The organism is Proteiniphilum sp. LBM24028 (assembly GCF_056629195.1).
Map to the genome: position 1 here is coordinate 1903159 of NZ_CM152817.1, position 115343 is coordinate 2018501.

The following is a 115343-nucleotide window of genomic DNA, read 5'->3' on the forward strand; positions in this document are numbered from 1 at the left end:
CCCATAGTCCAGATGGGATTATTCACTGACATGGACGGCATTCCTCTGGCATTCTGCATCAATCCCGGTAACACGGCCGAGACCGTCACGTTAAAGCCCCTGGAAGACAAGTTGCGCGAGAACTTCGGCATCTCGAAAGTGGTTGTTTGCACGGACGGAGGTCTCTCCTCATATGAGAACAGGAGGAACGACGATCTCGCACAGCGAGCATTCATCACGGTACAATCTCTCAAAAAACTTGAGGGCCATCTACAGGAGTGGTCTACGGAAACCAGGGGATGGAGAATCGTAATTTTCGATGGTACGGACAATCCAAAACTCTCTACAGGGCAATACGATCTTGAGACCTTGAATCCTGAAGAGTATGAGGATTGTCTGTTCTGTCGCGAGCGCTGGATAAAGGTCGGCAAAAAAGGGATGGAGTTCGAGCAGAGACTCATCGTCACCTTCTCTTTCAAGTATCGTGAGTATCTGAAATATACCCGGGAGAAGCAGATCGCAAAGGCAGCGGGCATCATCAAACGCGGTACTGCAGGAAAATATGGCAAGAGCCAGAGCGATCCCAAGCGCTTCATAAAAACAGAGAGTTGCACCGCCGACGGCGAAGTCGCACAGTATAACAGCTACTCCTTGAATCAGGAAATGATAGACCAGGAGTCCCGCTTCGATGGATTCTACGGCATATGTACAAATCTTGAAGGCGAAGCTTCCGCAATCATAAAGATAAATAGCGGACGCTGGATAATCGAGGACAACTTCCGCATGACCAAGACCGAATTTGAGGCGAGACCCGTTTTCCTACGCAGAGATGACCGAATAAAGACCCACTTTCTTACCTGTTTCCTTGCCCTGATCGTTTATAAGTACCTGGAGAAGAAAATCAATCGTGGAACCGGGAGTTTTACACCGTATGAAATCATTGGAACGCTGCAGGATATGAACTTTGTGAGTGTGGCAGGGGAAGGATACATTCCGACATACACGCGAACAGACTTGACAAATCACCTACATGGCTCTGCAGGCTTTAGAACGGATACCCAGATCGTCTCAAAGCAGAAAATGAAGAAAATTATCTCGGATACGAAAAAAAATTCAAAAAATCAGGAATAGCAAAGAATATAGCTACAAAGTCACTTAAATGTAGAAGGTCAAAAAACAGCTTCCATAGCCGTATTGAGAATATTTTTCCTAAATTATGTGTCAAAGACGGGTTTTTAGACAAAACAGACAAAAAAATTTCCGTTATGTAACTTACTTTTTCATAGTGTAAGAGTTTGCTTGTTGAACAAAGTAAAAAGTGTATACTGCGTTTTAGGTTACCTTACTGCATGGGGTGATGAAGCCGTTCTTCTTTGTCATTTTGAAATTTAGTTTTGTCAAAAAGGTCTCTAAGATGATTTTTATCTGTCTATGAAATGCTTAATATCTGAATAATCTAGTACTTGCGCTCCTGTCACAATAAAAAAACAGATCCTGCACTTATCTTGCAGGATCTGTCCAAACTTCGTTTTTGTGTTTGAAAAACTAAAAAATATACTTGATACCAAACTGCATTTGCCAACGCGAATCATTACCTAAATAATCCTTGAAAGTTTCAGGTAAGTTGTTGTTCATGCTATATCTCAAAGTATAGTTATTCGCCGCTGTTGGCTTCTGTTCTACTTTTAAGAATTGATACTGCTGATTGCCCAGTACAGTTGTTTGCTGTACACCCCAATCTTTGTTGAGCAAATTTAAAAAGTTAGCAATATTAAAACTTAAACGCAGTGTATGATATTTCTCGTTTACTTGATAAATTCGGATATCATGATTTACGCTTAAATCAAGTTGATTGGCAAAAGGTGCAGCAGCTCCATTTCTTTCAGCAAACTTACCTCGACGTCCTTTCAGATAGGGGTCCTGAGAAATAAAAGCATCCAATGCTTCCCAAGCTTCTTGTTGGTTGGTAAATCCTTTTGGATCTAAGTTTGCCGATATTTCAGACAGGCTGTTAGGAATATAAATTAAGTCATTCGCCGTTTGAGTATCCCCATTCGCATCACCATTATACGCGTAGGTATATCGGAAAGGACGATATCGCTGATAAATCAACCCAAGACTGGTTGAAGAGTTTTTACCCCAGTCGGCAGTGTAAGATGCGGAAAGCAATAATCTACCATCCATAGAACCGGCTGAATAACCAAGTTCTTGTGAATTAGGATCGAGTGCGGGGCGATACTTCCAGGCAGAAGTTGCAACAGAAGAAGTTCCATCTGTAACAGCCTTAGCCTTTCCAAATGTATAAGAGCCATTCATATTCAGCCCTTTGAGTACACCATCATTGAAATTCTTTTGTAATTGAAGTGTTGTAAACCAAGAATATCCCTTATCCGTGTTACGCAACATCACTACATTATAGGCAGCCTTGTCATTGCCGACCTCATCACTATAATATCCTGCGTAAACAGGACGTACATTTTCACCTGAACCGTCATTTACAAAATTTGTAGTTCTGATAATGCCAATATTATCATGATAAATAGCATTCAAGTCCTTAGAGTGTAAAAACTCTATTGTAGCAATCCAGCCGTCCAGAAACCTGTAGTCTGCAGCCAGATTGGTTTTCCAAAGAGTAGGATATTTAAAATCAGGATCTGTAATGGCGATATCACCACGCGGAGGTGTTCCTGATGCAGGTTTATAGCTATTTATATCACCTGTAAAGCCCATTGTAGCAAGGTCTGCACCACGCACATTTAAATCTCCGAATAAGACTCCGTTGTTTCCAGCCTGATTACTGAGCCATACATATGGCGGCGTTCCGGCAAAAATCCCCGTACCTCCTCTAAATTGAAGAGATGCATCGTCCAACGGTTTGAAATTAAATCCAATGCGAGGGGAAAGAAGTATTTTGGTAGAAGGGTATTTGGAAACATCAATCTTTATCCCATCTCTATAAGTTTCCCCGGCAACTCTTTCGTTTGATGGTAGATCTGTCATAAATACAGGAACATCAGCTCGCAACCCGTATGTAACATTCAGTTTATCGTTGATTGTCCATTTATCTTGAACATAAAAGCCCAACTGCATTACATTCACTTCAGCAAAGGGGAATGAATCACCGATTGCATATTTTTGCGAATAATATGAAAAACCGGTACCCGATGAATTGGTCAAACCTCCGTTAATTGGATTCAAACCGTAAGTTGATGGATTATAATTGTTGATATTGAAACCGGCGATACTTCCATTATGACTGCTCAAATAATCTTTTGTGGCTAGAACGTTGAATTTAAAGTCATCTATTGATGAAAACACCCAAGCTCCTGGATAATTCTGGGCAAAACCATTACTAAATGATCGATAATCACTTTGAGTACCAATTGTGATCTGATGTTTGCCAAGATTCATTACAAAGTTATCCTGAATCTGGAAAATATTTGTATTTAACCTGTTGTTATAAGAATTGGCTTCTGTCCCAAAAGTAGTATAAGCCATAAGATTACCGGCATTACCATTCAGGATATCGACTTGAGGAAAGAAACCTCCATCCATATCTCTGAAATCTCGCAATGCGGAATAACCAATTTTAAAATAATTACTCATATTATCATTGATGATCGTATTTAAATCGGCCATAATGATGTTGAAGTTGTTATTTGCTCTGTAGAATGCTGATGTAAACGGAATAGCATATTCATTAGGACCTCTTCCATTTAACGGAGTACCTGATGTACTGGGGTTATTTGTATTGAATGATTTTAAGTAAAAATACTTCAAACTCAGAACATTCTTAGGATTGATATTCCAATCCAAGCGGGCTGTCAGTCGGTTTGCCTCTGTATTCCTTTTAGTAAGGTCGTAAGATCCGGGACTGTAATTTAATTCTTTGTTTAAGAATGAAGAGAGATCTTTCAAATCTGCAGCATTTACAGCGGAGTTAGCTGTTGTGTATGTAATTGGCAATTCTTGGCGGTCTATTTCACCGTTAATGTAAAAAAACAACTTATTCTTAATAATTGGTCCAGAAATGCTCAGCCCATATTGTTTGTTGGAGAATTCAGAAACATTTAATATTTCATCTTTTATTCTGTATCCCATTAAATCGGGACTCTTTATATACATGTAAGCAGAAGCATTAAAATCATTGCTACCTGATTTAGTGACAGAATTGATACCTGCACCGGTGAATCCTCCATTTCTTACGTCATAGGGGGCGATCATCACCTGAACTTGCTCAAGTGCCTCGAGCGAGATTGGTTCAACACCACTTGCACCTAATGAAGAACTCAAGCCGAAAGAGTTATTAAAAGAGGCACCATCAACAGTTACATTATTGAAGCGATAGGAAGTCCCACCAAAATTTCCACCACTATTCATAGGAACAAGTCTAGTAAAATCGTTCAAAGAGCGAGTTATAGTAGGCAATTTATCAATTTGCTCTCTTGTAATGATTTCTTGCGCCCCTGTTCTATTGGATGAAAAGACTGAAGTGTTTGATTCTCCGACCACCACAATTTCATCAAGCAATTGGGTATCTTCTTTCAATAATGCATTCAAAACAAAATCTTCACCCAATGATAGTTGAATACCGCCAAATGTTTCAGTATGATAGCCTATATATGATATCTTCACCACATATGGCCCTCCAACACGCATATTAGCCAAATTAAAAGAACCATCTACTCTGGAGCTTACACCATAAACAGTTCCAGTGGGCACATGTGTGGCAATCACCGTTGCACCGATAACAGCCCCCTCAGCATCGGTAACACGTCCACTCATACTGGAAGTCGTCACCTGAGCCTGCATCACGGCAGCGAGCATCACAAAAAGAGCTACTGTCAAAAATCTCAATCGCTTTACCATAAATTTCAATATTTAAATTTTTCAAAAAATTAAAATCCGCACAAAAGTAGTATAAATTATCTAATTTCTGTTACATTTTTGTTGCGATTGCTCTTTTAATTTTACAGCCGATTGATTGATTATTACAAACTTAATTACAATTTGTCACAAAATTGAATTAAGAAAAACCGCAATGAAAGGAAAAAACAGATTAACTTGCTTTTTTAAAAGAAAAAGACGCATAACTTTCAAATTTTCATTTTCAGTTACGCGTCTTGATAATAATTATTATTCTATTTTCAGCGGATCATGACAATTACATCATTCCACCCATTCCACCGCCTCCCATGGGCATCTGCGGTGCTGGATTGTCTTCCTTCTTGTCTGTGATTACACATTCCGTTGTGAGGAACATACCGGCAATGGAAGCGGCATTTTCCAAAGCTACGCGGGTCACCTTGGCAGGATCAATAACACCTGTTTCGTAGAGGTTTTCATACTGATCACTCCGGGCATTATAACCATAATCTGCCTTTCCTTCACGTACCTTCTGTACAACTACGGCACCTTCTTTTCCGGCGTTCGCCACAATCTGACGAAGAGGTTCCTCGATGGCACGTTTCACAATCTCAATTCCGGTAGTCTCGTCTTCGTTTTCACCCTTCAATCCGTCAATAACTTCGATCGCACGGATGTAGGCAACGCCTCCGCCGGGCACAGTTCCTTCTTCAACAGCAGCACGGGTAGCTGAGAGTGCATCCTGCACGCGGTCTTTCTTCTCCTTCATCTCCACTTCGGAGGCTGCTCCCACGTAAAGCACTGCCACGCCGCCGGCCAGCTTGGCAAGACGTTCTTGCAATTTCTCGCGATCATAGTCGGATGTTGTTTTCTCAATTTGTGCACGTATCTGGCCAATGCGGCTTTCAATAGCTGCCTTTTCACCTTCGCCGTTTACAATAGTGGTGGTATCCTTATCGATGGTCACCTTCTCGGCGCTACCCAGCATATCGAGGGTGGCATTTTCCAGGGTAAGGCCTTTCTCTTCGGAAACAACAATGCCTCCTGTGAGGATGGCGATATCTTCCAGCATCTCTTTCCTACGATCGCCAAAACCGGGAGCCTTCACCGCGGCAATCTTCAAAGATCCGCGTAGACGGTTCACTACGAGTGTGGTCAGTGCTTCGGAATCAATATCCTCGGCAATGATCAACAGCGGCTTGCCGGTCTGAATTCCTTTTTCCAGGATGGGCAGCAGATCCTTGATGGCAGAGATCTTCTTGTCATGAATCAGGATCAGCGGATTTTCAAAATCCACTTCCATGGCTTCGGTATCGGTCACAAAGTAGGGAGAGATATAGCCGCGGTCAAACTGCATTCCTTCCACTACGTCCACATAGGTATCGGTTCCTTTCGACTCTTCCACGGTGATCACACCTTCTTTGCTTACTTTCTGCATTGCTTCGGCAATCAGCTTGCCAATAGTCTCATCGCCATTGGCCGAAATCTTGGCCACGTTTTCAATCTTTCTCAGGTCATCACCTACTTCTACGGCCTGTTCTTTGAGGCTTTCCACCACCTTGCCCACTGCTTTGTCAATACCACGCTTCAAATCCATCGGGTTAGCTCCTGCAGTCACGTTTTTCAGACCCACGCCAATAATTGACTGAGCCAATACGGTAGCAGTTGTGGTACCATCACCTGCGTCGTCATTGGTCTTGGAGGCCACTTCCTTCACCAGCTGGGCACCCATATTCTGAAAAGAGTCTTCCAGTTCTATCTCTTTTGCCACCGTTACACCGTCTTTGGTAATCTGGGGAGCGCCATATTTTTTATCGATAATCACATTACGGCCTTTGGGACCCAATGTTACTTTGACAGCATCTGCCAGTTCGTCCACGCCTTTCTTAAGCAGATCGCGGGCATCCATGTTAAATTTAATTTCCTTAGCCATTTTTATTTCGTTTTATAATTGATTTGTAAATGCAAGATAGATCGAATCATGTTTATCTTTTTGATCAGGAAAGAATCGCCAGGATGTCAGACTGACGCATGATCAGATGTTGTACGCCATCCAGTTCAATTTCGGTTCCGGCATATTTACCGTACAACACCTTGTCACCTTCTTTCACGACCATTTCCTCATCTTTCGTACCTTTACCTGCAGCAATCACTTCGCCTTTCAGCGGTTTTTCCTTTGCTGTGTCGGGAATGATAATTCCACTTACTGTTTTCTCTTCTGCAGCAGCTGGTTTTACCAGCACTCTGTCTGCCAATGGTTTAATGTTCATATTCCTAAATTAATGTTAATATAATTAATATTGATGTTCTAAATGACATAACCTGAATAGCGAAATCTGTGCCAAATAAAAAAAACTGGAAGAAGTCTGACAGTTACTCTGACAAAATTGCAGTTTTTACATATTTCTCCAACCACTGATCCTGTTCCCACAACAGGTGAAGTACATTTTCGCGGGCTGCGTAGCCGTGACTTTCCAATGGCAGGATTACAAGCCGGGCCACTGCACCAAAGCTTTTCAGCGCCTGAAAATAACGTTCGCTCTGCATGGTATGTGTTCCTGAATTGTTATCTGCTTCACCGTGAATGATCAGCAGCGGAGTTTTCATTTTGTCGGCATGCATAAAGGGAGACATCGCGTTATAGACCTCCGGCGCTTCCCAATAATTTCGTTCTTCACTTTGAAATCCAAAAGGAGTGAGCGTACGGTTGTAAGCTCCGCTACGGGCAATACCTGCAGCAAAGAGATCGGAATGGGTCAGCAGATTGGCTGTCATGAAAGCACCGTAGGAATGGCCGCCCACAGCCACCCTACTCCTGTCTATATATCCCAGTGCATCCACGGCGTCGATGGCCGCCCTGGCATTGTCTACCAGCTGCGTGACAAATGTATTGTTGGGTTGTTCATTTCCTTCTCCCACGACAGGAAAAGCCGCATCATCAAGCACGGCATATCCGCGCGTTACCCAATAAATGGGGTTACCATAAGAAAGATAGGTAAACGAGTTGGGATTGGCAGTAGTCTGCCCGGCACTGCTTTTGTCCTTATATTCGGTGGGATAAGCCCACATAATCAACGGCAGCTTCTCCTTCTTCTCCCTGTCGTAACCGGCAGGAAGATACAAAGTGCCGGTAAGTGCCACTCCGTCGGCCCTGTGATAACTGATCACCTCTTTGTGAACCCCCGCGAATCGTTTAAAAGGATTTTCAAAGGCTGTCAGGGGAATATTGGCTATTCTTTTGCTGATATTCCGGATATAATAGTTTGGATATTCGGTAGGTGATTCAACACAAGTAATCAGCGTGCCTGCCTTGCTATCGATAAAAGAAATCAAATCTTCCACTTTTCCTTTGGTTGCGGATTGATAAATCCGTTTCTTTTCGAGTGTTCTCAGGTTGAATGCATCAATAAACGGAAACTGCCCTTCAGGGCTGTAACCATCACCAAAAAGATAGGCTGTTTCTCCGTCAATCTTCAGGGTATAGGTACCCATTTCGTTTTTTTCGGTTTGTAATATACCGGGATCACTGTATATATCCTGATAGTTTCTGTCGTCAATGATCCGTGGTTCACGTGAAGGATGGGAAGGATCAAACAGATACATCCTTGTGTTGCGCGTATTCCACCACCTGTCACTGACGACAGCATAACGGTCATCTCCCCACCGGATCCCTGCGAAGCGATTTCTCATCTTCATCAATGAAAGAGACCGGCCCGTAAAAGGAGCATCCAGTTGAAACAGTTCATCACGGAATGGGACATCAACTTCAGGATCACCTTTATCACATGCTTCCACCCAGGCAAGCGTAGCGGGCTTATCGGCACGCCAGTGAATACTTCTTTTTCCCTCGAAGGTGGCCATAAACCCCACAGGCAGCTTGTCAAGCAGAGGTTGTCTGCTGAAATTCAGTAAAAAACGGCCATCGGAACTGTATATATTGGTTTCGTTGGGAAAGCTGTAGTAGGGTACCACGTAAGAAAAGGGATGTGTGAGCGTGGTAAGTAACAGACAGGTTCCATCGGGTGAAAACACCTCATTTACGTACATTCCCGCTTCTTTCCAAAGCGTCTTTGCTCCGTTTATTTCCACCTTGTATAGTTCGGAAGTCATGAGTGTTTCAAAATTGGCCTCCTCCAGCGGATTCTTTAACAAATCCTGATAGGTGCGGTTTTGTGATATCTGTCCGTCGCTGACTGAGACGACCGGCCCATCCGGGAGCGCCGTTTTCATATCTGCCAGTGTTTTACGATCTCCAGGCAACATTCTGACCAGCATGCTCCTGCTGTCGGGGAACCATATGTAAGGCTCACCGGCATTGGCATTGAGCATGGCATCGGTCAGTTTCCGGGCAGTCAGCGTTATCAGGTCTGCTATCCATAATTCAACGCCTCCCGGTGTTGTATGTGTGAACGCTATTTTTGTTTCATCGGGAGAGAAGGAGACGTAGGCAATACGCGGTTGCTCCGGCAAACCCATGATGGGTCGTAACTCCCGTTTCGTTACTTTCTGATAACGGATATCGTGATAATAGATCAGTGTACTTGAAATATTTGTTTCGGGATTAATCCGCAGCCCTGCAAGGCGTAATTCCGGCTGATTCAGGTCTGAAAGTGATTTAAACGCCGGACGGTAGTAAAACAACATCTGCTCTTTTTTGCTATCCAGCTCCACAAGGGGAGCTCTCTCTACCTCTACCAATTCCAGTATCTCAGGCGGTGGCGACTGGTAAACTATTTTTTCCTGTGCTTCTAACAATTGGATCATTATAAAAAACTATAAACAAAAGGATTTTCATAATTCACGGGAATAGATTTTACTGTTTATGGAAGATGGCTGCCGAAGCCTGGGCCACAGGCATCACCACCATGTCGTTGATATTTACATGGGGAGGACGTGAGACAACAAACCATATACATTCAGCAATATCTTCTGCTACAAGGTTTTCATAACCCTCATAAACCTTGTCGGAACGCTGTTTGTCTCCGTGAAAGCGAACAAGGGAGAATTCCGTTTCCACTGCCCCCGGGCAAATCTGTGTCACCTTTATGTTGTGAGGCAGCATGTCGATGCGCATCCCTTGGGTAAGTGCATCCACAGCATGCTTTGTTGCACAGTACACGTTGCCGTTTGGATAAACCTCTTTTCCCGCAATGGAGCCGATATTGATAATGTGTCCGGAATGCCGTTCCACCATTCCCGGGGCAATTGCCCGCGTGACGTAAAGCAGTCCCTTCACATTGGTATCTATCATGCGGTTCCAGTCATCCGTATCACCATCTTGCACCGCTCCGAGTCCGGCTGCCAGTCCGGCATTATTCACGAGAACATCGACCTTCCTCCATTCTTCGGGCAGTTTACCAAGCTTCTCTTTCACCTCTGTCTCATCCCTCACATCGAAACAGAGCGTGAGCACGCGCACACCCTCCTTTTCCAGTTCCTTTTTCAGTGAAAGTAATCGCTCCTCGCGACGACCGGTAATGATCAGATCTGTTCCTTTTCCAGCTAACAGAAGAGCTGTGGCATGCCCGATGCCGGATGTGGCTCCTGTAATTAAAGCAAGTTTTGACATAGTTTATTGTAAGGGGTTGTGGAATTAACGAGTGTTCAAATTTACGTCAAATAATTCTTTATGCACTGTTTTATCTAAAAAAAAGCGTATTTTTACAAAATCAAAGCATACAATAACAACAAGCTATGGAAGAAAGTTTCATTACAGTTAAAACATTCACTTTCCCGGCGGATGTAACCATTGTGCAGACCTTCATGGAAATGAGAGGCATTGAAACATACATGAAAAATCTCACAGCAAACAGGTTGTCATATAGCCTCGGAGAAATAGAAATGCAGGTTAGAGCCTCCGACTATGAACAGGCAAAAGAAGCTCTCATTGAAGGTGGATTTGCCCAGCCGGAAGATTTTCAGTTTCTTTGATAGTAACTCACCACTTTGCACGAAGCAGACCAAAATGATTAAACAGCCTGAGAAAGAAAAAAATGTACAGTATAAATATATCCTGATTGGACTGCTGATCCTGTTGGGACTGATCATTTTTAAGTATACACGCCCCTACATGAGCGGATTTTTAGGTGCGGCCACCCTCTACGTGATCGTGAACGGACAGCAGAAGTATCTAACCCAAAAACTCAACTTTAAAAAACCGTTGAGTGCCCTGATCATCGTACTCGAAGTACTTTTCTTCATTCTGATCCCACTCACAGGAATCGCTTTTCTGGTCATTGATACTTTTTCCGGTATTACCATAGATCCTGAAGCAATACTTGCAAAGGTAAACCATTTTATAACCTTGCTTGAGGAGAGACTCGGGTTCAACATTTTCACACCTGAAAGCCTGGCCGTCATTCCCCGGGCGGGGACAAACATCCTGCAGGTATTGGGAAGCGGCGTTTATACGTTCGTAATCAATGTGATTGTGATTCTTTTTGTGTTGTACTACATGCTCTGCAGTAACGACGAATTCGAAAAATCGATCCGTGAAATACTGCCTTTCAAGGAAGAAAACAAACAGATCGTGGCAGAGGAGACACGGCTCATTATCCAGGCCAATGCTATCGGAATACCACTTTTAGCGATTATCCAGGGTTTCTTTGCCTATATGGGATACTTGCTTTTCGGCGTGGAGAGTGCAATTCTGTATGCCATTCTTACTGCTTTCTCCACCATTATTCCTATAGTAGGTACCACCATTGTCTGGGCACCCATAGGCATTGGACTTCTTCTGAATGCCGATTATGTGAATGGCATCGGATTGCTTGCATATGGTTTTTTCATTATTGGCGGGGTAGATAACGTCGCCCGTTTTCTTTTACAAAAAAAACTGGCAGATATCCATCCCCTAATTACCGTGTTCGGCGTACTCATCGGCCTGCCCATGTTCGGATTCTGGGGCGTGATTTTCGGGCCGCTGATACTTTCCCTCCTCATCCTTTTTTTCAACATGTATCGTCATGAATACGTTCCCGGTTCCAGGGCTGAACCGAGGGTTACCACACGCTATAAGACACGCAAGGTGAAAATTCCGGGTTACGAGCCGGGCAAACTGAAAACCAAAATAAAAGACACCCCCGATGCTACAGAAAAAGAATAGTTTACCGTTTCTTTCCTTTGCATGCGGACTTTTATTTCTGATGTGTGCATGCCAGTCGGGGCAGCATCACAAAAAAAAGGTATTGGATGAAGATAAACCCGTCTCTTCAGTGATAATTCGTCATGCAAAGGGTTTTCAGATTGATCACTTCAACAACTATACAAGAGTGATATTGCACGACCCTTGGAGTGAAGACAAGCCTTATGCGGTATATTACCTTTACAGAAACGATTCAACGCAACTACCCGCAGGGGGTACAAAATTAAAGATACCACTGACTTCCCTCACGGTTAACACCTTTTCCTACTTTACATTTCTTGACTTGCTGGATGAAGAGGATGTGATAAAGGGTGTAACAGACGGGTTCAGGGTTTTTCATCCCGGTATCCTCCACAAGCTTGAATCGGGCGAGATAGCCGATCTGGGAGATCCTTTCCATCCCAATATCGAAATGACACTGGCACTGAAACCGCAGGCCATCATCAGCTCTGCTTATGCACAACGTGACAACTACAGTGAACGAATGATCAATGCCGGTTTTCCGGTTATCTATTCCCTGGAGTGGATGGAAAATTCTCCCCTTGCCCGTGCGGAGTGGATCAGGATGATCGCAGCCTTTTTCGATAAGGAAACCATGGGTGACACCATTTTTACGGGAATAGAGCGTCGCTATCTGGAGTTGCAGAATAAAATAAAAAGCGTTTCACCACAACACACTGTCATGTCGGGCGACAATTTTCAGAACACATGGTACGTGCCGGGAGGAAAAAGTTTTCATGCCATCCTTTTCCGGGATGCCCAGCTGGATTATCTTTACAAAAACAACCGAGAGTACGGCAGTATCGCACTTGATATTGAATCAGTTCTCACCCGGTTTGGCAAGGCTGATTACTGGTTTGGCTGTGAAGCCGGCACCTACGCCGGGCTGGCGGAAAAGGATGCCAAGTACCTTTTGCTGCAATCAGTAAAAAAAAGACAGGTTTATAACAACCACAACCGGATTACCCCCGCCGGCGGAAACGATTACTTTGAAAGTGCCATAGCCAATCCCGACCTGTTGCTGTCTGACCTTGTGAAAGCCGCTTATCCGGAGATATTGCCCGACTATTCATTCACCTACATCAAACCGTTGGAAGAACTGCCTGCACGTGAAAAATAGAGCCTTCATATTTGTTTTACTGTTTGTCCTCCTGTTCGTGGCATTTATTGGTGATCTTTTAACCGGCAATGCTCCCATTACTCCCGCGGAAACGTGGTTGGCACTCTTCGGGACTTCCGGCGATGAAATCATCGATGAAATCATCCGGAACTACCGGTTGCCAAAAGCTATCACTGCCGCCATTGCCGGCAGCGCCCTGTCCCTGTCGGGCTTACTGATGCAAACCCTCTTTCGCAATCCCCTTGCCGGTCCCGATGTGCTAGGCGTAAGTGCCGGCGCCGGGCTGGGCGTTGCATTGCTCACCATGCTCAGCGGAACAATCGTATACCCTTTTATCTCAGCCATGGGCAGCATGGCACAGATCATTGCTGCCATTGCCGGTGCCGCGGTCGTATTGGTGCTGATCCTGGCGGTATCGGCCAGAATAAAGGACTCCATCACCATTCTGGTGCTCGGAATGATCTTCGGATATGTGGCAAGTGCCCTGGTTACCATTTTGCAGAGCTTTGCCGACCCCGACTCACTGAAAGTATTTGTCACATGGACCTTCGGTAGCCTTGGCGGTGTCACCTGGAACAAAATGCCATTTTTGCTGGTTCTTACTGCCTTTGGTATTCTCGTCTCCCTCTTTCTGCAAAAGTCGCTCAACAGCCTGTTGCTTGGCGAGAACTATGCCGCAAGTACAGGATTGAATATAAAACGAATCCGGATATCAATCATCGCCATCGCCGCGGTCGTCACGGGAGCCGTTACCGCATTTACAGGTCCTATTGCATTTGTAGGAGTCGTTATCCCTCATTTTGCACGTACCTTTTTCGGGACGGTCAACCACAAAACTGTCCTTCCTGCCACCCTGCTTATGGGAAGCATTCTTCTGCTCATCTGTGATATCGTTTCACAAATCCCTTTAACCGGCAGGACGTTACCCGTCAATGCCGTCACCGCAGTTTTCGGTGCCCCCATGATTGTATGGATTGTACTAAAGAGAAAAAAATTATAACTCCTGATTTAAACAAAAACAACTTTACATTTGTCATATAATATATCTGTTTCATCGTAAAACAGATTGGCACTGTTTTTGTATATTTTTTTGCCGATTACGTTTCCTCATTCATGGATGATTAAAATTAAATGCTTTATATTTGTATTCAATCATTCCGGGAAAAGTAAGGAACTTTTTCGCTTAACAATATAATACGGGTTCAGCTTGTTCGAGTTGCGCTGTTGTGGTAGGGAATCAGTTTTATCTGACGATGTGTTGGGGGAGTAGTCAAAATTTAAAGGAATAAAACAATGGAAAATAATTTTTCTCAACGAATAAGAGACATAATGGCATATAGCCGTGAAGAAGCAGGGCGACTCCAGAACAACTACATCGGACCGGAACATCTCATGCTTGGTATTCTTCGCGACGGTGATGGTCTGGCCATTCAAGTGTTGCAGGATTTTGATATCGATTTGCAAGTTTTGAAGGATTACATCGACTCCCACGTGCGCTCCATTCAGGAGCCCTATGACGGGACAAACGAACTGGTGATCAATAAAAATACGGAAAAAGCATTAAAGATGAGTATTCTCGAAGCACGCCTCACAAAGAGCCCGGAGACAGACTCAGAACATATTCTGCTTGCGCTGCTAAAAGAAAAGAGTACCCTCATTAACGATATTCTCACTCAGTTCCAGCTCGATTATGCGAGCGCTTTTCTCTACATTAAAAGTATCATCGACAACCGTTCGGAAGGGAGAATACAGGACAGCGAAGACAATAGTGCCACACAATCGCCTTCCGCAGGAGCGAACTTCACCGATGACGACGATGATGAATTGAGCGACAAATCATCGTTCAATCCTGGAGGCGGCCAGGGCACCTCCTCCCAGACAAAGGGGAGCGGCTCGGATACACCCGTACTTGACAATTTTGGGACTGACATCACCCGTGCTGCACTGGAAAACAGGCTCGATCCGGTGGTGGGACGTGAAAAAGAGATCGAACGTATTGCACAGATCCTCAGTCGCCGCAAGAAGAACAATCCCGTCCTTATTGGTGATCCTGGCGTAGGTAAATCAGCAATCGTGGACGGGCTTGCCCTGCGCATTACCCAAAAAAAGGTATCGCGGGCGCTGTTCGACAAAAGAGTCATCGCACTTGATATGGCATCAATTGTTGCCGGGACAAAGTATCGTGGCCAGTTTGAGGAGCGCATCAAAGCCATCCTGAACGAACTGTCCAAAAACCCGAACATCATTCTCTTCATCGACGAGATCCACACCATTGTGGGTGCGGGCGGTGCTGCCGGATCACTTGATGCGGCCAATATGCTGAAGCCGGCGCTGGCGCGCGGCGAGATACAGTGTATCGGTGCCACCACGCTCGATGAATACCGGAAGAATATCGAAAAAGACGGTGCCCTGGAACGCCGCTTCCAGAAGGTGATCGTAGACCCCACCACACCGGAGGAGACACTGCAGATTTTGCGTAACATCAAAGAGCGTTATGAGGATCACCACAACGTGCGCTACACCGACGAGGCTTTACAGGCCTGTGTGAAGCTGACCGACCGCTACGTGTCGGACCGCACGTTTCCCGACAAGGCCATCGATGCGCTCGATGAGGCCGGTGCAAGAGTACACATCTCCAACATTGTGATTCCGGAAACCATTGAGCATCTGGAGGCAGAACTGAAGGAGGTGGAAAAACAGAAAACAGATGCTGTAAAGGCGCAAAAATATGAATTGGCAGCCAGCTACCGCGATAAGCAACGGCAACTTTTACTGGCACTTGAAGCAGAGGAAGAACGCTGGCAAAAAGAGATCAGGGAGAAACCGGAAATAGTAGACGAAGAGAAGATAGCCGAAGTGGTGGCCATGATTTCGGGTGTGCCGGTACAACGTATTGCACAGGCCGAAGGTCAACGGCTCCTGGAGATGCGCGAAGTATTGAAAAGCAAGGTGATAGGTCAGGATGAAGCAATCAGCAAGATTGTAAAAGCCATCCAGCGTAACCGCGTGGGACTGAAGGATCCCAACAAACCCATCGGCAACTTCATGTTCCTGGGACCTACAGGTGTAGGGAAAACACACCTTGCCAAGAAGCTGGCCGAATTTTTGTTCGATTCGTCGGAAAACCTCATCCGTATCGACATGAGTGAGTATATGGAGAAGTTCAACGTGTCACGACTGGTGGGGGCACCTCCCGGATATGTGGGATACGAAGAGGGAGGACAGCTTACCGAGAAGGTGCGGCGTCGCCCCTATTCTGTAGTATTGCTCGACGAGGTGGAAAAAGCGCATCCCGACGTGTTTAACATCCTTCTCCAGATCATGGATGAGGGCCATGTAACGGATAGCCTGGGGCGAAAGATCGACTTCAAAAATACAATTCTGATCATGACTTCGAATATCGGTACAAGACAGCTGAAAGATTTCGGAAGGGGTATAGGCTTCAGTACTGGCAATGATGTAAGCGATGCCGAATATTCACGCAGCGTAATTCAGAAAGCGCTAAACAAGGCTTTTGCACCCGAGTTTTTGAATCGTGTGGACGACATCGTCATGTTCGACCAGCTCAGCAAGGAGTCGATCTACAAGATCATCGACCTTGAACTCGCAGGGCTTTATAAGCGTATTGGTGACCTGGGTTTCCAGGTGAAGCTTACCGAACCAGCCAAGGAATTTATTGCCAACAAAGGCTACGACGTGCAGTTTGGTGCACGACCGCTTAAGCGGGCCATCCAAAAGTATATTGAAGACGAGATGGCCGAGCTCATCATCCGTACCGGCATGAAAGAGGGTGATACGGTGCTGGTAGACTTCGACAGCGAGAAACAACAGATCGTGATGAAGGTAGAAGAAAAAGTGGAATAACAATTCCACTTTTTCTTCGTTTCGTTTTCGCTGCTATTTTAAGGAATATACTTCAGGTAAATTTTTCCCTTCAAGGGATCCGCATGTCCGGAGCTCAGATAAAAGTTCTGCTGGCTCTGCGGTCCGAGGTCCTTCGCCTGCTTGAATTTTGTCCCGACCGGACTGATTGCATTGAGTACAGATAGTTGACCGTCGGGAAACTTGCCGAGCGTATTGTCGTTGTTCCGCTTCACGGGATTATCGGGCGTGAACAGATGGAGAAACAGATCGTCAGATGCCGCTACAATGCGCAACACACCTTCGTTCGTGCGCAGATCGGCCGCATAGAGATTGGCGTGAAATCCTTTAAACTCGGGATAGTCCCATGACTCACCCGTGACCGTATTATTATACTCTTTTTCCCAGATATTAAAGGAAACACCCTTCAATCTGTTTTTCCAAACCCTGTAGGGCCCGTTTCCCAGCCATCTGATTCCTTTTACCTTTTCCTCGGGATAATCAAACGTGATGCCCATGTGATCATGGTAACCACCCACATCGAATGAGTAATCAATTTCAACCCATCCCGAAGCCAACAAGGAGATCGTAATGGTATTCCGTTTACTCTGCCGTTTGTCATTGTCTACCTTAAAAACCAGTTGTACTTTCTCAAGATGATCTTCGGTGAATGTACTCACTGCATCCAAAATCATATTTCCGCTGGTAAACCTTGGGCCATTTGCCAGAGACAGCTTTTTTCCTTTTGTTTCGATGGAGCGAATCATTCCTTTCTTTTTATCGATCGCAAGTCTCACATATTTGCTGTTTAATATGATCTCGTCGCTCCGCTCCTCACGCTCAACCGCGTTTCCCTCCTCCCGTGAAATCACGTTCTGCTCTTTTTCAATCAATCGCACAGCGTATGCCGGGGCAGTTGTGATTGTTCTGGTCCAGGTATGGATCTCTTTGCCATACACATCGTAGGCAGTCAGATACAATGCGTCATAGTCGGTCATATTTTCCGGCACATCCACCTTGATAAATCCGTTGAGACCAGGTAAGACGTCGGGTACGGAAACACTTGCATCCAGCGCTTCTTTTGCTCCGGAGAGGAAATCGATTCGAACCCATTTTGCCGTAAAATGACATTGATTCAGGTTGGTGAAATGATATCGATTCTCCACCTTGAATGTCCCGTCGAAGGTAGGAGGCAGGAATGTTGTTCCCGCCAGATAGATGGGCGACCATATTTCCTTGATGGTATAAAAGCTGCCCTCTTTTTCACGGTAGGGGCCCACAATACCATCTGCAGCATGATTTCCGTCGGTATCCATCTCGTTGTTTCTATCATTTCGCACCACGCCCTGATCTACCAGATCCCACAAGAAACCGCCCACACTCAAGGGATTTGATTGCATCAGATTCCAAAAATCGTCAAGTCCCGCTCCATGTCCACCATCGTACAAACCATGCATAAATTCCGTGGGGAAGAACAATTTATTTCCGTTGAACAGGAAATGCGTTCCTACTCCATACGCAGGATAGTGATGGGTGTTCGTGGATTCCTCCTCGAGCCAGGGATGGAAAACATGCCGTTTCTGGATGTCGAAACGGGGATATTCAGGTAGCAGATCAAAGTTGAATCCCCCTTCATTGCCGTTCGCCCACATGACCACGCTGGGGTGATTCATATCGCGGACAATCAACTCCCGCACCAGCTTTTTACCCACTTCGGTGTCATATGCAGATTGCCAGCCGGTAAGTTCATCAATGACATAGAGTCCCAGCGAATCGCATATATCCAAAAAATGCCGGTCGGGAGGATAATGCGACATTCTGACAGCATTCATATTCATCTTCTTGATCAGCAGCGCATCCATCAAACTGATGGAATAATTGGTGGCCCTGCCGGTGGTGGGCCAATGTGTGTGTCTATTGACTCCCTTAAATTTTATTTTGGTTCCGTTTACGTAGAAACCGTCTCCGGGGCGTAACTCCACCGTGCGAAAACCAAACTTCTCGGTCACCGTATGGATATTCTTCCCATTTTTGGTCAGCATAACCTCCACCTGATATCTTTCGGGGAATTCGGAAGACCATAACCTGGGATTCTCAAACTTTCCCGACAACCGGGTAACACCGGTTTTGTTTGCGTCAGCAGTAAGCGGATTTCCAAATGACCGACCATCCAGCGTCTTCACCCGGGCAGTCACCTGCACATTTGCAGTATTACCCTCCAGGAAGACATCCATCATAAAATTCCCGTCCGATCGTGCGTCGATGGCCAGCCGGTCGATATGTTCCCTGGGCACCGCCTCCAACCATACAGGACGGTAGATCCCTCCATAGACCCAGAAATCCGACTTCCGTTCGGCATTTTCTACCGATTCATTCGAGGAGGATTTGTGTACGGTAACTTCAAGGAGGTTATTCTGTCCAAACTTCAATAATTTGGTGATGTCATATTCAAAACAATAAAACCCGCCCTGGTGCATTTCTCCGGCGCTGCGTCCGTTGATCTTCACCTCGGTATCGGTCATGGCTCCCTCAAACACAATGTGGATTGTTTTGCCTTTCCATGTTTCGGGCACCGTGAACTGATGGCGGTATATTCCTGTCTCATTGAGCCGTTCCTGATCATGTCCATACGTGAACTGGCCAAAACCCTCGAACTCCCAGTTGGAGGGAACAGGGATTTTGGTCCATTCCCCGCTTTTCCGTCCAGCGGTACAGAAGAAATCCCACATGACAGTCTGGTCACTTCCCCTGCCGGAGAGATACAGCGATTCCGTTTCCTGTGCGTAAGAAGTAAGGAACAACAGGCTCGCAAAAAGTAAAGTAATTCGTTTCATATCAGGAAAATAGATAAAAGTTTAGGCAGAATCAACTCACTTCCCCAATAACACCTTCTGCAATAACATCTGAGCGTTGCAATACACTTTTTACCGCTTGATTGATGTTCCCGGAATGCATGGTCTATGCGTTGTGTGTATTCGGTATGATCGGATAGTTTCATTTTCAGGATTTATTTAGAAGTCCGCCCAGGAAAGCTTTGCCTTGTTGGGTTAGTATGTATTTGTTATCAGGATCAGTAGGTTTATCTGGAATGGTAAAAACAATCAGTCCTGCATTTCGAAGTGGTTTCAGATAATTATTCCGGAAAGTATTGGCATTTTTATAGTCAAAAGCCGCCATCAACTCAGATAAGGCTATAGGTAAGCAACACAAGCTTAAAATGCCAATGAGGTACCAATTTTTCTTTTTGAGTAGCTGGGCACCTTTTTCGTGCCAGCTGGGTACCCTTTGTATTTCACCTTCTACAAACACCTGATTTACAGACCAATTTAAAGCATTAAGCTGGGTACCTTTTTCGTGCCAGCTGGGCACCAAATACAATAGTACTTGTTGCCAATTTCGTTCTAAACACTCGGCAGGCAGTTCAATTTGTTGTAAGCCTTCGGACAAATGGGAAGCGTAGTGATCGCTGATACCTAACCAGGAGATAAAGCTATCGGAATAATTTCCCAGGCTTACAAATCGTAAAGGAACAACTGTTTTGAAGATATCGTTTTCTACAAACAGAGGATGAGCCCCCGGTATATAAAGCGGCAGATATTTATTGGTATTTCTAACTCCCGATCCAATTTCGTCAGTCCATCCAAAAGCCGTAAAGAATTTACGGATATTTGGGTTCTTAGGATAGGGATTAAAACCCAATGGGTCTATTACTCCGTGAAAATAGGGTTTATTCGGATTGGTAATAACTACTTCCGATGCTGTAATTATCAACTCTGTAGACAAGGCACTGGTATATTCACGGTGCACAATGGCATTGCCAATGACTTCTCTGAAAATTTTATCCCTTAAGTCCACCCGTTGATCGCCTTCCATAAAGAATTTTTCGGGCAGTTGTTTGTTGATAAAAGCTTTCAATTCAAGATAGGTATCAATTAAATTGGTACGAAGTGGAGGGTTAATCCGGTCATCGTAACGGTCTTTATTTTCTTTTCTGAGCATTCCTTCCACTTTGTATGCAGGGAGTAGACTTTGAATGGTTTCATCTTTTCCAAAAATCAAAGCTGCAGCTAAGGTTAATCCCTCCTGTCCGGTTTGGAAATCTTTCCTCCAAAGGGTGGCTTCTTTGAGTAATTGCTCCTTGTCAACCATGAGCCAGGGGTGATCTGATTTGTTATTTCGAATGAGTGTAAATGCTTTTTCAAAAAGTGTATCATCCAGATCCGCCATTGATAAATGAGGATAGATAGTGGATTCGGTAAAAAAGTTGCGTTTTCTCAAATACAAATCGCTCAGTCGTTGCTGATTTTTAGTAATGTCCAGATCACTTTCAAAATCCCTACTGTATATCGTTCCTGCATGGCTGTGAATCTGACTACTCGCAGGAATCTGAATCACCATCACCTTACCATCCGGATGATTGATACAAAAAGGTTGTACATAAACAGGAGGATCCATGCAATCTCTTGAATTTAATGCTGTAATGATATTCTTCATTAACGAAACCTCAGCATTTCTATCAATTCCTTTTACTTTCCCATCATCATCTACCCCCAAAAAGATGGTTCCACCATCGGAATTGGAAAAACTTACAACTGTTTCATAAAATGAAGAAGGCACGCTATCTTCCGCTTCTTTAAACTCGATACGAAGTCCTTCACCTTGATTGATAAGATATTGCAAGTGATTTAGATCCATTTTTTATGAGATTTTCATACTGTTACCCTAAATTATCAAAAAGTTCCATTGTTTACGCAGTGAAGCAGGAGTGATTACCAATATTCTACGACTAGGGCGATCAACTCCTTTACCACCCGCTCGTGTCAATTCATAAGCAAAATATTTGGCATGATAATTACTTCCGGATAGATATATGAATATACAATGACTTACTTATCATACATTGTCCTCTTTAGGCTTGAAAAAATTACATCCTCCAGAAAGATTCAAGCAACGAATTTACGAAAACATTTTTGTTAAACCAACCGATTCCTTTTGATTTCAACACCAGTTCCAAAGTTTGCCAGTTGCTTCTTGCACTAACCTCCAAATAATGTGAAATAAATTTGGCAAATCAGTTTAACACTCTCTCTTTTAAACCCGTCAAATTCGACGGGTTAAAAAAAGGATTGTGAATCGTCTTCTACGTTCGCCTTGTTCCCCCGACAAAATTGAATTTTTTGAATAGTCCTTGTATATTTGTGTCGGGATGTAGCGTTTTATTGAATGTTCTCGTATAGGTTAGTAAAGGCCGGAATTATGCTGGTTGTTCACGAATCAGGGTAACCGGACATGGAATAATTTAAATACATAAAAAACGATTAAAATGAAACGAGCGATTTTTTTTGCCACTATTTTTTCAGCCGTGGTTATTTCCTTTGGCTGGGTTTCGTGTGATAACGATACCGATATGAAGGATCCGAACCCTTTCATGCTTCAAAAAGAAAATTACGTTTTTCTGAAAAACAGCAACTACTATCTCGAAGTCCAAAAAAAAAGGTCGCCCGAATATTCCGATCCCTTCGAGATCGAGGATGTGCAGCGAATCGACAAGGAGATGCATATCGAGGTTTCATATCCTACCGGGTGTGCCTCAAACAACTTCGAGATCGTCTGGGATGGTATCGTAATGGAATCCTATCCTCCCCAAACCCGGCTCTTCGTGAAACGAACCGCCGAAGAATGCAGCAAATCGGACGAACGGGAACATCGGGTTCTCATAGTCGACCTGGAGGAAATTTTCGTTAAGCTAAGACAGGGAGATCCCAATTTACACGATGCTATCTTTATTGTTTCCAACGCTTCCAAACGCCCGAGTACCAATAATGCGGATATACCCGTAACCAGCAATTGAATCCGGCATCCGTCAAGTAAATCCCGATCGGGTCTGTTGAATGATTGTTTTTGAAAAGTCGGTTTATATCGTGAAAGATAGAGACGCGCTGCTTGATATTATTCGAAAATGTAGTCACAAGGACAGTAAATCCGAAGAACTGCTGTACAAGCAATTTTTTGGGTATGCTTTGAGCATCGCGATGGCTTACTGCATCAACAGGGAAGATGCGATGGAGGTGGTACATGACGGATTCATCAAGATCTTTTCAAACATCTCGCAATACGATTCTTCCAAATCTTTCCGGGGCTGGTTCCGAACCATTATCGTAAATACGGCCATCGATCAAGTGCGGAGAGAAACGAAAGAGGAGTTCTTTAAAATCACTGATTCACTACAAGTTTGCGATGATAAAACAAACGTTATCAGCGATTTAACCGCAGATGAGATGATAAAAGTGATACATCTTCTCCCCATGAATGAAAGAATGGTTTTTCTTTTATACGAAACGGAAGGATTCAACCACGAAGAGATCGCGGACAGGTTAAATGTTACGGCAAGCTCGTCTCGGGTTTACCTCGCACGGGCAAAAAAGAGATTGCGAGAAATGTTCCCTATCTATTTTGATATAAAGCATGGATACTGTTGAGAAAGATAATCTGATCATCCAAAAAGCACGCGAGTATTTGGATTACGGTAGTCTGCCATACACCGAAGGGGCCTGGGAGGAATTTGTTGAATATCGAAAAAGAAAACGGCGAAGGGTTTACCTAAAATACGGCGTCGGGGCGGCTGCCTGTTTGTTGGCTTTGCTTATCACCCTCCATGCACTTCAACCGGACAGGGAGGCGACTGTTTCTCCTGTCGGTATCGAATCACACACATCTCCCGGCACAACCCGTGCGGACATCCCTTTGGTTGATCTGCATGTTCCGGGAAAAGATTCTGAGCTTACGAAGGCACTAAGTAAAAGAACCGATTTGGTTCAAGCTACAGAAGAAACCATTCTTATCGATGCCGCGGCTTCTCCGGGAAAAAGAAAGAATGATCAATTAGCGGGCCCAATCGATCAACAGCTGGATGGAAAAGGGAAGGAAGAGACAGAGGTAGATAAAGCCGAGGAAAAAGACATCTTAAGAGTGTGGAATGAAAGAAGAGAGCGTAAGAACGAAGACCGGCAAACTGCGCGAGGAAAAAGATTGACCGACTCTGGCGACAGGATAAGAATCGGATTAAATCTATCCCCCGCGGTCAACTCGGCCACTTCAAACTCGGCGTTTGCTTTCTCAGGCGGCATCACCGCAGATATCAAGTTAACACGTGCACTCTTCGTGTCGACCGGTCTACTTGCGGAGCATCAGCAATTTTCGAGTAACCACCCTAACCAGGAATTCATGGGTATCGATAAGACCCTCACAGGTGATATGGTGGGCATCGACATTCCACTGAATATCGGCTGGAAGTTTACCAATCATCCCAAACGAAACTATTATGTAACTGGCGGAGTCTCTTCTCTCGTGTACCTGAGCGAAAAATATAAAAACACCGAACGGTGGCAGGAAGTGACTGAACATGTCAGAGAGAACGATGGAAAAGAGTTTATTGAATATGAGGTGGTTACGATGGAGGACACTTCGAATGAGTCTGTATCGCCTTTCCGTAATCTTCACCCATTCGGTCGTTTGAATCTTGCTGTGGGCATGGAACAGAAAATCACCCGGGGCGTTTCGTTACATGTAGAACCCTACCTGAAAATCCCACTTTCTGGAATGGGCGATGAAGCAGTACGAATAACTACGGGGGGCGTGAATTTCAAAGTGTCCTTTTGATTTTACACTCCCACCCTATGCCTCCCGGCATACTGGCTGTACGACACCAGGTTAAAATCATTGGCCGACATGAATGCGATATACACCTCTACAGTATCGCCCTGCCATTGTGATGGTAGCTGCAACTGTGACGCCAAGCTGCCTCTTTTGCCTGTATACAGATCATACACGACACTCTTTTTCTCCAGATTACACGCGAGGATCATGACCTGATCGTGCAGTGTTGCCTTCCCTTCGCAGGTAGCATCCCACTGCACATGCAACGACCCCTCAGAGATGGATGTTTGCAGGATGGCGGATGTGGGGAGCGGCCCTTTTGAAACAAGCACATTCGGATAATCAATTTCAAAATCGGAAGCTTCACCTTTTATGGCTTGCCGTATATTGTATGACATGGCTGCATTGAAAGCACTCCTCATTGCCCTGGCATCGGATTGAAAACCAATCCTGAGAAAAGGTGTACATGTCTGCAAAAATGATTGGGTTACTGAAAATCTACTGCGCTGCGCAATCTGCTTCTTCGACTCGGATTTTTTACCTGAACCGGAAGGCTTCGCAAATAAAAGGCACCATCCCGTGAAACACCCACCACGTTGCCTATTTTGCCGGAGAAGCCTCCCCACAAACCGTTTTTCATTGTCGCCATCGTAATTTTATTTAATCGTCAAACCAGTTTATTCGCTGATATTCATTTATATACAGGCACAAAAGCAAACAATCTTATTCCAAAAAAACAAATATTGGCATGCTTTTCTTCATTTACCGTCTGAAGGGTGGTTGTGTCGATACACGTCACAGGGTATGACCATGTCTTATGAATTGCCAGATATTGTATTTATCTGACCCTAAGTTTACCCGTAACAAACCTGGAATATCTCCGGATATATTTGGACAATATCCGAAGAAGTTCCGAGGGAGTTCCGAAGAAAATACAGATTTTACTCAACGAAGGTACCTGCATCACCGGGTTTATTTTATATATAAAAAATTTGTCCGGGCGGATGTAAAAAACATCGGACCCGGACAAATAAAACAATTTAAGATTTGGAGACTACGCCAAATTTAATCTCAGGATGTTAGTTCCATCCCGGATTCTGTTGTCCTTCGAGCGCGGTGTTGGCTTGCATCTCACTCAGCGGAATAGGCCATAACAGGGCATATTCCGGTATGGCCCCTACCCTTGTGGTACCGTCGGGTTTATTCTGAATCACCGCCGATGCAAGGGGAGTCCATTTCAGCCTGCCCGACTGCATGCCATCGGCTTCAGGATACAAGCGGGTACGGCGGATATCATCCCAGATCTTGAACTCCAGCGGGAACTCGTGGAAGCGTTCGGTGAGGATCGATTGTACCAGTGCATTGCCCGAGGCTGTTTCGTTGGCCAGGCCGGCACGACGACGTACCTGGTTGAGATAGCCCCTGGCATCGGCTTCATTGCCTGTGCGTGCAAGCCCCTCGGCTGCAATCAGCAATACCTCCGCATAACGGAAGATGGGCATGTTATAATCTCCGTTCCGGCCATTGATCAGCGAGCCCGCATCGAACCATGCCCAGTTGCCCAGGTTGTTCAACGTGTGGGATACTCCCGTGGCATCGGTGTATTCGCTGAAGAAGAATTGCTTCTCCATGCTTCGCACGTCGGAAGGATGATAACTATTGATCAGCAGATCGGAAGGAAGATAGGCATTGTACAACACGTCTCCTCCCGGTTTGAAGACGCTTTCATCGTTGGCATTCTTCCACTGGAAGGCATCGGTGCCGATGGAACGTACCGCGTAGGAGTTGCCCACATTGAAATTGGTCTGGTCATACTCTTTTGCGAAGATGATTTCGTTGGACGACTTGGTTGTCTTGATGATATTGTAAGCTGAATTGAGATCGGCACTGCTGCCATTGGGCTGCACAAGGGCATGTTGCCCGCCGTTGATCACGCTCTGAGCCATTGCGGCAGCCTTGGAATAATATTCACTGCCTCCGTTAACAGGTGCTCCGGCCCATTGCAGGTAGACTTGGGCCAACAAGGTTTGTGCCATGGGCCTTGTCACGTAACCCTCGTTGTCGTAGAAGGCCACGTTGGGCAATGCATTGCCTCCGATGATATCAAGCAAATCCGCTTCAATGCGCTCGTATACCTGTTCGGCGGGCGTGCGTTCCACATAGATTCCCTCAAGTGAAGTGTAGGGCTTGTCGATATAGGGAACCCCACCATATTCCTTAACCAGATAGAAATAGGCATAGGCCCGGAAGAATTTCCCTTGTGCGACGAAATTGGCAATCTGCGATTCTGAAAGCACATCCGTCATTGTCGGGATGTTTTCGATCACGAAATTCGCACGGGAGATACCGATATAAAACTCGGTCCACATCTTCTGCGACGTGGCATCAAAAGATTCGATATTGAAATTGGCACCCTCCGAAGCATTGGTAAAGGTTCTGTCTTTGCGTTTATCCACGAAGAGTCCCGACATGACCCCTCCCCACATGGTAGCTTTGGGCGTCCAGCCACCATCCACATCGATATTGTGCAGGTAGGGTACACCTCCGAAATAAAGGGCATTGACCCCTGTAATGGCATCCGACTCGGTTTTCCAGAACTGGCCGGTGGTTTTTTCGTCCTGTGGATTCTCATCCAGAAAGCTCTCGCATGAACCCATTGCCAGCGATAAGCCAATCAGGAAAAAAATGGATTTGTACATTGTATGTAATTTCATATGACTAAAATATTTATTTTCAATGGTGTCATATGGAACTCGCTTTAGTCATGATCATGTGTGATAATGATTATCATGCTCGTTTCATATGATTCAATTTATTTATTTGCTGACTATCATTTAAAACGTTACGTTAACACCCACCGTGAATGTCCTGGGACGGGGATAGGTAAAGAACTGACGGTTCGTTCCCCATTTGTTGTCTCCCAAACGTGACGAGTTTTCAGGGTCAAAGCCCAAATAATCGGAAGAAGTGATCAGAAAAGCGTTGTTCACGTTTCCGTACAGTCGCAGCGCAGAGAGTCCCACCCTCCGGAGTGACTCGCTGCTGAAGGTATATCCAAGCTGAATGAGGTTTCCACGCAAATAAGAGCCATCGGCCACCCAGGTGTCATCGGCATTGGCATTGTTACCCATTCCGAAATTTGCCAGCCTGATGGCTTGTGCTGTACCGGTAGGATTGAGTGTGGGATGCCATGCCTCCTGCCAGAGACGATCGATGCCACTGGTCAGGAAACGACCCTCGGTGGAGTGAAAGAACTCCTGCATGATGTCGGCACCCCATGAAAACTGCAGATCGAGGGTAAGGTCGAATCCTTTGTAATTAAATGTGTTGATAAACGAACCCATCCAGTCGGGAAGTCCGTTTCCGAGTATCTCCCGCTGTTTGTACGTCACTTTTTCACCGATGGTCGAGGGTACATTCATTGTTTCAGTATCCCAGTTGGCAGCAACGCCATCGTAAATACCGGCACGTTTGTAACCATAGAAGGAGGAGAGTTCCTCACCTTCACGAATCAGCATGTCATACCCTACGAAGCCATCGAGCAGAATCTGTCGTTTACCGGTCACCGGATCCACCGAGGAACTTTCATCCAGTTTTTCCACCTTGTTCTTATTGAAACTCAGGTTCAACGCGGTATTCCATTGAAAACCGTTCACATCGACCGGATAAGCATTAATTAACAGATCGAAACCCTTGTTGGATACCTCTCCAATGTTGCTGGTGATGGATGAAAAACCGGTTGTTCTTGGGATGGGACGACTCAGCAACAGATCGGTCGTGTACTTATAGTAGTAAGAAGCCTCCACGTTCAGTTTGTTGTTGAACAAACCCAGGTCGACCCCCACATCCCACTGGTTGGTTTTTTCCCATCGCAAGTCGGGATTGGGCATACGCTGTGTATAAGAGACTGTTTGCAGGGCGTCACCGATGATGGTAGTGGACTGCCCGATGGTAGCCAGTGAAGCATAGGTTCCTATCTCGGAGTTACCGGTCACACCGAAGGAGGTGTGAGGTTTCAGCCTGCTGATCACCGGATGATCTATCAGGAAGTCTTCGTTCGACACCATCCATCCAAGGCCGATAGAGGGAAACCAGGAATATTTGTTGTTGGCTCCGAATTTCGATGAGCCATCCCAACGACTTGTGACGGTAGTCATGTACTTGTTGTCGTAGGAATAAGCTACACGTGCGAAGTAGGAGTTCATGGTCCACTTGTCATGGTCGTTGCCCACCGAGGGTCGGTCTGATCCTTTGCCCAGGTTATAGTAACCGTAGAAATCATCCGAGAAGTTGGAACCTACGGCATTGAAATAGGTATAACTCCTTTCCTGCCAGGATATACCTCCCATGGCATTGACAGAATGGGGTCCAAACAGCTTGTTATAGGTCAGATAGGTTTCCTCCTGCCAATAGAGCGTGTTTGAGTTGTTCCCTTCCGCCCTTCCGGTAGAGCTCTGGTTGATGAGCGGGCGCGGTGTGAAAGGGGTATAGCTGGCATTCCGGTTGTTGTGGTAGTCGATACCAAACTGCGTTTTAAGATCGAGTCCCTCTGCCAGATGGAACGTGAGGGCCGCATTTCCGAAGATCTGTGTTCTGTATTGATTTGCCTGCATTCTCTTGAGCAGCTCCACGGGGTTCCCCACTCCTTCGGGACTGAATCCCTGCATGGCCGACGGATTGGGATTGTCCTTGTCGCGGTAGATGGCGCTGGTGCTGAAGCTATTTGTTTGCGCATAGACGCCATCGAGCATCACGGGAAGAAAGGGCAGCAGTTCCACCATGGTACGCAGGGCTCCCTGTCCGTACGGATTGTCGGAAGTCCTGTTACCCCAGGAATGATTGACAAGAAGGTTCACACCTGTGGACAACCAGGAGGCGGGTTTGTCGTCATAGGCCAGCTTGGCATTCAGGCGCTTGAAGTAGGTGTTATGCAGGATACCCTGTTGATCGGTATAGTTGAGGAAGGCACCTACGGAATGATCAGCGTCGCCCCTTTGGATGCTGAGCTGATGATTGTGCGAGAACGCGGTACGGGAGGCTTCTTTTTGCCAGTTGGTGTTGTATATGGGTGTTCCGTCGGCATTGAATAGCCGTTCATCGGTAAAAATTTCGGAGAGATCGGTGGTAAAGTTTCTGTTCTGCCATGCATTGGCATTCTCCAATCCCTGCTTGAAGGTTGCCATCCACTCGTTGGAGTCCATCACATCCATGTACCGCGACATGCTGCTCAAGGAAATCGAACCATCGTAAGAGACGCGGGCACGATTGCCGGTGTTTCCACCTCTTTTGGTGGTGACCAGAATTACACCATTTGCGCCCCTGGCACCATAAATAGCAGCAGAAGAAGCATCTTTAAGGACTTCGATTGATTCAATATCATTGGGATTCAAAAACTGGAAATTCGACATCACCACACCATCTACCACATAGAGCGGACTTGCCGATGCATTGATAGTGGAAATACCCCGAATGATCACACGCAGCTCGCCACCCGGTTGTCCGGTATTGGAGAAGATGTTCACACCCGCAGCTTTACCTTTCAATCCTTCGAGGGCATTGAACGATTGATTTTTGACGACATCGCTCCCCTTGGCCGTGGAAATGGATCCGGTCACATCCGATTTGCGCATGGTACCATACCCTACCACCACCAGTTCATCCAATGTTTGGGTATCTTCCAGCAATATAATATTAAAATTGCTGGTACCAGCCGTATTGATCTGCTGGTCGATATAGCCGATGTAGGAGATGGTGATGACAGCACCCTCATCAACCTGCAGCCGGAAGTTTCCATCAACATCGGTCACGGTTCCGTTTGTTGTCCCGTTTTCTATGATATTGGCCCCGATAACGGGGAGTCGCTGTTCATCGAGTACAATACCGGTAATTTCACGTTTCTGCTGCTGCGGAATGGTCACTTTTCCTCCCGCAGCCTTTTCTCCTTTGATCTCAGCTTTCCGGTCTATAAAAATGTACTTCCCCGATATTCGATAGGTAAGCGAGGAGCTTTTGGTAAGCTGATCCAGTATCTCGTGAATGGTTTTGTTTTCAAATTCCACATCATAAAGGATAGAACGATCGACATCGCTGCTTTTGTAAAAGAAAACAAATTCTGACCGGTTTTCAATTACGGAAACAATCTCGTCGAACGTTGCCTGGCTTAATTTCACCGACAACATTTCAAGCCGGACTTCGCTACCGGCAAAACTTTGGAAATTTCCGGTCATTGACAGGATGGAAATAAACATCAGGAGCAACGGTATTTTTTCCCAATGTCTCTTGGTATCTGTTGATTTATTCATAAATTTGTATGTTTTTAATAAATTAAAGAATGAACATTCCTCCATGTCGGCGCGACAAAAAGGATTATTTAATGCATTGAAAACAAATCTATAGCCGGGAAACTGCGGACACAGCGTCCCGGCTTTTTAGCACACGATTTTTTTTACCATAGGCATCTGTTTTAACGGTGAATAATTTGTATACGGCATCATCTTTTTAAAAGAAAGAGGGTATCGTTACGGAATTCCGACCGGAACTGACCTTTGAAGTTCAGCACCCCGACAATCTCCTCGGGCGATTGGTTGGAAAAGAATTTTCCGGTATACTTTTCTTCCCGTGCCGATTCATCCGGCACAATGAAAGCAATTCCGAAAACTTTTCCCAAACGCCGTGTAATCTCTTCCAAAGGTGCATCTCTGAAAGAATAGACCCCATTCATCCATGCAACAGTTTCAGAAGGATCGATCCTGAAAATGGAAGCGTCGTTGCGTTGTTTATCAAAAAAAAGCTGTTGATTGGGAAGCATCACGATCTCTTTTTTGAGATGATGGCTGCTGTTGTATGTGAGAAGCTTTACTTTGCCGCTGATAAGCGTGGTGACGGTATAGGGATCGGACGAATAACCCTGCACATTGAATTGGGTACCCAGTACCCTGATATCCTGCTGATCAGTATGTACTATAAAGGCAAGCCGCTTGTCGCCGGCGACGGTAAAAAAAGCTTCTCCGTCCAGATAAACTTCCCGGCTTTTACCCTCGAACTTCTCGAGGTATTTCAACTTGGAGGAAGCATTCAACAGCACCGTGGAGCCATCGGACAGCAAAACAGAATAAGGTTCGCTGCGTGGTGCCGTCTCTACTTCGATCCACCGGACCTCTTCGCGCTCTGTCATGAAAAGAATACCGGAAACAATCAACACCAGGGCGACTGCCGCTCCTATCGCCCATATTACGGTTCGGGCATATCGGTCTGGCTTCTTGCTCAGACGGGGCTGTATGGTGGTTGCCTGTTGCTTTTTCATTTTATCGCACAGACGATTCCAACTGGCTGAAATTGCTTGTTCATCGGGGTATAACCCTCCCTTGCGACGTTCGTAGATATCTTTAAGCTGGAAAAAAAGCTGCTTATTTTCTTCGCTGGCTTGGTACCAGAGAAGAAAAGACTGTAGTTCTTCATCGGTTTGTCTCCGATCAAGAATACGGATAATAAGATCATCTATTTCGGTGTTACACATATCATTTTTAACTAAAAAGAGTTGTTTTTATACTTCTTCATGTATGGCTCTTTTATGTAAATACGATTGTTAAATGGGAACTACGTACTCCATTTAACACAAAATAATTCAGGTTTCACCTGCCAAGCGTGAATCTAAATCCAACACGGACAATGACATGAATCCTAGAAGCGGTAAAAGTGATATGACTGCCCTGTTTTTAAAAACGACAGAGACCGAGGAAAAGAACCCAGACTGTGTTTTCGCGGAGAAATTTCAAGGCCTGATAGATGTGTGTCTCCACGGTTCTGACGGATATCTGTAGCTGCCGGGCTATTTCGGCATGTTTTTGCCCTTCAAGGAAGAACTTCTTGAACACATCCTTGCGTTTGGGCGGTAGCTTTTCGATGGAGACATACAATGATTCTATCTCTTCATTATCCCGAGAGTCATCGGTTGAGGATGCATAATAATTCAGCTCGTCGAGTTGGAGCTGCCTGACATGCTTCTGCAGGAAATTATTCTCTATAGTCTGATGCTTGATGTAATCGATGCAGGCATGTTGCGTCATGGAGAACAAATAATTTTTGACATTCCCGCCAGCGATGAGGGTTGATTTCCTGTCCCATATTTTCAGAAAAAGATCGTGCACAATATCCTCGGCTGTATACTGATCCACAAACTTTCGGGCAAAAAAGATCAATTCTCCGGCATATTGCAAATAAAATGCTTTGTACTGTGTGTGGATAATATTTCTGTCTTCTTTCTTGCTATTCATGAACCAAGTTTCATCCTAAGCTGGATCGGGGCAGGCCTGACAACAGTTAATCGGGAAGAGCCTGCAAGCCCCAATCTTAACATTATTTTTATTTAAATCCCAAATGTATAAAAAAACCGGAAACGATGCCATATAATTAAAAAAGGACAATCACTGCAATAAACAAAAAGAGGGGAGCAGTTGTTTAGGATGACTATAAACTCACTGAAAAAAGAACAGAAAGAATGAAAATTGAGGTGTGGACCGACATCATGTGTCCCTATTGCTACATTGGGAAAATACATTACGAAAGAGCGCTTCGGCAGTTTCCCCATGCCGATGAAGTGAAGCTCGAATGGAAGGCGTTTCAGCTAAACCCCAATCTGCCCGACAAGGGAAACGGGTATCCGGTGAGAGAGTATCTTGTAAACAGTGCCGGATATCCTGAAGAGGGAATCGACAGCATGTTTGCCAACCTGAAGAAGATGGCCGATAACCTGGGTGTGCCGTTCAACCTGCCCCGTTCTGTGGCTGCCAACACACGCGATGCGCACCGCCTGATTAAGCTGGCCGCCGAAAAGGGGCTCGACTCACTGGTGGTGGGAAAACTCGGCAAGGCTTACTTCGAGGATGCAAAGGATTACAGCGATTGGGAACTGCTTGTTTCCATTGGAAAGGAAGCCGGGCTGGAGGAAGAAGAGATTCGACGAATGCTCCACAGCGAGGACTATCTGTATGAGATCAAACAGGATATGCAGGAGGCTGCCAACCTTGGGTTCGACACGGTGCCCACATTCTTGATGGATCGGCGCCAAGCCATTGTGGGATCGGAACCTGTAGATCTGTTTGTGAAGGTATTGCACAAGGCATACGACGCATGGAAAAACCGTACTGCCAAAGAAAAAGAACTGGAAATCAGCAAAGGTAAGTCATGCAAAGCCGATGGTACTTGTGAGATTTAGTTTCCAGACTCACTTCGGGCAAAAGTTTTTTTATTTTTTTGCAGGATTGTGGTACCTTTGTCGCTTCCACTTTTAAATTAAGGCCAGTCATGGAATACTTGGAGATCACCCCCGAAGACAGCATCCGCTGGAGGAGTGTTTGGAACCTGTATGAGGAGAGTTTTCCGGTAGCCGAACGGCGTAAGATGGACGACCATTTGCGAGCCTGCAATGATGGCCGTTTTTTTCCGTTGTCGGCATGGGAAGGAGGGGAGTTAATTGGACTGATGTTCTTTTGGGAATGGGATTCTTACCGTTACCTGGAACATCTGGCCGTAAATCCGGATTTGCGGGGACACGGATATGGTTCTCAACTGTTGCGGCATTTGCGCGATTCCGCGCATACGATCATCCTCGAAATTGATCCGCTCAGCAATGAATTGTCGGTACGCAGACTCCAGTTCTACGAACGTTCAGGGTATACGCTCACTCCTTACCGTTTTGTGCATCTTCCTTACAGGCTCGGTGCGAAAGCACAAGAGTTGCTCATCCTGAGTTATCCGCGCATGATCACCAAGGAGCAACACAACAATTTTCTGCGCTTTGTGAACGAAGAGGTAATCCGCTACTGTGAAAGAGAACAATAAAGACACACGAGATAGCGTGTGAGGAGTGCGAAAAATAATGTGAGTTAATAACAACGAGTTAGCGGTTTAAAATAGAATGTATTAACCGGAGCGTCTGATTGACAAATAATTTTTCTCTTTTCGACCGTGGACTGATGGGATAAACAATCACTACGACATTCCCGTCATTTTCCATTTTCAGATACCCTCCCAGTCCCCAGGAAATCATTCTGGCGTCTGTTCTGAATTTGAGCACATGATTTTTCCTGTCGGAGAAGGAGATGATCCATTGGCGGTCTACACGCTGCAATATCTCATCGAAGGGTTGATTTGTACGCCCTTTGAACTGAAATTGGGCCTTTTTTTGTCCTGTAAAAGAAGGCGGATCCAGCTTTTCGGACTCCATATAATCAAGGCGTTTATAGAAAAAAGAGGTAATTATTGCAGGTGGTATCACTCCCACAATCAAAAAAACCAATGTACCCTGCCAGGGTTCCAGTCTCATTTTCCATAATATATACACCACGATCTGAATTCCAATGAAAAAAATCAGAAAAATGGAAACCCAGTAAATAAACAGTCTGACAGTAAACTTCATGTTGTTCAAGCTATTAACTACATTATTATTTTATTTTTATTACACCGTCCATCACAAACATTCTGGTTAATTATTCAATCGACCGACGGGGTAGCAAGTTCTTCAGTAATTTTAATCCGGGTAAAACCCATCTCCTGCAGGAGTGTTATCAGCACCAGCTTTGTCTGTTCCGTCGCATCTACCAGAATACCCTGATTGATGGCATCGTTGATCATCACGTTTTTCTCTCTGATAAGCGCCTCATTGTAATCCGCAATTTTTATTGGATTAAACGCATTTTCGCTTTCGTTATAAACTTCCACCGATTTCTCATCGATCACAGTATCCAGCACCCTCGGTTTGGGAATGGAGACATGCAAGGTAGTGTCATTTTCCACTTTTACCTTTATCCGGTCGAAATCTACACCCGCCTTGATATATCCATTGTATTTTAACAGGAAATACTTATCGGTCAGTGGAATATTCATGTTCAGAAATTTCTTGTAATCCTTATAACCGATTACACCGGTATAATTGTGTTTTACCAAAGCCAATTCACGGATATGAGAAATACGGGTCATCACCGCAGTACTGTCATACCCCCTTTCCTTTTCACCACCTCTGTTATTTACCAAAAGCAAAACTGCCAGGATTAACGTGGTAAGAAAGAAAAACAGTGTGGGCAACGTTATTTTTCTCATACAATATCTTAATTTTCCTTCATCACAAAAATAGTCATTATGTGATAGAAAAAAGAATTTATCAATTTTTTCTTTCAAAATGGACAAGGTATATGCTTCATCTTTTTTCGTTAAAATTGATTGTATGGTGTAAAGTTTTGTATATATTTGCCGGACAATGTATCCTTGCATGAGCCAATCTTCCGACATACAACACTTTAATACCTTGTTTAATGAATACTATCGGCGATATATTCGTTTTGCATTGGGTTACGTGAGGGAGGTGGAAACTGCTGAGGATTTTGTCTCGGAGGCATTCACCGCGTATTGGGAAAACAGGGAAAATTTGTTACCCAACACCAATCCACCGGCGTATGTGCTTACAATCGTCAGGAACAAGTGTCTGAACTACCTTAAGCATCAGCAAATCCATCAACGGGTTGCTGATGAGTTAAGAGATCACACCAAATGGTTGCTTCAAATTCGAATTGCCACATTGGAGGCCTGTGATCCCGATCATCTTTTCTCGGAGGAGATTCAAGAAATCATTGACAACTCTTTAAAAAAATTACCCCTGAAAACACGGCAAATATTTTCTTTAAGCAGAGAACAGGGCTTGACCTACAAAGAGATCGCCGAAGAGACACATCTGAATCAAAAAACCATAGAATTTCACATATCCAAGGCACTCAGTCTCCTGCGTCTTTCTTTAAAAGATTTCATGACAATCGGTATATTTTTTTTATTTTAGGGTATTCTTCTTTTGGATTGTTTTAATAATAGAAAGAGGAACTATTATTGTATGGATAAGAAATTAATATATCGTTTTTTTGAAGGGAAAACATCTTATCAGGAAGAAAAGCAAATCAGGCAATGGATTGAATCATCCGACAACCACAACGCACTTTTTCTTCAGGAGCGTAAGATGTATGATGCCTTGCTACTCACTGGTACAAATAGCCTGAAAAGAGAGAAAAACATAATATTGTCTTACCGTGTCGCAGGTATTGTAGCAGCTATTCTTCTGATATTGGTAGTGGGCGGAGTTTACTTGTACGGTTTCAAGGATGAAGGCGAACAGTACAACACTATTCATGTTCCGCCAGGTCAGCGAATCAATCTTATTCTTTCAGATAATACAAATCTCTGGTTAAATGCTAACACCACTTTTCGCTATCCCACAAAATTTTCAAAGGAAACCCGGACGGTTTATTTAGATGGAGAAGCTTATTTTGAGGTAAGCAAGAATGAAAAAAAACCGTTTATAGTAAAGACCGCTCAGGGAGACATACATGTAACAGGCACATTGTTCAATGTGGAAGCATACTCGAAACATCACAGTTTTGAAACCAGCCTTTTTGAGGGAGGAGTTGATATATACAAAGGTGATACCATGCTTGCCACATTGTATCCCAATCAGAATGGTACTCTTAAGAACGGACAATTCTTAATCACCGAAATAACTGACCCCGATAAATATCTATGGCGAAAAGGTTTAATCGCATTCAACCATAAGGATTTAGAAGATATACTACTTAAGTTGGAAAAATATTTTGATGTGGGGATTCAGGTACATACTACCAAGTTACCTCAACACACTTACACAGGAAAATTTCGTCAATCAGACGGAGTGGATTATGCACTCCGTGTACTTCAGAAAAGCATCCAGTTTACGTACGAAAGAGATGATGAAACGGGTACGATATATATAAACTAACTAATATTAAAAAGCCTATGGAATAAGTCTATTTATAACTAAAAATCGGTAGGCGCTGCAACGCCTACCGACCAAATGTTTTCGTTAACACAAACTAAAATTATTTATGTATCAACTTAAAACATTACAAATGTATGAAGAAAAACAATCCAACGGGTAATCATTCAACCGAAAAGATACCCATTAAACATTTTTTTTTGATTATGCGAACAACCTTTATTCTATTGCTTATCTGTGTCTTTTGCGCTATGGCTGAAACAAGCTATACCCAAAATGCTAGGGTAACGATCAATAAACGCAATGTGACCCTAAAAGAAGTATTAAACGACATAGAAAAACAAACTGATTATCTGTTCATTTACAGCAATGAAGTAAATACAACTGAAAAGGTATCTATAAGGGCAAAACAGAAAGTGGTTTCTGAAGTATTAAATTCAATTTTTGAAGAAAGAAAATTGAGTTACTCTATGGAGGGAAATCATATACTTTTATCTGTAAATGAAAACGATAATATAGATTCTGAAATGCTTTCTCCAAATATAATCCAGCAACAAAAAAAACATATTACCGGAAGCGTTGTAGATCAAAATGGAGAAGCAATTATTGGTGCGAATATAATTGAAGATGGTACTACAAATGGAACTATTACTGATAATGAAGGGAAATTTTCATTTGAAGTCAATAATAATGCAATTGTTAGAATTAGCTACATAGGGTACATAGAAAAAAATATAAATACTTTAAATCAACAAACTTTTAATATTACCCTTATAGAAGATACACAGTCATTAGATGAATTAGTAGTTATTGGTTACGGAGCAGTTAGAAAAAAGGATTTGACAGGCGCTGTATCGCAAGTAAGAACAGAACAATTTGAAACTCAACAAAGTACAAATATACTTGACTACCTTAATGGTACTGTGGCAGGTTTTAATTCAAATATAGGAACATCAGCTTCTGGTTCGAGTTCTATGGAAATTAGAGGTCCTGCTTCTATTTCAGCAAGTAATTCTCCCTTAATTGTCTTGGATGGAGTAATTTATAACGGGAGTATTAATAGTATCAACCCAAGAGATATTGAAACGATAGATATTTTAAAAGATGCAAGTTCTGCTGCTGTATACGGTTCTCGTTCAGCTGCAGGCGTCGTAATAATCAATACAAAGAGAGGGGAAAAAGATAGATTGTACATTAACTTTTCATCCCAATTAGGCTTAACCGATTATACAAAAAGTATTAAACCGAATGATTTAGACGGATATCTACAACGTAGATTAGACTTCCAGGAAAGATCAAATCCATCTAAACCAGCTGGTTACTACAGGAATCCGGATAATTTACCAGATGGTGTTGATATAGAAACTTGGCAGAATTATGATGCTTCCCACTCTTCAAATCCCACAGAAACGTGGATGGATAGATTAGCTTTGCGTGATATTGAACAAGAAAACTATTTGAATGGAAAAACATATGACTGGTTTGATGCAGTTACAAGTCCTGGATTACGTCAAAATTACGACATAAATATTTCAGATGGTACAGGCAAAACTAAATATTTTTGGTCGTTGGCTTACACAGATAATAAAGGCTATTTACTCGGTGATGAATATAAAACATTTAGAACTCGCGTAAACGCAGATACTAAAATATCTGATTGGTTAACTGTTGGGATAAACGCTCATTTTGCTAATAGGGATAACAGTGCTGTACCAGTTAGTCTGTGGAATGCTACAGCTCAAAGCCCATTAGGAAACCCATATGATGAAAATGGAGAATTAAAATGGTATCCTCATGATGACTCAGGAATGGAAGTTAATCCTTTTCTAAATCATTATAATAGAGATAATTTCAATCTCTTCAATGATCTTTTCGGAACACTTTATACGGATATTAAATTGCCCCTTGGTTTTAGTTTTAAAACGTCATTTGTGAATAGACTTCAATGGGAAAAAGACTATTATTACATTCCAACATCAATGCCCCAAGGTGATCGAGTGGGAGGAATGGGAGAAAGAAGAGATTTCTCATTATATGAATGGCAATTAGATAATATTTTATCATGGAAAAAAACACTCGGAATTCATGATTTTTTTGCAACTTTTCTGTATAATGCAGAAAAAAGACAGTCATGGGAAGGAGTAGCATCTAATCAGGACTTTCCTATAAGTGAAGCGTTAAATTACCATCAACTGAACGCGGGCAGTTCACCCACTATTAATAATGATGACACTTATTCTACTGGAACAGCATTAATGGCACGATTAAATTATACATTAATGAATAAGTATTTGATTACTCTTTCGATTCGACGAGATGGTTATTCAGCTTTTGGAATAAGTAATCCATACGCAATTTTCCCTTCTGGGGCATTTGCATGGAATATTTCAGAAGAGTCCTTCTTTAAAGTAAATTGGATAGATCGTTTAAAGATTAGAACATCTTATGGAATCAATGGAAATAGAGATATCGGTATATATTCAGCACTTTCACGTTTGGGGACTACTAAATATTTAAGTAATGGTTCTTATGTTTCCGGTGTATTTAGTAGTACAATGGCAAATAATGATCTAAAGTGGGAAAAGACTAAAGCACTTAATCTTGGTATCGATTTTTCTATTCTCAATAATCGTATACATGGCATGATAGACTACTATGATATGACAACTAACGATTTACTCCTTACCCGTAGTTTGCCAACTATTATAGGTTATAATTCAATTATGTCCAATATGGGAGAACTAGAAAATAAAGGTTTTGAATTTACATTAAACAGTCTCAATGTAGAAAACGAAGACTATAGTTGGAGGTCTACTTTCACCTTCTCTCTAAATAGAAATAAAATCATTCACTTATATGGAGACAAAGAGAATATTACAGACGAAGAAGGAAATATAATAGGAATAAAGGAAGCCGATGATATAACAAACGAATGGTTTATTGGTCAGGCTTTGGATAGAATTTGGGATTATAATTTTTTAGGCATTTACCAATTAGGGGAAGAAGAATTAGCATCATCTTTTGGAAAGGCACCTGGAGATACTAAATTACAGGATGTTGATAATAATGGTGTGTCAACACAAGAAGATAAAGTATTTCAGGGGTATACAAAACCTAGGTATCGTCTTGGTTTAAGAAATGAATTTTCTTTCTTTAAGAATTTCCAATTTTCTTTCTTTTTACGTGCAGATCTTGGACATTTCTCTAAAAATGGACTTCTTATGCAAACAAGCCAAGTTGATGATCGCCGAAATGCTTACTCAATTCCCTATTGGACTCCAGAAAATCCAACAAACAAGGCAACTCGTTTAAATACTGTAAACACACCGTCATTTACGATTTACGAATCAAGAAGCTTTATTCGTTTACAGGATGTTTCCTTGTCTTATAATCTCCCTGAAAATGTATTAGGAACGTTTAAATTAAATGGTTGTAGATTTTATTTAAGTTCGAGGAATTTATTAACATTTACAAAATGGTCCGGTTGGGATCCTGAATCTGGGAATACACCAATGCCTAGAATTTTCACCTTCGGAATTGATTTAACATTATAAATATTTAGACAAATGAAAAATATAATTAAATATGCAATATATGCAATTTTATTTCTCTCTGCCTCATCTTGCGGAGATGAATTTCTTAATATAAAGCCACTTTCAATATATACGCCAGAATCAATTTATACAAATGAAGATGGCTTCGAAGCTGTATTAGTAACTTTGAGAAAAAACCTTAGAGTTGATTTCTATGCTGAAGCAGGAGGTATAGCTTCTGAGTTGATTTCTTCAGATATAGCTATCTCTGCTAACAAAGCACAAGATGCAATTCATAATTTTGATACGCAAGTTTTACCTACTGGTACCGGAGGAAATTATGATTTTCATGAAATTTGGACCCGAGGATACAATCAGATACGAAATACGAATGTAATTTTATCAAGAATCGAACAAGGTAAATTTAAATCTGAAGAATCGAAAAATGCCATTATTGCAGAAGCATACTTCCATCGCTCTTATTGGTACTATAGAATGATACATCTGTTTGGAGATATTCCATTCCTAAATATTGAATACACTGCTCCTAAAATAGATTTTTACACACACTCAAGAAAAACAATTTTGGCTAAACTTGTTGAAGATATGAGTTTTGCAGTAAAATGGCTACCTGAGACTGCAGTTCCAGGTGCAGTAACTAAAGGAGCTGGTTATCATTTATACACTAAAATACTTCTAGCTGATAGCCAATTTGAGAAAGCAGTAGAAGCTGCAACAGCAGTGATAGATGGTGGTAAATATTCATTGATGTTCGATCGTTTTGGTGTAGTCGCTTCAGATCCTAAATACAATGTTATATGGGATTTACATCAGAAAGAGAATAAAAGTTCTTCAGATAATAAAGAAGGTATTTTAGTCGTACAAGAGCAATATGGATTCCCAGATGCTGAAGTACCAGGTGGTACACAAAGTATGAGAAAGTATGTTCCTTCGTGGTGGAATAATTATATTAAAGATCCAAAGGGAAAAAGAGGTACAATTGACACTTTTGGTGAGGAGTTTTTTGTAAGTGTTGGAAGAGGTGTTGGATATGTTAGACCTACGAGTTATCATAATTATGAAATTTGGACTGATAACACAGATTTACGCCATGATAAGAAAGTTAATTGGTTTTCAACTGATAAATTTATATATAACAATAAATCTTCGAAATATTATGGACAACCAGTTGATATCAAATATACAAACCCGATTGATACAATTCACTGTTGGTACCCTTTTCCTTATTATAAAGTTTATATAAAAGATGAAGAAAGACCTTTTTCTCCTTGGGGAGGACATTCTGATTGGTATCTTTTTAGATTATCGGAAACTTATTTACTTAGAGCTGAAGCATACATTTGGTTAGGACAACCTATTAAAGCCGCGGCAGATGTTAATAAAGTAAGAAGCAGAGCAAAAGCATCTCTAGCTTCGTCGTTAGAAATGACTATAGAATATATACTTGATGAAAGAGCCAGAGAAATTTTTGCTGAAGAGTTTCGTAAAACGGAATTAACTCGTATAGCTTATATTATGGCTGACAATAATCTTAACGGGTATTCTATCAATAATTTTTCGGAAAAGAACTACTGGTATGATCGTGTGATGGATAAAAACGAATTTTATCGAGCAGGAAATATTATTTGGGGATCAAACGTTTATAAAATAAGCCCATTCCATGTACTATGGCCGATTCCTGCAACTGCAGTCGACAGTAATACAGGAGGTATTATTAACCAAAATAAAGGTTATATTGGATTTGAAAATAATCAGTCTCCTCTTACAGTAATTAATGATCAACAATAATTATATATTAATTATCTTAGTTCCTTATTTGAATGGGAACTAAGATAATTTTTTTATTTATTAGTATATGAAAACAAAATATTCAATAATAGTATCTGCTAGTTTGTTTTTATTGCCAGGTTGTAAGAGTTTACCAGATAATGACAATAATCAGCAAAAGAAGGCTACAAATACGAAACCAAATGTATTGTTTATTTGTGTTGATGATCTAAGACGTGAGCTGGGTTGTTATGGATCTAAAGTAATATCACCCAATATAGATAAATTGGCAGAACAAGGTTCTTTGTTCTTTAATCATTATGTCCAAGTTCCAACTAGTGGGGCCTCACGAGCAAGTATGTTGACAGGGGTATTTCCACGTCGGGAGTCAGATCTTTCTAACGAAGCATGCCGTACACGACTTTCAGGCAAGCCTGAGACAGATACATCTGAAACAATGTTTCATCAACTAAAACGAAATGGTTATTATACTGTTGGAATTGGTAAAATCAGTCATTATGCAGATGGTCTCCTATATGGTTACAATGAACCAGTTAAATCTGAACTTGAATTACCCCATAGTTGGAATGAAATGCTTTTTGATGCCGGTAAATGGGGTACTGGATGGAATGCATTTTTTGGTTATGCCGATGGATCAAACAGACAAAGCAGAAACAAACAAGTGAAACCATATGAATGTGCAGATGTCTCAGATGAAGGTTATCCTGATGGATTAACAGCAAACCTGGCGGTAAAAAAAATAAATGAGCTGGCAAGTAAAAATAAACCTTTTTGTTTAGCTGTTGGATTTTTTAAACCTCATCTACCTTTTACAGCACCAAAAAAATATTGGGATATGTATAATGAGGAAGATATTCCACTATCACCAGCACCTTTTATACCTGAAAATTCTAACCCTATTATCTTACATGAAAGTACAGAATTTAATGGATATTTATTAGGTGAAGAGAAAGTATCTCTCAATAAGCCGGTATCTGATGAATATGCACGCAAACTCCGACACGCATATTATGCTTGTATAAGTTATGTAGATGCTCAAATAGGGAAAGTTTTGGATGCTCTGGAACAGTCTGGAAAAGCTGATAATACAATCATCATTTTGTGGGGAGATCATGGATGGCATTTGGGGGATCAATTAGTATGGGGAAAACACACATTACTTGAAACTTCTCTTAGTAGTGCTTTTATCATTTTAGCTCCAAATAAAAAAAAGGGAATTAGAAACCATCGCATAGTTAGCTCCATAGATATTTATCCTACTTTAATGGAATTATGCGGTGTCGAGATTCCCGAAGGACTTGATGGCAAAAGTTTGGTAACGCTTCTGAACTCACCACAAGACCAAAATTGGAATGATGTCGCTTATAGCTATTTTAGAAAAGGAATAAGTATGCGTACTCCGAAATACCGTATGGGGAGATATTTTATGAATAGTGAGATTATTACTGAGTTGTATAATTATGATCAGCAATTATTTGAAAGAAAAAACATTGCTTATGAAGAACAAGATATCGTAAATGGACTTTTACCATTATGGGAAAAAGGAAATATTTTTAATTACTAGCATTAAATTAATTTAGATATGATAGATATTATTTAGGTGAATTAGCTCTGCAGGAGATCGGCAGACGAAAGCCCATCATCAAGAATCGTATTGAACAGGAGATTGAGGATCGGGTAGTGTCATTTGCAACAGAAACCAGATCAATAATAGTGGACTTGCAAACTTATTTGAGACATAAAGTTAAGCGACATTTTTAGTTGATTCTTTTTTAAGATTATACTGATTCCAAAATTCATCAATGGTTAAGTTACCCAATGCTGAGAATCTCCTTTTATGATTATACCAGGATTCAATATATTCAAATACATGCAAGCGCATTTGCTCTCTTGTTTTGAGTTTGGTACCATAGACCAATTCAGATTTGAAAGTTTTGAAAAAGCTTTCAGCCACAGCATTATCCCAACAATTTCCCTTTCCACTCATACTTTGCTCCAGCTTCAAGGATTTCAACAGGTTTACAGTTTGTTTGCAGGCATACTGGATGCCCCGGTCAGAATGAAATATCATTCCTTCTCCAAAAGGTCTGTTCCTGTTGGCCATCCTGATGGCCGGGACTACGGTATGGGATGCATTCATATGATCACTTATGGACCATCCGATCAGTTTGCGGTCAAAAAGATCCAGCACACAGGTCAGATAAAGAAATCCATCCTTACACGGAATATACGTCAGGTCAGAGACACACGCTTTCACAGGCTCATTCTGATTAAATTCGCGATTCAGCAGATTTGGAGCAACCTTATAGTTGTGAGAGGCATCCGTCGTCACTTTGAATCGTCTCGAAAGTTTGCTGCGCAAACCCATTTCTTTCATATGGCATGCTACAGTGGTTCTCGAGACAGGAATTCCGGATGCCTGCAAATCCTTCGCCAGCCGGGGGCTTCCATTGCGTCCTTTAGCCGTAAAATATGCATCCCTGATCTTTTCGTCCAACTCCATATACTTCCGCTTACGTTGTCCCTCTGGATCTTTAAGCCAGCGATAATAACTGCTTCTGGGCACTTTCAATACTTTACACATCACCTCGATCGTCCATTGTTTCGAGTTGTATTCCTTTATAAAGAGAAAGATCAACGATCTCTCATGGAGATGATGCTCAAAGCTTTTTTTAATATGTCACGTTCCGTTTCAGCCTCACCCAGACGTTTTTCCAGCTCAGCTATCCTTTTGGCGTCTTCACTTAGAGACGGGACTCCATTTCCGGGGAAACTGGCTTTCCCTTTCTGCTGGAACTCTTTCCGCCAACGATATAAAAGAAAGGGGGCAATACCCAATTCCTGCGCAAGCTCGGAAACATTCTTGCGCTCTAAACTGAGTTTGACCGCATTCTCTTTGAATGCCTTGTCAAAATGTGTTCTTTGTTTTCTCATATTACACAAAAATAAGCGTTTATGCTTAACTATGTGTCCCGGCAAAGTTAGTAATTCCACTGGAAAATGATCTGTTAAATGAAACAGCGATGTTAATTTAAATAAAGTGTAAATCAATAAAAAAAGGACAAAAATGATTCTAACAAGAAACCATCGACAATATTTTACCGTTTTCTGTGCTTTGTTAGTAGGCAAAGGGAGTCTTTCGGCACAAATGGAAAATCAAAATAAAAAATACAATATTTTATTTATTGCATCAGATGATTTAAACTCAGACATGCATTGTTACGGAGATCCTTTTGTTAAAACTCCCAATCTGGATCGCCTGGTAAAAATTGGAGTGCGTTTTGACAGGGCCTATAATCAATGTCCTTTGTCAAATCCCAGCCGGGCGTCTTTAATGACCGGATACAGACCCGACAAGACAGGAGTCAAAAGAAACAATGTGCATTTTCGGGAAAACCTTCCGGAAGCAGTAACGATAGCCCAATTATTTAAAGAAAATGGTTATTTCAGTGGTAGAGTGGGTAAAATCTTTCACTATGGAGTGCCCGGTGATATAGGAACAGATGGTAGCGATGATCCTGCATCATGGAACCAGAAATTTAATCCCATTGGTATCGATAAAACCGACGAGCATAAGGTGACAAATTACACTCCCCACCGTGGTTTGGGAAGTTCTTTATCATTCATGGCAACAGAAGCCGAAGATAACGAACACACCGATGGCATTTCTGCAAATGTAGCAATTCAAATGATGAGACAGCAAAAGGAAAATCCTTTTTTCATCGCTGTTGGTTTTTATCGGCCGCATACCCCATACATTGCACCAAAAAAATACTTCGATTTATATCCACTTGATAAAATTAAACTTCCGGAAGAGAGAGCCGATGACTGGGTGAACAAGCCTGAAGTAGCCAAATTTACGAATCCTTTGCATTGGGATGTACCGGAGCAAAAACGAAAAGAAGTATTACAAGCTTATTATGCATCAATTAGTTTTATGGATGCCCAGGTGGGCAAGTTATTGGATGCCCTGAAAGAACTGGGATTAGAAGACAATACCATCATTGTTTTTTGGAGCGATCATGGATATCTTACAGGACAGCATGGTCAATGGATGAAACAAATGCTTTTTGAGCATGTGGCACAAACTCCGCTTATTATTTCCGTTCCGGGATTGACAAAGGGAATACCTTCATCAAGAATTGTTGAGTTTGTTGATATATATCCCACGCTGGCAGATTTATGCGGACTGAATGCGCCAAAAGATCTGCACGGGAAAAGTCTTGTCCCGCTACTAAAAAAACCTGATATTGCCTGGGATTTCCCAGCTTTTACACAAATTACAAGAAACAGGGAAAATAAAATTGTAAATGGCAGAAGCATAAGAGTGGAAAGATACAGATATACCGAATGGGACGAGGGAAAGGAAGGCGCAGAATTATACGATTATAGCACTGACTCAATGGAGTTTAACAATCTGGCATATAAACCGGAATATAAAAAGCTGGTAAATGAGTTATCAAAACAGTTACACAACGGTCAATAATTTTAAACAGACTAAACATGAAAACTTTCAATGTAAGTAAATTTATTATTGGAGCGGGAATCAGTTCTTTCATGGTGATCCCGGCACAGGCAAAAAAAGTCGCAAGCGAAAAAAATCAAAAGAATTTAAATATCCTTTTAATTACTGCGGATGATTTGAATTATTCCAGTACCGGATTCTGGGGAAGCAAGGTTCCCGATATTACGCCAAATCTTGATAAACTGGCAGCACAAGGAATGATTTTCAAAAATGCGCATGTCAATTGTGCAGTTTCTCAACCCTCCCGTGCAGTATTGGCTACCGGTATGTATGCACATCGAAACGGAGTGGAAGGATTTTACCATACCGAAAAAAATATCCCTACTGTCATGTCAGTACTTCGGGAGCATGGTTATCTGGTTGGTATTGCAGGTAAGGTACCTCACAGTACACCAATAAAGGAATTTAAATGGGATATGGCTATTGATCAGCCTAATCTAGGGCAGGGAAGAAATCCTCAAAGATATTATGAAGTCTTGAAGGAATTTGTAGTGACCTCAAAAAAGAATAAAAAGCCTTTTTATTTTATGTTGAATTCGCATGATCCGCATCGACCGTTTCATGGATCTGAAGCAGATATAAAAATGCTAAAAGATGGAGCTGTTTATCCTCCCCCTTCACGTATTTATTCTACAAATGAAATTGAAGTCCCCGGCTTTCTTCCCGATATTCCGGCAGTCAGAACGGAACTGGCTCAATATTTCAGTTCGGTCAGACGATTGGATGATACTGTAGGAGCAGTATTAAGGGTTTTAAAAGAAGAAGGAGTACTTGATAACACATTAATTATATTTCTGTCTGATAATGGCATTTCCGCTCCTTTTGCCAAGACAAATGTTTATTTAAATTCTACACGCACACCGTGGATAGTTTCCTTGCCAGGAGTTGTAAAACCTGGGACACGTAATTCTGAAGAGTTTATATCAGGAATAGATTTTATGCCCACCGTTTTAGATGTTTGTGGAATTGATATACCCGAAAATATTGATGGTAAATCCTTCTTACCGCTCATGAAAGGTGAGCGTCAAGATAGCAGAACAAGAGTATTTACTCAATTTTATGAAACGTCGGGGAAAAACCGTTATCCAATGTTTGCTGTACAGGACAATAAATACGGGTATATCTACAATGCCTGGTCCGACGGTAAATATCAATTTAAAAATGACTCTCAGGGTGGTATTGCATTTAAGGGAATGGTGACTGAGGGGAAGACTGATTTTAATATACAAAAGAGAGTAGATTTACTTTGGTATCGTGTACCGGAAGAATTTTATGATTTGGAAAATGATCCAAATGCATTGAATAATCTCATCAACGATCCTGCTTATTTTGATACCATTGTAAACTACCGGAGAGAATTATTAACATGGATGAAACAGTACGGATCCAATGCAACTGATGTATTTGAAAAACTCTGTGAATATAATGATTCTCGAAACAGATACATAAAAGAGGATAGAGTCAAACATATGTAATTATAAGATCATACTTTTTATGTTGAGGAGTTCATTCAATCCTGATGAATCATCAGGATTGAATGTCCCAAATTCAAACACCAAAAACTCCACCTAAAAAATTAACATAATTTATTATAAATATCGCCAATCGTTGAATTAATCATACTTTATATATTTTTTTTATTAAAATATTATACTTTAATTTGCGTGAATACTAATTTCTTGAAAACATAAAACAAAATTAATATTATTTTAAAAATATTTTTTTTGTTTTTTATTGAACCGGTTTTCTTTTACATAAAAACAATATTCAGGATTGCCCGTCAAATATTAAAATATTTTTTAATAATACGCCAATATTATATAAAAAAGAATCGTAATATCAACGAAATAAAATTTCATTTAACTGAGTAGGCTCTTAACTTCATCAATATCAATTTGTTAATTAAATAATTAAAAGCATGAAATGTTGTCAATTTGTTGTTGCTGCGGGTTGTCATTTATATTACAACAATAGAAAATTTATGAACTTGTTGTTCCTGTTTTTTCTTTTCACCCTGAATATGGCCACAGCAGAGGTTCTGGTTCCTAAGGAAACTCAACAGCAGGGCACCGTTATTAGCGGAACCGTGAGCGACAAAAGCGGTCCGTTGCCTGGTGTAAGTATAACCATCAAAGGGACTACTCAAGGCGGTGTAACCGATATCAATGGTAAATTTTACATTTCCGTACCGGATCAAAAATCCGTACTGGTATTTTCTTTTGTGGGATATATCACACAGGAAATAACAGTAACTAATCAGAAAACCATTAATCTTATACTTGTTGAAGACACTCGGGAGTTGGAGGAAGTAGTAGTGGTAGGTTATGGCATACAGAAGAAAGAAAGCTCAGTGGCAGCCATAGGACAGGTAAAAGGTAATGAAATGCTGAAAATGTCGCCGGTGAGCCTTTCCAACGCATTGACGGGTACAGTGGCGGGAGTACCTTTTTATCCGGCCGAAGTGTTGGAACAATATCCTGACCTCGCTCATCCGGATCCCAATGAAGCCGGTTGGAGATTGGGCGACACAATGATACATACCAATGCCTCGAGCCCATATACAAGTACCAATTTTAGCGGACAACGTCAGATTAAGTCTACCGACATAAACACAACTATTAAATTACAGCAGAAACTGGACTTTATTACTCCAGGATTATTATTACTATTGTACATTTAAAACAAGTTGAGTACGGTTGGTCCTGACAACAAATAAAAATTCCAGTTTATATTCAAATATCAAAAAAAAAATTATGAAATCATCAACAGTTCCAAGTTTAATTGCAGCAATTGTCCTGGGATATTTTTCATTGTCCTGCAATGAGAATAAAAAGAATTTATCTGTAGAATTACCTCAAAATGATGTTTCTACATATTTAGGTCAATGGTCTTTCGATTTTGGTGATGGCAAGGTAGGCTGGCTTCAGGTCAGACAGGAAGAGGGTTATTTGGATGGTGATATAATGTGGGCTGCCGGAAGTGTAAATTACGGCTTGCCTTATATCTATGTTGCCGGAGATAAACTGTATGTGGGAAGAAATCCGAGGAATGCTGTCTTAACAAAAGACGCAGAAGGACAATCTTTATTAACGAGGAGTTATCCTACCTGGATTGAGCTGAAGAGAGAAGGGGATAACATTTCAGGCTACTATTTAAGTCCCAAAGTAAATGGGACAGGACTTGATTCTGTTTTTATCAACGGTAGAAAGCTTCCGGAAATGGGACCTGCTCCTGACTTGACCGGCATAAAACTTGGCAAACCCATTACCTTAATCAGTGACAACAACCTCACGGGATGGCGCTTGATTGAGGAAAAACTAAAAAATGGCTGGTCGGTGACAAATGGCGTTCTTACAAATGATCCGGCTCAAATTGAGGGTCAGCCTCACATCAGGTATGGTAACCTTCGGACAGAACAAGAATTCAAAGATTTTAAATTAAAACTCGAAGTGAATACTCCGCCTAAAAGCAACAGTGGCGTTTATCTTCGCGGAATGTATGAAGTACAAGTAGCTGATTCGTATGATCGCCCATTAAGCTCCGGAGGTAGTTTGGGCGCCATTTATACAAGAATCGCACCTGCAGTGAAGGCCGAAAAACCTGCAGGAGAATGGCAGGAGCTTGAAATTGTGCTTTATAAGCGTCATGTGACCGTCGTACTTAATGGAGTAACCATTATCGACAACCAGCCGGTTGATGGACCTACGGGAGGAGCGATACAATCGGATATTTCTGCTCCGGGTCCTATTTATCTTCAGGGTGATCACACTGCTATTTCCTACAGGAACATAGTGTTGACACCAATTGAAAATTAAATTATAGTCTGAAATCATTTTATGAAACGAGCATGAATTACGAAGTAATCGACTTTGTCAAAATTATTATCACACGAAATCATGATTATTACGAGTTCCATACACCATAATGAAAAAAATGAATTAATCGTATGAAAACACAAAATTCAAATAAAATAAGCAGGAGAGATTTTATTGGTACCTCAGCTTTGGTTGTGGGAGGACTGACAATTGTTCCTGCTCATGCTGTTTCCGGACTGGGTCATCAGGCTCCCAGCGACACATTAAATGTTGCCGGTATTGGAATCGGAGGAATGGGACGGGGTGATTTAAGTGATGTCGGCAAAACGGAAAATATTGTTGCACTTTGCGACGTAGACTGGAGCGATAATGTAAAAAAAGTCTTCGACACTTATCCCAAAGCAAAGAGATACAAGGATTATCGCTTAATGTTGGATAACCAAAAGGATATTGATGCTGTCATCGTTGCCACGCCGGATCATACTCATGCCATTATCAGCATGGAAGCTATTAGAAGAGGCAAGCATGTCTACACTGAAAAGCCCTTGACCCATACTGTGTATGAGGCGAGAATGTTGACTGAAGCTGCCCGCAAGTATAAAGTGGCAACCCAAATGGGAAATCAGGGACAGGCGGGTGACGAGCCAAGAAGATTGCAGGAAATGATTCATGACGGAGTAATTGGTACAATTAGAGAAGTTCACGTATGGACCGACCGTCCAAACAGAGGCCTGGCAGACACATATTGGCCACAAGGAGTAAAACGTCCGGAAGATATGCCGCCCGTACCGGATAGCCTCGACTGGGATTTGTTTACAGGTCCTGCGCCGTTACGTCCTTATCATCCTTCTTATCACCCTTTTAAATGGAGGGGTTGGATAGATTATGGTACTGGAGCACTTGGAGATATCGGTTGTCATTCTTTTGACTCGGTCTTCAGAATACTCAAACTAAAATATCCTACCAGTATTCAGGCCACATCCACATTGGTGAATGGTGAATCATTTCCGTTGGGTTCAATGGTTACATATGATTTTCCTGCCCGTGAAAACATGCCTCCTTTACGTCTTACATGGTACGACGGAGGATTGCGTCCTGCACGTTTAGATGAAATAGATCCTGGCATCCAGATGGGAGCAGGCGGAGTACTTTACATAGGCAGTAAAGGAAAAATTTTGGGAAATCGTGTCCTGCCACAATCGCTCAACGACTCCTATAAGATACCCGAACCCTATATTAAATCCTCACCTGGACATCGGCAAGAATGGATTCTTGCCAGTAAGGGCGGTAAGCCGGCAGGTTCTAATTTCGATTGGGCAGGGCCATTAACAGAGACTGTCCTGTTGGGTAATATAGCACTGAGGCCCGAATTAAGGGAAAAAATGAGTTTTGAAAACTTGCATTTTGATGCTGAAAAATTCTCATTTCCAAATATGCCGGAAGCCGATCAGTTTCTACATTATGAATACAGAGAGGGTTGGAAATTATAACTCAAAAAAAGGTTATCAACACATTTTAGCTTTCCCTTGTCAGTTTCTTGGGATTGTCAAGCTTGACAATCCCAAGAAGCCAGTTTATTTTTGAATAAAATACGTCTCAAAGATGAGAAGTTTATTTACACCGCACTATAGGTTTAAACGTACTTGGAAATTAAATTTAAATAGTATACTTTTGGAATGAAATGCTGATATACCTTTGAGTAAGAAAGATATTTTGAATTGATATTATTTATATATAAGTCAATTTACCAATTCTTCATGGATAAACACGCATATACAATTTAACAGAGAAAATGATAAACATACAAATAAGATTATAAGAATTTCACAAATATCGAGATGAGAAGTTTACTGTTTTTATTTATGTTTTGTTTTGTGTATTCCCAACTATACCCCGTTGAACCAGGCAAAGGATTAGTGTTTGCATCTCACGAAACCAAACAGGAAAATCGTACATCTCTTCATCTGACATCAGAATCCAAAATAAAGTTTAAAGAGTATTTTTCATTGGAGTTCGATTTTAAGCTTAAAAGAGATCGTCAATGCTTCGGTTATATATTTAGAATTATTCTCAATGAGTCTGCAAATATCGATCTCTTGATCCATAAACCAGATAATCAGAATTTATCTTATTTTTTATCCTCCAGTGATCTCATTTACAACAAAGTGGGAGAAGTCACAAAAGATATCACGAATGAATTCAAACACGTCAAAATTGAATTTTGTAAAAATGAAAACAAGCTGAAACTACACATCGATACGGTTTATACAGAATTAGATTACCCGCTGGACAAAAGTAACAAAGCAGATTTATATTTTGGAATAAGCCAACATATAAAATATACAAGTTATGATACCCCTCCATTTATATTAAAGGATGTGGTCATATCTCTGACACCTTCAAAACCAAAATATCATTGGACTCTGGGAAAACACACCAATGATGACATTGTATATGATGAATTGAATAACAAGAAAGCTAAAGTCAGTAATCCCGACTGGTTAATTGATAGACACACAAGATGGAATTTAAGAAAAAGTTTAACGGAATTTTCAACAATATATCCTGTTTTCGATGATAAACAAACAATGTATTTAATTACAGAAAAGTCTGTCATTGCTTTTAATATCAAAAAAAACACCTCTTTGTCCTATAATTATCCCGATAGTATAGACCTCACAAAATCTGTACAAAATTTCAGTTGGGATCCCTACTCAGCCAAACTATTCTATTATAACTTCCAGAAAACACCTCCATTTATTTCCTATTTCAATTTTGAAGAATCCTCATGGGAGCGAGAGGCCATAAATGAAGAAAGACCAACACAATGGATGCAACACAGCAAAATTGTACTTCCTGCTGATTCAACCTTTCTACGCATATTTGGTTATGGGTATCATAAATATAACTCAAGTATAGATTTATATTCATTTACAAATAAGAATCTTAAGAAAATTGATCTATCAACCAGAATTGAACCTCGTTATCTGAGTTCTTTGGGCTTGAATGACTCTATTCTATATATATATGGAGGTGTTGGAAATAAATCCGGAGAGCAAACCCATGGAAGCTACATTTTTAATGATCTTTTTAAAATTGATCTAAGAGATTTCTCAATATCAAAAGCTTGGTCCAAAGAAACATCCAATAAGTCAACAATTGCAGCTGGCAATATTCTTATAAATGACAGTCTCTACGCTTTGGGACTTATGTATAATCCTGTCAAATATTCAAATTCACTTCGGCTGTCAAAAATTAATCTTGAAAAATATGAATTAAAACATTTGGCGGACACATTGCCTTATTGTTTTAAAGATACCGATTCACATGCCAATTTATACTTTTCAGAAGATAATTCTGAATTATATGCTGCCATTGTATATAAAAACGAGAATAATAAATACGAATTCAATCTATATTCCATAGCCTACCCTGTTATAAACCTGGAAGATGCTATCCAATCAGAGTCTAGAGGTTGGTTCTCATATATCCGCCTTATCTTATTGATTATTTTACTGCTTACATTACTTTTGCTCTTATGGGGTTTTCTAAAACGTCGACAGAAGTTCAATTGTATCTCATTTGAAAAGGCAGATCATGTTATTGACGGAGAAGAATGTAAATTATCAACAGGTATTTACCTGCTCGGGGGCTTTTATGTTATAGATAAAGATGGCAATGACATAACAAAAGAATTTACCCCGATAATGAGGCGCATATTGGCACTCATAATTCTTGAAAGTAAGCATTCGGAGAATGGAATTTCAAATTCACGATTAAAAGAATTATTTTGGTCTGACAAGTCGGAAAAAAGTGCACGTAACAATCGTAGTGTCAATATTCGAAAAATACGTCTGCTTATAGGAAAAATCGGGAAATTTGATTTGGTCTATAATTCAAATTGGAGAATTGAAAATGAAGAAGATATCTATTGTGATTATGTAGAGGTTATTGATTTGTTAAAAACAATGTCTTCGTTCAAAGAAGAGGGTTTTCTTGAAATATTGAAAAAAATATCGCGTGGTTCATTACTCCCTGATATACAAGATGAATATTTTGATATTTATAAAGCTGACTACACCGACTTAATTCTCGACACTTTCACCAAAACATATGAAAACAAAGAGGTTTCAAGTAATCCTCAACTTACAATTTTACTTGCTGATGCAATACTAATGTTAGATATATTAAATGAATTTGCAATCAAAATAAAATGTCAATCTTTAATTAAATCTGGCCGATCAGGTTCGGCCAGATCCGTCTTTGATAGATTTGTAAATGAATATGAATTAATGATCGGTAAGGAATTTCCGAAAAAATTCCATCAATTCATGTCATAGAAACTTCGTTAAAATGAATGAATTATTCATTAACAATAAGGTCTATTCATCATTTTTCCTTTCCCTTTTTAAATCAGATTTGTTTACTTTATCTTTAGACCAGCGTTTACTATTTGCTTTATTAACCGGTTCAGCCATATCCTCTAACCAGATGTGGTGCAAGGCTATCAATTCCTTCATTTTTTCAGGATATATTTCTGACAAATCATTCTGTTCTCCTATATCCTTTTTTAGATTAAAGAGCTGCCTCTTGTCTCTGTTCCCTACAACTTTCCAGTCATCTTTACGGATTGCCCACCATGGGTCCAGACTGCCACCCGACCAATATAAAGCCCTATCTTCAATCCTATCATTTCCTTTTAACATGGGTAAAATATTCTTCCCATCGAAAAAACTATTAATCTCATATTTATTTTCTTGTCCTAACGCCGCAAGTATGGTGGGTAAAACATCTAATGAAATTACAGGAGTTGTACATACTGATTGCTTGAATTGAGACGGCCAGCTGACCAAAAATGGTACGCGGATGCCGCCTTCGTAATCCATGTGTTTTCCTCCATTTAAAGGCTTATTTTCTGCTTTATATTTCAATGCACCGCCATTATCACTAATAAAAAATATAAGTGTGTTATCACGTAAATTATCTTCTTCGAGTTTGTCTAGAACCATTCCAATAGCTTCATCCATACGATGAATCATGGCAAGCATAATATTTCTGGTTGTGTCTGGAGTATTGAATAAGGCGATATCTTTTTCCGGAGCCTGCATGGGTGAGTGAACAGCATTAAATGCAAGGTAGGCAAAAAAAGGATTCCCTTTATTCCTTGAAATGAAATCTACTAACGTGAGTTCGGGATAAGAAAAGCATAAAAAAAGTTGTGATATAGGGAGATTATTTGTATATTTATAGCTGATAATCAAACAAATAACAAACATCAGTCCTATGATCACAACAGACAAAGTTATTGAAATATTTTGTATTGCCGACGATTTTTGTGCAGAATATGAGAATGAAATTCAGAATCATCAACTTCAAGCCGGGGGTACAACTAAAAGGAGAAACAGGAAAACGCAAATGTCCCAGAGCGAGATTATTGCCGTGATGGTCTGTTTCCACTGCGGAACCTTCCATAATTTCAAGAATTATTACCTGTTTTATATTTGCAAACACATGAAGAGCTATTTTCCAAATGCCGTTTCCTACAACCGTTTTGTCGAGTTGCAACCCAGGGTGATTGTACCTTTCATGCTCTTGCTCAAACTCTTTGGATTTGGTGAATGCTCAGGCATTACATATGTGGATAGCACTCCCATTAAAGTATGTCATAACAAGCGTATACACTCGAATAAAGTATTCAGGGATCTGGCACAAAGAGGGAAAAGTACGATGGGCTGGTTTTTTGGATTCAAGCTTCATCTGGTCTGTAACGAAAAGGGTGAATTGCTGAATTTCTCTCTCACAAAAGGCAATGTCGACGATAGAAACCCTGACGTAATCAATGTTCTTACCAAAGATCTTTTCGGTAAACTATATGCAGACAAGGGTTACATCAGCACAAAGCTCTTCGAGATGCTGTTTGACCAGGGTGTTCATTTAGTGACCGGTATACGCTCAAATATGAAAAATTCCCTGATGTCATTCCGCGACAAGATTCTCTTACGCAAAAGATCTGTAATTGAGTCCATCAATGATGAACTGAAGAATATCTGCCAGATAGAACATTCAAGGCATCGTTCCACACATAATTTCATCATGAACATAATTGCTGCATTGGTGGCATATTGTTTCTTTCCCAAAAAGCCTTCAATCAAATTTGAAGTGGAAAAGTCAAGTCAATTAACCATTTGGGGATAATATGTTATCCCGAACTCACGTTACTACCTCTTCCCCCAGTCTGTCAGTAAGATAACCCTTTTCTTCAATTACAACATCATTGCGATATATTGGATCTTTAGGGTCGTTCAGATAAAAAAAATCATGTGCTCCTCTCCCGAGAAATCCAAATTGATAATCAAAACCTCTTTTATACGGACTCCACTGAATTTCCGGTCCGAGATGCCATTTACCAAATTGCCCGGTGGTATATCCTTGTTCTTTAAGATATTGAGGTATTATTTTTGCGTTCATATCCAGCCCGGAACCAGCTTCTCCTGCCGTATATAAACCATAACGCTGCTGATAACGTCCGGTCATTAGTCCCGCGCGAGTTGCTGAACTTATATGCGCTGTTACATATCCATCAGTACATGTTACACCGCTTTTTGCCAGGCGATCAATATTGGGTGTAGATACCTCCGGGGAATGGAATGGATTAAAACTGGAATCTGAATAGCCATAATCATCGGCAACAATGATTAAAATATTAGGCTTATCTTTGGCAGAGAGAACGGAGTAGCTTGCCAATGTGAGGGTCACCGCAGTAAAATTGAAAAATTTCATCTTTTTATTTTTTTCGTGTGTTTAATTTTCTTTTCAGTTTCAGGCTCCTTGATATTCATTTTCCAATCTGAAATTTGTTTCTCCATTTTGGATGCTGTTTCGGGGAAATTGGCTTTCAAATTGTTTTTTTCCAAAGGATCTTTGATAATATCATACAATTCAGCGACTCTACCCTTTTCCATGATTCCTTTCCAATTTCCCTGTAATGTTCCTACAGATTCTTCTTGGGTCCAGTATAAAGCCTCTTTTCGTTGAAATTCCTTTCCATAAAACGCATTTTCTACATTTATTCCATCATAAATTCCTTCGGGAATTTTCGCTTCACAAATTGCCGCTATTGTCGGCAACCAATCTGTTCCATGGATTACCGTTTTCTCATCTATTTTCCCGGAGGGTACATGTTTGGGCCATGACACGATAAAGGGAACCCTCAGACCTCCTTCATGAAGGCTAAGTTTTCTCTCTTTGTATATCTTTGCACTGCCCACGCTGTTCAATAAATCGGGTTCCTCCTTATATCTGGCTCCAATACTTTTACTTTCAATCTGTTTGGTTAAAGGCCCCGGGCCATTATCACTCGTAAAAACAATTAAAGTATTATCAAATAAATTATTTTTTTTCAGAAAATCAAACAATCTGCCGAGAGCATTATCCATTGCAGTGATGTCTGCACAATATGCTTGCATGGATTTATTGATATCGCCATATTGTGACACAAACTTTAAAAATTCCTGTTGATAAGGGCTGAAATCACTAAAATTTACTTTTAGATCTTTATAAACGGCCAATTGTTCGGGAGTGGGATGAATATAAGAATGGGTCGGATAAATCCATAGATTTATATAAAATGGGTCGGAAGAATCACGAGAACTATTCTTTTTAATGAAATCGATAGTCATATCTACGTAAGCATCCGTAGTCTTTGCTCTCCAGTATTCCTGGTCTCTTTCTTCTTTTGTCCATGTCCTGCTGTTTCCCGCCGGGCTCGTAAGAAAATGATGATCAATACCCAGTTCGTCAGGCGTAACAGCACCTTCTTGTCGAGCCGAAAGATGCCATTTTCCGATATGTGCGGTTTTATATCCGGAATCTTTTAGAATCTTTGTGACAGTAGGTTCCTCCGGGCGGATAGTAAGAGTATTGTCAAAATACCTCGCGGGATATTTTCCCGACATCAATGCATAACGACTTGGAGCACTCCACGGTGCGGCCATATAGGCTCTTCCGAATCGAATTCCATCATCTGCCAGGTTATCCAAATTCGGCGTTTTCGCATACGGATGGCCCGTACAGTGTAGATCACCTGACCCTAGATCATCGGCAAGAATCATTATCACATTGGGTCTTTCCTTTGAATTTATTGTTCTGCAATAAAGGAGTAAAAATAGTACCAAAAGAGTAGTTTTGATTTTCATAACTCAAATATTTATTTCAAATTTATTTATACGAATTTTATAATAATATTCTTCCTATCTGTGATATCCTTTCTTTTGTATCGTATCCATCTTTTCTCTCATTTGTTTAGCTTTTTCTGGATATTTTACAATTAAATTTATCTTTTCTCCTGGATCGTTATTTAAGTTATATAACTGCTCTTTTTCACTTTGGAAGATTTTTAATCGTTCTTGGGGAAAATTTTCCGGAGGTGTATTATCGATATATTTCCAACCCTCCATTTGAAGAGCCTTCATACCCTTTGAATCTGCCGTTATCATATCAACCCGTGGGTTATTGCTTTCTTTACCTAGCAAATATGGAAGAAAACTAAAACTATCGGGGGCTATGTCCTTTGATTCAGGCAGTTTATCATTGGTTATATTTACAAAAGTAGCAAAGACATCAACAGTGTTAATCATTTTCTCAGAAATGCTACCCTCTTTTACAACCCCTTTCCAGGATACAATGAATGGCACATTCGTTCCTCCCCGCCAGATTGTATGTTTATCACCACGCAAATCACCATTTATTTTTAATCCATAATTAATCGCTTGTATTTCTGGGGCTTCTGGCCGCTGTACTGGAATATCACCTCCATTATCACTTGTGAAAATAATGATGGTATTTTCTCTTAATCCCATATATTCCAAAGTCTGTATAATCTGCCCAACGCTCCAATCAAGATCCTGTATAAAGTCTCCATAAGGTCCACAGTTACTAAGCCCTCTCATATAGTCTGAAGGCGTAATAGGATGATGAACAGCGATTGGCGCAAAGTATAAAAAAAAGGGAGTGTCTGATGATTGTTTCTTCAACCAGTTAACAGATTTTTCAGTGAGTACATTCATCACATCTTTGTTAACACGCTGTGGCGCATCAAACCCAAAATATTGGCTACCATAAAATGATCTCGAATAGGGATGTGCTTCTTTGCTGTTCAATCCATAGATCTCATCATTTTCAATAAAAACTCCCCAAACATCATCATGATTTGATGGTACCCCAAAGTGGTAATCAAATCCCAGATCAAGAGGCCCTGGCGTTAATTTGTCAGTAAAATCACACGGTTGTTTGTTACCATATCCCAAATGCCATTTTCCTATTGCAGCACTATTGTATCCCTTATCTTTCAGAACATCTGCGATTGTAACTCCTTCTGGATCGGGCAATAGAGGACTGTTTGCTGAAAGCACTCCATATTTTAAAGTAGAACGCCAGGGATAAGTTCCAGTTAAAAGACCATACCGGGTCGGAGAACTGACAGATGCAGGGGTATGCGCATTGGTAAACATCATACCTGTTTCTGCCAAACTATTTATGAAAGGTGTACGTACAAGATCCTTGTCAGCACCATAACAGTTTACACTTCCATAACCTAAATCGTCGGCTAAAATAAAAACTATATTCGGTAATTGTGTTTGCCCAACTAAAAGATTAGCAGTAATAAAACATTTGATACCTATAATAAATTTTATTATTCTTGACATAATTCCAATATGTAAATTAATGTTTATAAAAGAAATCTATATTATAATTCGATGAGGGTTATAAAAAAATTATAAACTGAAAAATATGAATATTCATCCCAGAGAATCATTCATCTTATTGTTTAGGTTCTGTAAAAACATGCTTTTCCATATTATTTGTTTTTGTCATTGGTCCAATAACTTTTACAGAAGATTTCGCTCCGATATATATATTCAATCCCGGGTCTAAGAAACGATTGGCAACCAATTCGACATCTCCCCCGGAAATATAAAAAGCAGCATCTCCCTGTTTGGCTGTGTGATTGGTCTGATAAAACAGAATTTTTCCGTTTTCAATTTCTACTGAACGTTCGGGCTGTCCCCAAAATATTGAATTAAAGAATCTGGCAATACCGGAGAACTTGTTTGAAATATGTATTGTTCTTTTTTTATCAGACTCTCCAAGCGGTACCAGTTGCGTATTAATAAATTGCAAATCATTTCCGCCATCAATTCGAAGAGGAATTTCGCTTCCGTCCACTCCTTGTGCCATACTTGTTCCACTTGTTCCCCCTAAACCACTTTGATGTATATAACGGATTCCGTAATGAGCCCCGTAAACAAAGTTTTGCAGCATATTTTCTTTCTTATTATATCCAAATTTAATTCCTGTCAAGGTTTTTTGCGTATTGGCACGAAGTAATGATCCTTCTTCTGGTTTGTTATTATATAAAGATCTGCCCCAATAATGTGGTATAAACTGGATATTTTGTACCCAACCTTCACCACTGTTACTTCCTAAGTAAATTCCAGTACGTAATGGAGATCCGCATACATAATCAATTACATGTCCTTTGCTGTCATACGATGCAAAATCAATGCCCTGATATGAATTTACAAGAACTATATCTTTTGCCCATACTTCTTGTCCCAATCCTTGTATTGTCCATGGATAAGGAATGTAATTTGTTGTTTCCCAGACTTGTTCCGGATAAAATATTGTGAGCCCCCGGATGCCTGAATTTTTTTCCAAACTAATTAACGGAGTTCCATTTTTTTGATTTTTCCCGGTCTGAACAATTAATTCACTACCCGACCTTTCAATGGTGTGGTGCGGCCCCTCGTAAGAACCTCTTAATTCAACTCCTGATGGAATTATTAATTCATTCTCTAAAAGATATGAACCTGGAGGTAGAAAAACAGTTCCTCCTGATCCACGTGCAAGGTCCAGAGTTTTCTGAATAAATGGTGCATCATTTATTTTTCCATTTCCTGATGCGCCATAATCTTTTACATTAAACAAAGAGTTTGAAGCTGGGTGAGGAATAGTCTTTTTCCACTCATAATCCTCTAAATCAGGCTTATTCAAATTTAAAAAATCATGTGAAATCGTACAACCGGCATTGTTAGTCATGAAATTTCTGATATCAGGAGTTCCTGAGAAAATATTTCCGGCAATATATGCCATGGAGGTACTATTACCCAAACTGATATGATTGGAAGGCTGAGAAAACTCTGATTGTAATATTTCGATAATCCCACTCGAAATATCAACGGCTGAACCTTTGCTTTTTTCTACGTTGAATTTAGTGTGCATAAAAGTCAATGCACCATTTTCCGACTCTTTCATTTTTACTGCTGTCGACAAAAAGCCACTGATGGTTAAACTGTTAAATTGTGCAGTTGAATTAAAACTTTTATCTGCCAAAATTCCAATACTATCATTCCCTTTTGTATGTATATTTCCTCCAGTAATGAAAAAACCCGCAGCCGCATTATCACCGAGAAATACACCTGTGTGACAGTCAGAAAGTTGCAGATTGTAAATACCTCCATTGGGCCCTCTCATTTTATGAACTGCAGAGGGGAGTGTTGTAATTCCTATTTTATAGTGTTCAATGGTCAAGTTATAAAACCAGGTCCAGGCGGGAAATCTTATTATTACTGCTTCTCCGTTTGCCTCCATCCATTCAATTAACTTCTTTTTATTTTCTGAAGAAACAGGTTTGTGATTTAAATTTGATTGTATCCAAAAAACGGGACTGAAGTGAAGGTTTTGCATTCTTGCTACGTCCCAGGTGTTATCGCGTACAAGACCCGTTTTGAGAGCGGTAGCGTAGACATTCCGCACCATTGCAAGTGAGTTATTCCCGGGTCCTATTTCAATGGCCTGATAGGAATTAACAAGCGTAATATTTTCTATGGTAGCACTATATCTTCCAGCTTGTCTTATAGTAAAAGGATAAGATTCTATTTTATCCATTTGTTGTTCGGGATACCAGATTGTCAGGCTTTTGATACCTGCGTTATCAAGAATATCGATAAATGCTGCTCCTTCAGATTTTCCTTTATCAGCAAAAACCATCAAAACAGTTCCATTTTCATTTTTATTATTTAAAGTAGTGTCAATTGGATTTTCCCAATCACCACGCAATGTTGTTCCAGCACGAATAATCAAACGATTATGGAGGGCATAACTGCCTGCCGGAATAAAAACAACGCCACCACCGTTTTCTCCGGCTTTATTGAGGGCTGCCTGAATTGCATCGGAATCATTTGTCTTTCCATCTCCTTTCGCACCAAAATCCATCACATTATAAGAGGCAATCACCACATCGTCCGTTTGAAAAACAGTTTTTACTACCCTAGGGGAAAAAGCATTTGTTTTATTTATTATTCTTTCTTTCTTTAGGTTACCGGGTATTTCACTTTTAATGGCAAAAGGACGTAATACGGAACCTGTTAAAGCAACCAAACCTAATTTCTTCACGAACTTTCTTCTTTTCATAAATCGCGTTATTTAGCGTACATAAATTCCTGTCAATTCAATAATCGTCTTTGTTCCCAAAAATTGTGAAGTAAAGGTCTTACTTTACTTCACAATTTACAAAGTATTTAATATTTTCATTACCATTCTTCAAACCGTAAATCCGATTCAGGATCACTGCGTTGAATAATCTCTTCAGTTACCGTGAATGTGTCTGAACTATCTGTATAGGTATATTTCAATGAAAATGTTCTTTTATCCGAATCATACGAAGATCCCAAGTCAGTGATTGTCATACCTCCCACAATTGACGCAAGCGAAACTTTATTATTTTCTGATAGAGAAATAATAAGTTTATTCTTGTCACTGACACTCCGGCTTCCTATTCCTCCCATTTCGAGTTGGTTGAGTGATAAGGTTATCAAATCTCGTGTTTTGTTCTTAATCAATTCTGAATAGCTGTATGAATTGGTCAGACCTGTTGATTGACTGGTTTCAGACCCTTTCACGTAGTATGTCCCACTTTCTTGACTAATGTACTTAATTACAATAATTGAATAATCTTTGGGAGAAGTCACTTCATTCCCAGAAAGTATGGAATCTGCTGAAGTTTCATAAATGCGAAGTGGCAGAACATACGTTTTGGTTAATGCCAAAGGATCTGCACAGAAAATTTCCTTGTTAATTTTTAAAACTACGTCTCCAATTGTTTTGCCTTTTGGGATAACAAAGAGGCTATCACTGGACGGTAATTCCATTTTATAATAATTTTGAGGCAATAACGTTAGATTACTGGCTCCACTAACCGTATTCAACAAATCAGGTTCAATTCTGAATCTCACCCAATGATCACTTGTGTTTTCCCGGATTCCTCCAAGAGTAACGCCAAATTTAATCTGCATCGGATCTCTTGCAACAACTGTACGTAGGGGTTTTTGTGAACCGAAATATACGGTTGTGTAATTATAATCTTCAATGTAGTCATTGTATTTCTCACATCCATGAAATAAAATAATGAATGAAAGGATGACAAAAAAATTAAGTAGTTTCATATTTATATAATTTTTTTCACCAACCTTTATTTTGGATTAAGTTGGGATTTTTTATTATTTCTTCGTAAGATATCGGTGAATAATAGTATTTTTCGTCATTGAGCAGCCTCTTCTCAACTACCAATGGCGACTCGGTCGGATTTGTTCCTTCAAAAATTAAACCTGTCTCGCTCTGAACTATCCGGATTCCGTTCACAGATTCATTCAACGGCAGTAACCATCTTCTAAGGTCAAAATAACGCATATTTTCAAAAGCAAATTCAATTCTTCTCTCGTTAAGAATCAAATTTCTAAATGCTTCCTTACCCATGGAAGCTACTTCATCCACATAAGTCGTTGAAGTAATTCCTGCAGCTTTTCTAACATTATTAATAATTGAAACCGCAGTATGAGGAACATTCTCGACTACACCCATCGGGCCGACAGACTCGTTAAGAGCTTCAGCCAGATTAAAATAGACCTCGGACCTCCTTAATAAAGGGTATTGATGGAAATCATTGACAGCTGTCAATAATGAAGGATCGAACAACATATTATTTTTTGATGACAACCATTTACGTAAATAGTAACCTGTCCTTGTGTTTCTATATTCATACCCTGCAGCATCTCGACCAGGATTACCTTCTTCATCTACCGCAATTTCAAGTGGCCGGCTGGAATTGAATATCTGTCCGTGATAATAGACAGTTAAATCCAAACGCTTGTCACGATTATTATATGGAGCCTGGGGGTCGTATCCCGATCTGGAATCAGTAATCGGATAACCGTTAATCATTGGAAAGGAATTCACCAGATTTTGTGAAGGATTGGTTTTTCCCATTCCAAAGAAAACAGGAGGGAAATTACGAGTTTCCATTGCATTATTATTTATCCATGTGCGAAACAAAAACTCATCAGGTGTTATGTTTCTCAATCCAGGACCAGCAAAATCAGCTTCAGTCAGACCCGTATAGTTTCCAATGAGACCATCCTCAATGGCTTGAAAAGATGAATGAACAGCTCTGATCCATTTATCGTGAATTTCTCCATCAGAAATTCCTGAAGGTTGAAAGGCTGGACTCGCTGCATAGGTGTACAATCTGGATTTCAACGCATATGCCGCTTTGCCCGAAGCTCGTCCTGTTTGAGTTTCTCCAATAATGGCATCGGTTCCCAAATATGAATTTGGGAGATATTTGATGGCTGAATCACAATCATTCGATATCTGTCTGACACACTCTTCATACGTATTACGGATCAAGCTATTCAATTCAGAGGTATTTGTTACATTTTTTAGAACAATTGGATAGCCCAAAGCTTCTCCTTCGTCAGTTAATCCACCGTACTTCTGTAGAAGATCAAAGCCCCACCATGCCCTTAGAAAATATGCTTCACCTTTTAACCGTGTACGTATTGAAATATCACGTGCCGGATCATTCAAATCATATATAATATCTGACTTTAGTCCGTTTTCGAGGAAGAGGTGAATATATTGAAATTTTAAATAGGCGGTAGTCCAGTTCTCAATAGGATTATTGTGAGGTGTAATCCCGCCTGCTGTTAATTGATACAAGCCGGAGGTAAAATCGTTGGTCACCGCGTTATCCGTTGCAACATCTAAAAAATTATTTCCAGCCCAATTGTCGGGTTGTGTCATAATATCCACATAAGCCTGGAGCAATACTCCTTCGGCTTTGTGAGGTAATGACCACGTCAATTCATCTCCGTAAGAATTATCTGTCTTTAAACTCAAATCAGCCTGACATGAAATAAATCCAACAGATGAAATAAAAATCAGAAATATTTTATAAATTTTCATTTGAATACAGTTTAGATTAAATTAAAATGTAATATTCACTCCTGCGGTCAACGTTCTCATAACCGGATAATTCAGGATACCGGCATTTAATGCTTCAGGATCCAAATCTTTTATTTTTGATAACACAAACAAATTTGATCCCCGACAGAATATTTTTGTCGATTTAATAAACGATTCAACATGCTTATTCTGTATGGTATAACTTATTTCCATATTCTTCAAACGGAAAAAACTTGAATTTTCTATCCACATATCAGAATTCATGTAGTTATTCGCGCCAGGAGTTGTTGTAAGAGCAGGATATTTACCGTTTGGATTACTTTCGGGATGATAACTTTCAAATGCCATAATCGAGTACTTATTTTCACCTCTCATCCAGTAATAAGAATTATTTAACCAAGACTTAACTCCCAGGTTGGCTGTTCCCAATAAATAAAGTCCCCAATTTTTATAACTAAAATTAAAATCAAGTCCCAATATAAATCGTGGAAAGGCATTTCCTATTTTTTTTCTATCAAGTGTATTAATCACACCATCGTTGTTTAAATCCTTATACGCGATATCTCCATTTCCATATGGACCAAAAGTCTGTAAGGGATGATCGTCCAATTGTACATCTTTACCAAAAATACCTTCAGTAACATATCCAAACATAGAATCAGAAGGTTTGTCTATCATGCTGCGGTAATCATCCGGATAATTGATCTGATTGGCCTTCAACACTTTATTTTTTGAATATAACATATTCCCTCCAATTGAATATCTTAGTCCTCCATTCGTTGTTTCAGTCCATCTGAGCTCAATTTCAACTCCCTGGTTGGCCACTTTTCCCAAATTTGTATATGGGAACAAACTCCCATAAAGTGAAGAATAAATTGCATCTGCTTTTTCAATCTGGTCAAACGACAGCTCATTAAAATAATTTATCTCTGTAGCTAGTTTCCTATTGAAGGCCAGGATTTCAATACCCAAATTAAACTGGCGGGATTTTTCCCATCTCAGTCCAGGATTCCCCACCACGTCAAGCCTGATTTTACTGGTACTGTTCCCATTGTTAAATTGAAAAGTGCCGTTATTCAACCATCTATTTTGAGAAAGATGATAAGTAGTTGAAGCATCATAACCTAACAATCCGAGAGATGTGGACTTGCAAACTTAATTGAGACAAAAAGTTAGGCGACATTTTTAATTGATTCTTTTTTAATATTATACTGATCCCAAAATTCATCAATGTTTAAGTTACCCAATGCTGAGAATCTCCTTTTATGATTATACCAGGTTTCAATATATTCAAATACATGCAAGCGCATTTGCTCTCTTGTTTTGAGTTTGGTACCATAGACCAATTCAGATTTGAAAGTTTTGAAAAAGCTTTCAGCCACAGCATTATCCCAACAATTTCCCTTTCCACTCATACTTTGCTCCAGCTTCAAGGATTTCAGCAGGTTTACAGTTTGTTTGCAGGCATACTGGATGCCCCGGTCAGAATGAAATATCATTCCTTCTCCAAAAGGTCTGTTCCTGTTGGCCATCCTGATAGCCGGAACTACGGTATGGGATGCATTCATATGATCACTTATGGACCATCCGATCAGTTTGCGGTCAAAAAGATCCAGCACACAGGTCAGATAAAGAAACCCATCCTTACACGGAATATAGGTCAGGTCAGAGACACACGCTTTCACAGGCTCATTCTGATTAAATTCGCGATTCAACAGATTTGGAGCAACCTTATAGTTATGAGAGGTATCCGTCGTCACTTTGAATCGTCTCGAGAGTTTGCTGCGCAAGCCCATTTCCCTCATGTGGCATGCTACGGTGGTTCTCGAGACAGGAGTTCCGGATGCCTGCAAATCCTTCGCCAGCCGGGGGCTTCCATTGCGTCCTTTGGCTGCAAAATAGGCATCTCTGATCTTTTCGTCCAGCTCCATATATTTGCGCTTACGTTGGCCCTCCGGATCTTTAAGCCAGCGGTAATAACTGCTCCGGGGTACTTTCAATACTTTACACATCACCTCGATCGTCCATTGTTTCGAGTTGTATTCCTTTATAAAGAGATAGATCAACGATCTTTCTTGGAGATGATGCTCAAAGCTTTTTTTAATATGTCCCGCTCTGTTTCAGCCTCACCCAGACGTTTTTCCAGTTCGGCAATCCTTTTGGAGTTTTCATCTAGTGACTGGACTCCATGTCCGGGGAAACTGGCTTCCCCTTTCTGCTGGTATTCTTTCCGCCAACGATATAAAAGAAAGGGGGCAATACCCAATTCCTGCGCAAGCTCGGAAACATTCTTGCGCTCTAAACTAAGTTTGACCGCATTATCTTTGAATGCCTTGTCAAAATGTGTTCTTTGTTTTCTCATATTACACAAAAATAAGCGTTTATGCTTAACTCTGTGTCCCGGCAAAGTTAGAAATTCCAATGTTTTAATTTTGAAATAATTAATTTGCTCTTGGGCCAATGTTTTAAAAAATTCTTCTTCTGATAATATCCAGCCTAGACCTCCGGCGTAAAATAACTGATATTTATTATCTCCGGTAAACTTACTGCTTCCCATATATGACAAATCACCTTCAACTATATACTTATTGCCATAAACATAATTTCCTCTTAAGATATAATTGACTGATTTAATGTCCTGAGAAGAACCTGTAAATTCCTGTTTTAAGCGAATATTGGATAAGTCGAATTTTAATGCATGTTTTTCGAATTCATAATTGTAATTAACATTTGCAAACCAACCGGAAGTCCTTTGATTAAATGTATTACTTAATCTTACATCATCAGTCAAATTAGTTTTTTTGAGTTGCGTAAGAAGAAGTGAATCTGTTCCATCCGCTTTTTTGATATAACGCTGTGCGTAAGTCGCTGCAGAAGTACTCAATGATTCTATGCCAAAAAATGAATTATCAAAAGAGAGATAGGCTTTGGCTGATAATCCTTGTAAATACTTATTTAAATTAAAATCCAGTCCAAAATTGGTCTGTCCGTTCAAATTTTGATTTCTCGAATATCCTCCATATTGGAGGGCTCCATATAAATTATCAGGATTTGTAAAACTTGCGCCCAAGGCGGGAAGACCAGTTGTATCACTTTTGATAATTCCTTCATCGATAATCAGGGGATATTCGTTGGGGCGTGTATTGCTGATGGCCTGATAAACTGAATTATGACTGAGGTTGCTTCTAATGGTCCGGTCATATTGGAGAGCAAGTCCTATAAATCCCGAAATTAAATCGTTTATCTTGACATTAAGATTTCCTCTCATATTCAAACGATTGTATTCTGGCTTTGTTCCTATTTTCTCCAGTCCGTCCGTTCCGGAATATCCGGTTATTAAGGCATATTGAGTACGCTCATCTCCGCCTGAAAACACCAGTGACAGCTTATGATAATTATTTGAATTCTCAAGAAAGTAATCATTAAAATCCACATTCGGATATCTGAAATCATTTGTCCCGGTACTGTTCTGGTAACCTTCAATATCGGCTGAGGAGTACAACGGGACTAAATTATCTCTCTGACGTGCCTGATTATAGAGGAGAGCATACTCATAAGCGTCAAGATACTCAGGTGTGCGGGTAACCTGACCGTAACCGTACTCTACACCAATTTTGATGATTTGTTTCAACTTTTCACCTTTTTTGGTGGTAATGAGCAGAACACCATTTGCAGCACGTGCTCCGTACATAATTTTAGCGGTCGCATCTTTTAATATTTCAATACTTTCAATTTCTTCTGGTAAGAGATTATCAATTGGACGCTCCATGCCATCTACGATAGTTATGATTGGATTACTTCCTCCGCGTTGATTTCCTCTGACAGACAGACTTGAGGGATTGCTTGCAAGACCTCCGGCATTCATGGAAACATTTAGACCTGATAATTTACCTTGAAGCATATTGGATAGTAAAATATCAGGGTATGAATGAAGCGTTTCCCCTTTAATAACACCAACGGCACCAATCGTATTTCTTTTTGTTTCACTGATTCCGGCAGGAAACAAAATATCGTCTTTTTCTCCTTGATAAAAAGGTATTTTTTTCAAAGTGATAGATTCCGGTATCGAATTATCCTGAATTGAAATAATTTTTCTTTCATATCCCAACGTTTCAATAAATAATGAGGAATTGTTCTTCGCGTTTATCTCAAACTTGCCATCATTTGCAGTATAAGCAATTATAGTTTCTTTAGCATCTGTAATAACTACATTTTGTAAAGGTTTTCCTCCTTCGTCAACAATCACCGAACGCACTGTTACATTCTCGGGTTTATTGGTTTTAGCATTCTCCTGAGAATAAACAGTCAGGCATAAAGAGAGTAAAGACCAAAAAAAGGAGAAAACAAGATATTTATAGATCTGATTTTTTTTCATATAAATAACAAATTTATTCAATAAGCTTTGTTTCAAAGATGTAAATAATATCAGTCGCAATAAATAATTTATTCTACAAGATTTTATTTACAACTTTTATTATAATTTACCAACCCGGGTTTTGTTTTAATTTTGAGAATCTAAAGACTTCGTCCTTCCCGATTGGATACCAGTAATGCTCTGTTTGAAAAACTCTTACGGTGGTTTCGGTGGTAAGATCTTTCAGCTTATACTTAAATATATTTCCAGGTAATACATTATCAGTAAATGCACTGTTCTTTTTGTATTTGCCAACGGCAGTTGCAGTCACTTGAACCCCTTTTAGTGGATATGGATCACCCGAGGGATTGAAAATGTCTTTGGCGATCATCCACCGACGTATATCAAACCAGCGATGATTTTCAAACATCAGCTCCACAGCCCTTTCGTTTCTTATTCGTTCACGAAATATTTCTTTACTTGTGGTATATTCGTTTCTGACCGGACTCATGCCTACACGTTCACGAACCATGTTTATTGCATCGACTGCTGACCAGGGATAACCATTTTTTTCAGTGGGCCCGTACGCTTCATTCATTGCTTCAGCATAGTCTAGCCACACCTGTGTTGTACGGATAATTATACAATTATAAAAATAATCTCCATAACCTGCGTCACCACCCGGCAGACGGGTATGTACACTGGAAGGCCATTGCCATTTTTTCACTGAATAACCAGTAAGGTTTGCCGCTATAGGCTCTTGGGCAGGAGTGACATCACGCCCACCCTCCCAGGTACACAGGTAATTTATATTATTTTGTATGGAACCAAAAGCTTCTCCCGGTAAAATAATAGTCATTCCCAATCGAGGATCCCGGTTTTGAAAAGGATTTATCTGGTCAAATTCAGGGTCATCTGTTTCCCATACATTTCCGACCAATTTAACAGGATAACCATTAATAGTTTCATACTTGTCTATCATGTTTTGTGTAGGATCAACATGAGATACACCCTTATTTCCTTTTCGGTTTGAGAATTCTATATTCTGCCATAATGTTGCCAAATCAGCCCCTCCGGAATTACGATTTTGTCCGGTAGAATTAATGTAGAAGAGCGATTCAGCGCTCACAAAATTTGGTGAATGATAAAAAATATGTTGGTATTCAGCACCTGGCATCATTTTGTGCTGTGGTACTACCGTATTAATATATTCAAGGGTTTGTTTTGCATATTCAGCTGCCTTTTTGCAATATTCAATATCATAACCGTTGTTTTCTATTCTGTCAATAGGATTACGCATCAAAGGGCTTGCTGCATAAAGTTGCATCATTGATCTCAAAGCATAGGCTGAAGCTTTATTCACACGCCCTGTTTCTGCCGCGGGCCATTCATCCGGTAAAAGTTGAATGGCTTCATCAAGTTGTTCAATGGCCCAATCAGACGATTGCTGATAAGTTAAGCGTTCTTCATCAAATTCATAATCTGCAGGAAAAACTTTATCCATTAAGGGCATCCCCCCCACTCGCCTGATCACTTCGAAATAAAACCATGCTCTAAAAAAATAAGCTTGCCCCAAAAGGCCTCTCCTTTCTTCTTCAATCAATGAGCCCATTAATGGAGTCTTTTCGATAACCCTGTTTGCTATTCGTAGACCATAGAAAGCGTTGGGTATCACGTTTCCTTTATTATTCCCTACATTTTCAGTACCCCAACCCACTTCGGTAGCAGTAGCCGCACCAAACCATGTCCCAGCATTTACGGTACCTTTCATTGACCCTTGAGGACGGGGATTGACAGCTTCATCTCCTATTTGACTGATATGATCATTCCCGATTCCCATTGCATCTGATTTCGAAAAGTCTTTGATACAATCATATGCCTGATCCAGATATCCTCTCACTGTTGAAAAATTATTGAATACATCAGTATCACTTAACCCAAGATCAGGAGCTTTATCAAGATACTTCTCACAAGAAGTAATAAAAGTGATCATTAGTATTATAAACGTTAATCTTTTTTTCCTCATAGTATATATTTTTTAATTAGTCAAAATGATAATCTAACGCCCAAATTATATCTCTTAATAATTGGATATACAAAAGCACCACTTTGTTCAGGATCTATATTCTTGAAATAGTTGGTAAATGTAATTAAGTTGTTTCCGCTGGCATATACTTGTAATTTACTAATTCCCAGGTCTTTAATCAATTTATTTGAAATATGGTAATTTAATTCCAGGTTTTTGAGTCTTAAATAAGAGGCATCCTGGAATAAGTATGTGGTATTGGCGCGCATGCTGTAACCGCGGTGATCGGAATGCAAAACTGGTTTTGTAGCAATGTCAGCGTTTTCCAGAGTCCACGTATAGATCACATCTGGGCTCGCTGTATAAACTCCTGAATTCCCATCTCCTAAATCCCAGTAAAGATTTCCGTCAACTTGTTTAGAAATTTGCGAAACTCCATAAAAATTAAATGAAATACCAAATCTTTTATAGTTTAGTCCTCCGGAAAATCCATACGTTGAAAGAGGATAAGACAAATTCTTCATTGGAACTCTATCATAATTGTCTTGAATTTCACCATCCCCATTGAAATCCATATACAAAAAATCACCAGGTATCAATTTGTTCTGAGTGGCAGTATTATTAGTTGTTGGTCCATTAAAAATGTCATCTAGAGAATCATAATATCCCGCCACAATCAACGGTCTATTCACATCTATTGGCTTGCCTGCATTTTTAAGATAATCATCCATTTTGTACGGATCATCCCTGTATACAACTCTATTTTCGCTGAAAGTATAATTGGCTTTAATCCAATAATCTAAAGTTCTGTTGATTCGATCTCTCCATGTCGTTTCAATTTCGTAACCATGATTCTTGGTTTCACCTATATTCCCCGTCGGCTCTGCAATACCTACCCAGCCTGGAGTAGCAACCGGCATTAAAATTCCTTCCCGTTTTTCCTTAAATAAATCCAGGGTGACATCCAATTTATTAATAATGCCGATATCAAATCCGAGGTTTTGCTTTTTTGCTTTTTCCCATGTCGCATTCTCGTTGGCTGAAACCCCTTCTCTGTATAAAGGGCTATAAGTATATCTTGAATAATCTCCAAATGAAACTCCACCTCCTATGTTACTGTAAACCTGAATATATGCATACTCTGGTGCCGACTGATCGTACCCTATTTCACCGGAAGAGTAACGAACTTTCAGATTTGACAAGATTTCTGTTCCGATCAGATCTTTCACGAAAGGTTCTTCTGATACTCTCCAACCTAAAGCATAAGATGGAAAGAATCCAAATCGCTTACCTCTGGCAAATTTTTGAGAACCGGTATAAGCACCATTTATTTCTGCAAGATATCTTTCTCTCCAGTTATAGGTAAGACGGCTGACCCATGCTTCGTTTCTCAATGGAAAGCGAATCCCTGTTGAACTATTATTTTTCAATCCTGAATATTCGTAACGGTTCATCACAGCCATTGCGGTAATATTGTGCCCATTTATATTTTTTGCGTAATCAAGGCCTATTTCGTAGTACAGATTTTTCTGAAAACCTCCGTTCATCACATCGTCATAGCGGGCAGATGGATTATCTCCCTGAAAAATTTCAGGCCATCTTTTGTTTGTTATCATCGCATAACCACCTTCAGGCAAAGGATTTGAATAATCATAGGTACGATGATAACCGATAATATTTTTGGCGTCATAATCGTTACTTCCTGTCGCATATCTTGAAATCTCAGACAAAGTCCCTGATTCAGTATTATATGACAATTTCACGTGTGACTTCAGACCTTTTATCAGAAAATCGAGTTCCTGTTTCAAGATCACATCTATAAAGTTTTGATTCGTTTTAAATAATCTTTGCCCTAAATCAAAATTTGCAATAAGATTACCCTCACCAACATAATTAAGTCCAAATGTGCCGTCTTCGTATTTAATCGGAAAAATATTTCGCGGACTTAAATAAATTGAATTAAAAAAGCCTCTTTCGCCTGTACTTAAATTTTCCTGTGGATTTGCATGATACCCCATTTGACTACGATATCCATAGTGTCCCGAAAGGTTAATTGTCAATTCTGTGGTTTTACTTAAGTTAAAATCAAAATTTGTTCTCCAGTTATATCTCTTATAACCAAACGAAGGATCATATAAATCATTTTTTTTCGTTTTAAAAATATCACCGTCATCCAGATAACCCAGCGATGTAAAATATTTAACAAAATTAGTTCCGCCACGTAGACTTATATTATATTTTTGTGATGTGCCATTTTTAACGATTTCATTCCACCAATCTATTTGGGGAAAATATACATTATAAGGTCCATAATTTCCACTCGATAAAGCATTGCTCCATGCATCTATAGTAGATTGCGGAATTAACTTATCCCACTGCTTATCATTTGTGACAGCTTCATTCCATTTATTCATAGAAGTAACATAATCGGCAAACTCCGGTTTGGTAGTGGGCTGTTTCATCCCGAAATTTGCTTCAAAAGTTATTTCAGGAGCTTTCAGTGACCCACGCTTGGTCGTAACAAGAATGACACCATTTGCTCCTTTCACTCCGTAAACAGCAGTTGCTGATGCGTCTTTTAATACTGAGATTGTTTCAATTTCATTTGGATCCACGTCATTGAAATCACGTTCAACCCCATCAACGAGAGTAAGAATGGAAGATGAGCGCCAACTTGCTTTACCCCTGATAAAGACATCCGTATTAAAAGCGTCACCGGGCTTTGAAGAAGTATTAATAACTGTTACACCCGGCATGATTCCCTGCATTTGTTCTGAAAGATTTGTCACACCGGAAATTTCTTTCAGATCGTCCCCTTTTACTTGTGAGATTGATGCTACGGATGACAATTTCTTTTGTTGGCCATAACCTACAACAATAATTTCATCAATACTCAGACTTTCCGTTCTCATGATCACATTGATGACTCTCTGGTTTTCAATCGCTCTTTCTTCTGTTCCCATCCCTATAAAAGAGAAGACCAAAATTTGCGATGATTCAGGGATATTGACAGTGTAATTTCCATCAACATCGGTACTCGTACCAGTCTGTGTCCCTTTTACAACGACGGTAACTCCGGGTATTCCTAGACCTTCTTCATCCGTTACCTTGCCTTTAATAGAATACCTCTGTGAAAATGCTACACTGTGAACGCACAATGAAGCAAGTAAGATAAAAAGTAATTTATTCATTATACACTTGAATTTTAGTTACCCATTTTGTTTTATAGTATTAAATAACTTATTTGGTTTGTTTCCCATTACTATTTCAATATCAGGCCCGGACATTAATAATACATGTGATATAAAAGGATTATTATTTTCAATACCGTTCACTTTCACGCTTTGTATATATTTATTTTCTGGCGAATTATTTTTTATAACAATATGTATTTGCTTCTTATCTTCCAAAGCAATTTTTACTTCATCGAATAGTGGACGTCCCCATGAATATTCGCAACTGATGGGTGACACCGGATAAAAACCCATTGAATTCAATATGTACCATGCAGACATTTGTCCGCAATCTTCATTACCAGACAATCCGTCAGGAGCATCAAAGTAAAGTGTAGTGAGAATGCGATCCACCAATTCTTGTGTTTTATAAGACTTTCCAATATAGTTATACAAATGAGGAATATGGTGACTGGGCTCATTACCATGTGCATACTGGCCAATAAGACCAGATATATCCCCAGATACCCTCTCTCCAACGATCTCGGAGGTCATGCTAAACAAGGAATCCAATTTTACTGAAAAAGAATCAATTCCACCTTGCATCGAAACAAGATCGGGGACATTATGGGGAACATACCATGACCATTGCCATGCGTTTCCTTCACAATAGTCATCTTTACGATGATTGGAGGCTTGTGGATTGAACGGCTCACGCCAGGTCTCATCACTCATTTTTCCTCTCATAAAACCTGTACTTGTATCGAAGTAATTTTTATAATTCCGGGATTTTTTAACAAATAATTCATATACTTCCATCTTGCCTAATGATTTGGCAAACTGTGCTATACACCAATCGTTGTATGCGTATTCCAATCCTTTTGCGACCGATTCTATATCTTTATCGGCGGGGATATACCCCAATGAATCTTTATATAATTTCGCAACTGGCATAAGCTTTTGCAAGATCATATTATCCTTGTCGTATGGGATCTTCACATAATTAAATTCTGATGAGTGGATACATGCTTCAAGTGCTTCCTCCGCATTAAAATTTCTTGCTCCTTTAAGATATGCTTCAGCAATAACAGACACGGCATGATATCCAATCATAGTTCCTGTATAATTAGAAGCCAAATCCCACATGGGAAGACATCCACCTTCTCGGTACTTTTGCAAAAGATTTGCAGCAAATTCATTGTTAAGCGTTGGATTAATTATGGTCAGTAATGGATTCAGTCCACGATATGTATCCCATAACGAATATATTGTATAGTAGTTGTCTCCACTACTTTGCATAATTTCACGATTTTGTCCCACGTAGCGACCATCGACATCCATATATATACTGGGACTAATCATTGCATGGTAAAGCCCGGAATAAAATATTTTCTTTTTTTCAATATCTTTTGTTTCTATTTTTATTTTTGACAATTGACTATTCCAAGTTGCTTTTGCATCTTTTCTAACTTTATCAAAGTCCCAATGAGGAATTTCTGCTTCCAGATTATTTTTTGCACCTTGGTAATCGACTGATGATAGGGCCACCTTTGCTAAAACCTGTTCTTTTTCTTTGGTATCAAACCTTAATAGAGCTTTTATATCACTCCCCTCTACCTTTATTCCATCTGTCGGTTCATTATTAATAAATAATTTAGCATTAAATGGTTTTGAAAATCTAGCATGAAAGTAGACCGGATGATCTTTTGCCCATCCTTTAGTCTTTTTAAACCCTCTTAATTCGAATTCATTCAGCACTTCTATTACAAGCTGCGTATTTTGATGATTTTGCAGACTATGTGTCAAGTCTACCAAAATAGACGCATCGTCAGAAGCTGGAAATGTATAACGATGAAATCCTGCGCGTGTTGTTGCTGACAACTCCACCTTTATAGCATAATCGTCCAATATAACAGAGTAATAACCTGGAGATGCACTTTCATTATCATGTGAAAATGAAGAACGATATCCCGAACGAGGAATATTTTCTTCACCTCTGTCAATCAGATCAGAATCTACCATCGGCATAAATAAAATATCCCCATAATCTCCTATACCAGTGCCACTCAGGTGTGTATGGCTAAATCCAATTATTGTACTGTCCGAATAATGATATCCTGCACAAGCGTCCCACCCTTTAATACGAGTGTCAGGACTCAATTGTACCATCCCATTTGGAACCACTGCTCCCGGAAAAGTATGTCCATGTCCACCCGTTCCTATAAAAGGATTTACAAACTGTGTCAAATCTGGATTTCTGTCTGCACTACATGCTACCAATATGACTAAAAAAATCATAAGAACATTATTCTTCATAAATACAATTTAAGTTGTTTTTTATATTATTGGCAATATAGGGCTCCTTAATTAATATTAGATTAATAAAGCGATTAATAAATAAAATATTCACATTTTATTCTCTATAATTGCAAAAATTGTAATTGCAAATTGTAAATATTGTCAAGACAAAAATGATTTAAAGCATGATTACGGAGATGACACAAGTCATATCAAGCAGGAATACAGGAAAATCAAAGCTGGATAGAAGATAATGATAAGGAAAAAACCTTTTTGAAGTATATTTTTCGCAATTTAGGCATTCCTTTTTTAAATTTTCACTAACTTGCATATTAATAAAAGAAATAAAATAAACACCAATTAAATAAATGTTATAATATCTATGACCTCTAGAAGAAATTTTTTAAAAACAATGGGTGGTGTAACCTTGCTCACCATCGTTCCCCGAAACGTGCTGGGGAAAGGCATGGTCGCTCCGAGCGATGAGCTAACCAAGGGAATCATCGGTGTGGGTGGAATGGGCCGTAGCCATATCCCATACGATAATACCCGTGTAGTGGCCATGTGCGACGTGGACAAAAAGCACCTCACGGAAGCTGCCGCAAGAGTAAAAGAGAAAATAAACCTGTACCATGATTTTCGTGATTTAATCCTGGACAAGAACGTGGATATCGTGCACATTGCCACCCCACCGCATTGGCATGGAATCATGTCGGTGGAGTCAGCCAAGGCAGGAAAAGACATCTTCTGTGAAAAGCCGATGACACGCACCATTGGTGAAGGAAAAAGGGTACGGGAAGCGATTGCACAGCACGGGAATATCTTTCGCCTGAACACATGGTTCCGCTTTAAAGATCCTTTTTACGGATTAGGCACACCGGTTAAACCCTTGAAAAAACTGATCGACAGCGGTATGCTGGGATGGCCCCTGAAGGTGACCATCAGCAAACATACCGGGTTCGACTGGAAATTTTATTGGGTAGGAAAAACACACCTGGAGCCGCAACCCATTCCCGAAGAACTGGATTATGACATGTGGCTGGGACCGGCACCATACAAGCCATACAACACACACCGCGTACATCAGACCTTCCGCGGATACTGGGATTACGACGGCGGTGGCCTGGGTGATATGGGACAGCATTACATTGATCCGGTGCAATATATGCTGGGTAAGGATGATACCAGCCCCGTGAAGGTGGAGGTCGATGCACCCCAACAACACCCCGATGCGGTAGGGACATGGCGATCAATCACCTACACATACGACGACGGATGTCAGATCATTCTCTGGGGCGGAGATTACGGAGAGCCCGACACTCCCTACATATCAGGGCCAAACGGCAATGTATACAAGAATTTTATATGCGACATTCCCGACTGGGAAAAGAAACTGGCCGATTTTCCCGAGCCGGAGGCACAAAATACCAATTTCATTGAATGTATACACAACAGACAGAAATATGCACTAAACGAAATAAACGGACACCGGTCATGTACCATCGTAAATATGGGTGCCGTGGCACTCCAGCTGAACAGAACGCTGGAATTTGATCCCGTGAAGGAGATGTTTGTCAACGACGAAGAAGCAAACCGGCTGGTAAATCAACCCACCCGTACACCGTGGACCATTTAATTTCATGATAATAAATAACCGTATGAAACAAGCACAAACATGTTTAACATACAAGAACATGATTATTTGCGAATTCCATACACTATAATGAAAAAGTATAAATAATCATATGAAACATATACAACTTTTTTTCATCTGTCTCGGTCTGCTGCTTGCAGGCGAATCACAGGCTCAAATGCCGGCCGGAAGGACCAAAGCCACCATCGTGGCCGATGCACTGGCACAATTGCCGGCCGAAACACCCCAAAAATACGATCAAACCATCGCCGATCTGGTATCTACAGGCGAAGAGGGTTTACTCGATTTAATTGGCAGGATGAATCCTCCGGGGAAAAAAAGTAACGAAGCAACGGAATATGCCATCAGCGGGTGGACACATTTCGTGGCAAACGACAACGCCAGGCGCAACGTGGCTGCAAATGCCTTTGAGAAAGCACTGCAAAAGCCGCTCAACAAAGAGGTGAAAGCATTTGTGATCCGTCAGCTCAGAACCATCGCCACGGACGACAACGTGGATGTTTTGTCAAACCTTCTTACCGATGAACAACTCTCCGGTCCAGCTTCAATGGCTCTGGCAAGTATCGGAACAAAAAAAGCAAACGCAGCTTTACTGGACGGAATAAAAAAAACGGATTCCGACCCTATCCTGTTGAATCTGGTAAACGCCATCGGCCAGGCAGGCTACTCCGCAGGAGAGCCCGAATTACTGAATCTATTCGATAAAAGCAACTCGGAGAAATCGCAAAAAGTATTGCTGACCACACTCGCCCAAATCGGCACAAAAGAGTCGCTCAATCTGTTACGGGATGCAGCTGAGCAGATAAATTACGCGTATGACAAGAAAAATGCAACTGCAGCTTATCTTACTTTGCTTGCACGGTTGAATGCAACTGACCCGAAGTTGGTGAATAAAGAGGCAGGAAAAATATTATCCTTTGCGGCAAAACAGAATCAGCAGTCCCTGAAGATTGCTGTCACGAGCATACTTCTGGCGCAACCGGCCACAAAAAAGGAAACTGTGCTGAAAGATGCGCTAAAAAATGGAGACAATGTCTATCTCTCTGGGATACTAAATGTTTATCCTTTCGAAAAAGATAAAAAATCGGTCAGCCTGATTCAGAAAGAGCTGTCCGCAACCAAATCACCACAGAAGCAAACCACACTGATTTACTGGCTGGCAAACCATGAGGTGGAGGGATCCGCATCTCTCATTGCACGCCATATCAATGCACCGGAAGAGACAGTACAGAGGGCGGCAGCACGCGCATTGGCAGCGATTGGTGGAAATGAGTCGCTTCTCGCCCTGGCAGGATTGCTGAAAAGTGAGAATGAACATACCGTCACGGTGGCAAAGGAGGCGTTATCCACATTCAAGGGAGATATCTCATACCCTCTCGCATCGGTATTTGGGGATTGTGGAGACTCGGGCAAAAAAGCCATCCTTGAACTCATTTCCCTGAGGAAAATGGAAAGTCAGTACAATCTTGTCTATAACCAGATGTCCGGTGACAATGCGGAGGTGAAATCTGCCGCGGCCACTACATTAAAAGATATCGTGACAAACAGAAACCTGCCGGATATATTCACCCTGCTGGAACAATCCGATCCCGCTTATGTGACGCCTCTTCAACAAGCCGTAAACGCAGCATTGAACTACCTTCCCACAGAAGAACAGCTCCAACTGTTGAGCGAAAGGATGAAAAACTCATCCCGTAAACATTTATACTATCCGGCACTGGCTAACAGCGGTTCACCAGTTGCTATGGATATCATTACAAAAGCATACGCTTCCGATTCAGGAGTGGAAAAAGACGCTGCCTTCAATGCACTTACCGGCTGGAAGTCATTCCACGTGATTTATCCTCTTCTGGATATTGCCCGCAAGAGCAAAAAGAACCAGGAACTGGAGAAAGTGACTGAAGCGCTAATTTCAACCATTGGAAAATCGGATCAGACAGGAACGATCAAGTATCTTTATCTGCGTGAAACAATGCAGTTTGCGCAGACCGACAAGCAGAAGAACGAGATACTGAAACTATTGGGAAATACGGGTCAGTACCAGGCAATGCTTTTCGTGGCGCCCTTCATGGAGCAGCCATCATTAAAGGAGGCTGCGGCCTTGGCAGCCATGAATATCGCCATCAACAACCCCGCATTTGCAGGTGCGGAAACTTCCGCCATCCTTAACAAGGTAAAGAAGACACTCAGCAACCCGGATGCCGATTACCAACGACAATCCATTACACGATACCTGACAGAAAATCCAAACGGGGAAGGATACGTTTCCCTTTTCAATGGCCGGAATCTGGATGGCTGGAAAGGATTGGTGGAAAATCCTATCAAACGTGCGAAAATGAGCCCGAAAGAACTGACTGCTGCACAAATAAAAGCTGACAGGGAAGCAAAGGAGAGCTGGATTGTGGAAAACGGGGAATTGTTGTTTACCGGGAAGGGAAATAACCTTTGCACTGAAAAACAATATGGCGACTTCGAAATGCTGGTCGACTGGAAATTATATCCTGGAGTGGAACCTGATGCAGGGATTTATCTGCGCGGAACGCCCCAGGTACAAATATGGGATACTGCCCGTGTAAATGTAGGCGCCCAGGTTGGGTCGGGCGGGTTATACAATAACAAGCAAAATCCGAGCAAGCCACTGGTGGTAGCCGACCAGAAAGTGGGGGAATGGAACACCTTCCGCATCCGGATGGTGGGTGAAAGGGTATCGGTATGGTTGAACGGTGAACTGGTCACCGACAACGTGATACTGGAAAACTATTGGGACAGAAGCCAACCCATCTTTCCAATGGAACAGATTGAACTGCAGTCTCACGGTAGCCGGGTGGCTTACCGCGATATTTACATCAGGGAGATTCCCCGTCCCGAGCCGTTTAAGCTGTCGGCGGAAGAGGAGAAAGCAGGTTTCCGTATCCTCTTCGATGGTACCAACCTGGATAAGTGGAGTGGCAACAAGAAAGACTATGCGGTAGAAAGCGGGAACATTGTCTTGCATCCCAGCAAGGGCTCGGGTGGTAATCTTTATTCCAACGAGCAGTTCGATAATTTTGTTTTCCGTTTCGAGTTTATGCTCACACCGGGAGCCAATAACGGGCTTGGCATCCGTACGCCCATGGAAGGTGATGCCGCTTATAAGGGCATAGAACTCCAGATACTGGATAATGAAGCACCTGTCTACGAGAAATTACAGGTTTATCAATATCACGGATCGGTATATGGTGTGATTCCTGCCAAAAGAGGATTTCTCAAACCTGTGGGAGAATGGAATTACCAGGAAGTCATCGCCGATGGAGACAATATAAAAGTGATTCTTAATGGAACCACCATCCTTGACGGAAATATTCGCGAGGCGTCCAAAAACGGGACAATGGATAAAAGGGAACATCCCGGACTCCTCAACAAGTCCGGACACATCGGGTTTCTCGGACACGGATCAAAAGTCATATTCAGGAATATTCGAATTAAGGAGTTATAAAATCGGAAAGTTTTATCATGCGAGGGTGTATCACAAATTGTGATTTCACCCTCTTTTTATTCGGATATCTATACTGAGAACATATCCCAATATTCATTTCTCAGGAGATTAAATTTTATTTTGAGACAGCCTCGTCTTTTTTACATTAAATGTCCCAGCCTCATACCGGCCCATACCGACAAGAGTCCAAGAACAATACTCGCGGAGGTATAAAGAGTAAACAATCCCCATTGATTCATCTCAATCAGACGCAGATTTTCAAAGGCAAAAGCTGAGAATGTGGTATAACCACCGCAGAAACCTACAATCATCATAAGACGAAACGATTGATTATAAGTATGATGCGACAATATCAAGCCGGAAAACAAACCAATCAGCAAACATCCTACAACATTGGCGATGAAGGTGCCCACAAACAGCCATTCATGATGTATAAAGCGGACTGCAAGTCGGGAAGTAACAAATCTAAGCATACTCCCAATACCGCCACCGATTCCCACAAGGAGCAAATCTTTCCACATAATGTGTATAGTTTAGTCAATTGCAAAGATATTGATAAAACGGGATAAATAGCCTCTCCTGCAAAGTGATTAATTCAAAATGAATCGCTATATTCGTATCGTCTTTGTACAACAAACTGATGAAATTTAAAAATTTGAATCACAAATGAAAACACACTATTTTATTATTTTGGCAATCTTGATATTGTCACCTCAGCTGCAAGCACGGGGAAATCTCCTTCCTGGAGAGAAACGGGAAATAGTCCATCCGGGGGTTTATGCCGACAACAACGTTGCGTTTCGTTTAATGGCTCCCAACGCCGACAGCGTACATGTGACCGGCGAATTTCTGACCTCTAAAGACAGGGCGCAGGATTACCGGGACTATCCGCTGAAAGATTATTATACTCCCGATATCAAAAGGCGTTCACTTGAATTTGACCTGATCGGACAGTTGAAAGCTGAAAAAGAAGATAAGCATCTGTTTGAAATAAATCAGTTTTCAAATTTTCGCTTCCATATCAACACAAGAAAAACCATATCCAATCTATATATCAACGGTTCTTTCTTTGAAAAAGATGCCAAACAGATGAGCGATTACTTGTATCGGGAAATTATCTCACGACACCTGACGCAACTTATTTCACCACACTCTACGACTTGTGGCTTTACGGAGATTTATTTGAAAGAAAATCAGGAAAAGAGTTTATTATTCATTCACAATATCAAAATTATTTTAATCACAGCGTAGTGACCAAAGATGAAATCAAACAAGATCCATACAAAGCAGCATCTCCCCGATTCAGTTTAGGAACCTCGTTTATTTATGAAAAACCGTTTCGTCTCTCCTGGCAACACTCTGTGGAAACATCGCTATACTATTTGTACAGAAATGAACGTAAGGGAGATAATAAAACCAAAACAATAAATTTGTCGGTTACATACGGCCTTGGATACTACCCCAATACCCGGACACATTTACAACTAAGTATCAAAGAACAGTTATACAGAGACATTGCAAACCGGAATACACTCATCTCAGACACTCGATACAAAACCAAACAGGAATATCGCCATTCCCATTCAACATTATCTCTGAATGCATATTACTATGTATCACCTCACCTACTATTGTCGGCCAAAGCAGCGACAGACCTTATTTTCTCAAAGTATGAAACCAAGGAGAAACAACCTGATGATCCACGTTCCGATGATTATTTTGCCTCGAACAGCTATTTATCATGGAACACTAACATCGAATTTAAAGCCACATATAAATTATTTTGAAGATTAAAATACAAATAAGAGAATTTATTTCTGCCTATGCATTTTTGAATGATTTCCTGTAAACATTTCATATTTCTATTTTTTATTTTTTAAATAAAAAATAACAACCCAACTCCTCAGAATACGACTTTTTATGCATAGTTTTGTAAGTTATGTAAAATGTTTGTACGAAGAATAATATATACTATAACAACAATATAATTAAAACTTACTATGTCAACAACAGCCAGATTGTACACGCTCAACCTTGCCAACACAAAGACTTATCTGTTCGCGGCTATTTTCATTGCCGGTAACCTGCTGCTGCCACAGCTGGCACATCTTGTGCCGCAGGGTGGATTTATTTTTCTGCCCATTTATTTCTTCACGCTGATTGCCGCCTACAAATATGGCATTCATGTGGGATTAATTACGGCAATCCTCTCCCCCCTGGCTAACAGCCTGCTCTTCGGGATGCCTCCCGTGGCAGTGTTGCCCGCCATCATCATTAAATCGGCCATCCTGGCTGTTGCTGCCTCCATGGCTGCCAAGCACTTCGGAAAAGTGTCGTTGGAGGGTATCCTGCTCGCCATCCTCGCTTACCAGATGATCGGCACCGGCGTTGAATGGGCTATCACACAGAATTTCGCTGTTGCCGTCCAGGATTTTCGGCTTGGTCTGCCTGGCATGATCATCCAGCTTTTGGGCGGTTATTTTGTGCTAAGAGCATTGGCTAAAGTGTGATGATCGGAGAAAAATCATTCGAAGAAGTGATGCAAAGGTTTCGTGAGACCTCATTTCATGAAACATTTGATCTGATTGTTGCTATTGCCAACGGAGGTATAATACCTGCTGCGATCATCAATCAGCGACTAAACATAGAGATACAACTATTAAAAATAAATTTGCGCGACCCCGGCCAGAAACCGAAGTACGATACTCCACAACTGGTGGCACCAATTGACTTCGAATACAGGGACAAGACTGTACTACTGGTGGAGGACCGTGTGAAAACAGGGGCGACTGTACAATTTGCCATCGATCTTTTACATGGAGCAAAGCTTATAAAGACCTTTGCTGTAAACGGAAAAGCCGATTATTCACTTTACAACGAGACCTGTTTTAAATTTCCCTGGATAGTATGAAGAAATCCATCGTTTTCATAGGCATGTGCCTGCTGGCTACAATCCCATTACCGGCCGAAAACAGACATCCTGCAGAAAGAAACGATACTGTACGCCTGGACGAGGTGATTGTCACCGGCACCATGCCAAAAGTAAATCTCCGAAACGTACCAATGAGCATCACGGTAATCTCGGAAGAAAAAATTGCCGAGAGAATGCAACCCTCTCTCCTTCCTCTGCTTACTGAAGAGGTACCCGGACTATTTATCTCACATAGGGGTATAATGGGATACGGTGTGGCAGCAGGAGCAGCCGGCGGGATAAGTATCCGTGGCATCGGCGGTGCGCCCACTGCAGGAGTGCTGGTGCTGATCGACGGGCACCCGCAGTACATGGGGTTAATGGGACATCCGCTGGCCGACAGCTACCAGTCGGTGATGACCGAACGGGTAGAGGTGGTACGGGGCCCTGCCTCGGTGCTTTATGGCTCCAATGCGATGGGGGGTGTGATCAATATCATCACCAAAAAACAGAAAACTGACGGCAGTCATCAGTCGGCACAGCTTTCCTATGGAAGCTACAACACGCTAAGTGCGGAAGTTTCAACCGGATTCAGAAAGAATCAGTTTCATATAAACGGGAACCTGGGTTATAACCGCTCCGACGGGCATCGTGAAAATATGGACTTTGAACAATTCAACGGGTATGCCAAAGCGGGATATTACTTTACACGACACTGGAGTAGTTTCGTGGATGTGAATCTGTCGAAAACACTGAGTTCAAATCCTGGAACCATTTCAAACCCTATGATTGATAACGATGCCGATATTTTGCGCGGCATGGCTTCTGCAGTATTGGAAAATGAATATGCCAACATGTCGGGAGCGATTAAATTTTTCTATAATTTTGGCTCTCACGAGATAAACGACGGGATATCCATTCTTTCATCCGCTTCACCGCCTATATATCGTTTTCGTTCAGAAGATCAAATGTTTGGGTTTTCAGCCTATCAGTCTTATTCATTCTTTGAAGGGAACAGGACAACTGCCGGGTTCGATTTTCAGCGTTTCGGCGGTAAAGCCTGGAACAGGTTCCCCAATGAAGCGGATAATGTAGATCTGGCCAATGTGCATCTCAACGATGTAGCAGGCTACCTGAATCTGCAACAGAGTGTGCTGGGTGAACGGCTTACCATGAACGCCGGCATACGGCTTGATCACCACGAAATAAGCGGGTCGGAGTGGATTCCGCAACTGGGACTCAGCTTTACCCCTACTGTAACAACCTCCATAAAGGCGATCGCCAGCAAGGGGTTCCGAAATCCCACCATCCGCGAAATGTATATGTTTCCACCCCAAAACGCGGAACTGAAGCCGGAACGATTAATGAACTATGAAATATCCCTGCTGCAATCGTTTCCTGAAACAAGAGTAAGTTTTGGCCTGAACCTCTTCTATATCAAGGGAGATAACATCATCCGGCAGCCACAACCGAATGTTGGAAAATGGGAAAACACTGGCAATATCGAGAACAAAGGCTTTGAACTTTCGGCTAACTATCGGGTAACAAGTCACTTCCTTTTCTCGGCAAACTATAGTCTGCTGGATATGACCTATAAAATAGCGGGAGCACCCGAACATAAACTGTACGTGAGTGGAGATTATTTTATAAGTCGCTGGAATCTTGCCACCGGCTTGCAGTACCTGGGGACTCTCTACACAAAGGTAAATCCTGAGCCAGTAAAAGAAAATGCCCTGTTATGGAATGCACGCATCAATTATAAAGCATCCGACTGGCTGAACTTTTTTTTAAGAGGAGAGAATCTTCTCAACAGGGATTATGAGATCAATGCCGGATACCCGATGCCAAGCGCCACCGTTTTCGGAGGATTACGGATAAATATTTGAATAGTCTGTGGCTATCCTGCCTGTGCTTGTCAGCATAACGCAGGTAATCAATATAAGTTTGAGATAATCAGAACCGATCACTGGAAAATCAATAAAACAAAATTTAATTATATGGACAGACGAAACTTTTTACGGACGATAGCCCTCACCGGAGCGGCAATCACCACCATCAAGGATGCTGACGCGATGAGCATTCTTGCCCAGTCGTTCGAGACGACCCATGCTGCACCAAAATATGATCTGATTGCGGTAATGGGCGGTGAACCCGAAGCGATGTTCCGCAAAGCCATTGCAGAGATGGGAGGAATGAAAACCTTCATCAGCAAAGGCGACAAAGTATGTGTCAAACCCAATATCGGGTGGGATCAGCCGGTTGAAATGGCAGCCAACACCAACCCGAAACTGGTGGCGGAGATCATCAAACATTGTTTCGATGCCGGCGCGTCGGAAGTAACCGTTTTTGATCACACCTGCGACGATTGGCGTAAAGCATACAGCAACAGCGGTATAGAGGAGGCGGCGAAAAAGGCCGGAGCAAAAGTGGTACCTGCACACCAGGAATCCTATTATAAATCCGTCAGCATCCCCAAAGGGAAAAGTCTCAAGAGTGCAAAAATTCATCAGGCCATCGTAGACAGCGACAAATGGATTAATGTGCCCGTACTTAAAAATCACGGAGGTGCACAATTGACCATCTCCATGAAAAATTACATGGGTATCGTGTGGGACAGGAGGTTTTTTCATGCCAACGACCTGCAGCAGTGCATTGCCGATGTATGTACCTATGCCAAACGTCCTGTCCTGAACGTGGTGGATGCCTACCGGCTGATGAAAACCAGCGGTCCCAGAGGAAAATCACCCGCAGACGTGGTACTCTCGAAAGGTCTTTTTATATCACAGGATATCATCGCTGCCGATACGGCTGCGGCCAACTTCTTCAACCAGGCACGGGAGATGCCACTTGAGAAAGTGACCCATATCTCCAAAGGTCAGGAACTGGGAGTGGGAACAATGAATCTCGAGAGCCTGAATATAAAACGGTTTCGAATATAGACCCTTCAAGAAGCCATCGTATCATGTTAAAGAAAATCCGTGTTATTCTGTCTCTTTTGCTTTTCTCCCTGATTACTCTTTATTTTCTTGACTTCAGGGATTTTCTTCCGGAAAGTGTGGGCTTTCTGGCGGAGATTCAGTTCATACCCGCACTGTTGGCTGTCAACATTCTGGTTCTTATATCCCTGCTGTTTCTCACGTTACTTTTTGGCAGGGTATATTGTTCATCCATCTGCCCGATGGGTATTTATCAGGATATAATAGCATGGCTGTCAAAGAAGTTCATCCGGAAAAAAAAATATACCTACAGCAAGGCTAAAAGTATCCTCCGCTGGAGTATCCTGGTTGCCACGGTTGTTGCATTCATTTTCGGATTTACCTTTCTGGTGGGATTACTCGATCCCTACGGAGCATACGGAAGAATGGTCACACACTTGTTTCGTCCGGCCTACCTCGCGGGCAACAATTTACTGGAAACCATCTTTACCTCCTTTAATAATTACTTATTTTATAAGGTAAGTATTTACTCGTTGAGTATCTTTTCATCGATAACCGCCCTTATTACCCTCGGTGTGATTGGCTATCTGGCCTGGCGTAATGGCAGGACTTATTGCAACACAATTTGTCCGGTGGGCACAACACTCGGCTTATTAAGCAAATATTCGCTGTTTAAAGTCGGCTTCCTGAACGATAAATGTAATATGTGCGGTCTCTGTACCATGAAATGCAAAGCGTCATGTATCGATTCAAAGAATAAGGAAATCGATTACAGTCGGTGCATTACCTGCTTCAACTGTATTGAAAGCTGTAATCGCAATGCAATGAAATATTCCTTTATCAGGCCAAAGAAAACAAAGGCTGCCAGTACCATACCTGCCTACACTTATCTAAAGGAGAATCTGCCAGTAAACGAATCCAAACGCCGGTTTTTGTCTGCTTCGCTTGTCATGGGCCTGGCTGCGGGGAAACTCTTTGCGCAGGAAGTTTCCAACGGGCTCCTTCCTAAGAGAGAACTTAAAAGACAGGTGCCTATTGCTCCTCCGGGAGCTGCCTCCTTTGATCACCTGCGGGAGAAATGTATCTCCTGCCATCTTTGTGTGAGCAAGTGTCCCAGTCATGTGATAAAGCCTGCTTTCCTGGAATATGGCCCGGGGGGAATTATGCAACCCAAGCTCTATTTCGATCGGGGGTTTTGCAACTACGACTGCATCATCTGTGGCGATGTATGCCCAACAGGAGCAATACAACCACTGACAAAAGAAGAAAAAAATCATACACAGATGGGACAAGTGCAGTTTATCATCGAAAACTGCATTGTTTACTACGATGAAACAAGTTGTGGGGCATGTTCGGAACACTGCCCCACCCAGGCAGTCCGCATGGTTCCCTACAAGGGCGTACTCACCATTCCGGAAACAGATACTTCTATCTGCGTCGGATGTGGCGGATGCGAATATGTTTGTCCTGCCATTCCTTTTAAAGCCATTTATGTGGAAGGATTGGCGATCCAAAACACCGTTGAAATTAAAAAAGAAAAAGTCGAGGATGTGGTAATAGATGATTTTGGATTCTGAGCGTAAAATCATTGTATGTTTACTTGCATAATACCAGATAAAGACAAGTATTGAGAAGAAAACAGGGCGCGTATGTTACAGAATTTTTTTTCTGGTTTACCGTTTTACGTTTGTTTCTTTTGGCTGATATTATTTATCATCCAAAAGAAACATGTGGATCCAGCTAAAAAATTCTTTACATACTTCTTGCTGGCATGTACTTTTCTCTATTTCTCACACGCGGTTTATTTTCATCGCTATATCTATCTCTACAGTCTGATTGAGAGTTTCTACACCTTCTGCTCCCTGGCGGTTTATCCGCTCTACTATCTCTATATTTGCAGACTTACCAGCATCAGACAGTTTAGTCTGAGGAATTATTGGGTCCTCCTGCCAGCACTGATTGTCAGTGTGCTGTCTGTTATTTTCTATGGTATGCTGAATGAAGCGGAGCGAATCAGTTTTGTAAATCATCATTTTTTTCAGAAAACCGATGGTTTATTTTTTCTCTCCTTTGCCGAACAGGCTCAGAATGTCAGAATTAAAGCCACCAAGGTACTGTTTATCCTGCAGCTGCTTCCGGTTGCGTTTTATGGGCATCAGAAGCTGTCCCGGTTCAACCGGGAGGTTTCCAATTATTATGCCGACACCGAAAACAGGACCCTGGCTCAGGTACAAAAATTACTGCTAATTTTTATACTGTTCGCCATCTTCTCGAGCACTGCCAACCTGCTGGGCAGGGAGTTCTTTATCCGCGAGTCGTGGTTTCTGGTAATCCCATCACTCATTTTTGGAAGCATGCTTTTTTTGGTCAGCTACATGGCCTACACTCTACATTTCAGCGCGACAGATTTCTGTAAGGAAGCTGATTATATCTGCATGGAGGAAACCGAAACAGAGAGGACCAGCAATCCAGACACAACCATCCTCGACATTCGTTTGAAGCGACTGATGGAAGAAGAACAGCTTTTCAGGCAGAAAGATTTACACATTTCCGATATTGCCATTCATCTGGGTAGCAACAGGACCTATGTTTCAAATCACATTAACCAGGAACTGGGGTTATCTTTTTCAGATTATATCAACCGATATCGCATAGGGTATGCACAGAGCATGATGACCGATTCCGCATCCGCTCCCTCCATGATCGAAATCAGTGAACAATCGGGGTTTGCCAACGAAGTCTCCTTTTACCGGAACTTCAAGAAAATTACCGGTACCACCCCCAATCGGTGGCTTCACCAAAATGCTTCAAAATAACATTGTTCTTTTTTTACGATTTGTTATTCTTTTTTGTTTGTTTGTTAGTGTGATCATTGATAAAATTTCCTTTCTTGCAAAGCACAACAAAATAATCATACTATGACTTCATTTAGACAAACCGCAAAAAAAGGGACAAGAAATAAAAGCATCCTTCTGAGCACACTGCTCCTGTTGTTTTTCACTGTAACCATACAACAATGTAGTAGTCCGGAAGAGATCAACAAGATCCCGGAAGAAAAGGGTAAGCAGGACCCCCCCAATGAAGAAAAGCCAGGAGACACAGGTCCGGAAGAAAACAACAAAGTGGATAAATCGGGAGGAAAAATTTTCAAGGACAAAATCACAATTGTCGTCCCGGCCGATGCATTCACTACGTCTGTCACCATGGAAATTACGACACAAGCCAGTGGCGTGGTGATGGGAGAGTTTGAGGCTTCCCCCTATTACAAGATCAAGCTCCCGCGCAACTTCTCCAAACCCCTGAAGATGGAACTACCTGCCAATGCAGAGATCACCCAGGGAGATGTATACTTCCGCTTCTCAGCTCCGGGTGTGGAGATCAGTTCACAGCAGGAGAGTGCTTCCACGCTATGGATCAAAGGGGTGAAAGAGGGTGATTCTTATACAGCTACGCTGGAGCCGTTTGAAGAAATTTCCACTGATGCAGGCGAACTGATTGTAGGGCTGGTAAAGGATTATCAGACCTCAGATGATTCTGAGAGCCGGGCCATCACCGCTGAGCAGAAATGTGTGGTATTTGCTCCCCGCTACTATCACGAAGAGAGCAGGGATATCGCACTGCATGTGGAGGAAGCCATCAAACGGCTGGAAGCGATTGGATTCAGTTTTTCGAAACGGAACAAACAGATCCAGGTGGAGGTGAAGCAACTGAACGGTGCGGATGCCTATGGTTATTTTATTCCCTCCCGCTACAGCAGTGATTGGAACTCGCTGGTGATCAACAGCCAGAAGCTATCAGAGAAAGAAGAGATCAAACGCACCGTCATGCATGAGATGACTCACTTCGTACAATACTATTACGATCCCCGGTGGGTGGTAACCAAATCGTTTATGGGAGGTGATTTCCTTTGGATGGATGAGGCTGTAGCCGTCTGGGCGGAAAGCCTCTACGTGGAGGGGATCTCCTCCGTGCAATATGGGAACCAGTTTTGCCCCCTGGAGGGTTTCTCTCCGCTGGAAGGAGAAGATAAGGGTTCCCACGGCTATGGAATGGCCGGGTTAGTCCGCTGGATGGCCAATCGTTACGGCAACGACAAGATAGTGAATCTGCACAAACAACAGGAGGCCGGTGCAACCTCTGTGTATGATGCATTCGATGATGCATTTCCCGATCTTTTCATCGAGTATGGAATCTTTCTCAAGGATTATATCCGTGCCAACGGTGTAAAGGAACTTTTGCAGGGAATCGGTCGCAGCAAGATGTTCATCAACAGCATGAATGAGGTGAAAAGTAATGAACCTATTGGTATCAAACCTCATTCCACATTCATTGAACGAATCAGCATCGATCCTGATTACAAGCTACCCGACAAGGTTACCCTCTCCATCAAGGTGGAAGGCGGAATGGATGGCGGCAAAGGACAGATCTGTGAACTATATCGCTACGACAATGAAAAAAAGGAGATCATCTTTGTGGATGAGTTTTTCGACTCCTATCAGTATGAAGAGGTAGCGGCACTCCAGGAGAAGAAAGATATGCTCTTCGTGGTCTACTATCACCCTTTCAACAAGGAGAGTGACGTGACCATGACCGTACGGCTGGAAGAGAAGCTGGAGTTCGCAATCGGAAAGATTAAACTGACAATCGATGAATTAAACAATTACAGCGGGTTCTATTCTGCGACATTCGCCGACGAGTTGGTTGTACCTTTTGAAGAAATGAAGGGGACTTCCCGCTATGTAAAGGACAAAATAATTTTCACCTCCTCATCAACATATACCAATACCTGGAGCAATATCTTCGACAATGGAGATTGTAGCTGGGAGATTACCCTGGAAATGGATGCCAAGTCGCTGAAAATAATCAAGGGAACAGCATCCAACGTCAGCAACATTTACAACCGAAGTGGGGCGTTGACAAAGAAACAGAGTTACACACTCAGTTTTAAGGATGTCCCCTACATAAAAACCTATACCGACGGCAACAACCGGAGCTACCGCTTTGGTGCATCACAAAGTGACGGCAGTATTGAGAACTTTATCACTGCTTTTGGCAACACCCTCGAGGAGATGACCTGGGATGGCTGGAAGAAAAAAGAGGTTAGTTCCTGGAAACCAAACACGAAGTGGTCGATCAGTGTGATCCTGGATACAAGATAGTCAGGGAGCTCAACTGACTGCTCAGAACCGATAAAAGCAGACCGTCCCTCAGGCAGTCTGCTTTTTATAATGGTACTTCTCTCTGACCAAATCTTTCTCTTCTGGTGTCAGGGAGGAAAAATAGGCTTTCCAACCGGGACAGAAGTTAATGTGCCACCGCCAGAAACGACCTGCGAACGACCTGGGTTTACGGTCATACTTCGCCCTCAGGGGACAATCATTACATTTTTGTGCTGTTGATTCCATTGATTTTTTGATTTAATCGTGATAAACAAACCGGTTATCTCTTGTACCCATTCATATTGTAAAAATAAGATATTCCTTGCAATAATCTGAGATTTAAACTATCTGATTTTTCACTTCCCATCGATTTTAACATTACCGGAGAGACCAACATCTATCTGTAGTTGCCTGTTTTGTCAACATATCAATCCCATTTCTGCTCATCACCATAACCGAAATCCTCACTATCCTGTGAAGTGTTTGCACGCTGGTTCACGATAATTTGCAGCGGGAGTGCAGCGCCCGCAGTGACTGTTACTGTGGCATCACGTGCAACAGCAGTACCATTGGGATCCACCGCGATTGTAAATTGACCCGCCGTTTTGTCACTTATCTTGCACCACGTTTGATTGGAACCGGCACTCCATGAGCCCTGGTTGGTTGAGACCGAAATCACGGAACTGCCACCGGTTGCTGATACGTTGATGGTTTGGGCGGCGGAAACGGTCAGCACCGGTTGCTCATTCTCTTCTTCCGGCACATCCACTCCCGGTTCACTACTACAGGATAAGAAAAGAGCCGTCAGCAATATCACAACATGGATCAAAAAATCTGTTTTCATCGGTTTCTTTTTTTTCTATTACAATAAATGCAAGCAACATCACAAGATTTTCACTCTCTTCTTTATTTAGTAGAGGTACCAGTTCTTTTTTCTGGCATTCTGCTCGTCCGTTCTGGTAAAATTATTCTCACCAGCTACATCACCCTCGAAAGTCAGTCCAAAATCGACGGTTCCCGCGTTTTCTCCAGTACGATCCGGCAGGGATGTGATCAGTTCCGTGATGGCCGTTCCCCTGAGACGGTTCGATTCACAATCTATTGATTTAATCACCCCTTGATCTGAAACGACCAATGAAACCAGCTGGTTAAAGGAACAATTGAGTGCAGGAAGTGCTCTGTTTGAGCTGGCATCCAGCGTGGTAAGCTGGTTAAAGGCACAATAGAGATAGGTCAGCGCCGTATTGTGGCTAATAACAAGTGTGGTCAGATTGTTTCTCGCACAATTGAGGAAAGTGAGTGCAGTGGAGGGTATGATATTGAACGACCCCAGCTGATTGTTTTGACACGACAACTCCTTCAATGCCGGATTATTCAGCATCAGTGAGGTAAGTCTATTATTTCCACAGGAGAGCCACGTCAATGCGGGAATGTTGCTGGTATTCAGGGTTGTCAGTTGGTTATCCGTACAGGTGAGTCGCATCAGTTTCTTGTTCTTGCTTACATCCAGTGTAACAAGCTGGTTTCTTTCACAATCCAATGTTGTCAAATACTCATTCCTGGTCATATCCAGCGAGGTGATGCGGTTATTGGCACAACGGAACATTTCCAATTTCGTCAAATTACCTGTATTCACGGTGACAAGCTGGTTGTTGTGACAGGTGATTGATCTTAACATGGTTGCACCGCTTACATTGAGGGTTGTCAGACTGTTGTCGTGACATCCGAGGTACTCCAGTGATGGGAGGTTGCTCACATCGAGGGAGGTGAGTAAATTCTCATAGCAGTAGAGCGACTCCAGAACGGCATTCCTGGTGACATCCAGTGAGGTAAGCTGATTACCATAACAGGAGAAATTCACGACGGGTCCGTAGATGGTGACCGTTTGTGACTGGATGGTATACTCCACATACGATAGATCAGAGTTGACCAGCTCTCCCGCATCCTCTTTTCGGTTGTTATTCAGGTCGATCCACACCTTTAGACGCTGCTCGCCGGTTGAACCGGCATATTTGGACAACATGCTCAATCCGATCTTGCTTCCTACCGCTTTGGAGGTGGTCAGAGTCATGCTGGCCTCCTGAGGGATGAAACGCGTGCGCACATCTGTTTCCAGGGTGTAGGGCCCCCCTGGAGCATCGAGCTTTACCGTCAGGCAGGCTTCGTATTCCTTGCCGGGGGGCAGGCTGGTGGATTCCTTCATCCTTAGTTGATACTTGTTCTCACCGGCAGGAGGTCGGCTGTATTCACCCAACTCCATTTTCCCGACCTCTACCGTAAACTTGCCGCTCTTCTCATCTTTTTCATAGATATTCATCCCGATCTCGCTGTCAAAGAAGAGCTTGTTGGAAATATCCAGTGCGATCTCCATCTCTCCTCCCCCGGCAGTGATTGAGAATTTTTCCATCTTGGGAACGAAATAAGCTTCCCAGATGGGATACTCCAGGGTATTGCTTTCTGTTGTGGCCAGCTCCCTGTTCTTCCATCCGAAAACACCCCCTTTCATGAACAACTCCAGTTGTGAAAAAAGCTTGGAGCCACTGATGGCATTATAGATTGAGGGGTCGAAGGAGGGAGATCCAAAGTCGAAATTCAGGTTGGCACCACTCTTCACCTTGGTGTAGACACGTGTATCCAGACGTATGATCTCCCAGAGCGAGAAGCCCACCTTGGGAGCGATCCCGGCTGCGAAACTGCCTTCCACCTGTACCTTGGGTGTGAATGTCAGTGGCGATGCGTCGGCCTCCTGTTGTTCCACCTGACTGTAGTTGCTAAGCTCACCATTCCTGTAGGCCATTCCGAACGAGAACTCCTTGCTATAGGTGAGTTGTGCAGTCAGACTCACCTTGCCCTCCAGGTCAAAGGTGAGGAAAAACTCGATCAGGGGGATAATCATCACAGGTCCGGCCGGTATGGGGGCAGTACGGATAATGATAAACGGTATTTCGGTACCGAAGCGATCGGAATCCGATACCCAGTCAATATTGAACTCGGAAGAGAGATTCACCGTGGGATTGACACGACAGTGCAGGTCTTTCAGGCTCCATCCCTGAATAAGGATATGGAAATACATTGCCAGATCCATCTGCACACCCAGCTTGAGGGCACAGCTGTTGTTGGCATTTTTCCCGTCGTCAATCTTGAAGGCGTGGCTCAATGCCGGCATGCTGAATTTTGTATCCACCTCTGCCTCCGCACGGGTGATGGGAACCTCCATCGAAATGGATGAGCCGTCAACAGTGTATTCCACCGGTTTACCGTCGGGTCTCTCAATGGAGGTGATGTACTGGGTCAGGTCGATTGCATATCCTCCGCCAATAGGCGTACCCCCGCTGTTGCTCCAGACAGGATCACCAATCCTGAGTTCCTCGAAGACCTCGGTGATTTCGGTCACCGGCTCCAGCACCACCGTCTCCCCGCTGATTGTTTTCACTTTTCCAACATACCCGTTGGGGAGTGCCTTCGAGGTACGGTTGATCAGGATCATCTCATCTACCTTGGGTGCAAATCCATTCCCGACTGTTAAAGTTAGTTGATTGTTCTCCAAATTGAGTGAAGCATTGCGAATCAGGTCGTACCGCTCTTCATTGATGACGGAAGCTTGTGAATGCATCTTGTAGCTGATTTTATCTTCCTGATCAGGAAAAAGATCTCCTACAGGATAAAGCCTGTTCCGTTGCAGATTCTTTCCCCCGGTAGCCCCTATTGTTTTGGTGATCTTTCCTCCTGTGTCAAGGATAAAATCCAGTTGAAACCCCTTTTCATAATTACGGGCAGGTACAATCAGATAAAATTTGGCTATCTTATTCTCGGCAAGAGGAACCGCATCCTTGCAGTCAAGTACAATCCGGAGATTATTGCCGCTTCCACTTTCCGGAAAGATGGTTTCAGGCAGATCATCATTCCAGATGACGGAAAAAGCACCCGAAACCGGTTTGCCCGACAGGTCGGTAAAAACAACCTGTTTTACCGATTGCCCCTCCGGGCCGGCAATACCAACGCGCAGCATGGTGAACAGATTGCGAAACGCAATGTTGCCATCTTTCCCTTTACCAACCATCATGTTGGCCGTTGCATCGGGTCTCACAATACCGGTCTGGCTGGCGACATAACCCTGTGTTGCCGGCATTGTAAGCTGCATCCCCGCACCTGAAGTGATTGAAGCCCCCTGCTGATATGGGTAATAGGCGGTAAGGTCGCCGGATGGGGCTGCTTCCGTAGTCTCGAACTGGGTGGTTCTGCCATCACTGGAAATGGCGCTCTCTGTTGTCTGGTAGCGGACGTTAGAGCCGCTTGTTGATCCAAAAACCCCAATTGCATCGCCTGGATGCCATAAGACATCCACCTTTCGGTTGGTGGGATCATCACTCAGTGATGTTCTTGTGCCGTTTGTCTCCTCTACGATAGTGGCAAAAAGTATCTGATCACCTGGAACAAAAGGGGGACTTACCTCTTCTATACAACTATATAAATTTGTAAATAGAAGAAATGAGAAACAGAGCCTGATAATGGACGGATAATTTATTTTCATAGGATCAAATGGTTAAAATCAGAATCATGTTACATATATATCTTTCAAACGAATGAGTTAAGCAAAATTCTCTTAGATTTTACACAAAAATAATCATACCTTGTTTGTATTTGTTATCATATCATACGAAAAAACTAACAAATTGTATAAATATACCATCGACTAAACATTTCTCAATTTTCGTTGAATAAATTCCGGTCTAAATATGTAGGGTTTATATTTAATCGATTAAATATTTGTTCATTAGAACCATGAGACTGCTCTAAAAAATCCAAAATATTGAAAAGTTATTTTGTGACAATCTGCTTTTAAGGTTCATTTTTTACTTTTTCTAATAAATAAGACCTATTTAAGTAAAGTAAACTCAACTATTATTTACAAAAAAGAAGAATTCTTCCAAACCCCAGATATGGGAGGTTTCGAATATACGGGGGTACCAAGCTCTATGGAAAAAAGACAAGGCTGGAGATTATCGTAAAGTAGTAAATGGTATTAGGTTGGAAGCATCCAGAGCGTTAAATATATTAAAAATAGACGGAATTATCGTCTGCGCGACAAGTTTCGTATTTTTCTGTTTGTATCTTTGCCCTATGCTCACGGAAAATTAAAAAAGAAAAAGTCGAGGATGTGGTAATAGATGATTTTGGATTTTAATATTAACTAAAAACGTTCAATTTTCTTTAGATCCCGGACAATTTTGGTAATTTTGAGTCCGAATTTTTAATGTATGATTCGGGAAAATGGAAAAAACAAGTCATGTAGGTTTCGACAACGAGAAATACCTGCAAGAACAGAGCAAAGCAATTCTTGAAAGAGTCAACCAGTTTAACCAGAAGTTGTATCTCGAATTTGGAGGTAAAATTCTATATGATTACCACGCAGCACGTGTTTTGCCTGGATTTGCCCCAAATGTAAAAATCAGGCTTCTTCAAAATCTGAAGGATAAGGTGGATGTCATCATGTGCATTTATGCCGGTGATATTGAAAGAAACAAAATCAGGGCGGATTTTGGAATTACGTACGATGTGGATGTATTAAAAAGTATCGATGACCTGAAATGGTATGGTATTTATGTGGCAGCGGTAGTAATTACCCGTTTTGAAGGTCAGCCTGCTGCCGTAGTATTTAAGAATAAGCTTGAACTGAAAGGTATTAAAGTATATCTGCACTACCCCACCAAAGGATATCCGAAAAATGTGGATGTAATTGTCAGTGACGAGGGGTATGGTGCTAACGAATATATTGAAACCAGCAGGCCAATTGTTGTGGTTACAGGCCCGGGGCCGGGGAGTGGCAAGCTGGCAACGGCCTTGGGTAATTTATACCACGATAACAAGAAAGGATTAAAAGCCGGCTACGCCAAATTTGAAACTTTCCCTGTCTGGGATTTGCCGCCCGATCATCTGGTGAATATCGCTTATGAAGCTGCAACTGCAGATTTGAGAGATGTGAACATGATTGATACACACCATTTGAAATCCTACGGTGTGAAAGCGGTGAACTACAACCGTGATATAGAAGCCTTCGACCTGTTGAAAAAGATACTTGAAAAAATTACCGGCTCATCATCCATGTATTTATCTCCTACCGACATGGGAGTGAATCGGATCAGTTCCGGCATCATTGACGACAGAATTTGCCAGCGCGCTGCCTATCAGGAAATTATACGCCGCCACTTAAGAAGTTTTGTAGAATATGTCATGGGAAGGGCAGGTAAGGATACGGTGGACCGCAATACCGAGATCATGGAAAAAGTAGGGGCGAAAGATGAAGACCGGCGTGTAGTAAAGCCAGCTAGGGAAGCAGCCAGAACTGCCGAACTTTTGGGCAAGGGATATGGCGGTATTTATTGCGGAGCAGCCGTTGAACTCCACGACGGAACCATTGTCACGGGAAAGAACTCATCATTGTTACACGCCTCGTCCAGCATGATCCTGAATGCGACCAAGCATTTGGCCGGATTGCCGGATGCCATGGTTCTTTTACCGGAAAATATCATCGACTCAGTCACTCACCTGAAAAAGAATATCCTAAACGGAAAAAATGTGAGTCTGGATGTGGAAGAAACTTTAATTGCCCTGTCTATTAGCGCGATATCTAATCCGGCAGCACAGATGGCATTGCAAAAACTTACCGATTTGAACAACTGTGAAATGCACTCCTCCCATATTCCTACACCGGGAGACGAAGCCGGCCTCAGAAAATTAAAATTAAACTTTACTTGTGATCCGTTGTTCTCAAGTAAACGGTTATTTGTGAGCGAATAAATAGCGATATGAGAAAAATATTATTTACCCTGCTTTTTTTGTGTATACTCATCCCCGTCAATGCCCAAAACGGAATAGAAAAAATATTACAGGAAGTTGAAGCCAACAATACCACACTGCAGGCGCTGCAAAAACAGGTTGAGGCACAAAAGCTGGGCAATAAAACAGGAATCTGGCTCCCAAATCCTGAAATAACGTTCGGGCGACTGTGGGGAACACCGCCTGAAATTGGTAACCAAAACGACTTTGGCATTACCCAGTCTTTCGATTTTCCCACAGTTTACGCTCACCGGAATAAGCTTGCCGGTATGGAAAATCAGAATATCGATCGACTCTATCAGTCAGAACGTATCAATACATTGCTACGCGCCAAACAAGTCATCATTGAGCTGGCCTATAACAACGCGTTATCTGAAGATTATACCAGGAGAATGGAGATAGCCCAAACCATTACCGACTCTTATCAGAAAAAATTCGATCTGGGAGAAGTGAACGCTATTGAGAGAAATAAGGTCTACATGAACCTTATTTCCTGCATAAGTAAGAAAGAGAAAATAGACATTGCACGGCAAGCACTCCTCAATGAATTAAAATCTTTGAACGGAGGAAAAGAGATTCAGTTTAACGAAACAGATATACCAATCACTCCCCTGCCCTCAGACTTCAACGAATGGTACGCAGCAACAGAATCCAAAAGTCCGGCCCTGCAATATCTCAGTAAGCAGGTCGACATCAGCAAACAGCAGGTAAAGCTCAGACGTGCAGAGGGGTTACCCAAATTGAGTGCGGGATATGCCTCCGAGCGGATTCTGGGCGAAAAATTACAAGGTGTTGTAATCGGCATCTCCATCCCGCTTTGGGAAAATAAAAACAGCGTGAAACAGGCAAAAGCAGAGGTACTTTCGTCGGAGTCAGCATTGGAAGACAACAGGATTCAATTTTACAACAGACTGCAAAGCTTGTTCAATCAGTCGGCCGGTTTACGGGAAACAGCACAGAAATATCGCGACGCACTTTCTTCCTACAGCAACGAACCGCTCCTCAGAAAAGCACTGGATGCAGGTGAGATATCATTATTGGATTACCTGCTTGAAGCAGCGTTTTATTATGATGCCTTCAATAACATGCTGGAAGCGGAACGCGATTATGCCCTGGCGATGGCGGAATTGACAGCCATTGAGTTATAATGTCACTCCGATACAGAGTCCCCATTCATCGTTTTAATCAGTTTTTTTGTTAAAAATAAAAATAACTCTTACTTTTGCAACCAAATACCTGTAATTGTTGTTTTACAGATCAGGTATTCCAAAGGAAGAATGAAAAGATTTACTGCCATATTATTGCTTCTCTTTATGTTGATGTCCGCCGTGCAACCCGTACTGGCGATGCATTTTTGTGGAGATAAGCTTTATTCATTCTCCCTGCTGCAAGGCACCGAAAATTCCGGAGTATGCTGCGAGAATAATGCCGCTAAGGAAAACAAAGACCCCTTACAAGGCCATCTCCCGAAAGGAGAGGCCGATCACCGTGTCACCCTGGATGATACTCATGCATCATGCTGTGATACCCAACTGTTGAAACCCGGTACCGATGATTATCAGACCAAAACCGAACAATCTGTTTCCCGTACTGCATCTATTTCTTACGAGACTGCAGCGTTGTTGATTCCCCTGTTCAAATTATCGGAACCCGAAACAAACACTTTATCCTTTTTAAAAGATTTCCCATCCAAGGGACTTTTCCTGCAAGATGTAAGTCTGCTGACCTACATCTGCATCTACCGTATTTGATTCTCAATGAATATTGTATTCAGTGAAAGGTAACATGTATGTTTACCTGAAGATCTGTATGCACCATACCGCCCTGTATTCAATTATTTATACAGACATAAACACTTTATACTCATTGGTGTTTTAAATAAGAAACTTAACCAATTATAGCAAACTTATTCAATTAATATATTCTATGATCAACAAAATCGTAAAGTATTTTCTTGACAACCGGTTTATTACTATCCTGTTATTAATAACTATTATAGTTTGGGGAATATCAGTTACACCTTTTAACTGGGGTAGCATTCTGCCAAAGGATCCGGTTCCTGTGGATGCAATCCCAGACCTCAGTGATAATCAACAGATTGTCGCGACAGAATGGATGGGGCGTTCTCCAAAAGATATACAAGAGCAGATAACCTACCCGTTGACTACTTCATTACTGGGTGTCCCCGGGGTTAAAACCATCCGAAGCACATCCATGTTCGGGATGTCGTTCATCTACATCATCTTCGAAGAAGATATTGAATTTTACTGGAGTCGCTCGCGCATTCTGGAAAAGCTGAACTCATTGCCTCCCGGCACGTTGCCTCAGGGCGCACAACCGAGCCTGGGGCCGGATGCAACTGCTTTGGGACAAATCTTCTGGTATACCCTGGAAGGGAGAAACCCTGAAACAGGTAAACCTTCAGGCGGCTGGGATCCGGATGAGTTAAGGACAGTGCAGGACTTCTATGTAAGATACTCGTTGATGTCGGCAGAAGGAGTGTCAGAGGTGGCTTCCGTAGGTGGTTTCGTGAAGGAGTACCAGGTGGATGTAAATCCCAATTCTCTCCGCGCATACAATCTCACGATCATGGATGTAATGAATGCCATACAAAAGAGCAACCTCGATATTGGTGCCGAAACGGTTGAAATCAATAAAGCGGAATACCTTGTTCGCGGACTTGGTTACATAAAAAAAGTATCCGACCTGGAAGAAGCTGTGGTTACCGTAAGAGATGGTATTCCGGTAAAGATTAAGGATTTGGCATTCGTCACCCTTGGTCCTGCTACTAGACGGGGAGGCCTCGACAAGGAAGGGGTAGAAGCCGTGGGAGGCGTGGTGGTGGCACGCCATGGTTCCAACCCGCTTCAGGTTATCAACAACGTGAAGGAGAGGATCAAGGAGATGGACGCAGGATTGCCGCAAAAGACACTGGCAGATGGATCTGTTTCTAAAGTGACGGTTGTTCCTTTTTACGACAGGACCGCATTGATTCACGAAACAATAGGTACGCTGGAGACTTCGCTTACACATGAAACGCTCATCGCCATCATCGTTGTAATTGTTCTGGTCTTAAACCTCAGGGCTTCGGTTGTTATCTCCAGCATTTTACCTATTGGCGTATTGGCCACTTTTATCATAATGAAATATGCGGGGATTCAAGCTAATATAGTTGCCCTATCAGGTATTGCAATCGCCATCGGAATCATGGTTGACGTCGGAGTGGTATTTGTCGAGAATACGCTCAGGCACATGGATATGGAGGAAAATAAGGGTATTCGAAAAGGCAAACCTTTTGTGAATTTAATTTACAAAAGTATAAAAGAAGTATCCGGAGCGGTTCTTACCGGACAGCTTACCACAATTGTAAGTTTTATCCCGGTTTTCATGCTGGAAGCACAGGAAGGAAAACTTTTTGTTCCGTTGGCATTCACCAAAACATTCGCTCTCATTAGTGCATATATGCTCGGCATAATGATAATACCCACGCTGATGTATTATATCTTCTCGATAAGGATCACCTCTAAACAGGTTCGAAAAATAGCGAACATCATATTGATTGCAGCGAGCATCACGCTAATTATTATGACAGGATACTATCTATTTTTCGCGCTGGCATTATTGGGTCTGAATAACCTTTTCACGCATAAGTGGAAAAACCGGAAAATTCCTACTTATTTCAATTTGGGAATTGTATTGTTTGCTGTAACATATCTTCTTGCAATGGAGTGGTTGCCCATGGGTACACAGGCCGGTACGCCACGAAATTTTCTCTTTGTAATTTTAATAATTGCCGTTACCCTGGGAGCATTGTGGTTGATGGTAATCTATTATGAGCAAATACTCCGATGGTGTCTTGCAAACAGATGGAAATTTATGACCATTCCCATCTTGACAATTTTGTTTGGCATTGTTATCTGGCAAGGTTTCGACAGAACATTTGGTCTCGTGGCAAAAGGTTTCGAAACTGTTGGATGGAAATCATTCCGTCAGGCAGGATTTTGGCAGACTGCAAGCAACCGCTTTCCAGGAGTCGGTCAGGAGTTTATGCCCACTTTGAACGAAGGTTCTTTTCTACTGATGCCCACAACTATGCCCCATACCGGGATAGAACAGAATATGGATTACATTGGAATACTGGATAAAAGGATCAGTAACATTCCGGAGGTGGAAGTGACCGTGGGCAAGTGGGGACGTGTCAACTCGGCACTCGACCCTGCACCGACACAAATGTTTGAAAATACCATCATCTACCGCCCGGAATATATACTGGATCAAAACGGTAATCGAAAACGTTTCAAGGTAAACAGGCAAGGTGAATTTATTCTGACCGACAAGACGACCTATAATCCGGAAGATGGTTTTCGATTGATATCTGAAGATAGCCTCGTTCACGACAGACGTGGTAAATACTTCAGACAGTGGCGCCCGGAAATAAAGAATGAAGACGATATATGGCAGGAGATCGTCAATGTATCCCATTTACCCGGGCTTACATCGGCACCGAAATTAATGCCCATAGCTGCAAGAACGGTGATGCTTTCAACCGGTATGCGTGCACCGATGGGAGTAAAGGTATCCGGGCCCGACCTGGAGTCGATAGAACAGGGTGGCAGAGCAATTGAAACAGCCTTGAAAGATGTTCCTTCGGTACTTCCCTCTACCGTATTTTACGATCGGGCTGTGGGAGCCCCCTACATCGAGATCAGCTTAAACCGGCAGGAGATGGCCCGTTACGGTATCACCGTGGCCGATCTGCAAGAGATCATCAGTGCAGCTGTTGGCGGGATGCCCCTGACTACCACCGTGGAAGATCGTGAGCGTTTCCCGGTACGACTGCGCTATCCGCGCGAGTTAAGGGAGAATCCGGATGAATTGGCACGCCTCATCGTGCCTACTGCCACAGGTGTGCAGATTCCATTGGGTGATGTAACAGAGATAACCTATACGCGGGGAGCGCAGATGATTCAAAGCGAGAATACCTACCTGATTGGATATGTTATCTTCGATAAGGTAGAAGGCAAAGCGGAAGTAGATGTGGTTCATGATGCCCAGAAGGTGCTTGATGAAAAAATGAGAAACGGTGAATTACAATTACCAAAAGGAGTTTCCTTTACTTTCGCCGGAAATTATGAACAACAAGCCCGTGCAGCTCAGCGGCTGGCTATTATCATACCCATTAGTCTTCTTGTTATCCTGCTCATTCTATATTTCCAGTTTAAAACAATCACGGCCTCATTAATTCACTTTTCGGGAATATTTGTGGCGTTGGCTGGTGGCTTCATCCTCTTGTGGCTTTACGGTGAACCATGGTTTATGAATTTTGATATCGGAGGAATGAATATCCGTGACATGTTCAACATGCAACCTATTAATCTGAGCATTGCCGTATGGGTTGGATTTATAGCGCTCTTCGGTATTGCTACCGACGATGGAGTACTGATGGGGACCTATATTCACGACTCCTTCTTGGAGAGAGATCCACAAACATTGGATGATGTGAGGGAAACTGTTATTTATGCAGGAAAAAAAAGAGTGCGACCTGCAGTGATGACCACAGCGACTACTTTGATTGCACTTCTTCCGGTACTCACGTCCACTGGTAAGGGTTCAGAGATCATGGTTCCCATGTCGATCCCTACTTTTGGCGGGATGGTAATTCAAATGATGACCATGTTCATCGTACCCATCCTGCAGTGTTGGTGGAGAGAAGGTGCAATCCGGAAGAAAGAAAAACAACAAGCTAAAATTACAGATTATGAAACAATATAACATCAACCGCTTATTCATCATCTTGCTGGGTTTTATTATTACCCTCCCTCTCAAGAGCCAGACGGCAGATTCGCTCGCCCGATACCTTGAGATGGCGGGCAGAAATAATCCAGGATTGAATGCCGATTTTCTGGCTTACAAAGCTTCGCTGGAAAAGGTACCACAGGCTGGTGCCTGGCCCGATCCTAATTTGGATATCGGCTTTTTTCTAAAACCGATGGATATTGTGGGTGGACGTCAGATAGCCGATTTCACGCTTATGCAGATGTTCCCCTGGTTTGGCACCAAGAAAGCCGCCCAAGCCGAAGCCACCCACATGGCCAAAATGTCGTATGAAAAATTCAGGGAGACTAGGGATAACCTCTACCTGGAAGTATATACACAGTGGTATATTCTTTCCACACTGATGGAGCAGCTCAACAACAACCGGGAAAATCTGCAGATGTTGAAACAACTCGAGGAGCTTGCCCTTCGCAAAGTTTCATCTCCATTCAATGGTTCTTCTTCGGGTTATTCAGTCCCTGCCCCTTCTCCGGCGACAAAAAGCAGCAGTTCGCCACCTACCGGCGGTGGCATGTCGGGAATGGGCTCGATGGGGGGATCTATGGCTTCTTCCGGTACCTCTTCCTCGATGTCCGGCATGAGCAGTTCGGGAGGCAGCATGTCTTCCGGTATGGGTAGTACTGCCCCGGGCATGGCTGATGTACTCCGTGTGCAACTGGAAATGGCTGAAATAGAAAACAACGTGGAGAGTCTCTTGTCGGATATTGCAGCTGAAAAGGCAAAATTCAATGCTTTGCTGAACCGTCCCTTGGATATGGATGTAACCATACCCGATTCAATCACAAAAGTGCCTTTTATTTTCGATGAAGCGGCATCCATGCGTGAGATTGAAAGTCAAAATCCCATGCTGGGCATGTTCGAAGAAGAAGAACAGGCTTATCGCGCAAAGAGAGAGATGGATCTGAAAATGAGTTATCCCATGTTCGGGATCGGATTACAATATATGCTGATCGGCAAAAGCAAGACAGCCTCGATGGATACGGGAATGGCACCCGGGATGACCGGTATGGACATGGTGATGCCCATGTTTTCCATCACCATCCCGATATACCGGAATAAATACAAGGCGCAACAGCGTGAGAGCCGCTTTATGTGGCAATCGGCCCGGGAAAAGTACAATAACACGTTGAATATACTTCAATCCGACCTGTTCAAATTGAAACAGCAGCTCGACAATGCAGAGCGAAAGGCCACACTTTACCAAAAGCAGGAACAACTGGCTCGTGTTACCTATCAGCTGGTTGTACAGGAGTTTGTAACGGCAAAAAGCGACCTCACCAACGTGATTCAGGTGCAGCGACAGCTGCTCGACTACCAGTTGCGGCAGGCCGAGGCACTCGCTGAATACAACACAAAGGTGGCCTCTATCCAAAAATTGCATTCTTTCAACAGTTCAAACAATTAAAAAAAAACATCATCATTATGGATAAAAATAAAATTAAAGAGATTGGCAAGCATCCCTATTTCAGGTATGGATTGATCCTGCTGACCGGCTTGTTTCTCGGCTGGCTTATTTTCTCCGGAAACAACCAAAAACAATCGTCAAGTCAAACAGCAATTGAAGAGGCACATGACCATGGAGCTGAACCAACCATCTGGACCTGCTCCATGCACCCACAGATCAGGATGGAAGAACCTGGCGACTGCCCCCTTTGCGGGATGGATCTGATTCCACTCCAGACAACGGGCGGCGGCGACGCATCCATAGATCCGAATGCAATTCAGATGTCTGTTGAAGCAGTCGCACTTGCCAATGTGCAAACAACCGTAGTAAGCAGACAGAATCCGGTGAAGGAGGTACAACTTTACGGTACCATTCAGGTGGATGAACGACTCTCACAATCACAGACCTCTCACGTGAGCGGTCGCATCGAAAAATTGTTTGTCACCTTTACCGGCGAAAGTGTACGTCGTGGACAACCCATCGCCACCATATACTCCCCTGAACTGTTAAACGCACAACAGGAACTGATAGAAGCCACGAAGATGAAAGACTTGCAGCCGGCTCTTTTACAGGCAGTAAGAGAGAAGCTGCGGTTATGGAAGCTGACTGATGAACAGATCACACGCATTGAGCAGTCGGGCGAAGCATCACCTTTGATAGATGTAGTAGCCACCACAAGCGGAGTGGTGATTGCGAAGAAAGTGAACCAGGGCGATTATGTCAATACCGGTACCGTGCTCTTCGATGTAGCCAACTTATCGCAGGTATGGGCTATCTTCGATGCGTACGAGTCCGACCTTCCTTTTCTGAAGGTGGGCGACCGGCTGGAATATACCCTTCAGTCGCTGCCCGGAAAAACATTTACGGGGAGGATTTCTTTTATCAATCCCATTTTGGATCCTGCCACACGTACCGCCAAAGTGCGTGTAGAGACAGCCAACCCGGGTATGGAACTGAAACCGGAGATGTACGCCAACGCCCTTATTGATGCGCCACTTAAACAATATAACAATGAGGTTGTTATTCCTAAGTCGGCCATCTTATGGACTGGAAAGCGTTCTATTGTCTATGTGAAACAGCCTGATACGGAAACGCCCGCTTTCCTGCTTCGGGAAATAGAACTGGGCCCGTCACTGGGAGATGCGTATGTGGTATTGTCAGGCATACACGATGGGGATGAAATTGTGACAAATGGTACTTTTACCATCGATGCCAGTGCCCAGCTGGCCGGAAAACGCAGCATGATGAACGATGAAGCGGGCCGGGCCGTAACAGGACATGAGGGACATTCGATGAATGGAACAACTCCTGCAAGTACAGCACCTGCCACGGGACACGAGGGACACAATATGCAGGCCGCTGCGGGCGGTGAGCATGCGATGCTGGCGGTGCAGGGTTTGTGCGAGATGTGCAAGGATCGCATTGAGAAAGCAACAAAATCGGTCAATGGTGTCACTTCTGCAAGTTGGGATATCAAGACAAAACAGCTACATCTTGATTTCGATCCGGCAAAGACATCGGTCGATGCTGTTGCCAAAGCCATTGCCAAGGCCGGACACGACACCGATAGATACAAGGCCGACAAGGCAACATACGATGCATTGCCCGCCTGTTGCAAATACAGGGATTAAATAATAATTATATTCAAATTTTAAATTGGGACAAAGATGAAAACAACAATTTTAGCAACATTCGCGCTGAGTACACTCTTGTTCATTGCCTGTAACTCCGGATCATCCGGCAAGAACAACTCGGCACCAGATAATGAAATGGAGTACATGGAAACGGATGCACAACACAATGAAACGGATCACATGGCATCGGGCGAAGCCCACGAAGAACATGCCATGTTGAATGTAAAGGGAAGTTGTGAAATGTGCAAGGACCGTATTGAGAAAGCGGCGAAGGAAGTGGAAGGCGTTTCTTTTGCGAGCTGGGAGACCGAAAAACAGGTGCTGCACCTGAACTACGACCCCGATAAAACGTCGGTCGACGACATAGCAAAGGCCGTGGCCAAAGCCGGACACGATACCGATAAGTACAAGGCCGACCAGGCAACATACGATGCATTGCCCGCCTGTTGCAAATACAGAAATTAATTGAGAACATAGAGAGAACCTATTCCGGCCAGCCCACCGTCTGTGTCAGCAAAACTTCCTGACTGGGTTTCAGATTCAGCTGTTTGCTTAATACATCTTTATTGAACGAACCGCGGACAACTGAACCCAGTCCTTCGGAAGCACAGTAGAGATAGACATTCTGTGCTACAAACCCGCAACTTGTAAAGGCATATTCTCTACTGGAAGCTTTGTCCATATCGGAAACAAAAATCAGGTTCAGTGCAGCCTTGGCTACGAACTCCTGGGTACCGGTTTTATCTCTGAAGTCACCTTTCTTTATCTCTTTCAACAGGTGGTTCCGGGCGTCATAAAAATAAATCCCGCTCTTGGAAGCTACATACAGTTCCAGCTCCTGCCGGTTATTAGCAGTGGGTGCTGTACGTTTATCGTCACGGTTAAATCCGTTTGCAGCCCACAAAAGATCAGACACTTGTCTTATATTCAACTCCTTGGATTCAAAAGCACGAGTTGATCTTCGCGCATTCAGTACCTGCATCAACGGTTTTCCCCCTGTCTTGTCGGGGGCTGGTAATTGAATGTCTTGAGCACCCAGTATGTTGCACATCATAAAAATGGATAGGAAAAAGATTAATTTATACATCGTACGTTGTATTAAATATAGTTATCGATTTACAGTCACATCTTTGAACATATAACTATTGTCACTCACTCTCAAAGGCTTGCCACTCTCAGCAGTCACATTCTTAAGGATAACCTCCTTCGTGATGATATAGGGATACTTTTCCACATGGGTCTCGTCATTTCTTTCCTTGTTGAAGTTTGAAAAAATGGCGGGACCCTTATAATTATCCGGATGGCCGGAATCCTTAATCTGAAGATTCTCTATGGTGATCTTTTCCGGCATAAAACAGGTATACCCGAAGTCGTGCTGCCCGGAATTGGATCCGCCAATCAGGTTCACGCTGCCCGATTTCACATTGCGGGGTATAAATGTGCAATTGCGGATGATGAATTCACCTTCCCAGGTGCTACCATAATCGGAACGAAGATTGATCAGGTTTGACCCGCGGATGGTAGAATTCTCCACGACAAACGTTCCGCTGCCAATGGCATTTATTCCCTGGTGTCCCAATGTTGAATTTCGGATGGTGGCATTGGCCACGCCCATATGGGCATCAAATCGGGAAAAGGTACAACCATCGTACGCCAGGTTTTTACAATAATTGGATCCCATGATCCCCCAGTATGCAGCATTGTTGATGTCATTCGTCTGGCTACAATTTTCGAATGTGATGTTCAATGCCCGGTTGATATTTATATCATAGGTACCCATGGAGACCGGGACACCGGCTGAACCGATTGTCTGGTATACTTTATGGCCGGTCAGAATGCTGTTCCTCACCGTGATATGGGCACAGTTACTGATGCTGATGAAACCACCGTAGGGCGCCCCATATTCCCCTTCACCTGTGATCCTGTGCTCCAGTCCGTCCACGATGACATTCGACCGCCTGATCGCAATGCCCCGGGCATAGTAGCTGTATTTCGAATCCTCCCTGTTCGCAATGGTTGTAAATCTGCCACCAGTAATTGTCAACTCCGTCTCATCGATCGGAAGCACGACGATATCTGTGATCTGATCAAAATCCCAGAGGATGGGTGTATTTGCATCCACCACACCATTTTTATCCACGACAAACACATCCGTTTGCGCAGAGCCGTTATTTTGATTGGGGCCAAAACGAATATAACGTCTCACATTGGAGTCCGTTACGGTCACGAGGCTGGAGCCCGGTAATGAAATATCCAGTTTATTCTGGTTTCTTTTTAAAGAAGAAACATTGTCAGGTTTAAATGATTGTTTCGTGGAATTGACTGAAAAAACATGTGCATTGCGGTCTTCCACACTGGTATCGTCAATGATGAATGCGGCAGAACCAAAATCGGTATTTGTCCGGATATCGACCGTTTGTTTTTTAGGGCCGATATAGTACGTTGCCTTGTCGTCGGCTTTTACGGTCAGGTTGTGTTGATTGGCAAACAGATGTGTTGCAGCAATAGCTGTAATGTCATCGGTCTTCCCGTCGCCTTTGGCTCCAAAATCGCTATAACGAACCCATCCGTTTGCAATAAATTTCTGGATATCATCCTCGGAAGGCGTTCCCTTCTTGGATGCTGGATTAGTCTCATCCGGAAGACCTACTTTATCAGGAATGTTCTGACAGGATGTTTGGATGAAGTTACACAGAAAGACAAGGGAGAAAATTATAAGGTATGCTCGTTTCATGAAAAATATTTAAAAAAATGAATCACAGTCTCACGACAAATTTACATTTTTTTTAATTCATGACATCGGTTTTACCTTAAAAAACTATTCCTCCATTAAAAAAGAGATGGGATCCGTGAGATATTCCATCACGTGATAAATGAAACGGGTTGTTTCACCGCCGTCAACAATGCGGTGGTCCACCGTGAGAGAGATCGGCATGATGTGACCAATTACAATCTCATTATCCTTCACGATGGGCGTCTGCATGATTCTCCCGATACCCAATATGCCTGCCTGCGGATAGTTAATTACCGGGGTGGCAAAAATACCGCCTATGGAGCCAAAGCTGGTCACAGAAAATGAACCCTCTTTCATCTCATCGAGTGTAAGCTTTCGTTTCCTGGCCTTGTCTGCCAGCTCTTCAATCTGTTGTGCTATACGGAAGATCGACTGCCTGTCGGCATCCCGTATCACCGGCACCACAAGTCCATCGGGAGCATCCACCGCAATACCGATATGGTAGCGGTTACGCACAATCATCCGGCTATTTTCAGTATCGATCTGCGAATTGAGCTGTGGATGCTTCTTCAGCGCCGTGGCTACCGCTTTCACGATAAAGGCCAGATAGGTAAGTTTCACTCCTTTTTCGGCAAACTTCTGTTTATACCTGTCCCTCACAGCCATCAATCCCGAGATTTCCACCTCCTCGAAAACCGACATGTGCGCGGCATTGTGTTTGGCATGCAGCATGTTTCGGGCTATGGTCTTCCTGATCTGGGTCAATGGCAGGTAAGTCACATCCTCGGCATTGGCTGTACTGTTTTGCGGGACAGAAACGGGGATGGACATCCCTGTCTTAAAGTTCAGGATATCTTCACTTTTCACTCTTCCCGAGGGGCCACTTCCCGGTACTTTGTTGATGTCGATACCCATCTCCCTGGCCATGGCCCGTGCAACCGGTGTGGCCAGGGCTTTGCGTTGCGGCATATCCGGCGAGATATCACCCCCTGCACCTTCTTTGCTCTCCGGCATGATGACATCTTTTTCGGCCACCTCCATGGTGCCGACCACGGCGCCGGCATCTTCATCAGTCTCGGAAACAGGTTCTGTGGTTACTTTCTCTTTTTTTGTTTCAGACGGTTGGCTGTCCCGGTACACTACGTCATCATTCGTTTCAATCTCAACAAGCGGGGAGCCCACCTTGATGACATCGCCTACGCTGCCGTGCATGAAGGCAACCACACCCTTCCGGGGCGATGGAATATCGGCCACGACTTTGTCGGTCTCCATCTGCACAAGAGGATCTCCCTCTTTCACCTGTTGTCCCTGTGTGACATACCATTCCAGAATGGTACCTTCTTCGAGCCCTTCTCCTAAATCGGGGAAATTAAATGTATATCTCATCAGATTTTCTTTTTTAAAAATGGTATTGAAACCGTAATAGCCGGATTAAAAATTGAATGTTTTTTCTATTTCATAAAAAATACGTTCCGGAGAAATAATGAAATACGGTTCTCCCTGTGCCAGCGGGACGATGGTGTCGAAGCCCATCACCCTGCGGGGAGGCGCTTCCAGGTAAAGGAATGCTTCCTCGTTGGTGATAGCAATCAGTTCCGATCCCACGCTGAACGACTCATGCGCCTCGGCTACCACGACCATGCGGCCTGTTTTCCGTACCGAATTGCGGATAGTCTCCCTGTCGATGGGATAAATGGTGCGAAGGTCGACCAGTTCCACCGAAATACCTGCCTCCTCGGCCATGGCAATGGCTTTCTGACATTCCCGAATCAGTGCACCGAAGGCGACCACGGTCACATCGGAGCCATCCTGGATCACTTTGGCCTTACCCAGCGGCAGGCTGTACTTCTCATCCGGGACCTCCTGCTTGATGGCCCGGTAAATTCGTTTGGGCTCCATGAAGACGACCGGATCGTTGCTCTCGATGGCCGCAATCAACAACCCCTTTGCATCGTAAGGGGAGGAGGGTATCACCACCTTGAGTCCCGGGATATGAGCAAAGAGTGCCTCCGGACTATCGGAATGATGCTCCAGTGCATTGATGCCACCACCATAGGGAAAGCGGATCACCATGGGCACGGTATATTTTCCCCTCGATCGGTTCTGCATCCGCGATACGTTCGAAGCGATCTGATTAAAGGCAGGATAGGTGAATCCTTCAAACTGCAGTTCCACGATCGGTCTGAGTCCCGACACGGCCATTCCCAGTGCAGTCCCCACGATACCCGACTCGGCCAGGGGAGAATCGAACACCCTTTCCACCCCGTATTTCTTCTGCAATCCTTCGGTCACACGGAAGACACCTCCTTCCACACCCACGTCTTCGCCGTAAATAACTACCCCACTATCCTCTTTCAGCTTGATATCCAAAGCGTTGTTAATCGCTTTCACCATGGTCATTACGCTCATCTCCTGTTCTCCTTCCAGCTTAAAAATTCTTCGTATTCGGCTTTTTGTCTCTTCAGATCCTCCGGC

The 115343-nt window shown here is 42.2% G+C and carries 79 protein-coding genes (2 of these 79 only partly in view); 41 read left to right on the plus strand and 38 right to left on the minus strand.

All coding sequences use genetic code 11. The features are described 5' to 3' along the window. A protein-coding gene (locus AC1HCU_RS07390; RefSeq protein ID WP_480366937.1) for an IS1634 family transposase crosses the window boundary here: on the plus strand, positions 1–1110 show its 3' portion. The gene continues 672 nt to the left of window position 1, outside the view; only the last 1110 of its 1782 coding nucleotides appear in the window; the start codon falls outside the window, past its left edge; its stop codon occupies positions 1108–1110. Between the two features lie 414 nt (positions 1111–1524). On the opposite strand, the gene AC1HCU_RS07395 is transcribed toward AC1HCU_RS07390, so the two are convergent. The 5 genes from AC1HCU_RS07395 to AC1HCU_RS07415 all read right to left on the minus strand — a co-directional run bounded on the left by AC1HCU_RS07395 (position 1525) and on the right by AC1HCU_RS07415 (position 10414). Further along, on the minus strand, positions 1525–4848 hold the full coding sequence (locus tag AC1HCU_RS07395) for a TonB-dependent receptor domain-containing protein (RefSeq protein WP_286861007.1): 3324 nt from the start codon (positions 4846–4848) through the stop codon (positions 1525–1527). Between the two features lie 295 nt (positions 4849–5143). Further along, positions 5144–6778: a chaperonin GroEL gene (groL, locus tag AC1HCU_RS07400; protein WP_286860938.1), complete on the minus strand. Its 1635-nt coding sequence runs from the start codon at positions 6776–6778 to the stop codon at positions 5144–5146. Between the two features lie 64 nt (positions 6779–6842). Further along, positions 6843–7115, minus strand: coding sequence for a co-chaperone GroES (locus AC1HCU_RS07405; RefSeq protein WP_286860941.1), 273 nt, complete (start codon positions 7113–7115; stop codon positions 6843–6845). A 103-nt stretch (positions 7116–7218) separates the two neighbouring features. Beyond that, a complete protein-coding gene (locus AC1HCU_RS07410) occupies positions 7219–9609 on the minus strand; it encodes a S9 family peptidase (RefSeq protein WP_480370935.1) in 2391 nt (796 codons plus the stop codon). Between the two features lie 49 nt (positions 9610–9658). Then, positions 9659–10414, minus strand: coding sequence for an SDR family oxidoreductase (locus tag AC1HCU_RS07415; RefSeq protein ID WP_286860945.1), 756 nt, complete (start codon positions 10412–10414; stop codon positions 9659–9661). A gap of 125 nt (positions 10415–10539) precedes the next feature. On the opposite strand from AC1HCU_RS07415, the gene AC1HCU_RS07420 reads away from it, so the two are divergent. From AC1HCU_RS07420 to AC1HCU_RS07440, 5 genes are all read left to right on the plus strand, one after another. Continuing rightward, positions 10540–10776 (plus strand): putative signal transducing protein, encoded by a 237-nt coding sequence (locus AC1HCU_RS07420; RefSeq protein ID WP_286860948.1) that lies wholly within the window; start codon positions 10540–10542, stop codon positions 10774–10776. Then, positions 10709–11950, plus strand: coding sequence for an AI-2E family transporter (locus AC1HCU_RS07425; protein ID WP_480370939.1), 1242 nt, complete (start codon positions 10709–10711; stop codon positions 11948–11950). Before AC1HCU_RS07420 ends, AC1HCU_RS07425 begins: the two co-directional genes overlap by 68 nt. Next, complete coding sequence (locus tag AC1HCU_RS07430; protein WP_286860953.1) at positions 11931–13109, plus strand: ABC transporter substrate-binding protein; 1179 nt, start codon at positions 11931–11933, stop codon at positions 13107–13109. The genes AC1HCU_RS07425 and AC1HCU_RS07430 overlap by 20 nt, the downstream gene beginning before the upstream one ends. Beyond that, entirely contained in the window at positions 13099–14109 is a 1011-nt protein-coding gene (locus AC1HCU_RS07435; RefSeq protein WP_286860955.1) for a FecCD family ABC transporter permease, read from the plus strand. Before AC1HCU_RS07430 ends, AC1HCU_RS07435 begins: the two co-directional genes overlap by 11 nt. A 293-nt stretch (positions 14110–14402) precedes the next feature. Beyond that, positions 14403–16973, plus strand: a complete 2571-nt coding sequence (locus AC1HCU_RS07440) for an ATP-dependent Clp protease ATP-binding subunit (RefSeq protein WP_286860956.1) — start codon at positions 14403–14405, stop codon at positions 16971–16973. Positions 16974–17011: 38 nt separating this feature from the next. Here the strand turns inward: AC1HCU_RS07440 and AC1HCU_RS07445 are convergent, their stop codons facing one another. After that, positions 17012–19804: a glycoside hydrolase family 2 protein gene (locus tag AC1HCU_RS07445; protein WP_480370943.1), complete on the minus strand. Its 2793-nt coding sequence runs from the start codon at positions 19802–19804 to the stop codon at positions 17012–17014. 166 nt (positions 19805–19970) lie between these two features. Beyond that, positions 19971–21665, minus strand: coding sequence for an AlbA family DNA-binding domain-containing protein (locus AC1HCU_RS07450; protein WP_286860961.1), 1695 nt, complete (start codon positions 21663–21665; stop codon positions 19971–19973). Positions 21666–22293: 628 nt separating this feature from the next. Between AC1HCU_RS07450 and AC1HCU_RS07455 the strand changes: the two genes are divergently transcribed. From AC1HCU_RS07455 to AC1HCU_RS07465, 3 genes are all read left to right on the plus strand, one after another. Beyond that, positions 22294–22821 carry a hypothetical protein gene (locus AC1HCU_RS07455; protein WP_286860963.1) on the plus strand — a complete coding sequence of 176 codons (528 nt, stop codon included), beginning with the start codon at positions 22294–22296 and terminating at the stop codon, positions 22819–22821. Positions 22822–22891: 70 nt separating this feature from the next. Next, positions 22892–23449, plus strand: a complete 558-nt coding sequence (locus AC1HCU_RS07460) for an RNA polymerase sigma factor (protein ID WP_286860966.1) — start codon at positions 22892–22894, stop codon at positions 23447–23449. Beyond that, positions 23436–24629, plus strand: a complete 1194-nt coding sequence (locus AC1HCU_RS07465) for a porin family protein (RefSeq protein WP_480370947.1) — start codon at positions 23436–23438, stop codon at positions 24627–24629. The genes AC1HCU_RS07460 and AC1HCU_RS07465 overlap by 14 nt, the downstream gene beginning before the upstream one ends. 2 nt (positions 24630–24631) lie before the next feature. Here AC1HCU_RS07465 and AC1HCU_RS07470 read toward each other — a convergent pair whose 3' ends face one another. From AC1HCU_RS07470 to AC1HCU_RS07490, 5 genes are all read right to left on the minus strand, one after another. Next, positions 24632–25252, minus strand: a complete 621-nt coding sequence (locus AC1HCU_RS07470; RefSeq protein WP_286860972.1) for a DUF6266 family protein — start codon at positions 25250–25252, stop codon at positions 24632–24634. 453 nt (positions 25253–25705) lie between these two features. Beyond that, entirely contained in the window at positions 25706–27340 is a 1635-nt protein-coding gene (locus AC1HCU_RS07475; RefSeq protein ID WP_286860975.1) for a RagB/SusD family nutrient uptake outer membrane protein, read from the minus strand. Positions 27341–27460: 120 nt separating this feature from the next. Beyond that, the gene (locus tag AC1HCU_RS07480) at positions 27461–30928 is read right to left on the minus strand and encodes a SusC/RagA family TonB-linked outer membrane protein (RefSeq protein WP_286860977.1); all 3468 of its coding nucleotides are present in this window, start codon (positions 30926–30928) and stop codon (positions 27461–27463) included. A 188-nt stretch (positions 30929–31116) separates the two neighbouring features. Beyond that, complete coding sequence (locus AC1HCU_RS07485) at positions 31117–32142, minus strand: FecR family protein (RefSeq protein ID WP_480370951.1); 1026 nt, start codon at positions 32140–32142, stop codon at positions 31117–31119. A gap of 199 nt (positions 32143–32341) precedes the next feature. After that, positions 32342–32899 carry an RNA polymerase sigma-70 factor gene (locus AC1HCU_RS07490; RefSeq protein ID WP_286860982.1) on the minus strand — a complete coding sequence of 186 codons (558 nt, stop codon included), beginning with the start codon at positions 32897–32899 and terminating at the stop codon, positions 32342–32344. Positions 32900–33123: 224 nt separating this feature from the next. On the opposite strand from AC1HCU_RS07490, the gene AC1HCU_RS07495 reads away from it, so the two are divergent. Together AC1HCU_RS07495 and AC1HCU_RS07500 are read left to right on the plus strand one after the other, a co-directional pair. Continuing rightward, positions 33124–33840: a DsbA family oxidoreductase gene (locus AC1HCU_RS07495; protein WP_480364804.1), complete on the plus strand. Its 717-nt coding sequence runs from the start codon at positions 33124–33126 to the stop codon at positions 33838–33840. A gap of 89 nt (positions 33841–33929) precedes the next feature. Continuing rightward, positions 33930–34466, plus strand: a complete 537-nt coding sequence (locus AC1HCU_RS07500) for a GNAT family N-acetyltransferase (protein ID WP_480364806.1) — start codon at positions 33930–33932, stop codon at positions 34464–34466. A 58-nt stretch (positions 34467–34524) separates the two neighbouring features. On the opposite strand, the gene AC1HCU_RS07505 is transcribed toward AC1HCU_RS07500, so the two are convergent. Then, positions 34525–34950, minus strand: coding sequence for a hypothetical protein (locus tag AC1HCU_RS07505; RefSeq protein ID WP_286860992.1), 426 nt, complete (start codon positions 34948–34950; stop codon positions 34525–34527). 167 nt (positions 34951–35117) lie between these two features. Beyond that, a complete protein-coding gene (locus tag AC1HCU_RS07510; RefSeq protein WP_480364810.1) occupies positions 35118–35723 on the minus strand; it encodes a DUF4230 domain-containing protein in 606 nt (201 codons plus the stop codon). 169 nt (positions 35724–35892) lie between these two features. On the opposite strand from AC1HCU_RS07510, the gene AC1HCU_RS07515 reads away from it, so the two are divergent. The 5 genes from AC1HCU_RS07515 to AC1HCU_RS07535 all read left to right on the plus strand — a co-directional run bounded on the left by AC1HCU_RS07515 (position 35893) and on the right by AC1HCU_RS07535 (position 44322). Continuing rightward, positions 35893–36453 carry an RNA polymerase sigma-70 factor gene (locus tag AC1HCU_RS07515; protein WP_480364812.1) on the plus strand — a complete coding sequence of 187 codons (561 nt, stop codon included), beginning with the start codon at positions 35893–35895 and terminating at the stop codon, positions 36451–36453. Between the two features lie 51 nt (positions 36454–36504). Next, entirely contained in the window at positions 36505–37419 is a 915-nt protein-coding gene (locus AC1HCU_RS07520; protein WP_480364814.1) for a FecR family protein, read from the plus strand. Between the two features lie 134 nt (positions 37420–37553). Further along, positions 37554–40970: a SusC/RagA family TonB-linked outer membrane protein gene (locus tag AC1HCU_RS07525; protein WP_480364816.1), complete on the plus strand. Its 3417-nt coding sequence runs from the start codon at positions 37554–37556 to the stop codon at positions 40968–40970. Between the two features lie 12 nt (positions 40971–40982). Next, on the plus strand, positions 40983–42758 hold the full coding sequence (locus tag AC1HCU_RS07530; RefSeq protein ID WP_480364818.1) for a RagB/SusD family nutrient uptake outer membrane protein: 1776 nt from the start codon (positions 40983–40985) through the stop codon (positions 42756–42758). A 67-nt stretch (positions 42759–42825) separates the two neighbouring features. Next, positions 42826–44322 (plus strand): sulfatase, encoded by a 1497-nt coding sequence (locus tag AC1HCU_RS07535; RefSeq protein ID WP_480364820.1) that lies wholly within the window; start codon positions 42826–42828, stop codon positions 44320–44322. 180 nt (positions 44323–44502) lie between these two features. On the opposite strand, the gene AC1HCU_RS07540 is transcribed toward AC1HCU_RS07535, so the two are convergent. Then, positions 44503–45396 (minus strand): IS3 family transposase, encoded by an 894-nt coding sequence (locus tag AC1HCU_RS07540; RefSeq protein WP_480364822.1) that lies wholly within the window; start codon positions 45394–45396, stop codon positions 44503–44505. Then, positions 45393–45692 (minus strand): transposase, encoded by a 300-nt coding sequence (locus AC1HCU_RS07545; protein ID WP_480364825.1) that lies wholly within the window; start codon positions 45690–45692, stop codon positions 45393–45395. The genes AC1HCU_RS07540 and AC1HCU_RS07545 overlap by 4 nt, the downstream gene beginning before the upstream one ends. A 133-nt stretch (positions 45693–45825) precedes the next feature. Here AC1HCU_RS07545 and AC1HCU_RS07550 point away from each other — a divergent pair, with 133 nt between their 5' ends. The 6 genes from AC1HCU_RS07550 (at position 45826) to AC1HCU_RS07575 (ending at position 55438) form a co-directional block, all read left to right on the plus strand. After that, positions 45826–47244 (plus strand): sulfatase, encoded by a 1419-nt coding sequence (locus tag AC1HCU_RS07550; RefSeq protein WP_480364827.1) that lies wholly within the window; start codon positions 45826–45828, stop codon positions 47242–47244. A gap of 17 nt (positions 47245–47261) precedes the next feature. Next, positions 47262–48758, plus strand: coding sequence for a sulfatase family protein (locus AC1HCU_RS07555; protein ID WP_480364829.1), 1497 nt, complete (start codon positions 47262–47264; stop codon positions 48756–48758). 506 nt (positions 48759–49264) lie between these two features. Next, positions 49265–49963: a carboxypeptidase-like regulatory domain-containing protein gene (locus AC1HCU_RS07560; RefSeq protein ID WP_480364831.1), complete on the plus strand. Its 699-nt coding sequence runs from the start codon at positions 49265–49267 to the stop codon at positions 49961–49963. A 73-nt stretch (positions 49964–50036) separates the two neighbouring features. Next, positions 50037–51098, plus strand: a complete 1062-nt coding sequence (locus AC1HCU_RS07565) for a 3-keto-disaccharide hydrolase (RefSeq protein WP_480364833.1) — start codon at positions 50037–50039, stop codon at positions 51096–51098. Between the two features lie 131 nt (positions 51099–51229). Next, a complete protein-coding gene (locus tag AC1HCU_RS07570; RefSeq protein ID WP_286860246.1) occupies positions 51230–52588 on the plus strand; it encodes a Gfo/Idh/MocA family protein in 1359 nt (452 codons plus the stop codon). A gap of 348 nt (positions 52589–52936) precedes the next feature. Continuing rightward, positions 52937–55438, plus strand: a complete 2502-nt coding sequence (locus AC1HCU_RS07575; RefSeq protein WP_480364835.1) for a hypothetical protein — start codon at positions 52937–52939, stop codon at positions 55436–55438. 42 nt (positions 55439–55480) lie between these two features. On the opposite strand, the gene AC1HCU_RS07580 is transcribed toward AC1HCU_RS07575, so the two are convergent. Then, a complete protein-coding gene (locus AC1HCU_RS07580) occupies positions 55481–56389 on the minus strand; it encodes a sulfatase-like hydrolase/transferase (protein ID WP_480364837.1) in 909 nt (302 codons plus the stop codon). On the opposite strand from AC1HCU_RS07580, the gene AC1HCU_RS07585 reads away from it, so the two are divergent. Next, positions 56382–57293, plus strand: coding sequence for an IS982 family transposase (locus AC1HCU_RS07585; RefSeq protein WP_480364839.1), 912 nt, complete (start codon positions 56382–56384; stop codon positions 57291–57293). The genes AC1HCU_RS07580 and AC1HCU_RS07585 overlap by 8 nt on opposite strands. A gap of 15 nt (positions 57294–57308) precedes the next feature. Here the strand turns inward: AC1HCU_RS07585 and AC1HCU_RS07590 are convergent, their stop codons facing one another. The 12 genes from AC1HCU_RS07590 to AC1HCU_RS07645 all read right to left on the minus strand — a co-directional run bounded on the left by AC1HCU_RS07590 (position 57309) and on the right by AC1HCU_RS07645 (position 78267). Next, positions 57309–57878, minus strand: a complete 570-nt coding sequence (locus tag AC1HCU_RS07590; RefSeq protein WP_480364841.1) for a sulfatase-like hydrolase/transferase — start codon at positions 57876–57878, stop codon at positions 57309–57311. Further along, positions 57875–59293, minus strand: a complete 1419-nt coding sequence (locus AC1HCU_RS07595) for a sulfatase family protein (RefSeq protein WP_480364843.1) — start codon at positions 59291–59293, stop codon at positions 57875–57877. The genes AC1HCU_RS07590 and AC1HCU_RS07595 overlap by 4 nt, the downstream gene beginning before the upstream one ends. 54 nt (positions 59294–59347) lie before the next feature. Continuing rightward, a complete protein-coding gene (locus AC1HCU_RS07600; RefSeq protein ID WP_480364845.1) occupies positions 59348–60802 on the minus strand; it encodes a sulfatase family protein in 1455 nt (484 codons plus the stop codon). A gap of 115 nt (positions 60803–60917) precedes the next feature. After that, positions 60918–63569 carry a glycosyl hydrolase family 28-related protein gene (locus AC1HCU_RS07605; RefSeq protein ID WP_480364847.1) on the minus strand — a complete coding sequence of 884 codons (2652 nt, stop codon included), beginning with the start codon at positions 63567–63569 and terminating at the stop codon, positions 60918–60920. A gap of 119 nt (positions 63570–63688) precedes the next feature. Further along, a complete protein-coding gene (locus tag AC1HCU_RS07610; protein ID WP_480364849.1) occupies positions 63689–64600 on the minus strand; it encodes a DUF1735 domain-containing protein in 912 nt (303 codons plus the stop codon). Between the two features lie 16 nt (positions 64601–64616). Next, entirely contained in the window at positions 64617–66398 is a 1782-nt protein-coding gene (locus AC1HCU_RS07615) for a RagB/SusD family nutrient uptake outer membrane protein (protein WP_480364851.1), read from the minus strand. 21 nt (positions 66399–66419) lie between these two features. Further along, on the minus strand, positions 66420–67529 hold the full coding sequence (locus tag AC1HCU_RS07620; protein ID WP_480364853.1) for a TonB-dependent receptor domain-containing protein: 1110 nt from the start codon (positions 67527–67529) through the stop codon (positions 66420–66422). 41 nt (positions 67530–67570) lie between these two features. Then, positions 67571–68464, minus strand: coding sequence for an IS3 family transposase (locus tag AC1HCU_RS07625; protein ID WP_480364856.1), 894 nt, complete (start codon positions 68462–68464; stop codon positions 67571–67573). Next, the gene (locus AC1HCU_RS07630) at positions 68461–70773 is read right to left on the minus strand and encodes a transposase (RefSeq protein ID WP_480364859.1); all 2313 of its coding nucleotides are present in this window, start codon (positions 70771–70773) and stop codon (positions 68461–68463) included. Before AC1HCU_RS07630 ends, AC1HCU_RS07625 begins: the two co-directional genes overlap by 4 nt. Before the next feature lie 106 nt (positions 70774–70879). After that, entirely contained in the window at positions 70880–72778 is a 1899-nt protein-coding gene (locus AC1HCU_RS07635) for a RagB/SusD family nutrient uptake outer membrane protein (protein ID WP_480364861.1), read from the minus strand. A gap of 20 nt (positions 72779–72798) precedes the next feature. Next, entirely contained in the window at positions 72799–75969 is a 3171-nt protein-coding gene (locus AC1HCU_RS07640; RefSeq protein WP_480364863.1) for a SusC/RagA family TonB-linked outer membrane protein, read from the minus strand. Between the two features lie 18 nt (positions 75970–75987). Further along, positions 75988–78267: a GH92 family glycosyl hydrolase gene (locus AC1HCU_RS07645; protein ID WP_480364865.1), complete on the minus strand. Its 2280-nt coding sequence runs from the start codon at positions 78265–78267 to the stop codon at positions 75988–75990. A gap of 364 nt (positions 78268–78631) precedes the next feature. Between AC1HCU_RS07645 and AC1HCU_RS07650 the strand changes: the two genes are divergently transcribed. Together AC1HCU_RS07650 and AC1HCU_RS07655 are read left to right on the plus strand one after the other, a co-directional pair. Then, a complete protein-coding gene (locus AC1HCU_RS07650) occupies positions 78632–79885 on the plus strand; it encodes a Gfo/Idh/MocA family oxidoreductase (protein WP_480364866.1) in 1254 nt (417 codons plus the stop codon). A 109-nt stretch (positions 79886–79994) separates the two neighbouring features. Next, positions 79995–83378, plus strand: coding sequence for a 3-keto-alpha-glucoside-1,2-lyase-like domain-containing protein (locus AC1HCU_RS07655; RefSeq protein WP_480364869.1), 3384 nt, complete (start codon positions 79995–79997; stop codon positions 83376–83378). 140 nt (positions 83379–83518) lie between these two features. On the opposite strand, the gene crcB is transcribed toward AC1HCU_RS07655, so the two are convergent. Beyond that, positions 83519–83899 carry a fluoride efflux transporter CrcB gene (gene crcB / locus AC1HCU_RS07660; RefSeq protein WP_480364871.1) on the minus strand — a complete coding sequence of 127 codons (381 nt, stop codon included), beginning with the start codon at positions 83897–83899 and terminating at the stop codon, positions 83519–83521. Between the two features lie 145 nt (positions 83900–84044). Here crcB and AC1HCU_RS07665 point away from each other — a divergent pair, with 145 nt between their 5' ends. From AC1HCU_RS07665 to AC1HCU_RS07705, 9 genes are all read left to right on the plus strand, one after another. Further along, entirely contained in the window at positions 84045–84629 is a 585-nt protein-coding gene (locus tag AC1HCU_RS07665; RefSeq protein ID WP_480364873.1) for a hypothetical protein, read from the plus strand. Then, complete coding sequence (locus AC1HCU_RS07670; protein WP_480364875.1) at positions 84629–85165, plus strand: hypothetical protein; 537 nt, start codon at positions 84629–84631, stop codon at positions 85163–85165. Before AC1HCU_RS07665 ends, AC1HCU_RS07670 begins: the two co-directional genes overlap by 1 nt. A 213-nt stretch (positions 85166–85378) precedes the next feature. Further along, positions 85379–85888 (plus strand): ECF transporter S component, encoded by a 510-nt coding sequence (locus tag AC1HCU_RS07675; protein WP_480364877.1) that lies wholly within the window; start codon positions 85379–85381, stop codon positions 85886–85888. After that, the gene (locus AC1HCU_RS07680; protein ID WP_480364879.1) at positions 85888–86289 is read left to right on the plus strand and encodes a phosphoribosyltransferase; all 402 of its coding nucleotides are present in this window, start codon (positions 85888–85890) and stop codon (positions 86287–86289) included. Before AC1HCU_RS07675 ends, AC1HCU_RS07680 begins: the two co-directional genes overlap by 1 nt. Continuing rightward, positions 86286–88175 carry a TonB-dependent receptor gene (locus AC1HCU_RS07685; RefSeq protein ID WP_480364881.1) on the plus strand — a complete coding sequence of 630 codons (1890 nt, stop codon included), beginning with the start codon at positions 86286–86288 and terminating at the stop codon, positions 88173–88175. The genes AC1HCU_RS07680 and AC1HCU_RS07685 overlap by 4 nt, the downstream gene beginning before the upstream one ends. 111 nt (positions 88176–88286) lie before the next feature. Beyond that, complete coding sequence (locus AC1HCU_RS07690) at positions 88287–89228, plus strand: DUF362 domain-containing protein (RefSeq protein ID WP_480364883.1); 942 nt, start codon at positions 88287–88289, stop codon at positions 89226–89228. A 23-nt stretch (positions 89229–89251) separates the two neighbouring features. After that, entirely contained in the window at positions 89252–90802 is a 1551-nt protein-coding gene (locus tag AC1HCU_RS07695; RefSeq protein ID WP_480364885.1) for a 4Fe-4S dicluster domain-containing protein, read from the plus strand. Between the two features lie 153 nt (positions 90803–90955). Beyond that, the gene (locus AC1HCU_RS07700) at positions 90956–92041 is read left to right on the plus strand and encodes a helix-turn-helix domain-containing protein (RefSeq protein ID WP_480364887.1); all 1086 of its coding nucleotides are present in this window, start codon (positions 90956–90958) and stop codon (positions 92039–92041) included. A 102-nt stretch (positions 92042–92143) separates the two neighbouring features. Continuing rightward, the gene (locus AC1HCU_RS07705; RefSeq protein ID WP_480364889.1) at positions 92144–94384 is read left to right on the plus strand and encodes a hypothetical protein; all 2241 of its coding nucleotides are present in this window, start codon (positions 92144–92146) and stop codon (positions 94382–94384) included. A 48-nt stretch (positions 94385–94432) separates the two neighbouring features. Here AC1HCU_RS07705 and AC1HCU_RS07710 read toward each other — a convergent pair whose 3' ends face one another. The 3 genes from AC1HCU_RS07710 to AC1HCU_RS07720 form a co-directional block, all read right to left on the minus strand. Further along, positions 94433–94630 carry a hypothetical protein gene (locus AC1HCU_RS07710; RefSeq protein WP_480364891.1) on the minus strand — a complete coding sequence of 66 codons (198 nt, stop codon included), beginning with the start codon at positions 94628–94630 and terminating at the stop codon, positions 94433–94435. A gap of 181 nt (positions 94631–94811) precedes the next feature. After that, positions 94812–95228, minus strand: coding sequence for a BACON domain-containing protein (locus AC1HCU_RS07715; protein ID WP_480364893.1), 417 nt, complete (start codon positions 95226–95228; stop codon positions 94812–94814). Between the two features lie 66 nt (positions 95229–95294). Beyond that, positions 95295–98915, minus strand: coding sequence for a hypothetical protein (locus AC1HCU_RS07720; RefSeq protein WP_480364894.1), 3621 nt, complete (start codon positions 98913–98915; stop codon positions 95295–95297). A 740-nt stretch (positions 98916–99655) separates the two neighbouring features. On the opposite strand from AC1HCU_RS07720, the gene AC1HCU_RS07725 reads away from it, so the two are divergent. From AC1HCU_RS07725 to AC1HCU_RS07755, 7 genes are all read left to right on the plus strand, one after another. After that, entirely contained in the window at positions 99656–101182 is a 1527-nt protein-coding gene (locus tag AC1HCU_RS07725; RefSeq protein ID WP_480364896.1) for a DUF1846 domain-containing protein, read from the plus strand. An 8-nt stretch (positions 101183–101190) separates the two neighbouring features. Continuing rightward, positions 101191–102369, plus strand: a complete 1179-nt coding sequence (locus AC1HCU_RS07730; protein ID WP_480364898.1) for a TolC family protein — start codon at positions 101191–101193, stop codon at positions 102367–102369. Between the two features lie 129 nt (positions 102370–102498). Continuing rightward, on the plus strand, positions 102499–102972 hold the full coding sequence (locus AC1HCU_RS07735; RefSeq protein WP_480364900.1) for an HYC_CC_PP family protein: 474 nt from the start codon (positions 102499–102501) through the stop codon (positions 102970–102972). A 175-nt stretch (positions 102973–103147) separates the two neighbouring features. Further along, positions 103148–106993: an efflux RND transporter permease subunit gene (locus AC1HCU_RS07740; RefSeq protein WP_480364902.1), complete on the plus strand. Its 3846-nt coding sequence runs from the start codon at positions 103148–103150 to the stop codon at positions 106991–106993. Beyond that, positions 106980–108461 carry a TolC family protein gene (locus tag AC1HCU_RS07745; protein ID WP_480364903.1) on the plus strand — a complete coding sequence of 494 codons (1482 nt, stop codon included), beginning with the start codon at positions 106980–106982 and terminating at the stop codon, positions 108459–108461. Before AC1HCU_RS07740 ends, AC1HCU_RS07745 begins: the two co-directional genes overlap by 14 nt. Positions 108462–108478: 17 nt before the next feature. Next, positions 108479–110131, plus strand: a complete 1653-nt coding sequence (locus AC1HCU_RS07750) for an efflux RND transporter periplasmic adaptor subunit (protein WP_480364905.1) — start codon at positions 108479–108481, stop codon at positions 110129–110131. A 36-nt stretch (positions 110132–110167) separates the two neighbouring features. Beyond that, a complete protein-coding gene (locus AC1HCU_RS07755; RefSeq protein WP_480364908.1) occupies positions 110168–110599 on the plus strand; it encodes a heavy-metal-associated domain-containing protein in 432 nt (143 codons plus the stop codon). Positions 110600–110618: 19 nt separating this feature from the next. Here the strand turns inward: AC1HCU_RS07755 and AC1HCU_RS07760 are convergent, their stop codons facing one another. The 5 genes from AC1HCU_RS07760 to pdhA form a co-directional block, all read right to left on the minus strand. Then, positions 110619–111221 (minus strand): SagB/ThcOx family dehydrogenase, encoded by a 603-nt coding sequence (locus tag AC1HCU_RS07760; RefSeq protein WP_480364910.1) that lies wholly within the window; start codon positions 111219–111221, stop codon positions 110619–110621. Positions 111222–111242: 21 nt separating this feature from the next. Next, positions 111243–112868: a hypothetical protein gene (locus AC1HCU_RS07765; protein WP_480364912.1), complete on the minus strand. Its 1626-nt coding sequence runs from the start codon at positions 112866–112868 to the stop codon at positions 111243–111245. Between the two features lie 84 nt (positions 112869–112952). Beyond that, positions 112953–114254, minus strand: a complete 1302-nt coding sequence (locus AC1HCU_RS07770; RefSeq protein WP_480364914.1) for a dihydrolipoamide acetyltransferase family protein — start codon at positions 114252–114254, stop codon at positions 112953–112955. Positions 114255–114299: 45 nt separating this feature from the next. Further along, complete coding sequence (locus AC1HCU_RS07775) at positions 114300–115277, minus strand: alpha-ketoacid dehydrogenase subunit beta (RefSeq protein WP_480364916.1); 978 nt, start codon at positions 115275–115277, stop codon at positions 114300–114302. Beyond that, positions 115274–115343: the end of a pyruvate dehydrogenase (acetyl-transferring) E1 component subunit alpha gene (gene pdhA / locus AC1HCU_RS07780; protein ID WP_480364919.1), read on the minus strand. Its footprint extends 1040 nt past the window's final position; 70 of the gene's 1110 nt are visible here — the last part of the coding sequence; its start codon lies beyond the right edge, outside the window — the gene reads right to left on this strand; the stop codon is at positions 115274–115276. The genes AC1HCU_RS07775 and pdhA overlap by 4 nt, the downstream gene beginning before the upstream one ends.

Bases quoted from the DNA above. Each gene is read 5' to 3' on its own strand.
- AC1HCU_RS07395 (WP_286861007.1), bottom strand. From the start codon at position 4,848: ATGGTAAAGCGATTGAGATTTTTGACAGTAGCTCTTTTTGTGATGCTC.
- groL (WP_286860938.1), bottom strand. From the start codon at position 6,778: ATGGCTAAGGAAATTAAATTTAACATGGATGCCCGCGATCTGCTTAAG.
- AC1HCU_RS07405 (WP_286860941.1), bottom strand. From the start codon at position 7,115: ATGAACATTAAACCATTGGCAGACAGAGTGCTGGTAAAACCAGCTGCT.
- AC1HCU_RS07410 (WP_480370935.1), bottom strand. From the start codon at position 9,609: ATGATCCAATTGTTAGAAGCACAGGAAAAAATAGTTTACCAGTCGCCA.
- AC1HCU_RS07415 (WP_286860945.1), bottom strand. From the start codon at position 10,414: ATGTCAAAACTTGCTTTAATTACAGGAGCCACATCCGGCATCGGGCAT.
- AC1HCU_RS07420 (WP_286860948.1), top strand. From the start codon at position 10,540: ATGGAAGAAAGTTTCATTACAGTTAAAACATTCACTTTCCCGGCGGAT.
- AC1HCU_RS07425 (WP_480370939.1), top strand. From the start codon at position 10,709: ATGAACAGGCAAAAGAAGCTCTCATTGAAGGTGGATTTGCCCAGCCGG.
- AC1HCU_RS07430 (WP_286860953.1), top strand. From the start codon at position 11,931: ATGCTACAGAAAAAGAATAGTTTACCGTTTCTTTCCTTTGCATGCGGA.
- AC1HCU_RS07440 (WP_286860956.1), top strand. From the start codon at position 14,403: ATGGAAAATAATTTTTCTCAACGAATAAGAGACATAATGGCATATAGC.
- AC1HCU_RS07445 (WP_480370943.1), bottom strand. From the start codon at position 19,804: ATGAAACGAATTACTTTACTTTTTGCGAGCCTGTTGTTCCTTACTTCT.
- AC1HCU_RS07450 (WP_286860961.1), bottom strand. From the start codon at position 21,665: ATGGATCTAAATCACTTGCAATATCTTATCAATCAAGGTGAAGGACTT.
- AC1HCU_RS07455 (WP_286860963.1), top strand. From the start codon at position 22,294: ATGAAACGAGCGATTTTTTTTGCCACTATTTTTTCAGCCGTGGTTATT.
- AC1HCU_RS07465 (WP_480370947.1), top strand. From the start codon at position 23,436: ATGGATACTGTTGAGAAAGATAATCTGATCATCCAAAAAGCACGCGAG.
- AC1HCU_RS07475 (WP_286860975.1), bottom strand. From the start codon at position 27,340: ATGAAATTACATACAATGTACAAATCCATTTTTTTCCTGATTGGCTTA.
- AC1HCU_RS07480 (WP_286860977.1), bottom strand. From the start codon at position 30,928: ATGAATAAATCAACAGATACCAAGAGACATTGGGAAAAAATACCGTTG.
- AC1HCU_RS07485 (WP_480370951.1), bottom strand. From the start codon at position 32,142: ATGTGTAACACCGAAATAGATGATCTTATTATCCGTATTCTTGATCGG.
- AC1HCU_RS07490 (WP_286860982.1), bottom strand. From the start codon at position 32,899: ATGAATAGCAAGAAAGAAGACAGAAATATTATCCACACACAGTACAAA.
- AC1HCU_RS07495 (WP_480364804.1), top strand. From the start codon at position 33,124: ATGAAAATTGAGGTGTGGACCGACATCATGTGTCCCTATTGCTACATT.
- AC1HCU_RS07500 (WP_480364806.1), top strand. From the start codon at position 33,930: ATGGAATACTTGGAGATCACCCCCGAAGACAGCATCCGCTGGAGGAGT.
- AC1HCU_RS07505 (WP_286860992.1), bottom strand. From the start codon at position 34,950: ATGAGACTGGAACCCTGGCAGGGTACATTGGTTTTTTTGATTGTGGGA.
- AC1HCU_RS07510 (WP_480364810.1), bottom strand. From the start codon at position 35,723: ATGAGAAAAATAACGTTGCCCACACTGTTTTTCTTTCTTACCACGTTA.
- AC1HCU_RS07515 (WP_480364812.1), top strand. From the start codon at position 35,893: ATGAGCCAATCTTCCGACATACAACACTTTAATACCTTGTTTAATGAA.
- AC1HCU_RS07520 (WP_480364814.1), top strand. From the start codon at position 36,505: ATGGATAAGAAATTAATATATCGTTTTTTTGAAGGGAAAACATCTTAT.
- AC1HCU_RS07525 (WP_480364816.1), top strand. From the start codon at position 37,554: ATGAAGAAAAACAATCCAACGGGTAATCATTCAACCGAAAAGATACCC.
- AC1HCU_RS07530 (WP_480364818.1), top strand. From the start codon at position 40,983: ATGAAAAATATAATTAAATATGCAATATATGCAATTTTATTTCTCTCT.
- AC1HCU_RS07535 (WP_480364820.1), top strand. From the start codon at position 42,826: ATGAAAACAAAATATTCAATAATAGTATCTGCTAGTTTGTTTTTATTG.
- AC1HCU_RS07545 (WP_480364825.1), bottom strand. From the start codon at position 45,692: ATGAGAAAACAAAGAACACATTTTGACAAGGCATTCAAAGAGAATGCG.
- AC1HCU_RS07550 (WP_480364827.1), top strand. From the start codon at position 45,826: ATGATTCTAACAAGAAACCATCGACAATATTTTACCGTTTTCTGTGCT.
- AC1HCU_RS07555 (WP_480364829.1), top strand. From the start codon at position 47,262: ATGAAAACTTTCAATGTAAGTAAATTTATTATTGGAGCGGGAATCAGT.
- AC1HCU_RS07560 (WP_480364831.1), top strand. From the start codon at position 49,265: ATGAACTTGTTGTTCCTGTTTTTTCTTTTCACCCTGAATATGGCCACA.
- AC1HCU_RS07565 (WP_480364833.1), top strand. From the start codon at position 50,037: ATGAAATCATCAACAGTTCCAAGTTTAATTGCAGCAATTGTCCTGGGA.
- AC1HCU_RS07570 (WP_286860246.1), top strand. From the start codon at position 51,230: ATGAAAACACAAAATTCAAATAAAATAAGCAGGAGAGATTTTATTGGT.
- AC1HCU_RS07575 (WP_480364835.1), top strand. From the start codon at position 52,937: ATGAGAAGTTTACTGTTTTTATTTATGTTTTGTTTTGTGTATTCCCAA.
- AC1HCU_RS07585 (WP_480364839.1), top strand. From the start codon at position 56,382: ATGATCACAACAGACAAAGTTATTGAAATATTTTGTATTGCCGACGAT.
- AC1HCU_RS07590 (WP_480364841.1), bottom strand. From the start codon at position 57,878: ATGAAATTTTTCAATTTTACTGCGGTGACCCTCACATTGGCAAGCTAC.
- AC1HCU_RS07595 (WP_480364843.1), bottom strand. From the start codon at position 59,293: ATGAAAATCAAAACTACTCTTTTGGTACTATTTTTACTCCTTTATTGC.
- AC1HCU_RS07600 (WP_480364845.1), bottom strand. From the start codon at position 60,802: ATGTCAAGAATAATAAAATTTATTATAGGTATCAAATGTTTTATTACT.
- AC1HCU_RS07605 (WP_480364847.1), bottom strand. From the start codon at position 63,569: ATGAAAAGAAGAAAGTTCGTGAAGAAATTAGGTTTGGTTGCTTTAACA.
- AC1HCU_RS07610 (WP_480364849.1), bottom strand. From the start codon at position 64,600: ATGAAACTACTTAATTTTTTTGTCATCCTTTCATTCATTATTTTATTT.
- AC1HCU_RS07615 (WP_480364851.1), bottom strand. From the start codon at position 66,398: ATGAAAATTTATAAAATATTTCTGATTTTTATTTCATCTGTTGGATTT.
- AC1HCU_RS07630 (WP_480364859.1), bottom strand. From the start codon at position 70,773: ATGAAAAAAAATCAGATCTATAAATATCTTGTTTTCTCCTTTTTTTGG.
- AC1HCU_RS07635 (WP_480364861.1), bottom strand. From the start codon at position 72,778: ATGAGGAAAAAAAGATTAACGTTTATAATACTAATGATCACTTTTATT.
- AC1HCU_RS07640 (WP_480364863.1), bottom strand. From the start codon at position 75,969: ATGAATAAATTACTTTTTATCTTACTTGCTTCATTGTGCGTTCACAGT.
- AC1HCU_RS07645 (WP_480364865.1), bottom strand. From the start codon at position 78,267: ATGAAGAATAATGTTCTTATGATTTTTTTAGTCATATTGGTAGCATGT.
- AC1HCU_RS07650 (WP_480364866.1), top strand. From the start codon at position 78,632: ATGACCTCTAGAAGAAATTTTTTAAAAACAATGGGTGGTGTAACCTTG.
- AC1HCU_RS07655 (WP_480364869.1), top strand. From the start codon at position 79,995: ATGAAACATATACAACTTTTTTTCATCTGTCTCGGTCTGCTGCTTGCA.
- crcB (WP_480364871.1), bottom strand. From the start codon at position 83,899: ATGTGGAAAGATTTGCTCCTTGTGGGAATCGGTGGCGGTATTGGGAGT.
- AC1HCU_RS07665 (WP_480364873.1), top strand. From the start codon at position 84,045: ATGAAAACACACTATTTTATTATTTTGGCAATCTTGATATTGTCACCT.
- AC1HCU_RS07675 (WP_480364877.1), top strand. From the start codon at position 85,379: ATGTCAACAACAGCCAGATTGTACACGCTCAACCTTGCCAACACAAAG.
- AC1HCU_RS07680 (WP_480364879.1), top strand. From the start codon at position 85,888: ATGATCGGAGAAAAATCATTCGAAGAAGTGATGCAAAGGTTTCGTGAG.
- AC1HCU_RS07685 (WP_480364881.1), top strand. From the start codon at position 86,286: ATGAAGAAATCCATCGTTTTCATAGGCATGTGCCTGCTGGCTACAATC.
- AC1HCU_RS07690 (WP_480364883.1), top strand. From the start codon at position 88,287: ATGGACAGACGAAACTTTTTACGGACGATAGCCCTCACCGGAGCGGCA.
- AC1HCU_RS07695 (WP_480364885.1), top strand. From the start codon at position 89,252: ATGTTAAAGAAAATCCGTGTTATTCTGTCTCTTTTGCTTTTCTCCCTG.
- AC1HCU_RS07705 (WP_480364889.1), top strand. From the start codon at position 92,144: ATGACTTCATTTAGACAAACCGCAAAAAAAGGGACAAGAAATAAAAGC.
- AC1HCU_RS07710 (WP_480364891.1), bottom strand. From the start codon at position 94,630: ATGGAATCAACAGCACAAAAATGTAATGATTGTCCCCTGAGGGCGAAG.
- AC1HCU_RS07715 (WP_480364893.1), bottom strand. From the start codon at position 95,228: ATGAAAACAGATTTTTTGATCCATGTTGTGATATTGCTGACGGCTCTT.
- AC1HCU_RS07720 (WP_480364894.1), bottom strand. From the start codon at position 98,915: ATGAAAATAAATTATCCGTCCATTATCAGGCTCTGTTTCTCATTTCTT.
- AC1HCU_RS07725 (WP_480364896.1), top strand. From the start codon at position 99,656: ATGGAAAAAACAAGTCATGTAGGTTTCGACAACGAGAAATACCTGCAA.
- AC1HCU_RS07730 (WP_480364898.1), top strand. From the start codon at position 101,191: ATGAGAAAAATATTATTTACCCTGCTTTTTTTGTGTATACTCATCCCC.
- AC1HCU_RS07735 (WP_480364900.1), top strand. From the start codon at position 102,499: ATGAAAAGATTTACTGCCATATTATTGCTTCTCTTTATGTTGATGTCC.
- AC1HCU_RS07740 (WP_480364902.1), top strand. From the start codon at position 103,148: ATGATCAACAAAATCGTAAAGTATTTTCTTGACAACCGGTTTATTACT.
- AC1HCU_RS07745 (WP_480364903.1), top strand. From the start codon at position 106,980: ATGAAACAATATAACATCAACCGCTTATTCATCATCTTGCTGGGTTTT.
- AC1HCU_RS07750 (WP_480364905.1), top strand. From the start codon at position 108,479: ATGGATAAAAATAAAATTAAAGAGATTGGCAAGCATCCCTATTTCAGG.
- AC1HCU_RS07755 (WP_480364908.1), top strand. From the start codon at position 110,168: ATGAAAACAACAATTTTAGCAACATTCGCGCTGAGTACACTCTTGTTC.
- AC1HCU_RS07760 (WP_480364910.1), bottom strand. From the start codon at position 111,221: ATGTATAAATTAATCTTTTTCCTATCCATTTTTATGATGTGCAACATA.
- AC1HCU_RS07765 (WP_480364912.1), bottom strand. From the start codon at position 112,868: ATGAAACGAGCATACCTTATAATTTTCTCCCTTGTCTTTCTGTGTAAC.
- AC1HCU_RS07770 (WP_480364914.1), bottom strand. From the start codon at position 114,254: ATGAGATATACATTTAATTTCCCCGATTTAGGAGAAGGGCTCGAAGAA.
- AC1HCU_RS07775 (WP_480364916.1), bottom strand. From the start codon at position 115,277: ATGAGCGTAATGACCATGGTGAAAGCGATTAACAACGCTTTGGATATC.